The organism is Streptomyces bathyalis, assembly GCF_015910445.1.
Lineage (GTDB): Bacteria > Actinomycetota > Actinomycetes > Streptomycetales > Streptomycetaceae > Streptomyces > Streptomyces bathyalis.
The window spans coordinates 6,788,690-6,904,032 of sequence record NZ_CP048882.1 but is presented as its reverse complement, the minus strand read 5'-3'; the positions used below and the strand labels follow the sequence as shown (position 1 = coordinate 6,904,032).

Here is a 115,343-nt window from a genome sequence, read left to right as displayed (position 1 = left end):
GCATGCGGGACGAAGACGTTGAGCAGGCCGTCCCTGCCCTGCGCCACGCCGCTGAGGAAGGACTCGCACTCGCGGGTGAGGTCGGTGACGCTCTCGCCCGAGCCGGTGGTGATGTGCAGGACGTTGGTCTGAAGTGCCTCGGTCATCCCTCCATCCTCCATGCGGGGCGGCTCCCGCACCGTCCGCGTCCCCCTCCGCGCGGCACGCAGGGGAAGTTCCGGAGGCGTCCGAGGGTTGTAGCAGGCATGGGGAACGAGGTTGCGGTCGTGGTGATCGGTGCGGGGCAGGCGGGCCTGTCCACCGCCTTTCACCTGCGGCGTCTCGGCTACGAGCCGGGGCGGGACTTCGTGGTTCTGGACCACGCGGAGCGTCCCGGCGGCGCCTGGCAGTTCCGCTGGCCCACGCTGACGTACGGCAAGGTGCACGGCATGCACGCGCTCCCGGGCCTGGAGCTGGCCGGGGCCGATCCGGGGCGCCGCTCGTCGGAGGTGATCGGCGAGTACTTCGCGGCGTACGAGCGGACCTTCGGTCTGGCGGTGCGGCGTCCGGTCCATGTACGGGCGGTGCGTGAGGACGGCGGCGGTCGGCTGCGTGTGGAGACCTCGGCGGGGGCCTGGTCGGCCCGGGCCGTGATCAGTGCGACGGGCACCTGGGACCGCCCGTTCTGGCCCCGCTGGCCGGGCCAGGAGACCTTCCTCGGGCGGCAGCTGCACACGGCCACCTATCCGGGGCCCGACTCCGCGGCCTTCACCGGGAAGCGCGTCGTCGTGATCGGCGGCGGCACGTCGGCCGTACAGCATCTGCTGGAGATATCGGAGGTTGCGGCGGAGACGGCTTGGGTGACGCGCCGCGAACCCTCCTTCCGTGACGGCCCGTTCGCCGAGGACCAGGGGCGCGCTGCCGTGGCTCTCGTGGACCGGCGTGTCCGGCAGGGCCTGCCGCCGGGCAGCGTCGTCTCCGTGACGGGGCTGCCTCTGACCGACGAGATGGCCAGGGCCCGCGAGCGCGGCGTGCTTGTGCGGCAGCCGATGTTCGAACGGATCGCGCCCGACGGAGTCGAGTGGAGCGACGGGCGGCGGATGGAGGCCGACACGCTGTTGTGGGCCACCGGATTCCGGCCCGCCGTGGGCCACTTGGCGCCCCTGCGGCTGAGGGAGCCGGGCGGCGGCATCCGCATGGACGGCACGCGGGTGGCCGCGGATCCCCGCATCCACCTGGTCGGTTACGGGCCCTCGGCCAGCACGGTGGGCGCGAACCGTGCCGGCCGCACCGCTGCGCGGGAGGTGGACCGGCTGCTGCGGGGCGAGGCGTCGCGGCCGCCGACGAAGGCGACGGAGGACCGGCCGACGGCAGCGCCCGAGTACGAACGCGGAAACGATCTGTCACCCGAAGGCGTGGCGGCAGCGGATTCCGCGCCCCGGTGACTGCGGGTTCGGCAATCCTTACGGTGCGCAAGCGGGACCACGGTCACGCAGGCGTCTCATCGGCCCAACGTCCCAACGTGGCCTGTGAGTTGTCCCATTCAGAAATGCAAGGAGCACGCACTACATGAACGTCATCACCAACGCGCTGGCCTGTCTCGCCCACTTCGTCGGCTGGCTCGTCTGACGTATGTCCCCGGCGGCGCCGTCCCCCGTGTCTCACGGCGGGGCGGCGCCGCTTCGTGCGTCCGGCGGCCGGCCGGGGGGACGATCAGGTGCGCACGGGAATGCTGGAGCGGCGGACGACGAGTTCGGGCTGGAGCACGATCCGCTGATGCTCATGCCCCTCCGCGTCCTCCCCCGTCTCCTCGATCAGCAGATCCGCCGCTGCACGACCCATACGGAACGCAGGCTGCCGCACCGACGTCAACGGCACCGCCGCGGCAGCAGCGAACTCGATGTCGTCATACCCCACCAACGCCACCTCCCCCGGCACCGAAACCCCCGCCCCGTACAACGCCTGCAACACCCCCAACGCCAACAAGTCATTCGCACAGAACACCCCCGACGGACGCGGAGACATCCCCAGCAACCGCGCCCCCGCATCCCTCCCCGCCGCCACATCCAACCGACCCGCCTCCACCTGACGCAGCGCGTCCTCCTCGCGGAGTCCCGCCTCGCGAAGGGCGTTGACGACACCGGTGTACCGGTCCTGGCACTGGGTGAGGTGCATGGGACCGCTGACGTAGACGATGCTCTCGTGCCCGTTCTGGAGCAGGTGACGGGCCGCGAGTTCACCGCCGCGCACGTCGTCGACGGAGACCGAGCAGCCCTCGGCGGTGGGGACGACCCGGTCGACGGAGACGTAGGGAATGCCGTACCGCTGGAAGCGGGCGAGATTGCCACCCGTGGTATCCGCCGGCGTGACCAGCACACCCCGCACACGCTGCTCCGCGAACAACGACAGATAATCCGCCTCCTCCGACGCGCTCTGCCCGCTGTTGCACAACATCACCCCCAGACCCGCCTCCCGCGCCGCACGCTCCGCACCACCCGCCACATCCACGAAAAACGGATTCGCCATGTCCAGCACCAGCAACGCGATGATCCGGCTCCGCCCCGCACGCAACTGACGCGCCGACTCACTGCGCACATACCCCAGTTGCCGTATCGCCGAGCGGACCCTGTCACGGGTGGCCGAGGAGACCGTCTGGGGACGGTTGATGACGTTGGAGACCGTACCGACCGAGACGCCGGCCGCACGCGCCACGTCCTTGATGCCCACCATTCCTGCCACGAGCGCTCATGCTACGCAGCTTTCAGCGCCGGGGACCGCCGAGAGTGGAGCGGCGGACGACGAGTTCGGGCTGGAGGACGATCCGCTGATGCTCATGCCCCTCCGCCTCCTCCCCCGTCTCCTCGATCAAGAGATCCGCCGCAGCACGACCCATACGGAACGCAGGCTGCCGCACCGACGTCAACGGCACCGCCGCAGCAGCAGCGAACTCGATGTCGTCATACCCCACCAACGCCACCTCCCCCGGCACCGAAACCCCCGCCCCGTACAACGCCTGCAACACCCCCAACGCCAACAAGTCATTCGCACAGAACACCCCCGACGGACGCGGAGACATCCCCAGCAACCGCGCCCCCGCATCCCTCCCCGCCGCCACATCCAACCGACCCGCCTCCACCTGACGCAGGTCCGCGGCACCGCCCGTCTCCCGCAGTGCGCGCAGTGCGCCGGTGTGGCGGTCGCGGCACTGGGGCAGCTGCATCGGGCCGCTGACGTAGGCGATGTCACGGTGCCCCTGGCCTACGAGGTGTGCGACGGCCAGTTCTCCCCCGAGCACGTCGTCGACGGAGACGGAGCAGCGCCGGTGGTCGTCCTCGAAGCGGTCGACGAACACGTAGGGGATGCCGTGCCGCTGGAAGCGGGCGAGATTGCCGCCCGTGGTATCCGCCGGCGTGACCAGCACACCCCGCACACGCTGCTCCGCGAACAACGACAGATAATCCGCCTCCTCCGACGCGCTCTGCCCGCTGTTGCACAACATCACCCCCAGACCCGCCTCCCGCGCCGCACGCTCCGCACCACCCGCCACATCCACGAAGAACGGATTCGCCATGTCCAGCACCAGCAACGCGATGATCCGGCTTCGCCCCGCACGCAACTGACGCGCCGACTCACTGCGCACATACCCCAGTCGCTGGATGGTGGACAGCACGCGGGCGCGCGTCGTCTCCGAGACGGCGTCCGGTCTGTTGATGACGTTGGAGACCGTCCCGACCGAGACGCCGGCCGCACGCGCGACCTGCTTGATGTCCACCTGGCGGCCGTTCATCCAGGGCGTACCTCGGTCAGTTCCAGCCCGGTCAGACCGGCCAACGCACGTAGTCCGGGCAGCAGTTCACCCGTGGCAAGTGCCCAGTGGTGGCCGACTCCGCTCGCGCTCCAGGCGTCGGTCCATTCGCCGGGGTCGCAGCCGAAGTCGACGCGGGAGGTGGTGTTGCCGATCTTCAGCAGGGGCCCGGGGACGGCCTCGCCCTCGGCGGCAACGAGACGGTAGCGGCCGTCGCGGGTCTGACCGACGCCGACGAGCGTGACGGGCCCGTGCCGCGCGGTGCATTCGACGGACACACCCCAGCCGCGCTTGCCGTGGTAGACGCCGAGCCCGCGCAGCAGCGGGCGGCGTCCGCCCAGGCCGAGGTGTGCGGGGCCGTCGTGGCCCATCTCGACCACGCCGTCGCGGAAGTTCAGCGCCTGGAACTCGGTGAACGAGCCGGGCGCGCCGAGGCGTTCGCAGATCAGCATGGCCAGCGAGGTGCGCAACTCGTACTCTCCGGCGGCGGGGATGCCGCGGGCGGTGAGCAGCGAGGCGCCGAGGATCATCCCCGCTCCGAGCCTCTCGTGGACCTCTCCGTCCAGTCCGCGGTGGAAGTACGCGAGGGAGTCCAGGCCGAAGTCGTCGACGAGGCGGTCGAGTCCGGCCGATACGCGTGCGGCCCAGGCCAGGTCGTCCTCGTCGACGGAGGCGTCGAGTTCGAAGATCTCCTTCGCCTCGGCGACGCGGGCGGCGGTCTCCTTCTCCCCCACGCCCTCGACCCTGACCCGCAGATCGTCGAACTCCAGCACCTCGACGTGGCCGCCGAAGGAGGCGGGCACCATCGTCAGATCCGTCGAGACGTCGTACATGCCGGGGTAGAGATGCCCCATCAGACCGTGACGGGAGGAGCGCAGTGCTCCGCGGACTCCCGCCGCGCGTACCCAGCCCTCGATGCGCCGCCAAGCACGCTCGTCCTCCAAGTACCCGGAGACGGAACGGAATTCGACGCCGACGCGCTCGAAGGCGTTGGCCATCTCCGGCAGCGGGCAGGCGCCGCAGTAGGCGAGCCACTGCCCGGTGTCGAAGGTCGCGTGGTCCATGGCCTCGGTCGGCTGGAGGTTGATCAGCAGCACGGGCGCGCCGCTGCGCTGGGCGACGGGCACCAGCATCGTCGCCGTCATGTAGGTGGTCAGGAAGCCGACGATGAGGTCGCAGTCGGCTGCCCGCAGCTTCTCCGCGGCCTGTGCCCCCTCCTGCGCGTCGGAGACGAACCCGGCGTCGACGACGTCTGCGTCGAACTCGCCCATCCGCTCGGCGACGCGGGCGGCGGACCGGCGCAACTGGGGCAGCAGGTCCGGAAATTGGGGCCAGTACGCACCCAGCCCACCGGCGACGAGGCCGATCCTGGGTCGGCGGACGGGCGCTTTACCGGCCATGAGCGGTACCGCTGAGGCCGTGCCCGGCGTGGCATCACCGGGAGTCGCAGATGTGTTCATGAACGGACGCTCCTCGCTGCGTGTGCCGCCGCGTCAGTCGAGATGGAAGACCTCGGTGAGAGGTCTCATCGCTTCGTCGGGCCGCTGCTCTCCGGGGATGTCCGGCGATCCGAGCGGTTCGAAGAACGGGGCCATCTCCCGCTGCCAGCGGTCGTTGACCTCCGTGTTGTCCATCGCGGCACGTGCCGCGGCGAAGTCCTCGGTCTCGAGGTAGCCCACGAGCAGCCCGTCCTCGCGCAGGAAGAGCGAGTAGTTGCGCCAGCCGCAGGAGGACAGCGCTTCGAGCATCTCCGGCCAGACGGCCGAGTGCCGCTCGCGGTACTCGGCCACCCGGTCGGAGCGGACCTTCAGCAGGAAACAGACGCGCTGCACGGTCCGGCCCCTTCCTAGAAGTCGTACTTGCCGATGTTCTTCTCGTCGAAGACGGTGGGCGGGCCGAGGATGACTTCGCCGTCCTTGCCGACGGTGCGCTCGCCGAGCTTCCCCGCCTTGAACTTCTCGCCCTCCTTGCCGGTGATCTGGCCGGAGGCGAGGGAAGCGGCGGCATAGGACCCGAGATAGCCGAGCTTCTTGGGGTCCCAGAGGGAGAACTCCTCGACGGTGCCGTCCTTGATGTACTTACGCATCTGGTTGGGGGTGCCGAGCCCGTTGAGGACGACCTTGCCCTTGTAGGAGGAGTCGCTGATGTAGCGGGCCGCGGCCGCGATGCCGACGGTGGTCGGCGAGATGATGGCCTTGAGCTTCGGGTACGCCTTGAGCAGTCCCTGGGTCTCCTGGAAGGACTTCTGGTCGTCGTCGTCGCCGTAGGCGGTCTTGACCAGCTTCATGTCCTTGTACTGGGGCTTCTTCAGCTCCTTCTTCATGAATTCGATCCACGCGTTCTGGTTCGTCGCGTTCTGCGTGGCCGACAGGATCGCGATCTCGCCCTTGTGACCGGTCTGTTCGGCGGTTCGGCGGATCAGTGAGCGCCCGATCTCCTCGGAGCTGGCCTGGTTGATGAACAGCTGCCGGCAGTCCTTGTCTGTGTCGGAGTCGTAGGAGACGACCTTGATCTTCTGCTTCATCGCCTGCTTCAGCGGCCCGCACACGGCGTTGGGGTCGTTGGCGGCGATGAGGATGGCGTCCTGCCGCTGCTGCACGAGGGTGTTGATGTAGCCGACCTGGGACGAGGCCTTCGCGTCGGACGGGCCGACCTCCTTGGCCTTCCCGTCGTACTCCTTGGCGGCGGCGATGCCGGCCTCGTCGACGATCTTCTCGTACGGGTTGTTGATCTGCTTGGGCAAGAAGGCGAGCTTCAGCCCCTTCTTCAGGGGCGCGTCGGGATCGGCCTTCACGCCTTGTGCCTTGTCCTTGGCGTCGTCCTTCGCGTCGCCCTTGGTGGTGCCGGAGCATCCGGCGAGGGCCAGTGAAAGGGAGCAGACGGCTGCCGCGGCGGCGAGAAGCCGGGGACGTGAACGTGTCGTGGGTCGCATGGCGGGGCCTTTCGACTGATGGGCACGGGCAGGATGTCGGTCCGGGGCGAGGCGGGTACGGGAGGTGGTCCGGCCCCTCGGGGCGGACCACCCGGCCGCGTCAGGTGGCGGCCGCCCGCCGGTCCCTTCGCTCGGTGACGAGGGCGATCACCCGCGGCGTGAGCACGGACGCCACCAGCAGTACGCCGGTGACGATGACCTGGATCTCGCTGGAGATGTCGTTGAGGGTGAGCAGGTTGTTGAGGACGCCGATCAGCAGGACGCCGGCCACGGCACCGCCGAGGGTGCCCTTGCCGCCGTTGAAGTCGATGCCGCCGAGAAGGACGGACGCGATGACCACGAGCTCCAGCCCGAGCCCGTTGTCGGCGCGGGCGCTGCCGTAGCGCAGGGTGTAGACGATCCCGGCGAAGGACGCCATGAAGCCGGTGACCGCGAAGAGCACGAGCTTGATCCGCCTGACGCGGATGCCCGCGAAGCGCGCCGCGTCCTCCTGCGCCCCGATGGCGAACAGGGCGCGCCCGGCAGCGGTGCAGTGCAGCACGACGGCCGCGAGGGCGGCGAGCACGATGAACACGGCGATCGGGTACGGGATGAACGTGCCCGGCACGGGTTCGGTGTAGGAGGCCCACTGTGCGTACGCCTCGGGGAAGTCGGAGACAGCCTTGTTGCCGAGTACGACGGAGGCCAGGCCCCGGTAGAGGGTGAGGGTGCCGATGGTGACGGCGAGCGCGGGCAGCCCGACGCGGGTGACGAGCCAGCCGTTGAGGAGTCCGCCCAGCACGCCGACGACGAGGCACAGGGGCACGATCATCTCGAACGCCCATCCGGCGTCCCACAAAGCGCCCGCGAGCGCGCTGGAGAGCCCGAGCATGGATGCGACGGACAGATCGACCTGGCCGGCGACGACGAGCAGGGTCATGGGCAGGGCGATGAGGGCGATCTCCGCGGTGTCGTTGAGAGCTGCGGAGAGGTTGGTGATGTCGGCGAAGCCGTCGGTGGTGCCGCTTCCGGCGAGCATCACGGCGACCAGCAGGATGCCGACGGCGGTGTCCCAGCGCAGGAACCGGCCGAAGCCACCGCCGCTGCTACCACCGACGCCACCGCTGGGCGCCGCGGCCGCATCGGTGGCGGCGGCCTCTTCTGCCGCTGGAGTCATGGGCGTCGGGGCGTTCAATTCCTGCTCCTCTTCCGCAGCGCCTCGGTCGTGCGGCTGCGTACGACGCGGTCGGTGCTGATGGCCGCGAGCAGCAGCGCACCCGTGATGGCCTGCTCCCAGAAGGGGTTGACCTTGAGGACGACGAGGGCGCTGCCGATGGTCGTCAGCAGCAGCGCCCCGAGGGCCGCGCCCCAGACGGTGCCCACGCCGCCGGTGATGGCGATGCCGCCGACGACGACCGCGCTGACGACGGTCAGTTCCCAGCCGTTGGCGGCGTCGGCGACGACGGTGCCGAACCTGGCGAGCCACAGCGCGCCGGCGAATCCGGCGACGGCTCCGGAGAAGGCGTAGGCGGCGAGCACCCTCCGGCGGATGGGGATTCCGGCCAGGCGGGCCGCTTCGGGGCTGGAGCCGATGGCGTACAGCTCGCGTCCGCTGCGGTAGGCGCGCAGGTAGTACGCGGTGGCGGCCAGCACCACGGCGGAGATGAGCGGCAGATACGGGATTCCGAGGATGCTGCCGCTGCCCAGTTCCAGCACTCCGTCGGGCACGTTGGCGGCGTTGATCTGCCGCCCGTGCGCCCAGACGTGGTCGACGCCCTGGATGACGTAGAGCATCCCGAGGGTCACCACCAGGGCGGGGACCTTGCCGAAGCTGACGAGTAGTCCGCTCAGCAGACCGCACAGCACACCGAGTCCGGTGCCCAGCAGCACCACGGTGAGTGCGCTGTGCTGTGTGCCGGAGACGAAGCTGCCGCAGGCGAAGGCGGTCAGGCCCACGACGGATCCGACTGACAGATCGATGTTCCGGGTGAGCACGACGACGGACTGCCCGGTCGCGAGCAGCACCAGGATCGCCGAGTTGAGCAGGAGGTCCTGCACGCCCTGGTCGTCGAGGAAGCCGGGGTTGGCCAGATAGGTGCCGAGGATGAGCAGCACGAGGGCGCCGCCGATGCTCAACTCCCGTATGCGGAAGACCATGTCGGTCAGGGAGCGGGCCGACCGCCGGGGCTCGGGACGGCCGTCGGGTGCGGCTCCGGACGGCTGCTGCGGCGGCTTCTCCAGGGTGTCGCTCACGCGGGCTCCTTGGTGGTGCGTCCGGTGGCCGCGGCCATGACCGACTCCTCGGTGGCTTCCGCACGGGGAATCTCGGCCACGAGCCGTCCCTCGTGCATCACCAGCACCCGGTCGGCCATGCCGAGGACCTCGGGCAGGTCGGAGGAGACCATCAGCACGGCGATGCCCTCTTCGGCGAGGGAGTTGAGCAGCCGGTGCACCTCGGCCTTCGTGCCGACGTCGATGCCGCGCGTCGGTTCGTCGACGATGAGGACGCCGGGCTCGGTGGCGAGCCACTTGGCGAGGACGACCTTCTGCTGGTTCCCGCCGGAGAGCACCCCCGCGGTGTCGGTGAGCCGGTTGTACTTCAGTCTCAGCCGCACGGCCCAGTCCGCGGCGCGGGAGCGCTCCAGGGAACGCCGCACCATGCCCGCGCTGCCGAGCCTGTCCAGTCCGGTCAGTGCGATGTTCCGCTCGATGGACATCTCCATCACCAGGCCGCGCTGCCGCCGGTCCTCCGGGACGAGCGCGACTCCCGCGTCCATGGCGGCGGTCGGCGAACCGGCCTTCAGCGCCTTTCCGCCGACCTCGACTTCGCCCGCGTCGGCGCGGTCGACGCCGAAGACGGCCTGGACGACTTCGCTGCGTCCGGCTCCCACCAGGCCCGCGAGGGCGACGATCTCGCCGCGGCGCACCTCGAACGAGACGTCGTGGAAGACGCCTTCACGGGTGAGCCTGCGCACCGTGAGGGCCCGCTCGCCGGGCGTCGTCTCCTGCTTGGGGTACAGCTCGTCCAGGTCGCGGCCGACCATGCGGCGTACGAGGTCGTCCTCGGTGAGCCCTTCGAGTGCTTCGGTGGCCACGAGCCGGCCGTCGCGCAGTGTGGTGACGCGCCGGCACAGCCGGAAGATCTCATCCAGCCGGTGCGAGATGAACAGCACGGCGGCGCCCTCGGCGCGCAGCGTTTCGACGACGGAGAAGAGCCGCGCGGTCTCGGTGCCGGTGAGGGCCGCGGTCGGCTCGTCCATGATCAGTACGCGGGCGTCGAAGGAGAGGGCCTTGGCGATCTCGACGATCTGCTGGTCGGCGATGGACAGTCCCCGCGCCGGGCGGTCCGGGTCGAGGTCGACGCCGAGCCGCCGCATGAGCGCCGCCGTCGCCTCGCGTACGGCGTCGTGGTCGATGCGTCCGAGCCTGCGGCGGGGCTGGCGGCCCATGAAGATGTTCTCGGCTATAGACAGGTCCGCGAAGAGCGTGGGCTCCTGATAGATCACGGCGATGCCCGCGTCGCGGGCGTCGGCGGGGCTTGCGAAGACGACGGCGCTGCCGTCGAGCCGCACGGTGCCGGCCTCGGGTGTGTGGACGCCGCCGAGGATCTTGATGAGCGTGGACTTGCCCGCGCCGTTCTCCCCGGCGAGGGCGTGCGCCTCTCCCGCGTGCAGTGCCAGGTCGACGCCCTGCAGGGCGCGGACGTTGCCGAAGGACTTGCTCACCCCCTCCAGGGCGAGAACCGGCACCGGGGCCGCCCCCGGTTCTGGCTGGGTCATGTCCTGCTCCTCCTGTGCTGCCGGCCGCCGCGGCGCGCGGGCGGCCTGCGGTGGCGCGTGGTCACGGTGCGGCGGATGCGGGTGGGGTGGGATTGGGAGTGGCCGAAAAATGAAATGTTTCAACGAGCTTTCGGGGAAGCTAGCCCCGTACTTCAGACCCGTCAAGGGCCGTGCGGCAGGTAAGTGCCCTGCACTCCGGCACTATTGACGGCCGTGTCCAGGCGTTCTACGTTCCTGGCGCCGTTCGTTGAAACGTTTTGCCCTCGCATTCGGCGACCGCTGAGGCGGCGCCGCCACAGGAGGTGCACATTGATCAGCAGACGTCATCTGCTCGCGACCGCCACCGTCTCCGGCATGTCCGCCACAGCACTGGGAGCGACCTCCCCGGCCGCCCTCGCGGCCGGCACCGGCGACGGGGAGGCGCCGGCAAGCGGCGGAGGTCTCCACGTCACCGGTACGACGACGGAATACGCGGAGCGGCCGCTCGGCCTCGACGACCCGCATCCCCGGTTCACCTGGCGCCTCGGCTCCCGGCTGCCGAACCGCCTCCAGCACGCCTACCGCATCCGTGTGGCCACGAGCCCCGGCCGCCTGGCCGACCCCGACGTGTGGGACAGCGGCAAGGTCACCTCGCGCGATTCGGTCCTCGTTCCGTACGACGGACCGCGCCTGGCGCCCCGCACGCGCTACCACTGGTCGGTGCGCGTGTGGGACGAGGAGGGGCGGCCCTCTCCCTGGTCGGCACCCACCTGGTGGGAGACCGGGCTGACGGACGCGGGACAGTGGCGCTCGGAGTGGATCGGAGCACCGCCCTCCCTCGTCGCGCCGCCCTCCCTGGACGGAACCGAGTGGATCTGGTTCCCGGAGGGCGACGCGGCCTCCGGAGTACCGGCCGGCACCCGCTGGTTCCGCGGCAGCACAGCCATATCCGGAACGGTGCGCGCGGCGCGTCTCGTCGTCGCAGCCGACAACGGCTTCACCGCCTACGTCAACGGGACCGAGGTCGCCTCCCGCGACTCCCTGCCCGTGCGGAAGAGCTGGAGCAGGCCGGCGCTGCTCGACGTCACTCACGAACTGCGCTCCGGCGCCAACACGCTGGCCGTCCAGGCCGTCAACTCCGAGGCGTCGCCGGCGGGCCTGCTGGCCGTACTGGAGGTGACCACCGGCGACGGCACCGAACGGTTCACCACCGACGGGACCTGGCGGTCCACGGACGAGGAGCCTGCCGGGGACTGGCGCTCCCCCGGCTACGACGACGGCGCCTGGCCCCACGCACGGAAGGCCGCAACCTGGGGCGAGGACCCCTGGGGCAAGGTGCTTCCGGAACAGTCGCCCGCGCAGCTGCGCCGCTCCTTCCGGCTCTCCGCCCGTCGCGTGGCCAGGGCACGCCTCCACGCCACCGCGCTCGGGCTCTACGAAGCCCACGTCAACGGCGTCCGCGTCGGTGAGGACCGGCTCACCCCCGGCTGGACGGACTACGGCAAGCGCGTGGCCTACCGGACCTACGACGTCACCGAGGCGCTGCGGCAAGGCGAGAACGCCCTCGCGGTCACTCTCGCGCCGGGCTGGTACGCCGGGAACGTCGGCTGGTTCGGGCAGCACCAGTACGGCGAACATCCCGCGCTGCTGGCCCAGTTGGAGATCGTCCACGAGGACGGCAGCACCACCCGCGTCGGCACCGACGCGCAGTGGCGGGCCGCGAGAGGGCCGCTGGTGACGGCCGACCTGGTGATGGGCGAGCAGTACGACGCCCGCGCCGAGACCCCGGGCTGGCAGGGGCCCGGCTACGACGACTCCGGCTGGAGGCCCGTCACCACCTCCCCCGGCCCCGGCTCCGCCGCGGGCTCAGGTTCAAGCCCCGCCGTCGTGGCGATGACGGACGCGCCGACCCGCGTGATGAAGGAGCTCGCACCGGAGAAGATGACCGAAGTTCGCCCCGGCGTCTTCCTGTTCGACTTCGGCCAGAACATGGTCGGCTGCGTGCGCCTCACCGTCGAGGGCGGCGCGGCGGGCCGGCGGATCCATCTGCGTCACGGGGAGGTCCTGGACCAGGACGGCGCGCTCTACGTCGCCAATCTCCGCACCGCACGCGCCGTCGACACCTTCACGCTCAAAGGGAGCGGCCGCGAGACCTATGAACCCCGGTTCACCTTCCACGGATTCCGCTACGTCGAGGTGAGCGGTTTCCCGGGACGGCCGCCGCGCGACGCCGTGACCGGTCTCGTGATGCACACGGCCGCCCCGTTCACGATGGACTTCTCCACCGACGACCCGATGCTCAACAAGCTGCACAGCAACATCACTTGGGGGCAGCGCGGCAACTTCCTCTCGGTGCCCACCGACACTCCGGCGCGCGACGAGAGACTCGGCTGGTCGGGAGACATCAACGTCTTCTCCCCCACCGCCGCCTACACCATGGAATCCGCGCGGTTCCTCACCAAGTGGCTCCAGGACCTGCGCGACGGGCAGGACGAGGACGGTGCCTATCCCGACGTGGCGCCCTTCGTCGGCCCGGTCGGCAAGGGCGTCGCCGGCTGGGGCGACGCGGGGGTGACCGTGCCCTGGGCGCTGCACCGGGCGTACGGCGACGTGCGCGTACTGCGGGAGAACTGGCCGGCGATGCGCCGGTGGATCGCTTACCTCGAGGAGCACAGCGACGGGCTGCTGCGGCCCGCCGAGGGGTACGGCGACTGGCTCAACGTCGACGACGAGACCCCCAAGGACGTCATCGGCACCGCCTGCTTCGCCAACGTCACCGGGCTCGTCGCGCAGACCGGCCGGTTACTGGAGGAGGACTCCGGCCCGTACGAGAAGCTGCACAGGCGGATCAAGGAGGCGTTCAACGCCGCGTACGTGGACGGCAACGGCCGGATCAAGGGCGACACCCAGACCGCGTACGTGCTGGCGCTCTCGATGGATCTGCTGCCGGCAGCGGCGGTGCGGCGCGCGGCGGCGGACCGTCTCGTGGAGCTGATCGAGGCTAACGACTCGCATCTGTCGACGGGTTTCCTGGGCACCCCGCGGCTGCTGCCGGCTCTGACGGAGACGGGGCACACGGACCTCGCCCACCGCCTGCTGCACCGGCGGACGTTCCCCTCGTGGGGCTATCAGATCGGCAAGGGCTCGACGACGATGTGGGAGCGCTGGGACTCCATCAAGCCCGACGGGACGTTCCAGGACGTGGGCATGAACTCCTTCAACCACTATGCCTACGGCTGCGTCGGAGAGTGGATGTACCGGAACCTGTCGGGCATCGCGCCGGCCGAACCGGGGTTCCGCAGGACGCTGGTGCGGCCGCGGCCGGGTGGCGGCGTCCGCAGGGCGGACGCCGGGCACGACACGCTCTACGGACCGGTCCGCACCCACTGGACACTCGACGCCGGGGACCGCTTCCGGCTCACCGTCGCCCTGCCGCCCAACACCACGGGCGAGGTGTGGGTGCCGGCCGCGGACCCGTCCGCGGTGAGCGCGCCGGGAGCGCGGTTCCTGCACGCCCGGCAGGGCTGCGCCGTCTTCGAAGTCGGTTCGGGCACGCACCGCTTCGCCTCGGACGGCGGATGAGGCCCGGCCGCGCGGCCCCGGGGCACGGGGCTATTGACGGCGGTCACCTGCACAAGTAGCTTTCCTGAAACGTTTCATGGCACGGTGGGATCGGGCGGTGCCCCGGCCCGCACCCGCCGGGCCGCACAGAGGAGACGCATGTCAGAGCCGGACCGGGCGAGCGTCAAGGCCGCCCTCACGTCACAGCGGATCGAGACTCCCTCGTGGGCGTACGCGAACTCCGGAACCCGCTTCAAGGTGTTCGCGCAGCCCGGAGTGCCCCGCACGCCCGAGGAGAAGCTGGACGACGCAGCACGCGTCCACGAGCACACCGGGGTCGCGCCGTCCGTCGCCCTGCACATCCCCTGGGACAAGGTCGACGACTACGGCGCACTGGCCTCGTACGCGCAGAAGCGTGGTCTGCGTCTGGGCACCATCAACTCCAACGTCTTCCAGGACGACGACTACAAGCTCGGGTCGGTCACCCACCCCGACCCGGCGGTCCGCCGCAAGGCGCTGGACCACCTGCTGGAGTGCGTCGACATCATGGACGCGACCGGCTCGCGCGACCTGAAGCTGTGGTTCGCCGACGGCACCAACTACCCCGGCCAGGACGACATACGGGCCCGCCAGGACCGCCTGGCCGAGGCGCTCACTGCGGTCCGCGACAGGCTCGGCGAGGGCCAGCGGATGCTGCTGGAGTACAAGTTCTTCGAACCGGCCTTCTACACCACCGACGTCCCCGACTGGGGCACCGCCTACGCCCACTGCCTCAAGCTCGGGCCGAAGGCGCAGGTCGTCGTCGACACCGGTCACCACGCGCCGGGCACCAACATCGAGTTCATCGTCGCGCTCCTCCTGCGCGAGGAGAAGCTCGGCGGCTTCGACTTCAACTCCCGCTTCTACGCCGACGACGACCTGATGGTCGGCGCGGCCGACCCCTTCCAGCTCTTCCGCATCATGTGCGAAGTGGTGCGCGGCGGAGGGCTTCAGGAGCGGGCCGGGATCGCCTTCATGCTCGACCAGTGCCACAACATCGAGCCGAAGATCCCCGCCATCATCCGGTCCGTGATGAACGTGCAGGAGGCCACGGCGAAGGCCCTTCTCGTGGACCGCGACGCCCTGGAGAGCGCTCAGCTCTCCGGTGACGTGCTCGGCTCCAACGCGGTGCTGATGGATGCCTACAACACCGACGTACGGCCTCTCCTCGCCGAGGTGCGCCAGGAGAACGGGCTGGACCCCGACCCCGTCGCCGCATACCACCGCTCGGGATGGGCACAGAAGATCACCGACGAACGCAAGGGCGGCCAACAGGCCGGCTGGGGAGCGTAGTTCAGCATGACGGCACAGCAGCACCCGACGGTCGGCGAACTCCTGGCGCGCTCTCACCGCCTCGGCGCCGACCCCCGCAACACCAACTACGCAGGCGGCAACACCTCGGCCAAGGGCCTCGCTCCCGACCCCGTCACGGGGCAGGACACCGAATTGCTGTGGGTCAAGGGCTCCGGCGGAGACCTCGGCACGCTCACCGAAGGCGGACTCGCGGCGCTTCGCCTGGACCGGCTGCGAGCTCTGAAGGACGTCTACCCCGGCGTGGAGCGCGAGGACGAGATGGTCGCCGCCTTCGACCACTGCCTCCACGGCAAGGGCGGGGCCGCTCCGTCCATCGACACCGCCATGCACGGCCTGCTGGACGCGCCGCACGTGGACCATCTCCACCCCGACTCCGGCATCGCGCTGGCCTGCGCCGCCGACGGCGAGAAGCTGACCCGCGAGTGCTTCGGCGAATCGGTGGTGTGGGTGCCCTGGCGCCGCCCCGGTTTCCAGCTCGGATTGGACATCGCCGCCGTCAAGGCCGAGAACCCGCAGGCCATCGGCTGTGTTCTGGGCGGCCACGGCATCACGGCGTGGGGCGGGACGAGCGAGGAGTGCGAACGCAACTCGCTGCGCATCATCGAGGGCGCGGCCGCCTTCCTCGCCGACCGCGGCACGCCGGAGCCCTTCGGTGCCGTGCTGGAGGGATTCGAGCCGCTCCCGCGCGAGCAGAGGCGGGAGCGTGCCGCCGCGCTCGCCCCGCTGATCCGGGGACTGGCCTCCGCGGACCGGCCGCAGGTCGGCCACTTCGACGACTCCGACGCGGTGCTGGACTTCCTGGCACGCGCGGAGCATCCGCGGCTCGCGGCGCTGGGCACCTCCTGCCCGGACCACTTCCTGCGGACGAAGGTCCGTCCGCTCGTCCTCGACCTGCCTGCCACGGCTCCGGTGGAGGAGGCCGAAGCCAGGCTGCGGGAGCTGCACGAGCAGTACCGCGAGGACTACCGCGCCTACTACGAGCGGCACGCGGGACCCGAGTCGCCTCCCATGCGCGGCGCCGACCCGGCCATCGTGCTGGTGCCGGGCGTGGGGATGTTCTCCTTCGGCAGGGACAAGCAGACGGCGCGGGTGGCCGGCGAGTTCTACGTCAACGCGATCAACGTGATGCGCGGCGCCGAAGCGGTCTCCGTGTACTCCCCCATCCCCGAGTCGGAGAAGTTCCGCATCGAGTACTGGGAGCTGGAGGAGGCGAAGCTGCGCCGCATGCCCGCTCCCAGGCCGCTGGCGACGCGCGTCGCGCTGGTGACCGGGGCCGCCTCGGGCATCGGGCGAGCGATCGCGCGGCGGCTGTCCGCGGAAGGTGCGTGTGTGGTCGTCGCCGACCGGAACACGCGGAGCGCCGAGGAGGTGGCCGCCGAACTGGGCGGCCCGGACAAGGCCGTCGCCGTCGCCGTCGACGTCACGTCCGAGGAGGAGATCGCCGCCGCCTTCCGCGAGGCCGTACTCGCCTTCGGCGGCGTCGACCTGGTGGTCAACAACGCGGGCATCTCCCTCTCCAGGCCGCTGCTGGAGACCAGCGCGGAGGACTGGGACACCCAGCACCGCATCATGGCCCGCGGCTCCTTCCTGGCCTCCCGTGAGGGGGCCCGGGTGATGAAGGCACAGGGACTGGGCGGCGACATCGTCTACATCGCCTCCAAGAACGGCGTCTTCGCGGGCCCCGACAACATCGCCTACGGAGCGGCGAAGGCGGACCAGGCGCACCAGGTCCGGCTGCTCGCCGCCGAGCTGGGCGAGCTGGGTATCCGTGTGAACGGCGTCAATCCGGACGGAGTCGTCCGGGGTTCCGGGATCTTCGCGGGCGGCTGGGGAGCGCAGCGCGCGGCGGTCTATGGAGTACCGGAGGAGAAGCTCGGCGAGTTCTACGCCCAGCGCACGCTGCTGAAGCGGGAGGTGCTGCCGGAGCACGTCGCGAACGCCGTCTTCGCCCTGACGGGCGGCGATCTGAGCCACACCACCGGACTGCACATTCCCGTCGACGCGGGTGTCGCCGCGGCGTTCCTGCGCTGAGAGGCTCGTACCGAGAACCAGGCGAGTACCTACCGAGAAACCGTTCCCCGAGCCCCCGGCAGCGCCTGTCCCGGCGCCGCCGGGGCCCGCCGCCGAAGTCCACCGTCCGATGCCGCCCGCGAGGACCACCACCGTGTCGCCTTCCGCATCCTCCTCACGCTCCGGAGCCCGGTTCGCCGCCGTCGACCTCGGCGCGTCGAGCGGGCGCGTCATGACGGGCACCGTCGGGCCGTCATCGGTGGACCTGCGGGAGGTGCACCGCTTCCCCAACAGGCCGGTGCGTCTGGGCGGGACGCTGCACTGGGACGTCCTCGCCCTCTACCGGGGCGTGCTCGACGGGCTGCGCGAGGCGGGGCCCGTCGCATCGGTCGGCGTGGACTCCTGGGGGGTGGACTACGGGCTGCTGGACGCCGACGGCGTGCTGCTCGGAAACCCCGTCCACTACCGGGACGACCGCACGGAGGGCATGGCCGACCGCCTCGCGGAGTCGCTGCCGCCGCAGGAGCTGTACGCGACCACGGGCCTTCAGTACCTGCCCTTCAACACCGTGTACCAGCTCACCGCCGCGCGGGACTCCGCCCAACTGGCGGCGGCGCAACAGCTGTTGCTCGTGCCCGACCTGATGTCGTACTGGCTCACGGGCGTGCGCGGCACGGAGCTGACCAACGCCTCCACCACACAGCTCATCGATCCGCGTACCCGCGACTGGTCACGGACCGTGGCCGAGGCCGCCGGTGTCCGCCTTTCGCTCTTCCCGCCGCTGCGCCTCCCGGGCGACCCGGCCGGCGAGCTGCTGCCCGAAGTGCTCGACGAGACGGGCCTCGAGGGGCACGTCCCGGTCACGGCCGTCGGTTCGCACGACACCGCCTCCGCGGTCGCGGCCGTCCCGGCGGTGACGAAAGGCTTCGCCTACATCGCCACCGGCACCTGGTCCCTGGCAGGCCTGGAGCTGACGCGGCCCGTGCTGACGGAGGCGAGCAGGCAGGCCAACTTCACCAACGAACTCGGCGTGGACGGCACCGTCCGCTACCTGCGCAACATCATGGGGCTGTGGCTGCTGCAGGAGTGCATGCGCTCCTGGGAGTCGGAGGGCAGGCCGCAGGAACTGGCGGCGCTGCTTCGCGAGGCCGGCTCGTGCGCGCCCCTGAGGTCGGTGGTCGACGCCGGCGATCCCGCCTTCCTGCCCCCGGGCCGCATGCCGCAGCGCATCGACGATGCCTGCCGGCGCTCGGGGCAGCCCGTACCGGACGGACCGGCCGAGGCGACACGGTGCGTGCTGGACTCCCTCGCGCTCGCCCACCGGCTGGCCCTCGAGGACGCCCAGCGCCTCGCGGACACCGAGATCGAGGTGGTGCACGTGGTCGGCGGAGGCGTGCACAACGAGCTGCTGTGCCAACTCACCGCCGACGCCTGCGGGTTGCCCGTCGTCGCGGGTCCGGCGGAGGCCGCCGCGCTCGGCAACGTCGCCGTGCAGGCCCGTGCGCACGGGGTGATCGGCGATGACGCGGGGCTGGTCAGGCGGCTCCTGTATGACACGCTGCCGCTGCGGAGGTACGAGCCCTCCGCTGATCACGGCAGTCCGCAGGCATGGTCCCGGGCCGCGGCGGCGGTCCGTGCCGGCAGCTGACAAGGACGCCCCAGGGCGTGCGGAAGGACAAGGAGGGACCGTGCGGGTCGCACTCTTCATCACCTGCGTCAACGACACGCTCTATCCCCGTACCGGGCAGGCGGTCGTCACCCTCCTGGAACGGCTCGGTGTCGAGGTCGGCTTTCCCGAAGGCCAGAGCTGCTGCGGCCAGCCGCAGTTCAACACCGGGTACCGGAAGGAGGCCGTACCGCTGGCACGCCGGTACGCCGACGTCTTCCGCGACTACGACCACGTCGTCGTGCCCTCCGGATCCTGCGCGGCGATGGTGCGGGACAACTACCCCCGCATCGACGCCGAGGCCACACAGGGCGCCGTCGCCCGCACCTACGAACTCACCGAGTTCCTCGTCGACGTGCTCGGCGTGACCGACGTCGGCGCGTACTACCCGCACACCGTCACCTACCACCCCACCTGCCACGGGCTGCGCATGCTCGGGCTCGGCGACCGCCCGCGCCGGCTGCTGGAGGCCGTGAAGGGGCTGCGCCTGGTGGAGCTGGAAGGCGCCGAGGAATGCTGCGGATTCGGCGGCACCTTCGCGGTGAAGAACGCAGACGTCTCCGCCGCCATGGGCGCCGACAAGGCCCGGCACATCGAGGAGACCGACGCCGAGGCGGTGTGCACCGTCGACAACTCCTGTCTCATGCACATCGGCGGCACGCTCACCCGGCGCGGAGCCGCGACGCGCCCCGTACACATCGCCGAGATCCTGGCGGGCACCGAGGAGGCACGTCTGTGAGCGGTACGTATCTGGGCATGCCCTCCTTCCCCCGGGCGGCCGCCTCCTCCACACGGGACATGAGGCTGCGCGGCAATCTGCGGCACGCGACGCACACCATCCGCGCCAAGCGCGCACAGGCCGTCGAAGAGCTCGGCGACTGGGCTCAGTTGCGCGCGGCGGGCGCCGCGCTGAAGAACCGCACGCTGCGCCATCTCGACCACTACCTGGAGCAGTTGGAGACCGCGGTGACCGGGGCCGGCGGTCAGGTGCACTGGGCCCGGGACGCGGAGGAGGCCAACAGGATCGTCGCGGACCTCGTCCGGGAGACGGGCGAGAGCGATGTCGTGAAGGTCAAGTCCATGGCCACGCAGGAGACCGGGCTCAACGAGGCGCTGGCGAAGGCGGGCATCTCCGCGTACGAGACAGACCTCGCCGAACTCATCGTTCAGCTCGGCGACGACCTGCCCTCCCACATCCTCGTTCCCGCCATCCACCGCAACCGCGACCAGATCCGCGACATCTTCCGCGAGAAGATGGGCAGTTGGGGACGGGCCGCACCGAAGAACCTCAGCGACGACCCGGCGGAACTGGCGGAGGCCGCGCGCCTGCATCTGCGGGAGAAGTTCCTCAACGCGAAGGTCGGCATCTCCGGCGCCAACTTCATGGTGGCCGAGACCGGCACGCTCGTCGTCGTGGAGTCGGAGGGCAACGGCCGCATGTGCCTGACCCTTCCCGAGACGCTGATCTCGGTCGTCGGCATCGAGAAGATCGTGCCGACGTGGCAGGACCTGGAGGTCTTCCTGCAGACGCTGCCCCGCTCCTCCACGGCCGAGCGCATGAACCCCTACACCTCCACCTGGACGGGCACCACGGACGAGGACGGGCCCTCGGCCTTCCATCTCGTCCTGCTCGACAACGGCCGCACGGACACTCTGGCCGACACCGTCGGCCGGCAGGCCCTGCGTTGCATCCGCTGCTCGGCCTGCCTGAACGTCTGCCCTGTCTACGAGCGCGCCGGCGGCCACGCCTACGGCTCCCCTTATCCGGGACCGATCGGCGCCATCCTCACTCCCCAACTGCGCGGCATGCAGAGCGAACTGGACGCCTCGCTGCCGTACGCCTCCTCGCTGTGCGGGGCCTGCTACGAGGTGTGCCCCGTCGCCATCGACATCCCCGAGGTGCTGGTGCACCTGCGCGAGCGCGTCGTCGAGGGCGGCACCGCCACCGTCCGCGGGCAGAGGACCACCATCAAGCCGGCGAAGGGACACGCGGCCGAGCGTGCCGTCATGCGGGCCGCCCGCTGGACCTTCGAGCATCCCCGTGCCATGCGCACCGGCCAGCGGATCGCCTCGCGTACGCGGCGGCTGACGCCGCGGCGACTTCCCCTGCCGGGCCCGGGCAGGGCGTGGTCCGACAGCCGGGACATTCCGCGCCCCGCTCCGGAATCCTTCCGCGACTGGTGGCGACGGACCCGGGGCAGCGGCTCCGCCGGTTCCGGCCGTGAAGGAGGCGACGCCCGATGAGCAGCCGCGATGTCGTCCTCGGGCGCGTGCGCCGAGCTCTCGCCGACGTGCCGCGCGACGAGGGCCCCGAGGAGGCAGCCGTCCCCCGCGACTACTGGACCAGCCACGCCGAGCGCACCGACGCCCAGCGGCTGGATCTGCTCGCGGAGAACCTGGCCGACTACCGCGCCCTGGTGCACCGCTGCACGCCCGCCCAACTGCCCGCCAGGATCGCGGAACTGCTGAGCGCACGCGGTGCCCGCAGTGTGGTCGCGCCCCCGGGCATCCCGGCGGACTGGGTGCCCGCGGAAGTCGAACGCGTCGCCGACGAGCCTTCGATGACGCCCCACGAACTCGACGCCCTCGACAGCGTCGTGACGTGCTGCGCCGTGGCCATCGCCGAGACCGGGACCATCGTCCTGGACGCGCGAGAGGACCAGGGCCGGCGCCGCATCTCGCTCGTGCCGGACCATCACATCTGCGTCGTACGCGCCCCGGAACAGATCGTCGACTCGGTGCCGCGGGCCCTCGGCCGCCTCGACCCGGCCCGCCCGCAAACCTGGATCTCGGGTCCGTCGGCCACCAGCGACATCGAACTCGACCGCGTCGAGGGCGTCCACGGGCCGAGGACGCTGGAAGTGATCATCACGTCGCCGGAACCCTGACCAACTCGGTCACGGCCGCCCCTCCCTCACAGCCGGGATATCCGGTGGCCCTGGGCGCCCGGCCACCGCAAGACTGGGCCCGTGACGTCAAATTTGAGGAACATCTCGGTCGACTGCGCGAACCCCTACGCGCTGGCCCGCTTCTGGAGCGAGGTCCTCGGCATCCCGGTCCACCCCGACGACGAACCCGGCGACGACGAGGTGGGCATCCCACTCGACGGCGGAGGGACGCTGCTGTTCCTCAAGGTCCCCGAGTCGAAGGCCGGGAAGAACCGCCTGCATCTGTGCGTGGAAGCGCAGGTGTCGCGCGACCGGGAGGTCGAGCGGCTGCTGCAGCGGGGCGCGACGATGTTCGACGACCGCCGCGCCGAGGACGGCACCGGCTGGGCCGTGCTCGCCGACCCCGAGGGCAACGAGTTCTGCGTGCTGCGGAGCGCGGCCGAACGGGAGGCCACGTCGGCCGCATCGTCCACGGGGCCCTGACGACGCTTCGTCGGGGCCCCCACGTGCACACGAGCCCGTGCGGACATCGCGCTCCCACCTGCGCGCAGCCCTCCGAAACGCCGCGACCTAGGCCCCCCTCCGCACGGCCTACGCCCCGCGTCCCGCGCTCGGCCCGGCCGTTCGACCCAGGTCGGCAGCCCGTTACGCACCGCGCGACGGCGGCCTAGCGTCAGCCGGTATGGACACCGACCGAACCGACAGCAGCGGCACGCTGGACGAGGCACTGGAGCGGCTGCACCGCAGTGGCCCCGAGCGCGAGGACTGGCTCAGCAATCACGCCCCGATGGCCGTCGAGGCCCTGGTGCGGCACGGCAAGGCACGCACGGTGCACCGATGGCTGGACCAGTACGAGGACAACCTGGAGGACATGCCCGGGCGTTCGTCGCCCGTCACGGACGCGGACTGGCGCGAGGCGCTGGGAGACCCACGTCGGCTGGCCGACTGGATCGGCTACTTCACGCGGACTCTTCAGGAGCGTCCCTGGCGGGAGGTGCTCGCCGAGTGGTGGCCGCGGCTGCTGCCGGGCATCAGCGCCGCAGCGACGCACGGCGTGATCCGCGTGGGCCACGCCGTGCGGACCCTGCTCGACGAGCCGGCCGTGGATCACCGCGGAGCGCCCGCCCCGGGTCCCCGGCTGACGGAGCTCGCTCACGCCCTCGGCTACTGGGCGGCACGGCACTGGCCGCTGCCCGGGATCGGCCTCTCCCCCGGGGCGAGTTCGCCCGCGGCCGCACTTCACGCCGTCCCGCGCATCCAGGACCAGAGCGGAGGATTCCGGGACCGTGTCCCCCGCATCACCGCGCTGCCCGGCCTGCCGGGCTCCGACGGCGCAGGCTCCGGCGCGGCCGGTCCCGGGCAGGCACGCGCGGCCCTGGAGGACGTGGTGCGAGCCGCTACGCACCTGTACGCGACGCACGCGCACGGACAGCCCGTGATGCTGGTGCACGCGGCGACCGCGCCGAACGCCGTACTGCGGACGTTGCCCGCCCTGCCCGAGCGGCTCTGGGTACCGAGCCTGGAGGCCGCCTGGTCGGCGGCCGCGCTGGTGACGGCGGCCTACGCGCCGGCCGCCCCCTCGCCCGCGCCCCTGGATGCGGCCTCGCGTCTGACCTCCGAGGAGGTCTTCGAGCGTGCGGCCGCGCACGGCGACGAGCACGCCATCAAGCTCACCGACACGGCCCTGGACGTGGCCGCCCGGGACGCGGCGGGAACCGGCAACGGAAGCGTCCATGCGCTGGCGGCGGCGCTGCGCTCCGTCGAACTCATCGATCCCGCCGCCTGATCACACTGCGGCGACGGAACGGCCGGGGCTACAGCTCGGCTGCGAAGGTGCCGTGGGAACGCTCGTCGAAAAGCACGAACCGCACTTCGTCGAAGCCCTCGGCCTCCTCGCGCACGGTGGCGACGGCGATGCGGGCGCCGTCGTCCAGCGGCCAGCCGTACACCCCGGTGGAGATCGCCGGGAAGGCGACCGTACGGGCACCCAACTCCCGTGCGACGCCGAGCGATTCGCGGTAGCAGGACGCCAGCAGCTCCGAGCGGTCCTCGCTCTTCGACCAGACGGGCCCGACGGTGTGGATCACCCACCGGGCAGGCATGCGTCCCGCCGTCGTGGCGACGGCCTGCCCGGTCGGCAGACCCTCGGCATAGCGGGAGCCGCGCAGCTCACGGCACTCGGCGAGGATGTCCGGGCCGCCCTTGCGGTGAATGGCGCCGTCGACTCCGCCGCCGCCCAGCAGCGAGGAGTTGGCGGCGTTGACCACCGCGTCGACGTCCTGTTCCGTGATGTCGCCCTGCACGATCGTGACGGCGGCGTTCGTCGGATTCGGCATACCGGCCATCCTCGCACCGTGCAACTGCCGTCGTGCGTACCGGCGGCGACGCCCAGACCCTCACCTTCGGGGCCTTCGGCTTCAGCTGCCCGGCTGCCCAGAAGCCCGGCTGCCCGGCTGCCCGGCTGCCCGGCTCCCGGTAGCTACGCCGTCTCGGCGCGTTCGAACCTGCGCACGCACGTGGGGTGCACCAAGTACACGCCCCAGGCACCGCGCTCCATCCGCTTCACCCTGATCGTGTAGCGGCTCGCGATCCGGGAGCGGTCCAGCCGCGACGCGAGACGAGCGCGGAGCTCGCTCGCCTCGGGCTCGGTGTTGGCCGAGCCGATGAGCTTCACTCCGGCCCTGTTGCTCGTGATCACGTTCGCTCCGGACCGACGAGGGACCGCCGCCAGATAGGACGAGGACTCGGGCTGCTGACGCAGATCCTCTCGGAACCCCATGACGTGCCTCCTGATCAGCAGCTTCCCGTGCGCATGCAACCGTGCATGCGTCACGCCCCCGGAGAGCCGAAACCCCCACTGCGTCGGGTCTACTGGGGGAGGAAACCCGACGTGGTGGGGGTCGTCGACCCTGAGGGCTCAATTCGAGAGTGCGTCCGAGATGTCCGTATAGCAAGGGTTCGAGTGAAACTTTCACAATCTGACGAGTCGAACCTTCCGTCCGCTGGGTGGAGCAGTCTCCGTCGCCCCCGCGATGGGCCGCGGATGGAGCGCCCGAGCTCCGTCACTCGATCCCTCCGCTGGTCAATGAGGCGGCCTTTCATTGTGCGCACCACTGGCGGCATGCGCGCACCCTGGCAGCCGCCATCACCGTGGGATAACTTGCGTCACCAGCTGTGCCCTGACCACGCCCGCCTCCGGAAGGACACCAGCCGATGTCCAGCGCCCCCTCCCGTCGCTCGATCTTCCTCGGCGGCACGGCTGCCGCTCTCGGTGCCCCGCTGCTCACCGCAGGCAGCGCCTCCGCCGCCACTCCCCCCGGCAGCGCCGCTCACGGGCGGGTCACGATGGGTGCCGAGGTGGCCGCGGCCTCCGGCTGGAAGTTGCTGCGCGGCCGCAAGGTCGGCGTGGTCAGCAACCCGACGGGGGTGCTGCGGGACACCAGCCACGTCGTGGACTCCATGGCCGCGCGCAAGGAGCTGAACATCGTGGGGGTGTTCGGGCCCGAGCACGGCTTCCGCGGCAGCGCCCAGGCGGGCGAGTCCGAGCCGGAGTTCGAGGATCCGCGCACCGGCCTGACGGTCTATGACGCCTACGGCGCGGACGCGGCCAAGATGGCGCAGCTGTTCCGCAAGGCCGGCGCGGACACCATCGTCTTCGACATCCAGGACGTGGGAGTGCGCTTCTACACCTACATCTGGACGATGTATCAGGCGATGGTCGCCGCCCGCGACATCGGCGCCGCCTTCCTCGTGCTGGACCGTCCGAACCCGGTGGGGCGGCGGGCGGACGGGCCGATGATGACGAAGGAGTTCACCTCCGGGGTCGGCCTGAAACCCATCATCCAGCAGCACGGCCTGACGGTCGGCGAGCTGGCCGGCTACTTCAACGGCGAGCTGCTTCCGGACGAGGGCAAGGGCGGCAAGGTCGAACTCGAGGTCGTACGCGTACGGGGCTGGGACCCCTCGGCGCCCGCGCAGGAGACGGGCCTGCCGTGGGTGCCGCCGTCGCCGAACATGCCGTTCCCCGACACGGCCACCGTCTACTCGGGCACCGGCTACTTCGAGGGCACGAACCTCTCCGAGGGCCGGGGCACCACGAGGCCCTTCGAATTCATCGGCGCCCCCTATCTGGACCACCACTACAGCGACCGGCTCAACGCCCGGAAGCTGCCCGGAGTCCGCTTCAGGGAGGGCTACTTCGTGCCCACCTTCAGCAAGCACCAGGGCAAGACGTGCGGGGGCGTCCAGCTGCACGTCACCGATCCGCGGCGCTACCGTCCCGTTCCGACGGCCGTCGCGATGCTCGCAGAGGCGATGAAGTACGACGGCTTCGCCTGGCGCAAGGACAACGACCCGCGCCCGTACTGGATCGACAAGCTCTCGGGGTCGACGCGGCTGCGGACGATGCTCGACGCCGGCAAGGACACGGACGAGGTCATCGGCGCCTGGGAGGACGAGGTCCGCGCCTTCGACCGCACCCGTCGGCAGTACTTCCTCTACCGCTGAGGGACGCGGCTGCCGATGCGTCCGATCTGGCCGCCGCCGCGCTGGGACCCGGCGGCGGCCACCACGAAAGAATCCCCGAACTGACCCCGGGGCCCTACCTGTCGAGCGTCTTGTTCGCGCCCTCCGGCAACTTCAGGTACACGAGCGCGGAGATGAGGCACAGCACGGCCACGTACCAGGGAAAGGCCCCTGGCCGTCCCAGGTCCTTGAAGAGCGTGCCCATGTAGGGCGCGGTGCCGCCGAAGAGGGCGACCGTCGCGGAGTACGGGAAGCCGATGCCGGCGGCGCGCACGCGGGCGGGGAAGACCTCGGCGTTCACCGCGGCGGCGATCGACGTGTAGCCGGTCAGCAGGACCATGCCCGCGCACTGCACCAGCAGGAGCGAGGTGAAAGACGTGGTGATCGAGTTCAGCAGCGGTACGCACAGCACCGCGAAGCCCACGGAGAAGGTGAGCAGCAGCGGCTTGCGCCCGACGCGGTCGGAGAGCAGACCGCCCAGCGGCTGCAGCAGGGCGAAGAACGCCAGCGAGATGGTGCCGATCAGCAGCGAATCGCCCTTGTCGAAGCCGACGTTGACCTGGGCGTAGGTCGGCAGGTACGAGGTCCACGTGTAGTAGGCGATGGTCGCGCCGGTCGTGATGCCGCAGATGAGCAGCGACTCACGCGGGTGCGTGCGCAGCGCCTCGAAGAGTCCGGGGCGTGGCGCGGCCTGCTGCTCGGCGCTGCGGGTCTCCTGCGAGCCCCGCCTGATCCAGAAGCCCACGAGACTCAGCACCGCGCCGAGCAGGAACGCCGCCCGCCAGCCCCACTGATGCATGGCGCCGTCGTCGATGGAGGCGACCAGCAGTGCCGTGATGCCGGAGGCGATGAGCTGCCCGACGGTGGTGGAGACGTACTGGAAGCTGGAGAAGAATCCGCGCCTGCCGGGCCCCGCCGACTCCACGAGGAACGTCGTCGCCGCGGCGAACTCGCCGCCCACGGAGAGACCTTGCAGCAGCCTGGCGATCACGAGCACGACGGGGCCGAGCAGTCCGGCGGCGGCGTATGTGGGGGTCAGCGCCAGCAGGAGGCTGCTGCCGCCCATCAGCAGGATGGTGGCGGTCAGCGCGGCGCGGCGTCCGCGGCGGTCGGCGATGGCCCCGAGCAGCAGCCCGCCGATGGGGCGCATGAAGAAGCCGACGGCGAAGACGGCGAACGTCGAGAGCAGCGGGACGAGCGAGTTTCCCGCGCTCGCAGGGAAGATCTCGTCGGCGATGAACGTCGCGAGGAAGGTGTAGGCGAGCCAGTCGTACCACTCGACCGCGTTGCCTACGGAGGCGGCGAGAAGCTGGCGCCCGGAGCGCATCGGTGGGGCCTCGCCGGCTGCCTTCGTGGGCCCGGCGGCATCGGTGGGCTGCGTCATGAGCCGTTGCCTCCCCAGATTTCACCCACGCACACGCGTGTGAATGCCTGCACACCAAACCCGACGTGGCTGCCCGGAGACGTGCCTTCCGCGGAGCGGGCCGGCCTCGATGCCCGTGGGCGTGAGGGGCGTTGGGCCGGCTATCCGGAGGCGGCGTCCCCGAGCATTCCCGCCACCTCTTCCGCGACGGTCCGGTGCCAGTCCGAACGCCGCCTCAGCATCGCGTGGTCGCCGCCCCGCATCGGGACGAAGCGGGTCTCGGCTCCGGCCTGACGGGCTCGGATCAGCAGCCGGCGGGAGGCCTCGGGATCCGTCACCCGGTCCCGGTCCCCGTGGAGTACGACGACGCGACGCCCCGCGAGCTGCCCCACGGGCTCACCCTCCGGGCACCACGGGGCCAGCGCGACCACGCCGCGCACCGCGGGCTCACCGGCCACGCGCAGCGCAGCCCGTCCGCCCATCGAATGCCCGACGACCACGACCGGCAACTCGCCCACGGTGCGGGCCAGTTCACCGAGTGCCCAGCGGGCGTCCCGCGAGGCGTCCTCACGTTCGCCGTTCCAGCCGCGGCACCGGTATCTCACCCGGCACAGCAGCACCGACTGGCCCGCGGTGGCCCTGGCCAGGGACGGAAAGAAGAGCCGCATCCGGGCGCCGGGCAGGTTCCACGGCGGCGGAGCCTCCAGCCCCTCGGAGCGGCCGCCGTGCAGCACCAGCACGGCGGCCTTCGGCTCCTCGACGGTGGCGTGCGCGACGAGCGCGGGAGAGGCCGGTACCTCCCACGCCGTCACCGGGCTCCCCCGGGCCGGTGAACGCGGCGGCTGCCGTGCGGCCCGCGCACCTCGCGATGCCTCCCGGAGACACACAGCCCCACCACGGACAGCGCGGCCCAGCCCACGGACACGGCTACGGCCTTGGCACGGGCGTGCCGCGGAAGCGTCGAGCCCAGCAGCGCGGCGTCTCCCAGGTCGGAAGCGACCCGTACCAGGGCGGCGGTGCGCAGAGCCGGTCCCTCCGGTGCGCACGCCATTGCCAGCCCGCACGCCGCGTCCCGCAGCGCCAGCGGGCGCAGCGAGGTCCGCGTCGCCTCCGCGACCCGTCCGTCTTCACCGGTCAGGGCCGAGGGCCGCGCCAGCAGCTCAGGCCTTGCCGTCACCGCGAGCCCGTACAGGGCCGTGGCCGCGCCGACCAACCGCAACATCCTCACGTGCACAGTCTCCGCCTCGCCGTTCCTCGACGTTCCCGTTTCTGGCCTTCCGCGGCGCGCGGGCCCGGCCCGCCAGCCGTCGGTGCCGTGTACCCCGAGGTCACGCGGGAACGCGGAACCTGTGCGCCGTGCGTGCAGGTGCGCTCCGCCGGGCAGGCGCCCGCCGTGCCCCTGGGCGCCGGGAATCCGGCAAACTCCGGACGGTCCGCGAGGGTCCCCCGTCGCCATGGGCGGCAGTATCGCGACATGCCCCATGGGAGGGTCTCAGAAGGTGCCGGACACTCAGGAATCGCAGACCGTCTTCGCGGTGGCCGGGCTGGGCGCGCCCGTGGAGATCCGCATCGACCGGTGGGGCGTACCGCATCTGTACGCCTCGTCCCGGCAGGACCTCTTCCTCGCCCAGGGCTTCAACGCGGCCCGTGACCGCCTCTTCCAGATCGACCTGTGGCGCCGCCGCGGACTGGGACTGCTCTCGGAGGTCTTCGGCGAGCGGTATCTCGAACACGACCGCGCGGCCCGGCTGTTCCTGTACCGCGGCGCGATGGACGACGAATGGCGTTCCTACGGTCCGGACGTGGAGCCGGCGGCGAGGGCGTTCACCGCGGGCGTCAACGCGTTCGTCGAGCTGTGCCGTCGTCAACGGGAGCTACTGCCACGGGAGTTCGAGCTGCTCGGCTACGAACCCTCCCTCTGGGAACCGTCCGACGTGGCCCGCATCCGCAGCCACGGGCTCCACTACAACCTGGGCGAGGAGGTCTCCCGGGCGCTGACGCTGCGCGACTTCGGGCCGCAGGTCGAGGAATTGCGGCGGGTGCGCGAGCCCTCGCCGCACCGGCTGCGGCTGCCGGAGGGCCTGGATCTGTCCGTGATTCCCGACGACGTGCTGCGCGTGTACCGGCTGGCGACTGTGGCGCCCTGGGCGGCGCCTTCGGCGGGATCGCCACCGCCGTCCCGCGCTGGTCTGGACGGCAGCAACAACTGGGTGCTGGACGCCTCCCGCACCGCCACGGGACGTCCCATGCTCGCCAACGATCCTCATCGCGCGCTCACCCTGCCGTCGCTGCGCTACCTGGTGCATCTGACGGCTCCGGGCCTCGATGTCGTCGGCGGCGGTGAACCCGCGCTGCCCGGCGTCTCCATCGGGCACAACGGGCGGATCGCCTTCGGGCTGACGATCTTCCCCATCGACCAGGAGGACCTGTACGTCTACCGCACCGACCCGGAGGATCCCACGCGGTACCGCTACGGCGACGGCTGGGAGTCCATGGTGCGGGTGACCGAGCAGGTTCCCGTACGAGGCGGCAACGACGCGGAGGCCGAGCTGTGGTTCACCCGGCACGGCCCGGTGATCCGCCGGCTCCCGGAGCGGAACGCGGCGTTCGCCGTCCGGGCGGCCTGGCTGGAGCCCGGCATGGCCCCGTACCTGGGCAGCATGAACTACATGGGCGCGGAGAGCGCCGAGGACTTCACGGAGGCCATGCGGGCTTGGGGCTCACCGGGCGAGAACCAGGTCTACGCGGCCACGGACGGCACCGTCGGGTGGATGCCCGCGGGCCGCGTCCCCGTCCGCCCGGGCTGGGACGGGACGCTGCCGGTGCCGGGCGACGGACGGTACGAATGGGCGGGCCGTCACGAGCCCGGCACCCTCCCGTCGGCCCGCGGCCCCCAGGACGGCTGGATCGCCACCGCCAACCAGATGAACCTGCCGCCCGGATACCCCAACGCCGAACGCACCGTCACCTACGACTGGTACGCGCCCTACCGGTACCGGCGCATCGCCGAGACGCTGGAGAGCCGTCACGACTGGACGGTCGAGGACTGCGTGGGGCTGCAGAGCGACTACGTCAGCCTCCCGGCACGCAGCATCCAGCCGTTGCTGTCCGGACTGACCAGCGACGACCCGCGCGTGGCCCAGGCCCTGGAGATGCTGCGTGACTGGGACGCCCGGCTGTCGGCGGACTCGTCCGCGGCGGCGCTGTTCGAGATCTGGTTCCGGCGCCACCTGCGCCCGGCCCTGCTCCGCTCGGCTCTGCGGCAGCTGCTGCCCGCCGACCGGGCCGAGGAGGCGCTGGTCCGGATCCTCCCCGCCGAGGACGCCGCCGCCGACGCCCGCGTGGACCTCGGACTGCTGCTAGCACCGGGCGACCGGCTGGGCCCCGACCCCGCACGCGAGGTGCGCCGGATCATCCTTGACTCCCTCGCCGGGGCCTTCGCGGAGGCGGAGAGCCTGCTCGGCGGCGACCCCGGCAGCTGGCAGTGGGGCACCCTGCATCACAGCCTCCTGCGGCACCCGCTGGCCGAACTGCTGCGGGAGCGGACGGGAAGCGAGCCGGAGTGGGCGTCCGTCGGACCGGCGCCGCGCGGCGGCAGCGGCGACACTGTCGGTGCCGCCGCCTACACCTCGGCGTTCCGCCAGAGCGGAGGTGCCACGTTCCGCCTCGTCGTGGACGTCGGCTCCTGGGACGAGTCCATGGCCATGAACTCCCCGGGCCAGTCCGGCGATCCGCGCAGCGGCCACTACCGCGACCTGTTCGACGCATGGGCGGCCGACTCGGCCTTCCCCCTCCTCTACAGCCGCCCCACGGTCGAGGAGCACACGGAGCGGATCGTCACGCTGCGGCCCGCGCCGGAGGGACCGTAGGACGCGGCGGGCAAGGTGCCGAGCCAACTCCGGACCTTTTCAGCCCAGTTGACGTACGAACGCGGTCACGAAGAGCGCGCCGGCCAGGCCGATCAGCGGCACGGAGAGCACCACCCACAAGGGCCTGTGAGCCCCACGCAGAGGCGCCGTCATCAGCCGGTGCAGATGAGTGAGGCCGCACAGCAGCCCGGCCGCTGCCGCCGCGAGCGGCAGCGCCACGGCGAAGTGAGCGAGCCAGGCGCCCGTCCTGCCGGGCCCGCCCCAGGCGTCGTCGTACGGACCGTGGTCGACGAATCCGTAGAAGGGCCCCCGAAGAACGGCCAGAAGCAGAACCCCGGCCGGCAGGAGCGCCAGCACACCCAGCAGCACCGTCGCCGCGGCATGCCCCATCAGCCGTACCGTCCCCGGCCGAGGCACACCGGGGACCGTCCCGACCCCCATGCGTCTGCAGGCCGCTTCGGGCCGACCGCCAACGGCCGCGACGAGCGCCCCCAGTCCGGCAGGCAGAAGGGCGACGGCGTGTACGAGGCGGCGCCCTCGGTGCGATGGCCGCCACGGAAAGGATGCCGCGGACGGAAGGGATGGTCGGGCGGACTCCTGCGGATCGGTCATGGGGCGGGACCGTAGGGACCGTGCCGGACCCTCTGCGACACCCTGCGGAGCCGTTCGCACCCCCTACGGCGGTAGGGGGCGAACACCGCAGGGTCGTGCGTCCTCCGTACCGCCACCGTCAGGCGCCGGGCCCAACCGCGAGGCGCCCCCATGCCGAGACCATCGGTGAGGTGGCCAGGTCGAGTTGCTGCGAGTCGACGTTCCTCAGGTGCTCATCGATCTCCTCCTCGGTCGCCAGTCCGGCGTTCAGCAGGGAACCGCGGATCTGCTCCACCGTGGCACGCTCCAGTCGCACGCACTCGGGCCCCGTCAGCGGGGAGTAGGAATCAGCCTCCACATCGGCGAGCCCCGCCTCCCTCAACAGGCGCGGCAGGGTGCGCCCGTAGGCCAAGTCCACGCCGCGCTGGGCCATCAGCGCGCGGAAGCCGTCCTTGAGCTTGTTGGCCAGCCGCTGCTCCGGGCCGTGCTCGTCGGGACAGACCTTCGGCTGCAGCTGCGGATCCGCCTCCTCCAGAAGGAGGTGACCGCCGGGACGGAGCGAACGCACCATCGCTTCCAACGCCCGCTCGCGTGCGGTGACATGCACGAGGACCAGCCGTGCGTGCACCAGATCGAATCCCTCGCCGGGTGGTTCGTCCTTCCCCACGTCGTGCTGCCGCACCTCGTACGCCGGGCGTTCCGCCCCGGAAGTCAGCCACGACACGTCGATGTCCGTCGCCACCACATGCCCCTCGGGACCGACCTGACGCGCCAGCCAGCCCGGCACCGAAGGCCCGCCTGCTCCCACCTCCCAGCACCGCCATCCCGGCCGGATGCCCAGCGCCTCGACATGACGGAACGTCGAAGGGTCGAACAGCGCCGAGAGCGCCTCGAATCTGCGGCCCGCCTCCGGCTGCTGGTTGTCCAGGAGGTACTTCTCCTCATCTCCGCTCATGGCCGAATCATGGCCCACACGGCCGCCGGCCCGGTACGGGGCGCCGTCGCGACCGGCCGGCCCCGGCGGAAGATCGCGGGGAACCCGTTCCACCGGGTCCCCGGGTCCGGGATGATTGCCCTCGTCGACGGGCCACCGAGGACGCAGGGGCATACCTGCCGGGCACGGTCGGGAAACGGGAGTACGGGGATGACCGAGGTAGTGCTGTTCCACCACGCGCAGGGGCTCACCCCCGGCGTCGCCGCCTTCGCCGACGGGTTGCGCCTCGCCGGGCACACGGTGCACACACCCGACCTCTTCGACGGCCGTGTCTTCGGCACCCTGGAGGAGGGCCTGCACCACTGCGAGGAGACCGGCTTCGGCGAACTGCTGGAGCGCGGCGCCAAGGCCGTCGACGGCCTGCCCGCCGAGGTTGTGTACGCGGGCCTCTCCCTCGGCGTGCTGCCGGCCCAGAGCCTGGCGCAGACGAGGTCAGGAGCCCGCGGCGCGCTCCTCATCCATGCCTGCGTCCCGTTCCGGGAGTTCGGCACCGCGTGGCCCGGCGGGGTGCCGGTGCAGGTGCACGCGATGGACGCGGACCCGGTCTTCGTGGGCGACGGTGACATCGACGCGGCCCGCGAGCTCGTCGAGGAGGCCGAGGACGCGGAGCTCTTCCTCTACCCCGGCAGCGAACACCTCTTCACCGACAGCTCGCTGTCCGCGTACGACGCGGATGCCGCCGCACTCCTGCGCGAGAGGGTGCTGGGCTTCCTCGACTGAGCGGCCGCGAGCCGGCCACCGTCCAGATACGCGGACGGCAGTGCCCCGCAACGAACGGACTCAACTCGCCGACGCCACACGGCACTTCGGCACGGCCGCCGCCGTGCTACCGCCCGGCCCGGCGGGCGGTGCGTCCGACCGCAGGCGGATCCTCTCGACCGCCACGGGGCCCCCGCGTCCACCCCCCGGATCACCGCGCACTTCTTCGAACACTTCTCGGCAAGAAGGCAATTGAGGCCGGAATCCGGAGGGATCTCTCGCGCCACGGCACCCTGCGTCCGTGCCGAACGGCCGCACAGGGACCGCCCGTTTCCGGGGCGAGCCGCAGTGCTCCGGCGGCAGTTCCTCACCTGCGCCGCGGCATGCGGTGCGACACCTCGGGGGCGCATGACACGCGACTGTGCGCCGGTCAAACAACTGATCATTCCGGCTACGCTCGTTCAATGGCCAACTTTCTGCCGGTTGCCCGCCTACGGCTCCCCAGGGGCAGGCAGTTCGCCCTGACCTGGAGCATCCCCGACCAGTTCGGCGGCATGACGAGCGCGATGCTCCACCGCTCCCGTGCCCTCGTCGGCCTCGCGGGACGCCCCGTGGACGTCCTCACCTTCGACGCCCGTCCCGACTACCCGGCGCTCGAGGCCGAGTTGCGCTCGTCCGGTGAACTCGTCGACGGCATGCGCCTGATGAACCTCTACGACTTCTTCCGCACCCACGAGCTCCCGGCCTCCGCGGCGGGTTCGCTCCACCTCGACCGCGACCCCTTCACCCCGCTCGGCGCCGACTCCTCCCATGTGCCGGCGCTGCGTGGCGACCTCGTGCTGCGCCGGGAGCGATGCGCCGCGGACGGGACGGTACTCCAGGTCGACCACTACAGGGAGGACGGTTCGCTTCTGCTCAGCGACCGGAGGGACGCGGGCGTCCCAGGCAAGGAGAGCGGCAGATCCGTCGTCCTGTGCGATGCGAACGGGAACCCCGTCCGCTCCTGGAACCGGATCTGGTCCTTCTACCGCTTCTGGCTCGACCTCGCCCGCAACCGCGAACCCTCGATCATGATCGTCGACAGCAAGACCGTGGCGACGTTCATGCTCACCTACCGGCGCAAGCTCGCCACCACCATGCACGTGGTGCACAACTCGCACCTCGCGCTCAACGGAGGGCCGACCGAGACACTGCGGGAATCGCGGCGACCGGTCTTCGAGCGGCTCCAGGACTTCGACTCGGTGGTTCTCCTGACACCCCGGCAGAAGCAGGACGTGGAGAGGCTGCTCGGCCCCGCGGAGAACCTCTGCGTGATTCCCAACAGCAGAAGCCTCGACCGGCTCTCCCGGACCGGCCGCTCCAGACCGCCGCAGCGCGGCATCGTCATCGCGGCGCTCGTCAACCGCAAGCGCGTCGACCACGCCGTCCGCGGGACGGTACGCGCGGCAGAGCTCGCCGACCGCGCGATCAGCCTCGACGTCTACGGCGAAGGGCGCAAGCGGGAATCCCTGGAGACGCTGATCGCCGCACTGGACGCGCACGACAACGTCCGTCTCCACGGCCACCGCTCCGATGCTCGCGCCCGCCTCCACGAGTCGTCCTTCATCGTTCTCACAGGAAGCACCGAGGGCCTGCCGCTGGTGCTGATCGAGGCGATGGCGGCCGGGTGCGTCCCCGTCGCCTACGACATCCCCTACGGCCCGGCGGACGTCATCACCCACGGGCAGAACGGGTTCCTCATCGAAGAGGGCGACGAGCAGGGGCTGGCCGATGCGATCGCCGCGCTCGTGACGATGGAGCCGGAGCGCCTGACGAGGATGCGCCGGGACGCCCGGCGCGTCGCGGGGCAATTCTCGGACGCCGGCGTGACGAGGCTCTGGGCGCGGGAGATGCGCGAGGCCCAACGGCGTCACCAGGCGGTCTTTGGGCGCCCCGCCGGGCGTGCCCGCAAGCTGGTGCGGCGTGCCCGGCGGGCGCTGACTTGGCCGGTCCGCCGTGTCCGGCTGCGCATCGCGCAGCGGCAGGCGCGCACGACCGCCGACGTATGAGCCGCTCAGGGCAGTCGCCGCGTGTGCGGTCGGTTGAGGCCGCCCGGCGCAGCACGAGTTCGCGGTGGCCGTGGCCTCCGGCCGTCACCCTGAGCCGAAGTTACCGTAGCGTAACCAACCGACAGGTTACCGCTGGTACGCCTTCGCCGTTAGTTTTCCCTCGCCGGGCATTCGGGAGCAGCGCGAAGGGAGAGAGCCATGGGAGAACCGTTCGGGACCTCTGGGAACGGCCCGGCCCCCGGTGGCCGAGCCGCTGAACCGGCGACGGCGGGGCGCACCGCTCCCGCGGCGCCTTCGCGGAAGGGGTCCGGTCGCCGCCGCTTGCTGACGAGCGCCGTCGCGGTCGCCGCCTGTCTCGGTGCTCAGGCCGCACCCGCCTCGGCGGCAGCAGCCCAGGCGGAAGCCGACCAGCACGACCGAACGGTCTCGCGAGGCGTTCCCATCCCCGCGTTCTACGACCCGCCCGCGCAGCTGCCCGAGGCCGACGGCGCAGTGATCCGGAGCGAGGCGCTCCCGCTCGGTCTGAGCCTGCCCGGACCGAACGGCCCCCTCCCCGGCAGTGCGACCAGAGTGATGTACAAGTCCACGGACTCAGGCGGGAATCCGGTCGCGGTGACCGGGGCCTACATCGAGCCGTCGGCCGACTGGAAGGGCGACGGACCCCGTCCGCTGGTGGCCCTGGCGCCGGGCACCATGGGGCAGGGCGACCAGTGCGCGGCATCGCTCGCCCTCGAGCACCCGGTGACGCTGAACGGCCGGACCGTGTCCGTCGGTTACGAGGACGTGGCCGTCTACCGGCTCCTCGCGGCGGGCGCCGCGGTGGTCGTCACCGACTACGCCGGTCTCGGCGCGACCGACCGGCTGCATACGTACGTCGACCGTCTCGACGAGGGCCACGCACTGCTCGACGCCGCGCGGGCGGCCCGTGCCGTCGACGGATCGTCCGTCACCTCCGCCTCACGCGTCGGCATGTACGGATACAGCCAGGGAGGCGGCGCGGCAGCCGCGGCGGCCGAGCTGCAACCCGCCTACGCTCCCGACGTGAACCTGGCCGGCACATACTCCGGCGCACCGCCCGCCGACCTGGCCGAGGTCGTCAAGGGCATCGACGGCAGTGCCCTGGCCGGCGCTCTGGGCTGGTCGATCAACGGTTTCGTCCAGTCGGACCCCGCCCTCCAGGAGATCGCGGACGCCAACATCAACGCGACGGGCAAGGCCGCGCTCGAGGACCTGTCGACGATGTGCGTGGGCGACGCGATCCTCAGGTACGGCTTCAGCAAGAGCACCCAGTGGACGACCAGCGGCAAGTCCCTCACGGACATCGTCGAGGCGGAGCCGGAACTCCGGGCGACTCTCGACAAGCAGCGGATCGGCAGGCTGAAGCCGGCAGGGCCGGTGCGTGTGGCGACCGGCGTGCAGGACGACATCGTCGGACACGCCCAGGCGCGCCGGCTCGCGGTCGACTGGTGCCACAAGGGGGCGGACGTCACCTACAAGCCCGTCGATCTGCCCAACCTCGGGGACGGGCTTCTCACGAACCACCTGACACCGCTCCTCGTCGACCAGGGCAGCGCCATCTCATGGCTGACCGACCGCCTGTCCGGCAAGCCCGCCGCGTCCAACTGCGGGTCCCTGCCTGCCCGGAGGTGACGGGCGCGCCCGGATGCGGGAGCTCCCGCATCCCATCGGCCCCGAGGCCCCGGATGCCCGGCGGTCCCGTCAGCTCTCGTACTCGTCGGCGGGGGCCTTGACCGGCCGAGCCCGGCTGACGTCGAAGTAGGGAATGACGCCGTGGTTGACGGGGTCCGCGGTGCGCTTGCCGGAGTAGGTGCCAGTGACCTCCAGCCACGTGTCGGCCTGGAGCGTCGGAGGCAGTTGGCCGGAGAGGCCGATCTTCACCGGTGCGGCGTCGGCCGCGCAGCAGTTGAGGACCATGCGCGTGAGGTAGGGGGCACCCCTGCGGTCGAGGGCGACGAACCCGGTCATCCTGATCGTCCGGTCGCCGAGGGAGCGTCCGTGGTCGTAGACCGCGCGCGCCGCGTAGTCGCCGACGCCGAGCCGGAGGGGGCTGCCGGCGGGGAGGCTCGGGAAACCCGGCGGCCGTTGCAGAGCGGTCCCGGCGCGCATGGCGCTGTAGGAACCCGGTGCGGGCGGGGCGACAAGGATGAGAGCCAGCAGGGGAAGGACGAGTAGCCACGATATTCGCGGTTCCCGGTGGCCGTGACCGTGCCCGTGCCCATGGCCGTGGCTGTCGTCGTGGCCGTCGTCGCGTTCGTCGTCCGGCCGGCTCTCCCGGGACCCGCGCGACCGCCGCAGTTCGTACCAGACGGTCGCCAGGGCCGTGAGGATCAGCACGATGCCGGCGGCGAGCAGCAGCGGGCGCAGCCCGGCCTTGACGTAGCGCAGGTAGAGGTCGGTGAAGCCGGCACGCAGCACGGCCACGCCGATGAGGAACAGCACCGCTGCCTGTGCGTGCCGGTTCACAGGAGCACCGCCCCGACCAGGACCGAGACAAGTACCGCCAGGGCGAAGGTGGCGGGGGCGAACCGCACCGCGAACCCCCGGCCGAATGTGGCGGCCTGCATGGCGAAGAGCTTCAGATCGATCATCGGCCCGACGACGAGGAAGGCCAGCCGGGCCGTGAGCGAGAACTGCGACAGGGAGGCGGCCACGAACGCGTCGGCCTCGGAGCAGATCGACAACAGCACGGCGAGGAGGCCCAGGGCGAGGACTGCCACCACGGGGTTGGCGGCCGCACTCTCCAGCCAGCCGGCCGGGACCACGGCCTTGAGGGTGGCGGCAGCCATAGCGCCGACGACGAGGAAGCCGCCGGCGTGCATGACGTCGTGCCGCACGGATCCCCAGAACGCCGCCCCTTTGCCGAGGCCCTCGAAGGAGGGGCGGGCCGGCGGGCGCAGCCAGTCGGTGCGGGCCCACCTCTGCCACATCCACCCCATCGCGCACGCGACCAGCAGACTCGCGACGAACCGCGCGAGCACCATCTCAGGATTGCGGGGGAACGCGACGGCGGTGGCGGTCAGCACGATCGGGTTGATCGCCGGGGCGGACAGCAGGAAGGCCAGGGCCGCGGCCGGTGTGACGCCCCGCCGTACGAGCGCACCGGCCACCGGTACGGAAGCGCATTCGCAGCCGGGCAGCACCGCTCCGCCCACTCCGGCGACCGGCACCGCCAGCGCGGGCCGCTTCGGGAGCGCGCGGACGAAGAACGACGGCGGGACGAAGACAGCGATGACCGCCGAGAGCAGCACACCGAGCACGAGGAAGGGCAGCGCCTGCACGACCACCGCGACGAACACGGTCATCCAGCTCTGCATCACCGGAGCGGACAGCGCCCGGCCGACGGGCGCCTGCAGCACCATCACCAGGAGCAGCACGAGAATCAGCACGAGCGACGAGCTGACCCGCCGGCGCTGCGGGCTCTCCGCCTCGCGCCCTTCGGCCCGTGGCGGAGCTGCTTCGGTGGTCGGCACGGGTGAGGTACCTCCGGTTCAGCGTGCGGGCCGCGAGAGCCGAGGTTGCGGCACGGTTCGCCAGCGTAGCCGTGCCTCTTCGCGGCGTCCGTCGAACCGGATGACGCACCGCCGTGAGCGAGCCGGCAGGTCCGGAAGGTGCGCCGCTGCGAGGCCGCGGCCTACGAGTGCGGGCAGAACGGTCGAACTCGCATGAACCCGGCCCCGTTGCACCGGCTTCCGCTTCCCACGGGTACGGGCCCTTCGGCGCACATGTGCGAGTCGGCCGAGCACCCGAGTATGTGACCCCGTTGTGAAGCCCTTCCGTCCTGGTCAGCGAGGTGTGTGAGGAGATCGAGAACCCGATTGTCCGCTCAGGGGGTTTGCGGCAAGGGGACAGTACGGTGCGGGGATGCGCATCGTCTCCCTGCTTCCCGCGGCGACGGACATCGTCGCCGAACTCGGCCTGGCCGGCGATCTGGTGGGCCGCACGCACGAGTGCGACTGGCCGCCCGAAGCGGTGAAGGACACACCGGTCGTGACCTCTGCGGGCTTCGACGCGGACCTGATGGGCAGCAAGGAGATCTCGGAAGCCGTCGGCGGTGCGCGCCACAGCGGCTCGTCGCTGTACGCGCTCGACCTCGGGAAACTCGCCGAGCTCGAACCCGATGTGGTGCTCACCCAGGAGCTGTGCGAGGTCTGCGCGGTCTCCTACAGCAGTGTCGCGGGGGCCGTGCGCACGATGGAGAGCGGACCGACGGTGCTGAGCCTGGAGCCCCGCACCCTCACGGACGTCCTCGGCTGCGTGGAACGCGTCGGCGCGGAGCTGGGCGTCCCCCTGGAGGGGGCGAGGCAAGCCGCGGCGCTGCGGCAACGCCTGGAGAAGGTACGCAAGTCGGTCGCCGGCCGGCCCAGGCCGCGGGTGGCGGCGATCGAATGGCTGGACCCGTTGTGGCCGGCGGGTCACTGGGTGCCCGAGCAGATCCGCACCGCCGGCGGTGAACCCCTGCTCGCCGAAGCCGGTGAGCACACCGAACCTGTCGACTGGGAGACCGTACGGGCCGCGCAGCCCGAGGTGCTGCTGCTCATGCCGTGCGGGCTCGGTCCCGAACGCACCGAAGCGGAGAAGGAGTTGCTCACCGGACTGCCGGGCTGGGCGGAGCTGCCGGCCGTGCGGGACGGACAGGTGTGGGTGGTGGACGGCCCGGCATACTTCAACCGCCCGGGGCCGCGCGTGGTGCGGGGAGCCGAGGTGCTCGCCCACATCCTCCACGGAGTCACCATCGGCGACGAGGTCACGCCGGACGAGGCAAGGCACGCAACGGGATAGACCAACTGCCCCTGAGCGACGGTCAGTTGGCCGCTCGCCCCGACGGACGCTCGTGGTCCGGCCCGTCCGGGACGGACGGGCCGGCCAGGTACCGGCTTCAGTCCCGCACGGCGTCCGACCGGCTCCCGTCCACGGGGATCCACACCCGCATCGGGCCGTGCTCGCGGTGCGCCCACAGGTGGTACGGCACCGCCGTCATCTCGAACGGCTCCCCCGGTGCCTCACCCGTCCGCTCGCCGCTTTCCCCGTACCGGCCGTACGGCCACCACGAAGTGGAGGAGCCGGGTGCGGCGGTGTGCGCCGTTGCGCCCACGGTGACCGTGCCGCCGAGCAGGCCGGGCCGCTCCTCCGAGGTGAGGGCGTGCCCGGTGTCCAGGCGCAGGTCCTCCAGCCGGGTACCGGCCGGCTGGTCGACCTGTTCGACGCAGTAGACGAGCGGCCCGCGTTCGACGGCCACGCACCCGCGGACCGCGTCGGCGCGCTCCGGCGGTGTGGTCAGCCTCGGCGCGAGATCCAGGTCGAGGACGACCGTGTCGCCGGGCTGCCAGCGGCGGCGCAGCCTCAGCCATCCGTCCTCGTCGCGGGCCTCGTCCGGGCCCAGCGGCTCCCCCGCCACGCTCACGGACCAGCGGCCCCGCGCCCAGTGCGGCACGCGCAGCGTCAACGGACGGTCGCCGCCCGCGGTTTCGGTGATGCTGACCTCGACGCGGCCGCGCCAGGGGTAGTCGGTGGACACGCGGACGGCGATGCCGTCACTCGCGTACGTGCCCGTCGCGTACTGGTGCAGAACCAGCCCTTCACCGTCGGCGGCTGCCATGTAGTGCGGCAGGGATGCCAGCAGCCGCATCACGTTCGGCGGGCAGCACGCACAGCGGAACCAGCGGGTGCGGAACGCCGTGTGGTCACCGTCGTCACGCTCATGTCCGTCGCGCACCTGGAGCGGGTTGACGTAGACGTAGCGCTCGCCGTCGAGGGAGACGCCGGAGAGGAAGCCGTTGAACAGCACACGCTCCAAGTGATCCGCGTAGCGCGCACGGCCGGTCGCCAGCAGCAGCCGCCAGCCGAACATGACCGATGCGATGGCTGCGCAGGTCTCGGTGTAGGCCCGCTCGGGGGGCAGCTCGTACGGGTCGCCGAAGGCTTCGTCCTTGTGGTGCGATCCGACGCCGCCGGTGAGGTACGTCCTGGTCGCCCCCATCTCCTCCCACAGTCGTTCGGCGGTCTCCAGCAGCGTCCGGTCTCCCGTCTCGGCGTAGACGTCGACGACACCGGCGAGCAGGTAGAGCTGACGTACCGAATGGCCTGCCACGGCGTCGGCTTCCCGGACCGGCACGTGGTCCTGCCAGTACCTGCTGCCGAACCGTCCCTCGGGAAGCAGTCCGTGGCCGCGGCGGTCCACGAACCAGCGGGCACGGTCCAGGTGACGCCGCTCGCCCGTGCACCGGTACAGCTCGACCAGCGCCGTCTCGATCTCCGGGTGGCCGCAGATCCCGTCGATCCGGTTCTCGCCCGTCCCGAACCGTTCGTCGATGTGGTCCGCGAACCGGCGTGCCACGTCGAGGAGTTCACTGCCGCCGGTGGTCCTCGCGTGCGCCACGGCGGCCTGGATGAGGTGACCGGCGCAGTACAGCTCGTGGCCCCAGTCCAGCTCCTCGAAGCGCACTCCGGGCTTGCGCACCTGGAAGTGGGTCTGGAGGTATCCGTCGGACTGCTGCGCGCGGGCGAGCAGTCCGGCCAGTTCGGCGATCCTGCCGGTGAGTTCGGCGGAGGTGGCCGCGGTGGTGCCGGGGTCGCCGAGCTGCCAGGCGGCGGCCTCCAGCCACTTGTGCACGTCGGAGTCCATGAACGGCAGGTCGCCCGCGTATTCGCCGTCGGCCTCACCGGCCGCCAGGCGGAGATTGTGCAGGTTGCCGGCCTCCTCCAGCCGGTCGTACCCGCCGGGGATGCTTCGGTGGGCGTTGGCCGTGCGCCGTGCCTCCCACAGCCCGCCGGTGATACGGGCCGCGGCGGCGGGCCGGAGGACGGTCCGGGCTCCGGCGGTGAGCGCGAGAGGGCCGGCGGAGACGGGACTTGCGGAGGTGGGTTGCGCCTCCATGCGGGCTCCTCAGGTGCGGGCGGCGACCGGGCGCCGTCCAGCGGCGGCACGGCAGCCGAGCGTGGCTTCGAACCGCTCCGGCGGGACGGCCCGGACGGGACCGAGTGTGCGGAGGCCCGCGTTCCGGACCCGCTGGCGTGGTACCACAGGCCCGGCACGAAGGGCCAGCGTCGGCGCAGCACACCGGGAGCCGTGACCCCTGCCCGGGCGCCGCCTTCCTCGGTCGCTCGCCGAACGGAGCGGCGCGCAGGGTGAGATGACCTCCCGGGCTCCCGCTCACTCGCTCGGTCGCCCAGTCGCTCAGCCGCTCGGTCCCTCAGCGCAGGTTCCGGCACAGGAGCGCGTCGGGCGCACCGGAGGAGCCCCCACGGCCGGTCCATGCGATGCCGGCGGCGTACTCGTCGTCCGCGCACTGCCCCTTGTGGTGCCCGTATGCGAAGTCGCCTCCCCCGGCGCCGGGCGGACGGCTGTCGGAACGGTCGAACCACACGGCCCTGCCGCCCCCGCCCAGCCTCTCCCGCGCCTCGGTGCACAGGGCGGCCGAGACCGCCGCTCCCCGTGCGCTGTACCCGGTCAGGAACTGGCCCGGCGGGCACTGGAACTTGGTGTGTCCGGGTGCCCAGTCATGACCGGGCTCGACGTGCCGTTCGTCGCGCACCACCTCATGGGCGCCGTCCGGTGCGGACAGTCCGCGCGCCCCGGCGTCGGTGCACAGCCCCCGGTTGCCGGAGTGGCTGAGCCCGGCGAGGCGCTGGCCGTCCGGGCAGGCGGACTTCCGCGCACCTTCGTCCCAGTCGGGCAGCTTCCGCATGCGCAGGGACTGGACGAAGTCACCGTGGTCCGGGCTCAGCATCGACCAGCGGTCCACGGGCGGGACCTCGCCCGTCCGGCCCGGCGTGCCGACCAGCCGGCTCCAGGCACCGGCGCGCCAGTCGTCTCCGTCGAAGACCCCGATGCGCCGTCCGGCCGAGTCCCATTGCAGCAACGCCCATCCGTTGCCCTTCCGGTCCTCGTGCCAGCCGACGAGCGGCCAGTAGGCGAAGTCCGCGTCCGTCTCGACGAGAAAGTCGACGAAGTTCTCGAACCACGCACGCTCCTTCGCGCCGGTCCCGTCCCGGCCGCCGACCCCGAACTCGCTGATCCACACGGGCGCGGTGAAGTGCTGGTCCTGCTGCGAGGCGACGTAGAAGGCCTGCCGCCGCAGGACGTCGTGCAGCTCACCGCGGCCGAGGTCGCGGTAGCGGGGATCGGAGGTCTCGCCGATGCCGGTGGCGCCGCTGTGGTTCGGTCCCGTGTAGCCGTAGAAGTGGGCCGAGTAGACGAGCTTCCCGGAGCGCACGAGGGTGTGGGAGAGGCGCTGGACGGGCTCGAGAGTGGGCCGGCCGTGCGGGAGGCCGTCCACGGGAAGCCCGGTCCAGTTGATCCCCTCGACGATCACGAGAAGGTTCTCGTTCGACTCCTGGAGGATGCGGTCTCCGAGGCGCTGCGACGCGGCGAACCAGTCATGCCGGTCGCCGAGGCCCCAGTTGGGGTCGTCGAGCACGGAGCGACGCACCTCGTTGTAGAGGTCGGCGCCCGCGACGCGCGGGTTGTCGCGGTAGCGGCGGGTCATGAACAGCCAGTCGCTCTCCCACTTCTCGGTGCTCTGGCCGCTGTTCCAGCGCTCGTTGCCGTCGACGCCGCAGCACCAGCGAGTGGTGTTGGTGTGGTTGTTGAGGATCACCGCGAGGCCGGCGTCGGTGAGCGCCTCGACCGCCGCGTCGTAGACCTGGAGGGGCGTCTTGCCCTTCAGCGCCGGATTGGCCGCCACCGAGGCGTCGGCGACCGGACGTTCGTCGTGGATCATCTCGTTGGAGAACGGCAGACGCACGCTGTTGAGCCCGAGTTCGCGGAACCCCGCGACGATCTCCGGCATCGGCGCGCGGTCCAGCCCAAGGGGCATGCGGTCGGACTTCTCACCCGCGTGGTTGTTCGCGGGGTCGTCGGGACTGCCCGACCCGGTCCAAGTGCCGCTCGCGCCATGCCAGTTGCCGGAGCGCAGCTTGAACCGCTCCCCCTTGGCGTCGACGACGTACCGGCCCCGGGTGCTGAGCGGGGGCTCCCAGTCCTCCACGGGCGGGACGGCGGCGCCGGGTTCCGGGCTGTCAGCGGTGTGCGCGGCGGCGCGGACGGGCAGTTGGGCCGCTGGGCGGTGCCCGGACCGGGGCGCTTGCGGCTCGGGCATCGAAGCACCCGCCAGGCCCGCCACCAGGGCGAGCGCGAGCGCTGATCTGACGAAGGACATCCTCACGAGCACACGCTTCCCAGTATTGGTACGGTCCAATCCGTGTACGCCCGGGGTGCGGTGCCGGAACGCCGTACCGGGGACAGACGCGAGCCGGGCCCGGCGGTGGCGGCGCGCCGAGGCCGAAGTGCCCACTCCCCGCGCACCGTTGCCCGCGGCCCCACGATCAACCCAACCCGACGGCGGCCGCGTCCGCAGGGCCACAGCTTCAATTCGGGTACGGTGACGCCGCCCTGCCCGGACCAGCTCACCGGAGGATGCCGCCCGTGCCTTTCGACCTTCACGCCGCCACCCCGGCCACCCGGATCGGGCTCGGCCTGGCCGCTCTGGGACGTCCGGCCTACATCACCCTGGGACGGGAGTCGGATCTGCCCGCCGACCGGACGGTCGAGGCGATGGAGACCCGCTCCCACGAAGTGCTCGACGCGGCATACGCCCACGGGGTGCGGTACTTCGACGTGGCCCGCTCCTACGGCAGGTCGGAGGAGTTCCTTGCCGAGTGGCTGCGGAGCCGCTCCCGGAGCGACGACGTCGTGATCGGCAGCAAGTGGGGCTACACGTACACCGGCGAGTGGCGCACCGACGCGAAGGTGCACGAGGTCAAGGACCACAGCCGGGCCACCTTCGAGCGCCAACTGGCCGAGACGCGGCGCCTTCTCGGCAGCCGCCTCGACCTGTACCAGGTCCACTCCGTGACGCCGGGCAGCCCCGTCCTCACCGATCGCGCGCTGCAGGACGAACTCGCCGGTCTCGCCGCCGAGGGCGTCACCATCGGACTGTCCACGAGCGGGCCCGAACAGGCAGCCGCCATCCGCTCGGCGCTCTCCGTCGAGGTGGAGGGCATCCCGCTCTTCTCCAGCGTCCAGGCCACGTACAACCTGCTCGAACCGTCGGCCGGGCCCGCGCTCGCGGAGGCGCACGACGCGGGACGCACCGTCATCGTCAAGGAGGCCCTCGCCAACGGCCGTCTCGCACAGGAGGCGGCTCACTCACCCCTCGGCCACCTCGCGAGGGAGACCGGCACCACCACGGACGCCCTGGCTCTGGCCGCCGTCCTGCATCAGCCCTGGGCGGGCATCGTCCTCTCCGGCGCCGCCACGACGGGCCAGCTCAACGACAACATCTCGGCGTCCGGCGCCCACCTGACGCCCGGCGACGTGGAGGCGCTGTCGTCCATGGCGGAGACGGCGACCGCGTACTGGCAGCACAGGGCCACCCTGCCGTGGACGTAGTCGAGGACTCCGGTCCCGGTCCCTCACCGGTCCCGTCCGCCCGGGGCGTGGCGGGCTACCGGCGCATGCCGCGGAGCGCCTTCATACAGCTGGCGAGGACCGCGTCGTCGGAAGCCCGGGCCAGACTCTGGGCCGTCCTGCCCGCGTTGAAGCCAAGGAGCACGGGTTCGCCGAAGACCTTCCAGCCGTTGACCCACCAGGACCACAGTCCCGGTTCCTCGCGGTCGAAGAACTCGATGACATCGACGTTCCGGTCCCAGAAGACGTAGGGGAACTCCAGCCAGAGCTTGTCGAGCAGCCCGCTGCCGAGCGCTTCGAGGGCCTGCGACTTCACCGGCGGCAGAGGCGGGTCGAACGCGAGCGTCCCGGCCTTCAGTACACCGACCGGGACGGTGACCACGGCGTGGTCGGCTTCGACCTGCGGACCGTTCCTCACCCTGACCGCGGCCCCTTCGGAGTTGTGGCGCACTGAGGTCACGACGGCCCCGGTACGCACGGGAAGCTCACCGCGGACCTGGGCGATCAGACGGTCGTAGCCCTCCGGCAGCAGCAGATCGGGCCCTCGCAGCTCACGGCCCTCCCACTCCGCGCTCACGGCGAGCCGGTCGGGGTCGGCGGCGTACTCCTGGGTGTAGTGGACGTTGGCCGCGTAGCGCAGGGCGGCCGAAGGCGACCGGGGAAGGACCGCGGAGACCGGAGTGGTGTCCGGCTCCTCGACGTCGTCGAGCTTCCTGCGGTGACGGCCGAGTTCGGCCACGGCGGCGGCATCGCGCCCGGTGACGCTGTCGTAGTCGAACTCGCGGCCACGGCCACCGCTCTGCCGCAGCACACGCGTCATCACGTTGCCCTGGGAGCCGTGGATCCAGGAGGCACCCATCTCGGCCGGGACGCCGGCGATCCGCCGGGTCCGGACGCGGCCGCCGACACGGTCACGGGCTTCCAGAACGGTCACCTCGTAGCCCTCGTCCGCCAGTTCGCGGGCGCAGCCCAGACCGGCGAAGCCCGCACCGATCACCACCACGCGCCGCCCCGCACGGTCACTGCGGATGATCTCCACGGCGGCACGCCGTCCGCTTTCCAGCGCTCCGTGGGCCGTGGCCGGAGCCTCGGACGAGCAGGCCTCCCCCGCGAAATGCAGACGTCCGTTCAGGGGTGCGGCGAGCAGTGTCCGCGCCTTCGCCCCGAGCGGGCTCGGGGCGAGGAAGGAGTACGAGCCCCGGGCGAACGGGTCCCTCGACCACGACGTACGGAGAAGGGACACCGGCTCGGGAACGGCGCCCGGTCCCGCCGCCCGGTGGGCCCCGCGACTCCGCCCGCCACCGGCGATCCCTCCGGCCGCAACCGAGAGACCGGCGGTCACCACGGTCCTGCGTCCCGGGCCGCCCCCGCGTGATTCACTCACCGGGCGCACACGCCTCATCGGGCTGAGAGTTCCCGGAACCGGGGCGAGAAAGAGGAGTTCCCGGGTGCCGCCATGGCCCGCCCACACCAACCGAGTTCGCCAGCACCGCGGCCCCCGCCCTGTCCACCTCACCGGATCAACTGAGCCGATGGTGCCCCGGATCGGCCCGTTCCGTCCGGCGCTGCGGTGGATCTCACACGCGCCCGCGCTCGGCGGATCGGGTGCAGATGCTCGTCCAGGTGCCGACCGGCACCCGGCCGCCTCGCGGATTCCCGGCGTCGAACTCGCCTCGGGCGGCGGCCGGTGCCGCCGCCCGCGTGGGAACCGGGTCCGGACCGGCCGGGCTCAGCGGATGCCGAGGTCGCGGAGGACCTTGCGCTGCCCGGCCGACAGGCTGGTCGGGAAGTAGAGGTAACACACGCCGCCCGTACCGGACTTGACCTTGCCGTCCGCGTCCTTGCGCTTGGTGCGCAGCCAGATGTTCTCCCACTGCCTGCGCTTGTAGATGTGACGCACGGCGTCGTTGTCTTCGGAGGCAGGGTCGTTGGCGATGATGTCGCCGTCCTGCGTGAAGCCGATGACGGTCATCAGATGCCCGGCCGTGCCGTAACCGGCGCCGTCCAGCTCCGACTCGATGAAGGACTGCGAGGTGATGACGGGAATCCCCGCCGCCACCAGCCGCTCGACGTCGGTGAGGCTCCCCAGTCGGGTGACCACAGCCTCCATGTCGCGGTAGGTCGCCGCATAGGCCGCGTTGAAGGGCCAGTTGCCGCAGCCCTCGTACTGGTAGTCGAAGGTGTAGCGCGCCGCGTGACACACCTGCGGGTCCGTGAAGTCGGGGTCGACCCACTCCAGGTCCTTCTTGGACGGCGTGCGGCCCCAGTACTCGAGGATCATCGTCGACGAGGTCGGGCTGCACCAGGCCTCACCGCCGTTGTCGTACTCGGGGTACCGGCCCTTGTGCACCTCCTGCGAGAAGCGCGGAACCTCCAGTTCGATACCGCGGCCGGGGCCGGGCTTGGACGCCGGGACCTCGAAGCGGTCGGGAACGTCCGAACTCATCGCGCTCAGCCGCCACACGGCCGGCTTCGCCCCGCTGGCCAGCGCCCGGTAGAGCGTGACGCGCAGCTTGTAGGCGATCAGACGCAGGTCGCTGTCGAGGTCGTCGATGGCGAGAGTGTCCGTCCACACGCTGGACTTGCCGTCGCTCTGGTCGTCGACGGAGGTGCGCCGCGGCACGTCCTTGCCGTCGCCTGCGGTCCAGATGCCCATCGTGTACCAGGGCGTCTTCGTGCCGTCGGAGTAGCGGCCCTCGAGTTCGACGCGCAGCCAGGTGCCCTTCGGAGTGTGCGCGTTCCACGAGGCGATGACTTCACCCGCGGCCACCCCGGCGGACTGCAGCGGCGAGGTCCAGGTGGCGTACTCCCAGGTGGCGCTCTCGCCGGTGTGCGGGTCCTTGTACTTGGCGGTGCCCTGCGGGGTCTCGAAGACGACGGCGGGGCGGCCACGCCCCACCACGCGCGTGCCCTCGGCCTTGCCCGCCTCCCAGTCGCGCTTGGTGTTCCAGCTGTGCAGCGAGATCTTCGACTTTTCGGCTGCCGCTCGGCCGGGCCTGCCGGCCAGACCTGCCGCCGAGGCGGGCGGGGCGGTTGCCATGGCCGCCGCGGCGACGGCGGCGGCGAGTACGGTACGGCGCGTGGTGGGTCTGCTGTTCATGGCCATAGATCCCTCAACCTCGGTTCCCATGCGGCAGGTGCGCGTCAGAGTGCCACTATCCCCGCTCCGGCGCCCACCGGGCCACCGCTCCGGCTGGGACGCACGCACCAATATTGGAGTGGACCAGTGGCGACGCCGGCGCGGCGGGACATCCGCGGTGTGACCGTAGGCTGGTCGGGTGTCCAGGCCCGACCGTTCCCCCGGCGCTTCGGAGTGCGCGGTTCCTTCCATACCCGGCGCTCGCTCCGCTGTCGCGCCGCACACCGCTTCTGACTCGTCCTCTGCCGCCGCGACGCCCGGCCCGGACGTCTCCCTCACCGCGACCGCCGCTCTGCTCCGGGATCTGCCGCCCTCGTGCGGGCCCGTGCGGCTGGTCGGCGTGGACGGCCACGCGGGGTCGGGCAAGACGACCTTCGCCGGCCGGCTCTCCGCCGCCCTCGGCGGGGCCCCCGTGCTGCATCTGGACGATCTGGCCAGTCACGACGCCTTCTTCGACTGGACCGGACGTCTCACCGAACAGGTGCTCACCCCCCTCTCGCAGGGGCGCACGGCGCACTACGCGGCGTACGACTGGACGCGGGCCGCCTTCCCCGCGGACGCGGACGCGTGGACGCCGCTGCCGCCCGAACCCGTGGTCCTCGTCGAGGGCGTCGGGGCGGGCCGCCGCTCGCTGCGTCCGCGTCTGGCCTGCCTGATGTGGATGGACATGGCGCCGCAGGACGCGTGGCGACGTGGCCGGATGCGGGACGGCGAGGCGCTGGCGGATTTCTGGGATGCATGGATGCGCAGCGAGAAAGCGCATTTCGCGGAGGACCCCTCGTATTCGTCTGCGAATTACGTGGTGCGTCAGGGAGAGCTGGGATTCGAGGTGCGGGAGGGGCCTGCGGGAGGCCGCTGACAGTCCCAACTCCTCACGCTCGGTTACCCGTTGGGGGTTTCCAGCCGCTCCTTCAGGTACCGGCCACCGGGGCCGCTTGACCCGGGAGCCTCACAGGAATTACTTTTCCAACAGGCGGTCTGTACAGGTCGCCTGCAGACGCGAAGCCCCCGGTTGTTCCCCCGTGATCGGGGGCTTCGTTCTGTCTTCCTCCGCTCCCACCGCGTCCCGTGGCCCGGCGTGGTTCACCGTATGTGACCGAACCTGACCGCACCGATATCTCCCACCGGCTCCTTCCGTACCGCGTGCACCACCCTTCGGCCGGGACGATCTCGCAGGTACGATGCGTAGGGAAGCTGGACATCGGGCAAACCAGGGTCAACGAGCCTCAAGTCCCGCCAGGAGTACGGACGTTCGTCCCACACCTCATCCGGCTGCCCGGCGCCGGGACTTCGGGGACAGGGCCCCCGGAGATAGGCGGGCGGGCCGTCGGCGGATGACGGGGGACGTTTCGTGGGGGACGTGATGGATTACGGCACGCAGGGCGGCCCGCATCTGCACACCCCTGCCGACCTTGCCTGGCTGCGGGGCGTCGACGCCTACACCGTGGGTCAGTACGCCCAGGCCGAGGAGGAGTTCCACACGGCGGTGCGGCTCGATCCCGGCATGGCCGACGGCTGGCTGGGGCTGCACGCGCTGCGCGCGGACACGGCGACGGCCCTGCTGCGCATGTACCACAACCGCAACCGCTTCGGTGAGCAGCGCGCACGTCACGCCCGCAACCTCAACTCCTGGTACTGGCTGGGCTGGTGGGTGCAGCCGGTGCTGGAGAGCGAACGTGATCTGCTGCTGGCGCACGCGTCGCACTGGCTGGACGGGCGGCACGTCGCGGAACTCGACAGGGCGCTCGCCGACTGCCCTCCCGTGGAGACCGATCCGCAGGTGCGGTTCCTGCACGCCTGCCGGGCGTACCTCGCGAAGGACTGGGAGCGTCTCGTCGCGCACACCGAACCTCTCGTCGACGACGCGCTGCTGGGCATAGAGGCGGGCCTCTTCGCGGGGATGGCCCGGGTGCGCCTGGAGATGTACGGGCAGGCTGAGCCTCTGCTGGCCGCCGCCCTCATGCGCTGCCGCAGCGAGCAGCCGCAGCGCAAGGAGCTGCGCTACTGGCTCGCGCGCGCCCGTGAGGGCACCGGACGCAGCGCCGCCGCCCTGCCGCTGTACCGCGCGGTGCACCGCATCGACCCGGCCTTCATGGACACCGCCGCGCGCCTGACCACCATCGCCGAGGGCGACGGCCTCGGCGACACCGGCGACCTGGCCGCGGCCGTCACCCTCGCGGGCACCGACACCGGCGCCGGCGGCCGGGTGGGGCAGGACGGCCTCGAGGGCATGGACGGCACTTTCGATCCCGGGATGGACGCGGCCGAGGCAGCCGCCGAAGCCTCCGCCGCTGACACCGGGCCCGGTGGCGTCCCGGCCACCGCCGGCCTCGACGGGCCGGGCGGACCCGGCGTGCCGGACCCGGCGGAGAGCGCCGACCCGGACATCGACCCGGGCGCCGACGCGCTGCGCCTGGAGGATTCGGGAGATCCGGCGGAGCCGGTGCGGGTCGACTCGGACGCCGTACGGGACCGGATGGTGCCGCACACCGCCGGCGACGCGGCCGACCGTGTGCTGACCGGCCCGTCCGACCCGGTGCTGCTCGCGCAGGCGCTGGACGAGCTGGAGCGGATGGTGGGCCTGGAGCCGGTCAAGCGCCAGGTGCGTGCGCTGTCGGCCCAGCTGCACATGGCGCGGCTGCGCGCGGCCCAGGGGCTGCCGGTGCAGCCGCCGAAGCGGCACTTCGTCTTCTCGGGCCCCTCCGGCACGGGCAAGACAACCGTGGCACGCATACTCGGCCGCGCGTTCTACGCGCTGGGACTCTTGGGCGGAGACCATCTCGTGGAGGCCCAACGGGCCGATCTCGTGGGCGAGTTCCTCGGCCAGACGGCCGTGAAGGCGAACGAGCTCATCGACTCGGCCATGGGCGGTGTGCTCTTCGTCGACGAGGCGTACGCCCTGTCCAACTCCGGCTACAGCAAGGGCGACGCGTACGGCGACGAGGCGCTGCAGGTGCTGCTGAAGCGCGCCGAGGACAACCGGGACCAACTCGTGGTGATCCTCGCCGGTTACCGGGAGGGCATGGACAGGCTGCTGGCCACCAACCCGGGCCTCTCCTCACGCTTCACGACGCGCGTCGACTTCCCCAGCTACCGTCCGCTGGAGCTGACAGCGATCGGTGAGGTGCTCGCCGCCGAGAACGGCGACGTGTGGGACGAGGAGAGCCTGGAGGAGATGCGCAGCATCAGCGGCCACGTCGTCGATCAGGGATGGGTCGACGAGCTGGGCAACGGCCGCTTCCTGCGCACCCTGTACGAGAAGAGCTGCGCCTACCGCGATCTGCGCCTGTCCACCTATCCGGGCACCCCCACGCGGGACGATCTGTCCACGCTGCGGCTGCCGGACCTCATGCAGGCGTACGGTGAGGTGCTCTCCGGGCGGGGCCCGGACGGCCCCCGTCCCGACCCGCCGCCTCCCCTGTCCTGACGGGCTGCTCCTCGCCCGAGGCGTCTCCGGCCGGCTCAGGCGCATCGGGCGAGGCCGGTGAACCCCCAGGGCCTGCATCATTTCCGCCTGTGGAGCCGGAAGGCCCGCCGCCGCTGCGCTGTTGCGGCGGGACGCCCGCCGATTCGTGCGCCGGGTCGTGGACTTCGCCGACGAGCATCTCCAGCACGTCCTCCAGCGCTGCCAGGCCGAGCACCCGTCCCGACGCGTCGGCGACGGCCGCGAGATGCGAGGCGGCACTCCGCATCGCGGCCAGCGCGTCGTCCAGGGGTAGTTCGGCACGGAGCGTCGTCATGGAACGCCAGAGATGCTGCGGTACGGCGCGGTCGTCCTCGGTCAGGTCGAGTATGTCCTTCACATGCAGATAGCCCATGAAGGCACCGTCGGGAGCGCAGATCGGGAAGCGTGAATACCCCGTGCGCACGGTGAGTTCCTCGACCTCCCGGGGCGTGACACCGGGACCCACCGTCACCAGGGAACCTCTGGTGAGCAGTACGTCCGTCACCGGCCGGGAACCGAGTTCGAGGGCGTCGGAGAGGCGTTCGTGCTCCTCGTGGTCCAGCAGTCCCGCCTGGCGGGAGTCCGCGAGGAGGTCGGCGAGCTGCTCGCTGGTGAAGGCCGACTCGACCTCGTCCTTGGGCTCGACGCGGAAGAGACGCAGGACGACCTTGGAACAGCTGCCGAGCCCGGCCGTCACCGGCCGCGACAGCCGGGCGAAGGCCACGAGTGCGGGGCTCAGCCACAGGGCGGTGCGTTCCGGTGCCGCCATGGCGAGGTTCTTGGGCACCATCTCGCCGATGACGAGGTGGCAGGCGACGACGACGGCCAGCGCCACGACGTAGCCGACCGGGTGGACCAGCGCCTCCGGCAGCCGCACAGCGTCGAAGAGAGGCTCCAGCAGGTGGGCGATGGTCGGTTCGGCGACGGCGCCGAGCGTCAGCGAGCACACGGTGATGCCGAACTGCGCCGCGGCCATCATCTGCGGCAGGTTCTCCAGACCGTTCAGCACCCGGCGGGCGCGGGCCGACCCGGCGGCCGCGAGCGGTTCGATCTGGCTGCGGCGCACGGAGACCAGCGCGAACTCGGCGCCGACGAAGAAGCCGTTGCCGAGCACCAGCAGGGCCGCGAAGAGGAGTTGGAGGGCGCTCACAGCATGCTCCTCTCGGCGTGCACGGCCCGCCGGCGCGGCGCGCTGCTGCGCCCGTTCTCCTCGGTCCGTACGATGCGGACGCGCTCGGCGCGGTGGTGGTCGACCAGACGCACACGCAGCTGCCAGCCGGGTGCTCCCGGGCCACCGGGAAGATGCGCGGTGTCGCCCGGCGCCGGAATGCGTCCGAGCCGGTCGGCGACGAGACCCGCGACGGTCTCGTACGGGCCCTCGGGTGCGTCGAGGCCGATGCGCCGCAGCAGGTCGACGCGGCAGCCTCCGTCGGCGTCCCAGGCGGGACGGCCCTCCGGGTCGGGGGCGGCGGGGGCGAGCGCGGGCAGGTCGTCGCGGTCGTGCTCGTCGCGTACCTCGCCGACCAGCTCCTCGACGATGTCCTCCAGGGTGACGACACCGGCCGTGCCGCCGTACTCGTCGACGACGACGGCGATGGGTGCCTCGTTGCGGAGCCGTTCCAGCAGCGGCTGCACGGGCAGCGTCTCCGGGACGAGCAGGGCCGGGGCGGTGATGTCGTCGACGGGGGTCCGCAGCCTGTCCTGCGCGGGAACGGCGAGGGCGTCCTTGAGGTGGGCGGTGCCGGTGATCTCGTCGAGGCGTTCGCGGCAGACGGGGAAGCGGGAGAGGCCCGTCGCGCGGGTCAGGTTGACGACGTCCTCGGCGGTGGCGCCGCTCTGCAGCGCGCTGACCCGCACCCGCGGAGTCATCACGTGCTGCGCCGTCAGGCCGGCCAGGGAGAGCGTCCGCACGAAGAGGTCCGCGGTGTCCTGCTCGATGGCTCCGGCGCGAGCCGAATGCCGTGCCAGGGAGATCAGTTCGCCCGGAGTGCGGGCCGAGGCCAGCTCCTGGGCGGGCTGAACGCCGAACGCTCGGACGATGCGGTTCGCGAGGGCGTTGAGCAGCGTGATCACGGGGCGGAAGGCCGCGGAGAAGAGGCGCTGCGGGCCCGCGACGAAGCGGGCGACTGCCAGCGGCCGGGAGACCGCCCAGTTCTTGGGGACGAGTTCGCCGATGACCATCTGCACGGCCGAGGCGACGAACATGCCTATCGTGACGGCGGTGCCGGCCACGGCTCCCTCGGGCAGGCCCGTCGCTGTGAGCGGGCCGTTGAGCAGATGCGCGAGCGCGGGCTCGCAGAGCATGCCGACGACGAGGGAGGTGAGTGTGATGCCGAGCTGCGTGCCGGAGAGCTGGAAGGAGAGCTCGCGCAGGGCCGCGGTGACGGCGCGCGCCCGGCGGTCTCCTTGGGCGGCGGCCCGTTCGGCCTCGGGCCGCTCGACGGTGACGAGGCCGAACTCGGCGGCGACGAAGAAGCCGTTGGCGAGGATCAGCACGAAGGCGGCGGCGAGGAGTGTGAGCGAAAGGGTCATGCTGTGTCTCCCCTGAGGTGGCTGGGGGGCACAGCGCTGGTACTACAGGGCGATCCGTCCATTTCTGACGGTGGTCACTCCTCGGGTAGCGGTTCGCGATGGGGGCGGCTGGATCCGCCGTATCGACCAGAGTAAACACGTCCGTGAGCGCTACGGCAGAGGCCGCGGGCGGACGAGTCGGTTCCGCCGCGGGAACAGCAGCAGGCTGTGACGGGACCGCGGCGGGGCGTGGCGAAAGCGCCTGTCAGTGCATCAGCGCACCGTCTCCCCCGTGCCGTGGCTCTCGGCGAGGGCACGCAGCGCGCCGGCGTCGGCGATGGCCCGCTCCTTGGCGATCCCGGGCTGGATGCCCATGGCCGCCAGGCTGGTGCCGTCGGCGAGGTCGAGGCTCACCCACGGGTCGCCCTGGCGGAGGTTGACCCGGAGCACTTCCGCCCATTCGAGGCGCCGCTTGGTCGTCAGATTGACGACGGTGAGCCCTCCCTCGTCCGCGGTCACATGCGGACGCGAGAGCATCAGCAGTACGCCGAGGAAGAGCAGCCCGGTGAAGACGAAGCTGATCCGCTCCCCCGTGCTCGTCGCCGGCAGTAGCACGGCGACGACGGTGAGCACGGCGAACAGCGCGACGCCGACGGTGATGAGGACGGCGCGCGTTCGCTTCGGGCGGAACGTGACGGGCAGAGCGGGCAGTTCGGTCATCCGGCCCCTCCTGGAGGACACACGGCGGGTCAGAGGCGGCAGGCGTGGATGCCGGTGGTGAGGATGGCGCGGGCGCCCAGCTCGTACAGGTCGTCCATGATGCGCTGCGCCTCCTTCGTACGCACCATGGAGCGTACGGCGACCCAGCCCTGGTCGTGCAGCGGTGACACGGTGGGCGATTCGAGCCCCGGCGTGAGGGCGACGGCCGCTTCCAGGTGCTCGGCGCGGATATCGTAGTCCATCATCACGTACCGCCGGGCGACGAGAACGCCCTGCATGCGGCGGAGGAACTGCCGGACCTTCGGGTCGTCGTCGGGGGCGTCGGTGCCGCGCACGACGACGGCCTCGGAGTGCAGGATCGGCTCGCTGATGATCTCGAGCCCGGCGTTGCGCAGGGTGCTGCCCGTCTCCACGACGTCGGCGATCACTTCGGCGACACCGAGCTGGATGGCGGTCTCCACCGCTCCGTCGAGGTGCACGACGGAGGCGTCCACGCCGTGCTCGGCGAGGTGCTTGGAGACGATGCCGGCGAAGGACGTGGCGACGGTCATGCCCTGGAACTCGGACACGTCCTTGGCGGTGCCGGGGCGGGTGGCGTAGCGGAACGTCGAGCCCGCGAAGCCGAGTTGGAGGATCTCCTCGGCCTTCGCCCCGGAGTCCAGCAGCAGGTCGCGGCCGGTGATGCCGATGTCGAGCTTGCCGGAGCCGACGTAGACGGCGATGTCGCGGGGGCGCAGGAAGAAGAACTCGACGTCGTTCTCGCTGTCGACCAGCACGAGTTCGCGGCGGTCCTTGCGCTGCTTGTAACCGGCTTCATGGAGCATCTCCGCCGCAGGCTCGGAGAGTGAACCCTTGTTGGGGACGGCGATGCGCAGCATGGTGCGTGATTCCTTTGCGTGGGTGAGGTGCGGGGCTCGGAGACTTCTGGACCGAAGACTTCCGGACCGGAGAAATCAGAGAAACCGGAGAGAAGGAAGGGCGGCAGCCGGGAGCCGGCGGGCGCATGGATCAGAGATGAGCGTATACGTCTTCGAGGGTCACGCCGCGGGCGATCATCATGACCTGCACGTGGTAGAGGAGCTGCGAGATCTCCTCGGCGGTGCGCTCGTCCCCCTCGTACTCGGCTGCCATCCACACCTCGGCGGCCTCCTCGACGATCTTCTTGCCGATGGAGTGCACGCCCTGGGCGGCCAGTTCCGCCGTGCGTGAGGTGATGGGGTCGCCGTTGGCGGCCTTGTGCTGGAGCTCGGCGAAGAGCTCCTCGAATGTCTTGTTCGCCATGGTGTTCCCAACTCTACGTGGGGGCCCGCGGGCCCCCCGCGCCCGGGTGGGGGCGCTCAGGCCACGGTGCGCAGCGCGGCGGCCGTGGCCACGGCGGCCGTGGTGGCCTCGTGGCCCTTGTCCTCGCGGGAGCCGGCGAGCCCCGCGCGGTCGAGGGCCTGCTCCTCGTCGTCGCACGTGAGGACCCCGAACCCGATGGGGACGCCGGTCTCGACGCCGACCTGTGTCAGCCCCTGGGTGACTCCCTGGCAGACGTAGTCGAAGTGCGGTGTACCGCCGCGGATGACGACGCCGAGAGCGACGACGGCGTCGTACCCGGCGCGGGCAAGCGCCGCGGCCGCGACGGGAAGTTCGAAGCTGCCGGGGACGCGCAGCAGCGTGGGTTCGGCGGTGCCCAGCTCGCGGGCGGCGCGCAGGGCGCCGGCCACGAGGCCGTCCATGACGGTCTCGTGCCACTGAGCGGCCACCACGGCCACTCGCAGATCGCCGCACTCTTCGACGGTCAGTTCGGGGGCGCCCTTGCCGCTCACGGTCCTTGCTCCTTGCCTCTGCCGGCCGATGTCTTCGATACCGGTGCTGTCGCTGGTGATGTCGCTGGTGTGGTCCGCCGTCGACTCGGCGTCGTGCGGGTGGTCACTGGTTGCCGCAGGGTGAGGCCTTCCGGGCCTCCAGCCACGGCAGCTCGTGGCCCATGCGGTCGCGCTTGGTGCGCAGGTAGTTCAGGTTGTGCTCACCGGCTTCGACGGGCATGGCCACGCGCTCGTCGACGCGCAGCCCGTGCCGGGCGAGCGCCTCGGACTTGTCCGGGTTGTTGGTCATCAGCCGCAGGGACCGCACGCCCAGGTCGTCGAGCATCCGGGCGGCGGCCGCGTAGTCGCGGGCGTCGGCGGGCAGCCCGAGTTCGAGGTTGGCGTCGAGGGTGTCGCGGCCGCGCTCCTGGAGCTCGTACGCGCGCAGCTTGGACAGCAGCCCGATGCCCCGGCCCTCGTGGCCGCGCAGATACACCACCACGCCTCGGCCCTCGGACTGGACCCGCTCCAGGGACGAGTCCAGCTGCATGCCGCAGTCGCAGCGCAGCGACCCGAAGACGTCTCCGGTGAGGCACTCGGAGTGCACCCGTACCAGGACGTCCTCGCCTCCGTTCTCGGTGAGGTCGCCGACGACCAGTGCGATGTGCTCGACGCCGTCGATGGTGGAGCGGTACCCGTACGCCCTGAACTCCCCGTGGCGTGTGGGCAGCCGCGTGGTGGCCTCACGCAGGACCGTGGGCTCCACGGTGTCGACCGCGGGCGCTGCGGGTTCCGCGGGGACGGTGGCCGGCTCGCGCTCCTGACGGGCCGGTCCCTCGGTGGCCTCGCGGTAGGCGATGAGGGCCTCGATGGAGATCACCGCGAGGCCGTGCTTGCGGGCGAACGGGAGAAGCTCGGGCAGCCGCAGCATGGTGCCGTCCTCGCCGGCGATCTCGACGATGGCGGCGGCGGGACGGAGCCCGGCCAGCCGCGCCAGGTCCACCCCTGCCTCGGTGTGCCCGGCCCGTTCCAGCACGCCGCCGGGCTTTGCGCGCAGCGGGAAGGCGTGCCCGGGGCGTACGAAGTCGGACGGCACGGCCTCCGGGTCGGCCAGCAGCCGGATGGTGGTGGCACGGTCGGCGGCCGAGATGCCGGTGGTGACGCCGTGGCGACCGGTGGCGTCCACGGAAACGGTGAAGGCCGTGCCCATCGCCTCGGAATTCCGCTCGACCATCTGCGGCAGGTCGAGCCGGTCGAGATCGTCCGACTCCATGGGCGTGCAGATCAGGCCCCGGCACTCGCTCATCATGAAGGCGACGATCTCGGGCGTGACGCGCTCGGCGGCGACGATCAGGTCACCCTCGTTCTCCCGGTTCTCGTCGTCCACGACGACCACGGGCCTGCCGAGGGCGACATCTGCTATCGCACGCTCGACCGGGTCGAGTTCGAAGTCGTCGGGGCCGCTCCCGGGAAACCCGGAGGTCCCGGCGGACTCGCCGTCCGAGTACCAGTCGGCCGTCACTGCGCTCATACCTGCGCCTCCTTGCTGCGGCCCGCGCGGGCCTTTCGTACCGTACGTGCCGTACGTGCCGTTCGTGCCGGGCAGCGGCCCGGCGGCGCTGCCGGACCCGCTCATGGACGTGCTCCTTCGACAGGGGACTCCCGCCGGGCGGAAGCCACGGGTGCGCTCGTGCGGGTCCTCAGCCACCAGCTGCGCAGCCCCCACAGCACGAGCCCGAGGTAGAGGACGTAGACCAGCCCCGAGAAGGCCAGCCCGCTGCTGAAGGCCAGCGGGACGCCGACGATGTCGACCAGCAGCCAGGCGAACCAGAACTCCACGAGCCCGCGGGCCTGCGCCGTCATCGCGGCAAGGGTGCCGACGAAGATGTAGGCGTCCGGCCAGGGATTCCACGACAGCTCCGGCATGAGCGTGAAGAGCGAGCCGACGGCGAGGGTGCCCGCGACGGTGCCGGCCAGCAGCACCGCGCGCTCACGCGGGCGCGCGAAGCGCACCGTGATCGCACCGTCCTCGGCGGTGCGGTTGCCGCGGCGCCACTGCCACCAGCCCCACAGTGCGACGACGATGACCAGCAGCTGCTTGCCGACCCCGCCCGCGAGCTGCGCCGAGTAGTAGGCGCACACGAGGACGACGCCGGCCAGCACCTGCACGGGCCAGGTGAGGACGTTGCGTCGCCAGCCCAGCGCGAGAGCGGCCAGGCCGATGACGTTGCCGATGAGGTCGGAGTAGATGACGTCCTGGCCGAAGGCGCTGAAGGCCTCGCTGTTGAGCAGTCCGAGGGCGTTCACCGCACGGCTTCCTTCGCGCCGGCGGCCCCGTTGCCGCCCGCACCGGAGCCGGTCACCTCGGAACCGCCGTGCGTGAGCAGCCGCTCGACGTACTTGGCCAGGACGTCGACCTCGAGGTTGACCGGGTCTCCGGCCTGCTTGATGCCGAGGGTGGTCAGCGCCAGCGTCGTGGGGATCAGGCTGACGGTGAAGTGCGTGTCGCCCGCCTCGACGACGGTGAGGCTGACGCCGTCGATGGTGATGGAGCCCTTCTCGACGATGTACTTGGCCAGCCCCGAGGGGATCTCGACCCGCACCGTGCCGTCCTCGGTCCGCCCGGCGATCGTGCCCGTGCCGTCGACATGGCCCTGGACGAGGTGCCCGTCGAGCCTTCCGCCGAGGGCCATGGGGCGCTCGAGGTTGACGCGGGAGCCGGTGGTCAGGGCGCCGAGGCAGGAGCGGGCCAGGGTCTCACCGATGACGTCGGCCGTGAACTCGCCGCCGGACGCCTCCACGACGGTGAGGCAGACGCCGTTGACGGCGATCGACTCGCCGTGCCGCGCGCCTTCGGTGACGAGAGGGCCGCGCAGCCTGAAGCGTGCCGCGCCCGGCAGTTCCTCCACGGCGACGACCTCGCCCAGCTCTTCGACGATTCCGGTGAACACTCAGAACTCCTCGGTGGAAGCGGTGGAAGCGGTGGATGCGGTTGATGCAGTGACCGCGACGGAAGCGCCGGAGGTCCCGGCGCGAGCTGCCGTCGCGGGAACCGCGGTGATACGCAGGTCGGGGCCGACGCGCACGGTCTCGGTCACCTTCAGCCGCAACGCCTGCGCGATGGTGGCGATTCCGGCGTCGCCGAGTGCGGCGGGCCCGGCGCCGAGCAGTACGGGTGCGACGTAGCCGATGACCTCATCGACCAGTCCGGCCGCGACGAACGCCCCGGCCAGCGTCGGGCCGCCTTCGAGCAGCACCGAGCGGACGTCACGCGCGTGCAGTTCCCCGAGCAGCGCCGCCAGGTCGACCCCCGGCCGGCCGTCCCCGGCGCGCGGCAGCCTCAACAGCTGGGCGACGCCCTCGAGTTCACCGGCGTCGGCGTCCTCCGCGACGGCGACGAGCGTGGGCGCGGCATCGTCGAGGACGCGGGCGCCGGGCCGTACGACCGAGGCGTCGGTGTCGAGGACGACGCGCAGCGGCTGCACCGCGCCGGACACTCCGCGCACCGCGAGGTGCGGATCGTCCGCGCGTGCCGTGCCGGAGCCGACGAGCACCGCGTCGGTGCGGGCGCGCAGACGGTGGACGTCGGCGCGGGCCTCGTCGGAGGTGATCCACCGGCTTGAGCCGTCGGTGGCGGCGATGCGCCCGTCGAGCGTCGCGGCGTACTTCCAGATGACGTAGGGGCGTTGCTCCCGCACCGAGGTGAGCCAGGCGGCGTTGCCGGCTGCCGCCTCGTCCGCGAGCAGCCCCTGTACGACGTCGATGCCGGCCTCCGCGAGGCTGCTCGCCCCGCCCGGCGCGGAGGGATCGGCGACGGCGTAGACGACCCGCGCGATGCCCGCGTCGATGAGGGCACGGGAGCAGGGGCCCGTACGGCCTGTGCGGTCGCAGGGTTCGAGGGTGACGACTGCGGTGCCGCCGCGTGCGTCGTCGCCCGCCTCGGCCAGGGCGTGGATCTCGGCGTGCGGGCCGCCTGCGCGCTGGTGCCACCCCTCGCCGACGGGATAGCCCTCGGGGCTGAGCACGACGCAGCCCACGACGGGGTTCGGGCTGGTGGAACCGAGCCCGCGGGAGGCGAGTTCGACGGCACGGCGCATGGCGGCCCGTTCGGCCGGTTCGGCGGAAGGGGCTGACACTGCGGCTGCTGCGTCCGTTGCCACCGGGTCTCTCCTGCCTCTTCGGGCACGGACTCCGGGGCATGCACGGACCGTCGGGACCGGGGCACCACCACGAGAAGGAAGGCCGCTTCCATGCGATGCACGGCAGCGCCCGACGGACGGGGCGGTGTACCGGTCTCGGCCCGCCGCGCACTGCCTCCCATCCGGACTTTCACCGTCGGTCCAGGAATTTCACCTGGTCAACCGGCCGCTGGAGGCGACCGGGTCGCGGACTGTAACCGCCGGTTCGGACTTTCACCGACCCCGGAGTGCGCTGACGTCACTGGTACGCGTTCAGTCTGCCACGGACAAGCACGCGCCATGCCCCCGATGCCTGTGGGCTCACTCACAGTGCGTGCACACGGATGCGGCGAGAGTGTGCGAGCGCTTTCAGCCTCTTGCAAAAGCCTTGCGAAAACCCCTTGTTCGGGTGCCCGAGACCCCCCGTACAGTGGCCCGGATCGCGCAGGCCGACGGGATACGGGCGCGGGGCAAGGGCGCTGAAAATGGGCAGCCGCCGAACACACACGTACAGGCCGGAGGATCCCGCACATGCAGCAGACCGCCACCGACGCGGCCACCCGCCGTGCACGGCGCGCGATCTCCGCCGTCTTCGCCGTGCACGGTGTGGTGAGCGGCAGCTTCGCCACTGCCATCCCGTGGATCCGTGAGCACCTCCAACTCGGCCACGGCTGGCTGGGGATGGCGCTGGTCTTCCTCACGATCGGGGCTTCGGCGGCGATGCCGCTCTCCGCACGCCTCGCGCATCGCCACGGTCCGCGCCGCTCGCTGGCGTGGCTGTCGCTGATGTGCTGTGCGGGGCTGGCGCTGCCCGCGCTCTCGCCGTCGCTGCTGTGGCTGTGCGTGATCCTCTTCGTGTACGGGTGCGGGCTCGGCCTCATGGACGTCGCGATGAACGCCCACGGGGTGCAGATCGAGGAGCGGTACGGGAAGTCGGTGATGTCCGGTCTGCACGGCATGTGGAGCGTGGGCACTCTGCTGGGCGGCGCGATCGGTGCGTTCGCCGCGCACGCCGGTATCGACGGGCGCGTCCATCTCGGCGTCGTTGCGCCGGTGACCGCCGCCGCGGCCGTCGTGGCGTGCCGCTGGACGCTGGACGTGAGGGAGCAGCCGACGGCCACCGGAGGAGAGGCCGGCGGGTCCGGCTCCGGGACCGAGGCGGAGGCGGAGGCGGAGGCACCGCCTCGCTTCGCCCTGCCGAGCCGGGCCGCGCTCACTGTCGGACTCATGGGTTTCTTCGCGGTCTTCGCGGAGGGCTCGTCGATGGACTGGTCGGGCATCTATCTGCGCGACGTGACGCACGCCGATCGGGGCCTGGCCGCCTCGGCGTTCACCGCCTTCGCGTGCACGATGGCCGTCACCAGGCTCCTGGGCGACGTGGTGGTGCGGCGGCTGGGACCGGTGCGGACGGTGAGGATCAGCGGGCTGACCGCGGCAACGGGCGGAGCCCTGGTGGTGGTCGCGCGTACACCCGCACTGGCGATCACCGGCTTTGCGCTGATCGGGGTCGGTGTCGCCGTGGTGGTGCCGCTGTGCTTCGCGGCGGCGGGCCGAATACCGTCCGCGTCACCGGGTCAGGAGATCGCGGGCGTCGCCACTCTCGCCTACGCCTCGGGGCTGGCGGCTCCCGCCGCCGTCGGCTGGATCGCGGAGGCCACGTCGCTGTCCGTGTCGTTCGGGCTGGTCACGGTGCTGATGCTGGGTCTGGTGCTGGGTGCGGGGATGCTGCGTCCCGAAGGGCGCACGACGGCCTCGGCCTCGGGCGAGGGCTCCCCCGCCAGGGCGGAGAGCCACCCGGCGTCCGCTCCCGAGACCTCCTGAGCGCAGGGGCGTTCCCCGGACGCGTTCCCTCGGCCGGCTCGAACGGGCCTGGCAGGCGGGCCCGTTCGAGCCACGCGCGGATGTCCCCCGTCCGGGCGCCACAGTGGTCGTGTCCGCCACCGCGCGCCACCGCGCCTGCCACTCTGCACCCATGACGTCAGCTGAACGGACACCCCTGCGGAGCGCGACGCCCGCGGTGCCGCACCCGGGCCCACCGCATCCGCCGGGAACGTTCGACTCGGTGGTGCGGCGCATGCGCGGCGTCGGTGCGCGGCTTCCCCAGGGCGACGGCGTGGCCGTCTTCGGCCGCGTCTATCTCTCGGTGACCGTGGAGCTCCAACGGCGGCTGGAATCGGGCTGGTTCAGCGACCGCGCTTCCGCCGAGGAGCTCGGCGCGCGATTCGCCGGCCGCTTCCTCGCTGCGGTCGGGGCACACGCAGCGGGCCACCGCCCCCCTGCGTCCTGGCGGCCGCTGTTCCAGATGCGGCGCCATCCGTACGTCCGTCCCCTCCAGTTCGCCTTGGCGGGGATCAACGCGCACGTGGGGTACGACCTGCCGCTGGCGCTGCTGGCCACCTGCGAGGCCCGGCAGACCGAACCGGAGGCGCTGGAGGGCGACTTCGAGCGCGTCGGGGATCTGCTGACGCTTCTGGAGGAGCGCATCCGTGAGGAGCTGATGCCGGGCCCGGACGTCCTGGACGTGGCCGATCCGCTCACGCACCTGCTCGGTTCGTGGAGCCTGGAGATGGCCCGCTCGGGTGCGTGGATGGCCTTCCGCGCCCTGTGGGGTCTGCGGGTGCAGCCGGAGCTGGCCGGGGAGTTCGCCGAGGGTCTGGACGCGAGCGTGGGCCTGGCCGGGCGGTGTCTGCTGACTCCCCTGCCGTGCGCCGACAGGGCCCACGGCGGCGACGCGACGAGACGCTCCAGTGGGCACGGTGCATGATGCCCGTCGAGCCGGGACGATCTGCCGGAGCGGTCACCGGCGACGGCCAGCGGCCTGGACCGAGACGTACGGCTCACAGCGATTCGCCGGGTCTCAGATACCGGTAGCCGCAGTCGGTCTCCTCGGCAAGCCACCTGTTGACGCTGCTCAGGCCGCGGTCGTTGATCTGGCCGTCGTGAATGGCGAACGCCCGCTGAGGCCGGACCGCGTTCACGAACTCGACCGCCTCCCCCGTCTTCATCCACGACCCCTGAGCCGGAACCAGCAGCGTCTCGATCGGCTGCTCCGGCACGTGCAGCGAGTCTCCGGGGTGGTAGACCGCGTCGTCGATGATGTAGCCGAGGTTCGCACAATCCGGCCGGCCGCCGTGAACGAACGCGTGCCGACCGCCGGTCGCACGTACGCGGAAGCCCCCGGCGGAGAAGTCAGTTCCGGCGGACACCCCAGTCACGTCCAGCCGTGGGATGTCCGCTCCGGCAGGGGCATGGACCGGCACGTCCAGCCCCGCGAGGCGCAGGACATCGATGTGATCCGCGTGTTCGTGGGTCACCAGCACGGCGTCGGCGCCCCTCAGCGCGGCCGGCTCGCTCCATGTCCCGGGATCGATGACCAGCACACGGCCCTCGTGTTCCAGCCGCACACATGCGTGGGTGTACTTCGTGATCCGCATGACCTTGAACCTATTCGCCCGCGAACGTCTCTTCCGCCGCGACGCCGAACTCCGTTGCCGCGGGGGCCCGAGGGGTCACAGGAGCAGAAGGGGGCAGTCATGCAGGGCGGGAGGTTCCCGTGGCACGAGACTCACGGAGGAAGACATGACGCTGCGACTGGGCCTGGGTCTGCCACAGATGAAGCACTTCGCGCCGGGAAGCGATGTGACGGCGGTGGCGCGGGAGGCGGAGGCGTGCGGCTACGACAGCCTGTGGGTCTTCGAACGCACCCTCGTTCCCGAGGATCCCGTCGACGGCATGTACGGCGTCGAGGGCCGCCCCTGGCCCGAGACCTTCCGGCACATCGCCGACCCTCTGGTCACGCTCGCGCAGGCCGCGGCGGTCACGGAACGGGTCCGGCTGGGCACGTCCGTGCTGGTCGGGCCGCTGCACGCTCCGTTCGACCTGGCCCGTGCCCTGGGCACGTTGAGCGCCGCGAGCGGCGGCCGTCTCGTCGCGGGCTTCGGCACCGGCTGGTCGCGTGACGAATACGCCGCGGCCGGCGCGGACTTCAGCCGGCGGGGTGCCCTGCTGGACGAACTGCTGGACGTGTGCGAAGAGGTGTGGAGCCCCGGCCCGTCGGCGTACGAGGGCAGCCGCATGCGTCTCGCCCCGGCGGACGTCGGGCCCAAGCCGCAGGCCGGCAGGATCCCGGTGCTGCTGGCCGCGAGCAACTCCCGCACCCTGGAGCGGATCGCCCGCCGCGCCGACGGCTGGGCCCCCTCCCTCACGCCCCACCCCGTCGTCGCCCGGACCCGCGCGAAGCTGCGCGAGCTGGCCGAGCGCAACGGCCGCGACCCGGACTCGCTCACCGTCGTGCAGCGGTGCAGCCTCCGCCTCACGGACAAGCCGCTCGACGCCGGGCGCAGGACGCACCAGGGCACCGTCGAGCAGGTCGTCGAGGATCTCGCGGAGGGCGTCGCGGCAGGTGTCGACGAGGCGATCCTGGACCTGCAGGCAGTGTCGCGCGACGCGGCCGAACTGACCGATGCGGCACGGGCGTTGCACGCGGCGGTGCGCAAGGCCGGCATGTGACGCCCGGCCGTCGCCGCCTCCCGCGCCGCGACACACCTCCGTATCCCCTCCGCAGCCCAGTGACACCGGAATGACGCCCGACGCAGGTGCGCTCATACGGCTCGCCCGGCCTGGTCGTCGACCTGTCGGCTGTGTCAGCGAAGCATGAGGGCATGGAACGCAGACGCGGCACAGAAAGGGATGCGCGGCATGCAGGACCACTCGGCACACGGTCGAGAAACAGTCGAGCGTCTGGTCGATCAGCCACTCGTTTGGCGTGACACGACCTACCAAGCGTGGTAGTGCGCCACCACACTTGGGATGTTGGTCATCCAAGGATGGGAGGTTCTGGATGAATGCCCAAGTCGCGACGAAACCTTGGGGATTGTCCCGGATGAAGCCTTTCCCGGCCACGGCTGTTCTCGACGCCGCCAGAGTCGTGCTGGATCCGAAGAGTCAGACGGGAAGGCGGATTGGGCCGGACGGCCGGGACGTTCCGGCTCTGGACAGGCACAAACGCTCCGAGACGGCCAAGGAGACGAACACGAGGACCTCCTTGGACGGCAACACGGATGAGGGCAGTGACCAGGAGGGGGACTCCGATTGACCACACCGGCGCCTGTCCTGGTGGTCACGCGACTGGACGACGCCACGGCCGACATCGTCGTTGAAGAACTGAACCGGCGCGCAGCGCCGGTTGTGCGGCTCGACCCCGGCGATTTCCCGACTTCGGTCACCGTGAGCGCGTACGTGGACAGCTGCGGGCTTGCCGGGGAGATTCGGACTGCCACCCGGGCCCCGGCCCTGGGAAGGGTGCGGTCCGTCTACTGGCGCCGACCGCGCCCGTACACCGCTCCCCCGGAGATAGAGGGGCCCGACGCCCGCTGGTGCGTCGACCAGGCCCGCTACGGGCTCGGCGGCATCCTGGCAGCGCTGCCGGACGCGCACTACCTCAACCACCCATGGCGCAACCGGGCTGCGGAGTACAAGCCGGCCCAACTGGCTGCGGCCGTGCGGTGCGGCCTGCAGGTTCCGCGGACGTTGCTGACCAACGACCCGGCGGAGGCGCGCCGATTCGTGCGCGAACACGGGCCCGCCGTCTACAAGCCGCTGTACAACACCGACTACACCGACAAGCAGGGCCGTGGCCTCACTGTCTGGGTCGACAAGGTCGATCCTGATGAACTGGACGCCGGAGTCGGCCAGACGATGCACCTGTTCCAGGAGTACGTGGAGAAAGTCGCGGACATCCGGCTCACCGCTGTCGGGGACCATCTGTTCGCCGTACGGATCGACGGCTCCCCGGGCGTGGACTGGCGTCGCCACTATGACGAGCTCGATTACACCCTCATCGACACACCACCTGAGGTGGCGAGTGCGGTGCACGACTACCTCGCCGTCTTCGGTCTGAACTACGGCGCCTTCGACTTCGGGCTTGACGCCGCCGGCACGTGGCACTGGCATGAGTGCAATCCCAATGGGCAATTCGCCTGGTTTCCCGAGCCCATCACAGGCCGGATCACTGCAGCCATCGCCGACCAACTCCAGCACCCCGACCGGAACCGCCCATGATGAGCAGCAGATCCTTTCGCCAAGGCCTCGTCGGCGAACTCAGAGCCCAAGGCCGGCTCACCGACCCGGCATGGCGAGCCGCCGTCGAAGCTGTGCCGCGCGAATTGTTTCTGGATGACGCTGTCTTCCGGCCCGACGGAACGCAGTGGGATCCCATCCGCCGCGAGCAGTTCGATGACGAGGACTGGCTCCGCCTGGTGTACTCCGACACCACCTGGGTTACGCAGATCGACGGCATGAACGCAGCGGAGGCCACCGGCCCGCTGTCCGGACGGCCCACCTCGTCGAGCACCCTGCCTTCTCTGGTGATGCGAATGGTCGAGCTCGCCGGTATCGGCGACGGCGACAAAGTGCTGGAGATCGGCACCGGTACCGGCTATTCCACGGCGATGCTCTGCCATCGGCTCGGCGACCAACTCGTGTACTCCGTCGAGTGCGACAAGGAACTGGCCGCGACCGCAGCGCAGCACCTCCACGCTGCCGGCCGGAGGCCGGCATCCGTCGTCGGTGACGGCCTGCGCGGCCATCAGGACGGAGCAGACTACGACGCCGTCATCGCCACCTGCGCCGTGCGCAGTATCCCGCCCTCGTGGCTCTGGCAGCTCAAGGACGGTGGCAGCATCACCACCACCATCAGCGGGTGGATGCTCGCCTCCGGGCTGATCCGCCTCGCCCTCGACGAAGAGGGGGTGGCCCGCGGCCGATTCGCCGGCGACCGCGTCACATACATGCTCGCCAGGCCACATGAACGCCCGCCGCGGCCCACCTTCTATCAGCACCCGGGCACCACCCGGGCCACCCGCGTGAACCCGGACATGCTGGAGGGCTGGACAGCGCGGTTCGTCGCGCAACTCGGCGCTCCTTCAGCCGAGTTGACGCGTTCGGGGGACGGTGTCGCCTTGGTCGACGTCGCCACCGGATCCCAGGCCTGGACCGAGCCGGACGGCGGCGGCTGGGCGGTCCATCAGGACGGCCCGCTGCGCCTGTGGGACCAGGTCGAAGACGCGCTGATGACGTGGCAGGAGCAGGACGCGCCCGATCAGACAGCGTTCGGCATGACCGTCACGGAATGGGATCAGATCGTGTGGCTCGGCGACACCGACGGCCCCCGCTGGCGCCTGCCACTCTGAGGCTCGCCTGACAGGTGGCGGCGCCAAGCGCAGTGCCCTGATGCGTTAACCGGCCCGTTCAGTCCTCCGGCAGCAGCACCGGAGCGATCTCGTCGTAGACGTCGCCCGGCCCCGGGTTGGACGGGTCGGTGCCGCCGCCGAGGTGGTGCAGCACGCCCCACACGGCGTTGAGCGCGGTCTGCACAGCGCCCTCCGCCCAGCCCGCCGTCCAGGAGATGTCGTCGCCCGCGAGGAAGAGCCCGCGCTTGTCCTCCGGCAGGTCGTCCTGCATGAAGTGGGTGAACAGCCGCCGCTGGTAGCGGTAGTGGCCGGGCAGATTGGCCTTGAACGCGCCCATGAAGTACGGCTCGTTCTCCCAGGAGACGGTGACCGGGCTGCCGGTGATGTGGCTGCGGATGTCGACCTTCGGATAGATCTCCCCCAGCGACTTCAGCATCACCTCCATGCGCTGATCGGCGTCGAGCGGCAGCCACTTGAGGCTGTCGTCGCACCACGTGTACGAGAGGCAGATGACGGCGGGCCGGTCCGGTCCGTCGTCCAGCAGATAGGTGCCGCGCGTCATCCGGTCGGTGAGCGTCATGCTCATCACGTCGCGGCCGGTCGGCTCGCCCCTGTCGTCGACGGCCTCGTCGAGCCAGAACGGCCGGTCCACGGGCACGAACAGCTTGGAGGACTCCATGTAGTGGGTGCGCTCCACGGCCGTCCAGTGGTCGATGGGCAGCAGCGCGTCGTCGCAGTCGATCTTGCTCAGCAGCATCCACGACTGGGCCGTGAAGACAGCCGCACGGTAGGTGCGGATGTCGCCGGAGGCGTCGGTGACGGTGATGCGGTTGCCCGCGGTGCGGCGCATGCGGGTGACGGCGGGACGGTGTCCCCCTCGCGCCCGGCCGCCCCGGCCGTCTCCCCCGTCCCGGTGGAGCGACGCCAGGGAGGTTCCGGCCGGCCAGTGCACGAGCTTGTCGGGCTCCAACTCCCAAAGCCGCTCCGGGAGTTGCTGGCTTCCGCCGACGATGCTGCGGTGGTCGTCGTCGGCGCCGGTGTAGACGACGCGGAGGATCTCCAGGATGGAGTTGGGGAAGTCGGTGTCCCAGCCGCCGGTGCCGAATCCCACCTGCCCGAAGATCTCGCGGTGCCGGAAGGAGGCGAAGGACTCCGAGTCGCAGAGGAAGCCGTAGAAGGTCTGGTTGTCGAGCTTGTGCACCAGCCGGGACCAGATCTCACGGATACGCGGCACGTCCCGCTCCCTCAACGCCCGCTGCATGGCGGAGAATTCGGCCCCGTCCTCCAGGCAGGCGTTCCAGGCGTCCATGACCCGGTGGAAGACGGGTGGAAGGTCATCGAGCGTACGGGCGTAGTGCGAGGTGCCCTTGAGGTCCACGACCGTCGAAGGCGTCGCGGGCGCAAGGGGGTTGGGGAACGGCTCGGTCTCCAGGCCGGTCAGCTCGACGTAGTGCTGGAAGGCGGTCGAGGACGGCGGGAAGCGCATGGCTCCCATCTCGGCGGTCAGTTCGCCCTCACAGCCCTCGAACCGCTCGGTGCGCAGCCGCCCGCCGATGCGGTCGGCTTCGTAGACGACGGGCTTGAGGCCGGCCTTCATCAGCTCGTAGGCGGTGACCATGCCGGAGAGTCCACCGCCGATCACGGCGACCTCGGTGCCGTGTTCCGTGGCGGGCACCGACCCCTGGCCCGCCGGGTGGGCGAGGAAGTCGTCGTAGGCGAACGGGAAGTCGGGCCCGGACATGGTCAGCGGCCTGGCGGCCGCGGTCGCGGGCTGCTGCTCCTCGTGTACGGCTGTGGGCACCGTGGACGTCATCGGCGCACTTCTCCTCTCCGGGGTACGGGTTGCTGCTCGGGCAGGGTTCGGTCGTTCTCGTGCGGGCTTCGGGCCCGGCGGCGGGCGGACGGACGGGCCGCCACGCACCGGAAGGCCGGGCGTCAGGCGGTGTAGAGCTCGGGCCGCCGGTCGGTGAGATAGCTGTTCTGCGCACGGGAGGCGTGCGGCAGACCGGAGTCGATGCGGGCCGTCAGCAGCTCCGGCTCCCGGCCGCCGCGTGCGGGGACGGTTCCGTCGGGCGCGGCGAGACAGCTGAGCCCGGCGAAGTCGAACTCCCCTTCGCGGCCCACGCGGTTGGCGTACGCGACGTAGAGCTGGTTCTCCCACGCGCGGGCGGGCAGGAGCGTCTCGGCCACGACGTCGTACGGGCGCATCAGCGCCGTCGGCACCACGAGCAGCTCGGTTCCGGCGAGGGCGTGGGCGCGCACGGCCTCGGGGAACTCCACGTCGTAGCAGATGAGCAGGCCGAGGCGGACGCCGTCCAGGTCGGCCTGCACCACGAGCCGGTCCCCTGGCGTGAAGTGGCGCCGTTCGTAGTCGCCGTAGAGATGCGTCTTGCGGTACCCGGCGAGAGGGGTCCCGTCGGGTCCGACGAGGGCGGCCGAGTTGTACAACGCGCCGCTGTCCGGGTCGAGTTCGGGATACCCGTACACGACGGCGATGCGGTGTGCCGCGGCGATGCCCGCGACCGCGCGGGCGGACGGGCCGTCGGCGGCCTCGGCGCGACCGGCGACGTCGTCGCCCAACGCGTAGCCGGTCAGGGAGAGTTCGGGCGTGACCAGGAGCCGGGCGCCCTCGGCGGCTGCCGCGCGTGCGGCGTCGTCGAGTGCTGCGAGACCGTCCTCGACGGTGCGCGGAACACCGGCGGGGCCCTGGTGCAGGGCGAGGCTCAGCGACGGCATGGGACCTCTGGCTGTGCTCGGGTGTACGGGCGCAGGCGCGAGCGCCGGGAGCCGCCCGTACGGATGTGCTGGGAACACTTCGACGGTACGGGCCGGGCATCCGGCGGACAAGGCTCATCCATTGCGCATCGGAGCGCATTCCGTTGCGTGTGGATGGCCATTCGCGAGAATTCGTTGCGCGAGTGCGGCCGCATCCGTTCGAGCCAGGACGGCATCGCCCGCTCAGGAGGGCCGGAACCTGTTGCGCGGATCGTCCCCCTGGCGTGAGCGCCCCGCGGTGGACCGTCCGGATCCGGGAAGGCGCGATCAGGCTCATTCCCTCTCCGGCCCTCACCCGCGGGTGGCCCCGAACCACCTGCCCGCCGCCGGGCGGGCCCATCCGCCCGCCCGGCGTCAGGTGCTGTCGCTCAGCGCGGCGCCCCCGCCGTGTAGCGGCGCAGCAGCGGTGAGAGCACCAGCACCGACTTGGTGCGTTCGACGAACGGCTCGCCTGCGATGCGTTCCAGCACCTGCTCGAAGTGCCGCATGTCGGAGGCGAAGACCTGCACCACGGCGTCGGCGTCGCCGGTCACCGTGGAGGCGGAGGCCACCTCCGGATAGCGGGCCAGTGCCCGGCGGATGTCTTCCGGCACGGTCTTGGAGCGGCAGTACATCTCGATGTAGCCCTCGGTCTGCCACCCGAGCGCCGCCGGGTCGACGCGGACGGTGAAGCCGGTGATGGCTCCCTCCGCCCGCAGCCGGTCCACCCGGCGTTTGACGGCAGGCGCGGACAGGCCCACTTCGGCGCCGATGTCGGCGTAGGAGCGGCGGGCGTCCTGGGAGAGGAGGTGGACGATGCGCTCGTCGAGGTCGTTGAGAGTCACTGCGGGGCCGTCACTCTTCCGTGCTCGCGGGGTCGGGTGCCGTCCTCAGCCGGGAGCGGCGTATCCCGTACCCGAAGTACACCACAGCGCCCACCGCCATCCAGGCGCCGAACACCCCCCAGGTGACGGCGTCCAGGGAGAACATCATCCACAGGCACAGGCCCAGTCCGACCAGCGGGAAGAGCGGCGAGAGCGGGACACGGAAGGCCCGTCGCATCTCCGGCCTGGTGCGGCGCAGCACGATCACGGCGACGTTGACGAGGCCGAAGGCGAAGAGGGTGCCGATGCTGGTGGCGTCGGCGAGGTTGCCGAGCGGCACGGCGGCGGCGAGCGTCCCGCAGAACGCGGAGACGATGACGGTGTTGGCGCGCGGGGTTCCGCTGCGGGGGTCGACCTTGGAGAAGACCGCCGGCACCAGGCCGTCCCGTGACATCGCGAAGAGGATCCGGGTCTGCCCGTAGAGCACGGTCAGCACGACCGACGCGATGGCGACGACGGCGCCGAAGGCGAGGAGCGTGGGCCAGAAGCCCTGTCCTGTGACGTTGTGCAGGATGCCGGAGAGCGCCGCTTCGCTGCCCTCGAACCTGTGCCAGGGCAGGGCACCCACGGCTACGGCGGCGACGAGGCAGTACAGCGCGGTGACCAGGACGAGGGAGAGGAGGATGGCGCGGGGAAGGTCGCGCTGCGGGTCCTTGGCCTCCTCCCCCGCCGTGGATGCCGCGTCGAAGCCGATGTAGGAGAAGAAGAGGGTGGCTCCCGCCGCGCTCACCCCGGCCATGCCCAGCGGCATGAAGGGCTGGTAGTTGCCCGCCCGTATTCCGGCGGCCGCTACGGCGCAGAACAGCAGCAGGGCGATCACCTTCACGGTGACCATGACGGTGTTGGCACGCGCGCTCTCCCGGGCGCCGCCGAGCAGGAATGCCATGGCCAGCAGCACGACGACGAGCGCGGGAACGTTGAACAGCCCGCCCTCGCCCGGCGGAGCGGACAGGGCCTGGGGAAGGTTCAACCCGAGGGTTCCGTGCAGCAGTTCGTCGATGTACTGGCCCCAGCCGACAGCCACGGCGGCCACCGAGACCCCGTACTCCAGCAGCAGACACCAGCCGCACACCCAGGCGACCAGTTCGCCCATCGTCGCGTAGGCGTAGGAGTAGGAGGAGCCGGCGACGGGGATGGTGCCCGCAAGTTCCGCGTAGGAGAAGGCGGAGAAGAGCGCCGTGAGGCCCGCGAGGACGAAGGAGACGATGACCGCGGGCCCGGCGTCGGGCACGGCCTCCCCGAGGACGACGAAGATCCCGGTCCCGAGCGTCGCCCCGATGCTGATCATGGTCAGCTGCCACAGGCCGAGGCTGCGCCGCAGTTCACCGCCCTCGCCTTGGCCGCCCTCGGCGACGAGCATCTCCACGGGCTTGCGGCGCGTCAGCCGCGGGACGCCGCCCTGCCGCCCGCCGGGGATCTTCGGTGTCTGCGGGCTGGCGCCCTGGTCCAACACGGCAACGGCCTCCTCGCTGTCGTTCTGCTACGGCGCACGACCCTACGAGGCACCGACGGCGGCGAGTAACTGGGCATCCTTGCGCGTACGCGGCGATCTGTTGCGCCCAAGAGGCCCGTGGAGGCGAAACGTTCAGGAACCCGGCTGCACACCCTGCACGCGTGCACGCACCCAGGTCCGGTCGTCGGTGAGGTAGGCGTCCACGGCGAGTCCGGCGTCGGACAGTGCCGCCTCGAACCGTGGCTCGGGCAGGTTCTGGGAGTAGAAGGTCTGCGTCCACCGGGCGTCCTCGAAGGCGTAGCCGATGCAGGTGCGCGAGACGCCGTCGCCGAGCGGCTCGATGGAGACGATGGAGACCTGCACGGGGCCGCTCTGCCAGGTGTCCCCCGCGCTCAGGCCCTCGTGCAGGCCGTCGCGTTCGCGCTGCAGCAGGACGAAGCCGTCCGGGGCGGTGTGCCGCACGCAGGTGTTCAGCAACCGGCCGCGCTGTGCGTCGTCGGCGGTGTTGACGAGGAACGAGGCGAGCAGCACGGCGTCGAACTGCCGCCCCAGATCGAGGTCTTCGATGGCGGACAGGACCGTCGGCGCGGTGTCCCCGATCTGGGCCAGCATCTCCGCGGACTCGTCCACGGCCGTCACCTTCAGGCCGCCCGCCACGAGGGGACGGGTCATCCGCCCCGCTCCCGCGCCGAGTTCGAGCAGCGAAGCGCCGGGCGGCACGGCCCCCAGCACGACGCCGGCCTCGCCGTGGGCGGGAAGGCGCGAGTACATCTCCACCGAGCAGCCGTCGCGGGTGAAGTCGCCGGGGCCGGTGCCTGAGTGTCCGTCACGCGTGAATGCCGTCATACGGGCATGGCAGCACGGTGCCACCCTTGCAGGAAGCGATTCGTCCGGAGACGAATTCACGGACGCACGCCGCGACTTCGCTCTCGGCGCGAGCGCCCCCCGGGCCCCTTCCCGGACCCGGGGGTGCCGCGGACCGGCCGCCCGGGGCCCTCACCAGCTGGCGTGCAGCGGCTCGCCCTCCGCGTACCCCGCGGCGCTCTGCACGCCGACGACGGCCTTCTCCGCGAACTCCTCGAGGGACGCCGCGCCGGCGTACGTGCACGAGGACCGCACCCCGGCGATGATCGCGTCGATGACGTCCTCGACACCGGGCCGCGCCGGGTCGATGAACATCCGCGATGTCGAGATGCCCTCCTCGAACAGGGCCTTGCGGGCACGGTCGTAGGCCGACTCCTCGCTGGTGCGGTGGCGCACGGCACGTGCCGACGCCATGCCGTACGACTCCTTGTACGCCCGTCCTTCGGGGGTGTGCTGGACGTCTCCGGGCGACTCGTACGTACCGGCGAACCACGAGCCGATCATGACGTTGGACGCACCGGCGGCCAGTGCCATGGCGACGTCCCGCGGATGCCGCACGCCGCCGTCGGCCCAGACGTGCTTGCCGTACTTGCGCGCCTCGGCGGCACATTCGAGCACGGCCGAGAACTGCGGACGGCCGACACCGGTCATCATCCGCGTGGTGCACATGGCGCCCGGTCCGACACCGACCTTGACGATGTCCGCCCCGGCCTCGATGAGGTCGCGTACGCCCTCGGCGGCGACGACGTTCCCCGCGGCGACGGGCACCTGCGGGCCGAGGGCCCGCACGGCTCGCAGCGCGTCGACCATGCGCTCCTGGTGGCCGTGCGCGGTGTCCACGACGAGGGTGTCGACGCCGGCCTCCAGCAGCGCCCGCGCCTTGCCGGCCACGTCGCCGTTGATGCCGACGGCGGCGGCCACCCGCAGCCGACCTGCCGCGTCCGTCGCCGGGGTGTACAGCGTGGCGCGCAGCGCGCCCTTACGCGTCAGGATGCCCACGAGCCGCCCGTCGGCGTCGACGGCGGGGGCGAGCCTGCGGTGCGCGCTGTCGAGCTGGTCGAACGCCTCACTCGGGTCGACGTCCGCCTTGAGGACGAGCAGATCGCGGGACATCACCTCTGACAGCTGCGTGAAGCGGTCCACGCCCGTCAGGTCGGACTCGGTGACGATGCCGACGGGACGCCCGTCCTGGACCACGACACCGGCTCCGTGCGCCCGCTTGGGCAGCAGGGACAGCGCGTCGGCGGCCGTCTGGTGCGGTGTGAGCGTGATGGGGGTGTCCAGCACCAGGTGCCGGCGCTTGACCCAGGCGGTGACCTCGGTGACGACGTCGATCGGGATGTCCTGCGGGATGACGACGAGGCCTCCGCGGCGTGCCACGGTCTCGGCCATCCGCCGGCCCGCGATCGCCGTCATGTTGGCGACGACCAGGGGGATCGTGGTGCCGCTGCCGTCGGGGGACGCGAGGTCCACGCCCTGCCGTGAGGCGACCGCGGAGCGGCCGGGCACCATGAAGACGTCGTCGTACGTCAGGTCGTACGGGGGCTGCTGGTCGTTCAGAAATCGCATACCGGCTCTCTCACCTGCGTTGTCGCTCATGCGGGGGCACTCCCCCCTGCGGAACCGGGGGGACCCACCCAGCGGTGACCGGGTGGGGGTGGGGAGTGAGTGCCGGAGGGACGGTGTCCGGGCTGTGGCTCCTCCTCCATCATCGCCGACCTCGACCGCGGGCGGCGAACCACCCCTCCGGCGCGGAGGTCACAGGCCCGCAGCGGCCTTCCCGGGCGGTTGCACGCCTGCTGTGGGCACATCTAGTGTCCCGCTTGGACACATGAATCCATCCATGTTGGGGGGCGGCAGGTGGGTAAGGCTCTCCCCACGTCCCAGCGCGCGTACCAGTACGCGAAGGAACAGATACTCGACGGCATCCTCGCCGGGGGCGACCTGATCAGCGAGGGCACGGTCGCCGCCGCGCTCGGCATCAGCCGTACGCCCGTGCGTGAGGCATTCCTGCGGCTGGAGTCGGAGGGCCTTCTGCGGCTCTACCCCAAGCGCGGCGCGGTGGTGGTGCCGGTCTCCGCGAAGGAGGTGGAGACGGTACTGGAGACGAGGGAGCTCATCGAGTCCTTCGCCGCCGAGAAGGTCTCCTCGCTCGGACCGGCGGTGCTGGGGCGGCTCGTGGAGGAGCTCCGTGACCAGCTCCAGGAGCAGAGGAAGCTGCGGGAGGCCGGGGACGGCAAGGCGTTCGTCGCCGCCGACCAGGTCTTCCACCAGCTGATCGTCCAGGCCGCCGACAACCCGATCCTGCTGGACCTGTACGCGGGGCTGCGTGACCGCCAGCAGCGCATGGGCCTGTACGCGGTCTTCAACGACAGCGACCGGCTGCGCGCCACGAACCACGAGCACGTCGAACTCGTCGCGCTGCTCGAGAAGGGCGACCTCGCGGCCTACCGGGACGCGCTGCGCGGGCACCTGCGTGGCACCCGCGCAGCGGTCCTCGGGTTTCAGGACAGGAGCATCCAGCCGAGCACGGATGTGGACTGAAGGAAGACCAGGACGCACATCAGCAGAAGCAGCACCAGGCTCCAGCCGACGACCTTCCTCAGCAGTTCCGGCTCCCGTCCGCCCAGGCCGGTGGCCGCGGCGGCGATGGCCAGGTTCTGAGGGGAGAGCATCTTGCCGAGGACACCGCCGGAGCTGTTGGCCGCGGCGAGAAGCTCCGGGGCGTAGCCGGAGTTCTTGGCGGCCGTCACCTGGAGGATGCCGAACAGGGCGTTGGCGGAGGTGTCGGAGCCCGTGACCGCGACTCCGAGCCAGCCCAGCACCGGTGAGAGGAAGGCCAGCGCGGCCCCGGCGCCCGCGATGAAGTTGCCGATCGTGGACGTCTGCCCGGACAGGTTCATCACATAGGCCAGGGCCAGCACCGTGGCCACCGTGAGGATCGCCCAGCGCAGCTGGTGCAGGGTGCGTCCGTACGCGCGGGTGGCGACACGGGGTGACACGGCCAGGAGCACCGCTGTGATCACGCCGCTGAGGAGCAGCATCGTGCCCGTCGCGGGCAGCCAGTCGAACTTGAAGACCGTGGAGGCCGCGGGCTTTCCGCTGACGGGATCGGCGACGTGCAGGCCGGGCCAGTTCAAGAGGGCGGTGCCCTTCTCCTCCAGCACCGTCTTCACCGCCGGCAACTTGGTCAGCGCGAAGACGACGATGATCACGATGTAGGGCAGGTAGGCGTTGACCGCCGCGCGGGTGCTGTCCCGCGTCTCTCCGTCCGGGTCCGTGACCGTCTCCGTGCGCTTGGTCTGCGTCGCGGGCTCCGCGCCGCCGCTGCCGGCTCCCGTACCGCCCGGCGCCGCGCTGCCGTCACCCGCTGCCGCGTCGCCGCCCGCCGGGGCGGAGCCGTCCGGCTCGTCGCCGGAGATCTCCTCCGGTGCGGGCGAGGGGATTGTTGCCATCCGCATGACCAGCACCAGCACGCCGACGGAGACGAGCGCGGCGACGACGTCCGTCAGCTCGACGGACATGTAGTTGGAGCAGACGAACTGGGCCACGGCGAAGGAGAGTCCGCATGCCAGGGCGGGCCACCAGGTCTGCCTCACACCGCGCTTGCCGTCCACCAGGTAGACCAGCAGCACCGGGACGACGGCGGCCAGCAGCGGCGTCTGGCGGCCGACCATGGAGGAGACGTCCTCGAGCGGCAGGCCCGTCAGTTCGGAGAGCGTGATGACGGGCGTGCCCATGGCACCGAACGCCACCGGAGCGGTGTTGGCGACCAGCGCGACCGTAGCCGCCTTGAACGGCTTGAAGCCCAGAGCGATGAGCATCACCGAACTGATCGCGACGGGGGCCCCGAAACCGGCCAGCGCCTCGAGGAGCGCCCCGAAGCAGAAGGCGACGATGACGGCCTGGAGGCGCTGGTCGTCGGAGAGCCTTCCGAAGGAGCGGCGCAGCACTTCGAAGTGACCCGTATCGACGGTCATCTGGTAGACCCACAGGGCGTTGACCACGATCCACATGATCGGGAACAGCCCGAACAGGGCGCCCAGGACAGCGGAGTTGAGGCTCTGCCCCACGGGCATGCCGTACGCGGCGACCGCGACGACGATCGACGTGGCGAGCGCCGCGACCGCGGAGAGCCATGCCTGGACGCGCAGCACGCCCAGGAGCACGAAGAAGACGACCAGTGGGAGGGCGGCGACTAGCGACGACAGTCCCAGCGAACCGCCCAGCGGATCGAGTACGGGTTGGAACACGGTGCCTCCGGTGACGAGTTGGGACTCGGGGGACGGATCACCAGGGCCTGACGCCGCGTATGGAGGCGTCGATGACCTGGACGGGGTGCAGCACGGGGAGCTGCTTGTCGAGATGGCGCGAAATCTGCAGCAGACAGCCGGGGTTGGCCGTCACCACGGCGTCGGGCGCCGTGGAGCGCACGTTGTCCGCCTTGCGGCGGCCGAGTTCCTCCGCGGGCCGGGGCTGGATGAGGTTGTAGACGCCGGCGGAGCCACAGCACATGTCGGCCTCGGGGATGTCGACCACTTCCAGCTCGGGGACGCTCCGCAGGACGGCACGCGGCTGTTCGCGGACGCCCTGCGCGTGAGCGAGGTGGCACGCCTCGTGGTGTGCGAGGCGTGCGGCCACGGGGTGCCGGGGGGCGAGCGGGGTGAGTTCGGCGAGGAGTTCGGAGACGTCGCGCACCTTCGCCGCGAACGCCTCGGCGCGCTCGCGGTATTCGGGATCGTCGGCGAGCAGCCGCCCGTACTCCTTGAGCGTCGAGCCGCAGCCCGCCACGTTGACGACGATCACGTCGACGCCGAGCGGTTCGAAGGTGTCGATCAACTGCCGTGCCCGGCGGGCCGCTTCCTCCTCACGTCCGGTGTGCTCGCTGAGCGCGCCGCAGCAGCCCTGCGAGGGAGGCGCGACCACGTCGCAGCCCTCGGCGGTCAGCACGCGCACCGTGGCCTCGTTGACCTGGGCGAAGAAGACCTGCTGCACGCAGCCGGTGACCATGCCGACGGTGCGGCGTGCGGTGGTCCGCCGGCTGCCACCGTCCCCCGTGGCCGGGGCGGTGACGGCACGGGCCGGGCTGCGGTCCGGTGTCTTGCGCAGCGCGGAGCGCAGGGGCACGTCCGGCATCAGCGCCTCCAGCGCGCGCAGCCTCGCCGGGAGCCGTCGCAGCAGCCCCGTGCGGTGCAGCACGCGGCGGATGCCCAGCCGCTGGTAGAGGGCGCCGAGGACGGCGGCGACGCGCAGCCGTCCCGGGTACGGGAACAGGCGGAAGATCAGTCCGCGGAAGGCGCGGTCGGAGCGTGAACGTGCCCAGTTGCGTTCGATCTGCGGGCGCACCGACTCGATGAGCCGGTCGTACTGCACGCCGGACGGGCATGCCGTCACACAGGCCATGCAGCCCAGACAGTTGTCGAAGCTGGCGACGGCGGCGGCGTCCAGCGTGGCGTCGCCCTCGTTGATGAGCTGCATCTGGTAGATGCGCCCACGAGGTGAGTTCATCTCCTCGCCGCTCAGCGTGTACGTGGGGCAGGCGGGCAGGCAGAAGCCGCAGTGCACGCAGTCGGAGATGAGCTCGGGGGACGGCGGATGGTGGGCGTCGAAGCCGCCGGACGAGGCCGGCGTCGGGGACGTTCCACCGTGCGGCGTGGTCATTCGGTGCTCCCTGAAGAGGTGCCGGGGCAGAAGAACCGGGACGGTCGGGGACGGATGGTGGTCGCGTTGCCGGGCGGACCCGGCCGGGGTCAGAACCAGGGCGCGAAGCGCCCCGGTGCACACCTGTCGTCGGGGTCGAACTGCCGCTTGAGAGAGCGCAGTACGGAAACCGCCGGCGGCGCGGGCCCCCACGAGGCTGCAGCGGCGTCCACACCGTGGCGGCGCCGCCGCAGCGTCACCGAGCCGCCGGCCTCGTGCACCGCCTCGCGCCACGCGGTGAGGCACGCGGCGTGTTCCGAAGCCTCCCCGCCGCGCAGCACGACGGTGTGCAGGCCCTGTGCGACGCCGCTGACCACAGCGGCCTCCACGCCGGTGCCCTCGGTCACCTCGCGCAGTCTCCGTGTCAGGGCGGGCAGCCGTGCGGGATGCGTGCCGGCGCGCAGTACGGTCTCGCCGTCCTCGCCGCGTACGAGGCCCGACAGCCGCTCCCAGGCGGCCCGTTCGGCCTCGGCGTCGAGCACGCGGGCGTCTTCGAGGCCCGGAACCTCCGGGGCGAGGCGGCCGCGCGCCGCCGCGCTCTCCTCGGTCCCCTGGAATCGGATGAGCAGCTGCTGCCCGTCCCATTCGATTGCGACGGGCTCCAGCGGCGAGCGCATGACGGCACGCGCCGCCGAGAGCGCACGGTCGGCGTCGTCCACCGCGACGGCGAGTGTCGTGGTGGCGGCGGGCAGCGGGTGGACGCGCAGATTGAGCCGGGCGACGAGGCCGAAGGCACCGAGCGAGCCGGCAATCAGCTTCACCAGGTCGTATCCGGCGACGTTCTTGATGACGTCGCCGCCGGTGCGGGCCACGGTGCCGTCCGCGAGCACGAGCGTCGCGCCGATCACCAGGTCCGCGAGGCCGCCGTACTTCAGGCGCCTCGGCCCGGCGTCCCCGCACGCCAGCAGTCCTCCCAGCGTCGCTCCCCGGCTGCCGGTGGGCGGGTCCACCGGCAGCCACTGCCCGGCGGGGGCCAGCAGTTCCTGGAGCCGCGTGAGGGGCATGCCTGCCTCGACACCCACCGTCCAGTCCTCGGGGGCGTGGCTGATCAGGCGGTCCAGGCCGGAGGTCTCCAGTACGAGACCGGTCCCGGCGACGGGCGCTCCCCAGTTCAGCGCCGTGCCCGCACCCTCGAACAGCACCGTCCGCCGCTCGCCTGCCGCGGTGGCGAGGGCGTCGGCTGCCTCCGCGAGGCCGGACGGGCGTACGCGGGAGGGTCCTTCACCGGCGCGCGTCCCGGACTCGTCCGCGGGCGGGGGCACTTGGGCGGATTCCGCGTCCGTCGACGTGTCCGTGGGCGGCGTGGTCTCCCGCAGCGTCCCCGGGGACTCCTCGGTCACCTCTTCTCACAACCTCTCGATCACGCCAGCCGCTTCCAGCGGGTGCGGCCGGTAGCGGCCGGGAGCCTCTCCGCACAGCCGCGGAGTGGGCAGCACCTTCCCGGGGTTGGCGATGCCTTCCGGGTCGAAGGCGGCACGCAGCTGCCGCATCACCGCCAGGTCCGTCTCGCCGAACATCTCCGGCATGGAGCACGCCTTGTCCAGGCCGATGCCGTGCTCGCCGCTGAGCGACCCGCCCAACTCCACGCACATCTCGGCGATTTCGGCGGCCAGCTTCTCGGCACGCTCCGCCTCGCCCGCCTGCTCGTCGAAGAGGACGAGGGGATGCAGGTTGCCGTCCCCCGCGTGGAAGACGTTGGCCACGCGCAGGCCTTCGGCACCGGACATCGCGGCGATGCGGCTCAGCGCCTCCGACAGTCGGGTCCGCGGTACGACACCGTCCTGCACGAAATAGTCCGGGCTGATGCGTCCCACGGCGGCGAACGCGGCCTTGCGGCCCTTCCAGATCAGCGCCCGCTCTTCGGCCGTGTCGGCGATCCGTACGTTGGTGGTGCCCTTCTCGTGGCAGAGCGCGACGACTTTCTCGAACTGCTCGTCGCATTCGTGCTCCATGCCGTCGAGTTCGACGACGAGAGCCGCCGTGGCGTCGAGGCTGTAGCCGGCGTTCACCGCCGCCTCGCACGCCTCGATGGCGAGGGCGTCGAGCATCTCCACCGCCGCGGGCACGATCCCCGAGGCCATGATCCCGCTGACTGCCTCCCCCGCGGCCTCGACCGTCGGGAAGTCCGCGACCAGGGTGCGCACGCTCTCGGGTGTGCGCAGCAGCCGGACGGTGATCTCCGTGGCGATGCCGAGGGTGCCCTCGGAGCCGATGAACAGGCCCCGCAGATCCGGTCCGGCGCTCTCCGGCGCGTCTCCGCCGAGTTCGGCGACCGACCCGTCGGGCAGCACGACGCGCAGCGCGGTCACATGGTGCACGGTGAAGCCGTACTTGACGCAGTGGGCGCCGCCGGAGTTCTCGGCGACGTTCCCGCCGATGGTGCACACGACCTGGCTGGACGGATCGGGCGCGTAGTAGAGGCCGTGCGGAGCGGCGACACGCGAGATCTCGGCGTTGGTCACCCCCGGCTGGAGGACCATCCGCCGGTCGTCCGGATCGAAGTCCAGCACCTGACGCATGCGGGCGAGGGAGATCACCACTCCCTGCGCCACGGGCACCGCTCCCCCCGAGAGTCCCGTGCCTGCACCCCGCGCGACAAACGGCAGTCCGGCCTTCGCGCACAGCGAGACGGCGGCGGCGACCTCCTCGGTGCTGCGCGGCAACACCACCAGGGCGGGGACTTCACGGAAGCCGGTCAGCCCGTCACACTCGTAGGTCCGCAGCTGGAGCGGGTCCGTCAGCACGGAATCCGCCCCCAGCGCGGCTTCGAACTCTCGGCGCAGTGCGGTGTCGATCATGGCACCGTGCCTCCTGACCCGTAGATCCTCCGACGGAACGGCAGTTCAGCGAATTCCGAAGTCCGGTATTCAAGGACCGCGTCACGGAACCTAGGGTCCTTGTATCTATGGGTCAACCCTTCGTTGCATCTATGTTTCACAACGTCTCCGCCCTCGCCACGGCACCGCACGGAACCGGGCACCTTTCCCGGTCGGCGCACGTGGCGGACCGCTCACCGGGCCGTCACCGGGCGTTGAGACTTCCGGCGACCCCACTGCTCGCCGTCCTGCAGCGTTGTCCGGCAAACCCTCAACGGGCACTTCAATGAGATGATTGAAGCCCACTCCGAGGCGGGGTGGCCGGGCAGATCAGGCGGGGAGACGAGATGAAGTTCCTTCTCGAAGTCGACATGGGTGACACGGCGTTCGACGGGAACGCCGCGAGCGAGCTGGGGCGCATCCTGCGCTTCTGGGGCGGCAACCTGCGCCACTACGAACTGAAGCCGGGCACCGGCGAGACCCTCTACGACTCCGCCTACCGCGACGTCGGCCGTTGGGCCGTCGTCGCCGACGACGAGTCCTGACCGATTCCCCCGCTACGCCCTCATGTGACCGGTACGCTCACCACGGGTGACGTCACGGAGCAGTGGAGCGCAGACGGGGGATCAACATTGCCCGCACCGAAGGAACTCGACCCCTCCGCGTCCCTGGCCGCGCTGTACGGGGTGAAGCTCCGCAAGCTCCGCACCCGCGCCGGGTGGACGCAACGGGAGCTGGGCGACCGGATCCCCGTCGCCCACAGTCGCATCGCCCAGTTCGAACTCGGCAACGAGACACCGCCCAGGGACGTCTGCACGATGCTGGACGAACTCCTCGCGGCGGACGGGGACTTGATCGACCTCTGGGGTCACATCAAGCGGACGCCGTATCCCGACTGGGCGCGCGCCTTCATGGCGAACGAGGCAAGGGCCGTGAGGATGCTCAAGTACGTGGCGCACGCCATCCCGGGTCTGCTGCAGACCGAGGCATACGCGCGTGCACTGGTCCGCATCAGCCGCCCTCGCGACACCGAGCAGCAGGTCGAGGACCTCGTTGCCACACGCCTCGACCGGCAGAGCCTCCTTCGCGGCGACTCTCCTCCCCTGTTGTGGTGCGTGCTGGACGAGGCTGTGATCCGACGGCCTGTCGGCGGACTGAGCGTCATGCGCGAGCAGTTGGGTCACCTGCTGGCCATGGCCCGGACCCCCCACGTCGTCGTACAGCTACTGCCGTTCGACAAGGGGGAGCACCCCGTCATGGGCGGCTCGTTGACGCTGTTGAGCTTCGAGAAGGGCAAGGATGTCGCCTACACCGAGAGTTCACACTCCGGGGAGCTGCTGGAGGATCCGGACGAGGTGGCGGAGTACGCACTCGCCTACGATCTGCTTCAAGCGAAGGCCCTGCCGCCTGACGAGTCGATGACCGTGATCGGTTCAGCCGCAAAGGAGTACGGCGCATGCGCGACGCAAGAGCTGACCTGAGCAACTCGTCCTGGCGCAAGAGCAGTTACAGCAACGGGCAAGGCGGCGACTGCCTCGAAGTGGCCGTCGGCGTCCACGGGTTCGCGCCCGTCAGGGACACCAAGCGCCCCGACGGGCCGACGCTGGAGTTCACGGCCGCCGCATGGTCCGCCTTCGTCGACGACGTCAAGGGCACCCGCTGAACCCGCAGCCGGGCCGCCTCGGTTACTAGCGGTTACCCGCCGTCGGGAGCCGTGCGTGGCCGACCGCCGCACGCCCACCGAACAGGCACTACGCAGGTGAGCGGCCGAATTCCCTCACATACCCTCCCCTGATTCCACGCATGGGAAGATCCTCATTTCCCTAGGCAACGGGGCGCGCAGCGAGGTAATTTTCGCGGTCAGTCACTGAACGTCGTGACGCAAGCAGACGGGGTGGGGTCGATGTGCTGTGCGTGACTACAGCCTTCCGTCGCTGGTGGAGCCGCTGAGATCAGGCGGGCTGGCCGACTCCGTCTACGAACTGGCCGCGCGGGAACCGGGGTTGCCGCAGCTGGCACGCCGCGAAGGTCCTGACGGCAGCACAGGCCCGTGGCGCGAGATGACGGCCGCCGCCTTCGCCTCCACGGTGCTGAAGCTCGCCAAGGGCCTGCTGACGCAAGGCATCGGCTTCGGCGACCGGGTCGCCTTCATGACCCGTACGCGGCACGAGTGGACGCTCTTCAGCTTCGCGCTGTGGTCGCTCGGTGCCCAGGTCGTGCCCCTGTATCCGGCGTCCTCCCCGGAGCAGTTGCGCTGGGTCCTCGGCGACTCGGGTGCGTGCGCCATCGTCGTCGAGCACGAGACCGACGCCATGACCGTGGGCTCGGTGGTCGACGGGCTGCCGCAGCTGCGGCACATCTGGCAGCTCGACGCCGGCTGTGTGGCGTGGCTGACGGAGGCGGGCCGCCCGGTCGAGGACAACGAGGTGCACCGTCACCGCTGGGCCGTCGTACCGGAGATGACGGCGGCGGTCATCTACACCTCGGGCACCACCGGTCGTCCGCGCGGATGCGTGATCACTCACCGCAACCTTGCCTCGGAATGCGACACGATCCTCGCCGGCTGGGGCCGGCTGATGGGTGAACCGGGTCAGCAGCCGTCCATTCTGGCTTTTCTGCCCGTCGGTCATGTCTACGGCGTGATGGTGACGGTGATGTGTATTCGGGGCGGCTATCTGCTGGGGCATCAACCATCCATTTCCGCAAAGGAATTGATGCCCGCGATAAGATCCTTCCGGCCGACGTGTCTGTATGCGGTGCCGTACTTCTTCGAGAAGTTCTACGCGGGCGCGCGGATGATGGCGGAGAAGGCCGGCCGCGGAGTCATGTTCGACCGGGCGATGGCCGTCTCCCGGCGCTACGCGGAGGCCGCGGAGGCACAGGCGCTCGGGGCCGGGCCCGGCCCCGGTGCGGGCCTGCGGGCACGGCACGCGGTCTACGACCGTCTGGTCTACCGGCAGTTGAGAGACGTGCTCGGCGGCCGCACGCGCAACGTGGTCTCCGCGGGCTCCACGCTCAGCCGTGAACTCGGGCTGAAACTCGCCGGTGCGGGCATCGTCGTCTACGACTGCTACGGGCTGACGGAGACCACGTGCGCCATCACCGCGCAGCCCCCGGGGCGGCCGCGGTTCGGCACGGTGGGCCGTCCCATGCCGGGCGCCTCGGTCCACATCGCCCGCGACGGAGAGGTGTGGGTGCGGGGCCCGATGGTCTTCCCCGGCTACACCGGCCGCTCGGAGGGGACGGCGACGCGGCACGCGGCCTACCCGGGCGATCTCCGGGCCGCGCCGGCACCGGGGCAGGGGCAGGGGCCCGAGGTCGGCGGCGCGCATGCCCAGGACCATTACGAGGAGACGTTGCGCGACGGGTGGCTCGGCACGGGCGACGTGGGCTACCTCGACGACGGCTATCTCGTCATCACGGGCCGCAAGAAGGACGTCATCATCACCAGCTCCGGCAGAAGCGTCTCACCGCTGATGCTGGAGACCCGCCTGCGCGCGCATCCGCTCATCTCCCAGGCGTTCGTCGTGGGCGACGAACGTCCCTACGTCGCCGCACTGGTGACGCTGGACCCGGAGGTACTGGAGCAGTGGCGCAAGGGCCGCGAGCAGTGGGGTCCTTCGGGCCCCGGCTACGGCAACACGCCTGCGGAGGAACTGGAACGCGAGGTGGGACGGGCCGTGGCGGCGGCCAACAGCGCACTGTCACGGGCCGAATCGATTCGCTCGTACCGCATCCTGCCGGAGGAGTTCAGCATGGCCGACGGCCTGGTGACGCCGTCTTTCAAGCTGCGGCGGGCGGAGATCACGCGGATGTATGCGGCTGAGATCGAGGAACTCTACTCGGAGTGATTGTCAAGCGGCGCCGGAGCAGACACGGCAGATACCACTTGGTAATGTAGCAGTGTTGAACGCCGAAGGACCGGTTCTTGTCAGGTCGAGACGAAGCCTCGACCACATCCTCACACACACCATTAGCGTCCGTCGCACTTCGAAGATGTGTGTGGAGAGGAGGGCGGATGCGGTCCGCCATGACTTCCGGGCGGGCGATCGGCACAGTGCTGGTCGTCCTCGGGTTGGTCGCGACCCTCGCCGCGCTGCTGCTACCGGTCAAGTTCTTCGACGGTAACCGCAGCCTCGCGCTCGCCCGGTCGGGATGGCAGGACGACGGTAAGGGAACTCGGAAAACAGAATTCGGTCCCCTTACCCCGATGGACCGCGACTTCATACGCAAGGTGCGGAATGCCGGTTTGTGGGAACTTCCTGCCGGTCAGTCCGCACAGGAGCGCGGGACTACCAAGTCGGTGCGGATCGTGGGCGATCATCTCGTCGACGGGCACGAGGAGTTGGACCGGCGTGCCATCGAGGCCGGTCGCACCCTGAAGGTTTCTCTTCCGAACCAGCCTGCCGGTAAGAACCAGGACTACCTGGACGAGATCGACAGGGCCAAGGGCAAGGAATTCGACAAGGTGCTGGTCGAAAGGCTCCGCCAGGCTCATGGCGTGGTCTTCGGCCTCGTCGGCCTTGTACGCGATCAGACCCGCAACTCAATGGTGCGGTCGTTGGCGACCCGGGCCAACACCATTGTCCTCGACCACATCACAGTCCTGGAGGACACAGGGCTCGTGAAGTTCGAGGCGCTGAACGACGTGAAATGAGTGGAGTGAAGTCAATATGAGACAAAAAGGCCACAAACGCTCGCGCACGGCGAATAAAACGATAGCTATCGTCGCAGCGCTGGTGGTCGGTGGTGGTGGCGCAGCGGCGATAGGTGTAAGCGCCTTCGCGGGGTCGGAGAACTCCGGGCCCGCCGCGAGCACGATCGACTGTCCTGATGTGAGCCTTGCACTGGACCAGGTACCCAACGGTGCCAAGGAGTCAGTGGGTCAGAAGCTCGCCACTCTGGATCAGCAGGTCGCTCAGGCCTACGGCCAGTGGCACTCCCAGGAGAAAAGCTCCGAAGAGGCCCTGGGCGAGTTGAACCAGCAGCGCTCCCAGACGATCCAGAGCATCGGGCAGGACCTGCAGAACGCCGGCGCCGAGCAGCCCGCCGACATGGGATCGATGGCTCAGTGCCAGATGATGCAGGACCAGGCCGCCGCTGAGGGCGAAGAGCAGGGTGAGGGTGCCCAGCAGGGCCCCAAGGCCGAGGACTTCGTCAACATCGAGGACGTCCAGCCGAACGCCTCCAAGGAGGCGGACCCGGGCGGCAGCTTCGAGACGAAGTGCGGTGCCAACGAGAACGAGCACTTCAACTCGGACAACGTCATCGCTGCTCCGGGCGTTCTGAACGGTGCCCACCACGTGCACGACTACGTGGGTAACGAGGACACCAACCAGGCGTCCAGCGACGAGTCCCTCGCGGCCGCAGGCACCACCTGCGCCAAGGGTGACCAGTCGACCCACTACTGGCCCGTGATCCGTTCGCTGGACGGGAACGAGGACCAGCGGGGCGCCGTCCAGGAGAGCGACGCAGCCGGCGAGCAGGCCGGTGAGGAGCAGGGTGGCGACCAGGCCGGCGATGACCAGGCCGGGAACGAGGTCGGCACCAACAGCGTCGCGAACGGCGACGAGGGCCAGGACCAGGGCCAGGTCGAAGGCGCTGACCAGGGTGCCGACCAGGGTCAGGTCGAGGGCGCTGACCAGGGCCAGGTCGAGGGTGCGGACCAGGGCCAGGACCAGGGCCAGGAACAGCCCCCCGCCGAGGACCAGGGCCAGGACCAGGGCCAGGAACAGCCTCCGGCCGAGGACCAGGGTCAGGAACAGCCTCCGGCTGAGGGCGAGGACCAGGGCCAGGACCAGGGCCAGGACCAGGGCCAGGAACAGCCCCCCGCCGAGGGCGAGGACCAGGGCCAGGACCAGGGTCAGGGTGAAGGTGAAGAGGACCAGGTCGGCGGCGGCGAAGGTGCCGAGGCCCAGCCTGGTGACGGTGGTGCCAACGACCTCAACGTCGGCAGCATCCTCGCCCCCGAGCCCACCATCAAGCTGACCTCCGGCGGTGCCGACCAGGTCACCGAGATGCCGCGCTTCCTGCGCATCATCACCGGTGACGCCAAGGCCTTCACCAACGGCGACGCGAACGCCAACGCATCGTGGAGCTGCGAGGGCTTCGAGGACCGTCAGCTGAAGGACAAGTACCCGATCTGCCCCGAGGGCAGCAAGATGATCCGTACGTTCAACTTCCAGAACTGCTGGGACGGTCAGAACACGGACAGCGGCAACCACCGCGACCACATGGAGTTCTCGGACGAACAGGGCAACTGCCCCGAGGGATTCCAGAACATCCCGCAGGTGGAGCAGACGATCAAGTACGACATCCCGCAGCAGAACTTGGTCAACGCTGACACACCATTCGCGGTGGACTCCTTCCCGGAGCAGCTGCACAACCCGATCACGGACCACAGTGACTTCATCAACGTCATGCCCGAGGACCTGATGAAGACCGCCGTGGACTGCATCAACGAGAACAAGGAGTGCTGATGTAGGACCCGCTGCGGGGCTCGCCTCGGGCCCCGCAGCGGGAGGGCACACAGAAGAGGCCCGGACACAGATCCTGTGTCCGGGCCTCTTCCTTGTTCTCTCGGTGTTCTGTTGTCAGTGCCTCACTCGTGGATTCCGGGTCGGCACCCGGTACGCGAATACCGGGTGCCTGCGGTCACAGACCGTTGACCCGAGCCTCACGTGCGACGCCCAGCGGGCGGACGCCCGTTGTGTTGGTGCGCGCCCTGCGGCCTGCACGGGTGCGCTGCCGGCGTATCTGACCCAGCAGCCGGCGGCCGCGAAGGGTCATCTCCAGTTCGAAACGGGTACGCGGATCGCGCAGCGCCGAGCCGAACAGCTTCTCTATCTGACGCAGCCTGTAACGCACCGTCTGGGGGTGCACCTGCAGCGTCTTCGCCGCCTCAGGTGCTCCACCGCTCTCCAGCCACGCCAGCAGCGTGACCTCGAGACGCTCGCTCTGCCGCGGGGTGAGCTCGGCGAGGGGGCCGAGCCAGCGGGAGGAGAGCGCACAGGCGAGTGATTCGTCCTGCAGCAGAAGAAGCATGGACAGATGGTCGTCGACGAAGAGGACCTTTCCGTCCTGGTTGGTGCCGATACCACCGTTGATGGCGTTGGCACCCGGTGCTGCCGGTGGAGGGGTCAGCTCCAGCAGCCGCCGGGCCCAGCGCACCGATGAACCCGCGTCGCTCAGCGGGACGGTGTGCCCGACCGCAGCAGTACGACCGCGAAGCACGGTCTCCAGCGCTTCGCGGTCCTCTTCGGGGTCGGGTATCAGCAGGCACAGCTCACTCTCGACGGGGCTGACCAGCGCATTGCCGAGCGCGGCGGCGAGCTGGGGGACCTCGCTGGGTGAGGCGAGGGCTATCGCACGCACGGTCTCGGGCAGCGGCCACCTTGCTGACCTGGCCAGTTCCGTCAGTCGTGATTCCGGGAATTCCTCCTCTCCCATGAGTGCCGTGAACAGTTGACGCCGGGCTCGGTCGATGGGAACCGCAGCTGTGACGTTGTCGGCCTGGGTTCCGGTTCCCGCGTCCGTTTCCTTTGTTTCCGGGGAGTGATGCCCCAGTGCCGCCAGCAATGCCTGCTCCACGGCCCATTGAGCATCTTCTCGGTCAATTTCCCGTAGAAAAGCGGACATTGCCGGTATGCTTCGCTGTAGAGCTTCCACCACCTGGTCTGCGACGGCGGGCAGCTCCTTTCTCTGAACGCGCGCCCACTCGCCGCGCGGGCGAGATCGGATGCGGTTGAGAACGTCGCTCATCTCTACCTCGTTCCTGCCGGGTTGGGCCTGCCCGAGCACGGGAGGACAAGCCCGCGGAGGTTGCCTCCGGTAACCGGTATCCCGCCCCGGTCCCGGAGTTGAGGGTCCCCCTGCTTCCCCTGAAGGGGCATCATCGACACCGCGGGGTGCGGCGGCGATCCCACTGCCAGAATTTGTCACAGAGCGATAAATCCTGTGAAGGTCCCGGGGAGTTCCGAGATGCTTCTGCATCCCGACCACCGCATTCCGGTCGCGCAAAGTAGAGAGCTTCACACCAGAACGTCACGGGTCATTCCCGATTCAACTGCTTTGCGGTATACGGCAGATGCGGGACCGAGGGTCAGGTCGGACTCGGCGACAGTGCGATCGGAAGATCCGGATGCCCCCAGAACAGATCCGTGTCCCGCCGGCGAGGCGCCGCCCCACGGCGCTGGCGGACCCGCGACGAGGCGACATCTCCCCTCGTCAGGGACGTCAGCGCCCGAATCCGGCTCCCAGACTCGACGTCGAGACTCCCGGACGCGGCACGGCAGCCCGATTCGTCCCCCGCTATACGGCATTCATCATCGTTTCGACCCTTGCGATAGTTTTCGCAATCAGTAATCAGTCGATGGACAGACTGTGGGCATTCGTCGAATTCGGCTCGGGAGTCTTCGCGCTTCTGCTGCTCACGTTCGCTGTCCTGTGGGGCGTGGCAGCCGCGGACCGTATGCTGCTGGACCCGAATCACCGGCTGATAGCCCAGGCGATCCACCGGGGATCGGCCGTCGGCGGCATCGGCTTCCTCGGTCTGCACATCTGGTCCAAGCTCGCTCTCGGCTCCACGAGCTGGCAGGCAGCGGCGATACCCGGGCTCGACTCGGCCCAGCCCATCCTGATCGGCATGGGCACGGTCGCCGGATATCTCTTCGTGGCGGTGACGGTCACGGGCGCCGTGCGGGGCGCCTTCGCACGCAAGGGCCAGTCACGTCTGTGGCGTGCCCTGCACATGACCGCCTACCTCGCATGGGGCGCTTCCCTGGTGCACGGCCTTCGTGCCGGCCGTGCCGTCGCCGACTGGGTGGACTGGGGATACGGCGTTGCCCTTACCGGAGTGACGGTCGTCCTGATGATGCGCCTGGCTCCCGGGCGTAACTCATCGGGCGAGAAGCGCAAGAAGGAGCAATAGTGACAGCTGTCGTGCCCTCCCCCGTCTCCGCGTCCAACGCGGACTCGGTGCCCTCCCTCGCCTCGTTCGGGCCGCCACGGCTGCTCGCGGGCCTGGGCACCGGCGCGGGATGGACCCGGCGCCTGGAGCGCGTGGGCCATCTGACGGTGCACGGAACGATGCCGGAACTGCGGCTCGAGGAACTGGTCGACCTCGCTGAGAACATCGACCTGCGTGGCCGGGGCGGTGCGGGCTTCCCCTTCGCCCGCAAGCTCAAGGCGGTCATCGAATCCGCTCACCGGCGCCAGCAAGCGCGTGCGGCCGTGGTCGTCAACGGCAGCGAGGGCGAGCCCAGCTGCCTCAAGGACACCGCGCTGCTCCTGTTCACTCCGCATCTGGTGCTGGACGGGGCGATGCTGTGCGCCCGCGCCCTCAACTCGGACGAGGTCAACGTCGCCGTGACCCGCCCCGACGTGGAGCGCTCCGTTCGCGACGCCGTCGCCGAGCGCGGCCCGGAAGGCCCCCGCATCCGCGTCATACGCATGCCGGAACGCTTCGTCACGGGCGAGTCCAGCGCGATCGTGAGCGGCCTCAACCAGCTGCCGGTGCTGCCCTCCGGTTCGGGCGTACGCGCCAGTGACGCCGGTGTCGACGGGATGCCCACGCTCCTGTCCAACACCGAGACCTTCGCGCAGCTCGCCGTCGGCGCACGCCTCGGCGCTCTCGACTTCCGCAACGTGGGTCTGCCCACGGAACCGGGCACGGTGCTGCTCACGGTGGGCGGCGACAAGGTCGTGGAGACGCCGACCGGCGCGCCGCTCCCGTACATCCTCGGACTGTGCGGCATCGACCCGGGCCAGGGCGTGCTGATCGGCGGCTATCACGGCCGCTTCCTCGAGCGGGACTCGTGCTGGCAGGCGCGCATCTCCCGCGACTCGCTCGACGCGCTGGGCAGCACGCTCGGCGCCGGCGCGGTACTGCCGCTGCCCGAGGGAACCTGCCCTGTCGGTGAGGTCGAACTGGTCGCCCGCTGGCTGGCGGAGGAGTCTGCCGGACAGTGCGGTCCCTGCTTCCTGGGGCTGCCGGCACTCGCCGACACGGTGGCCTGGGCGGCCGACGGCGGCGGGATGGACGCGCTGGACCAGCTGAAGGCTCGGGCCAAGGGGGTCAAGGGGCGCGGAGCGTGCGGCCACCCCGAGGGCACGGCACGGTTCGTCGAGTCGGCTCTGGAGAGCTTCGCCGAGGACTTCGAGGAGCACGCCCTCGGCAACGGATGCGGAAGGCCCGTCATCGGCTGCCTGGCGGTGCCGGAGCGGGTGCAGCTCGCAGCGGGCTACCAGCCCCCCGAGCGTCCCGAACGCAGCCGGCGCGCCGCCCCGCAGATCCAGCAGAAGCAGAAGCGGCTCGTCGTCGACTGGACGCTGTGCCAGGGACACGGGCTCTGCGCGGGCGTCGTCCCCGACATGATCGAGCTCGACATCGACGGCTACCCCACGGGCGCGTCCGCGACGATCCACCCGAACATGCACAAGCAGGCCCAGCGCGCCGTGCGGCGTTGCCCGGCGCTGGCGCTGCGGATCGTGGAGCGATAGGGGCACAGGGGCACAAGGGGCACTGTCGCGCACCCGCGCGAGACGCCTGCGCGATGCCCCAATTGGCGGCAGACGGCGGGGATTTCGCCGGTCAGCACATTTGACCGCGAGGCGGAACCCCGCCGTTTGGCACGATCGGACAACTTTCCGCCGCCCGGATCACTGCTGCACCACACTCACATGCCAGCCACACATATCCAGCACTGAAGGAGCGGTCATGAGGAAGCAGCGTCACGTGGCTCTGATGGGGACCGCGCTCGCACTCGCGTTGTTCGCTACGGGCTGCGGTTCCGCGGGCGATGACTACTCCGGTCAGAAGATCAAGCCGGCCGGACAGGCCGCCGACAACGGCGACGCGAGCGGCACGAGCAAGAGGGATACCCCGGCGAAGACGCTGGAGGTCAAACGCACGGCCAAGCTGGGTGACGTCGTCACCGACTCCAACGGCTGGACGCTCTACCGCTACGACGAGGACACGGCCTCGCCGTCGCAGTCCAACTGCAACGGCAAGTGCGAGAAGGCCTGGCCGCCGGTGCCGGCGAAGGACGCCAAGGCCTCGGCCGGTATTTCCAAGGAGCAGATCGGCAAGGTCAAGCGCAGCGACGGTTCCTGGCAGCTGACCCTCGGCGGCTGGCCGGTCTACCGCTTCGCGAAGGACGCCGAGCCGGGCGACTGGGAGGGCCACGGCGTCGACGGGATGTGGAACGCGCTTGCCCCCGACGGCAACAAGGCGAGTGCGCGCAACGTCAAGGACCTGCAGGCCGTGAAGAACCCGGAGCTCGGCAAGATCCTCACCGACTCGAAGGGCCGCACGCTCTACCGGTTCGACAAGGACTCGGCGTGGCCGATGAAGTCCAACTGCAAGGGCGAATGCCTGAAGTCGTGGGTGCCCGCGAAGCCTGCCGACAAGGACAAGGTCGAAGGCGTGAACCCGAAGCTGCTCAGCACCTACAAGCGTGCGGACGGCACCGAGCAGATGTCGATCGACTGCTGGCCGCTGTACTGGTTCAAGGGCGACAAGAAGCCCGGTGACATCAACGGCCAGGGCAAGATGGGCATGTGGCACGCGGCCACCGACGAGGGCAAGAGGGCAGGCGTGGCTCCCTGATCCTCCCCGTCCCTACAGCACACGGCAGGACCGGAATCCCCTCAGGGCCCGCCTCCTCGCAACGCCCCACCGGGCGTGCAGGGAGGCGGGCCCTGAGGGTGCACGGGGCCGTTTCGAGCCTGGCGCAGATCGAGGTAGAAGGCGACGAACGGCCTCAACAGCTCCTTCAGCGGCGCGAGTTCGGGCACGTCGTCACGGGTGAAGGCGGGTCTGCTCACGGGAGCAACCTTGCAGCGCGGCCGGGATGCCAGCGGGGTGTGCTGCCATGGCAGCACCACTGCCAGTGGTGCCACCGGCAGTGCCCGTGTCCGGCGACAACCGGCGACAAGGAGTCCCCCATGGCTGAGAAGTCCTCCCACCAGCACCGCCTCCTGCAGCGCCTGATCAACGGCCGCCCAGGCACGGCGAATCCGTGAACGGCTCTCTCCCGCCCGGAGAGAGCCGTTCTCAATGCCAGGGGCCAAGTGCACCTGCGAGGCCCTCAGAGGCCCCTCTGGGCCTCTTCCTGCCCCCACATCACGGAAACCGGTGGGGCACCATCCGGATATCCCCGTCCGGCAGGTCCGTCGACCGCAGCCGTGGACCGCAGCCCCGCGCGGCGTGCCGCGGTGCGCAACCGCGGCATCAGCGGGGCGCGTTGACGCGACCAGCCGGAGTCGATCGGCAGCAGCCCCGGCACGATCGTGCGGACCGTGCGCAGGCCGATGCGTTCCTGCTCGGGCGTCGTCTGGCCCACCACGATCACCCCTGCCCGGCCGCCACGAGCTCGTCGCGGCACACGGCGACGTCTTCCAGCACGTCGCCGCCGCGTGGCCGCCGCGCCTGCCAGTCGCGGCAGAGCGCCGAGGGCGGCTCCACGGACGCGGACCGGAGGCAGGGACGGACACGGACCGGAGGCAGGGACGGACACGGACCGGAGGCAGGGACGGACACGGGCCGGAGGCAGGGACGGACGTGGCGGGCCATGCGCGGCAGTCCGTACAGCTGCACGTGGTCCTTCAAGGTGCAGCACCTTGCCGAAGTCGTCGGCCGTGGCCTCCAGTTCGGCCCGTCGCGCGCCGAACCGCCGGGGCAGCTGCGGGATGCAGGTGAGCACCTGGGACAGGGCGCCTTCCAGAGCGGCGGCCGGGTCGAGGCCCGCTCCGGCGCCGAACGAGAAGCTGCCCGGGCCGCCGTCCCCGACGCGTTCCCCCGGCGCAACAGGCCGCTTCCGCCCGGCCGGAGACCCGTCAGCGCTTCAGAGGCTGCACATCGTCGCTCGTATCGGTGGAGGTGCCCTCGCCGCTCCCGGCGGCACGGGCGCGGCGGCGCAGCAGCAGCCCGCGCAGCGCGCCGACCGCGGGATCGGTCCAGCGGGCGGCGAGCGGGCCGGCGATGACCAGCAGCAGCACGTACGCGGTGGCGAGCGGGCCGATGCGCGGCTCGGCGCTCACGGCGAGCCCGGCGATGACGATGGAGAACTCCCCGCGTGCGACGAGCGCGCCACCCGCACGCAGCCGCCCGCGGCGGCTGATCCCTGCGCGCCTGGCCGCGTACCAACCAGTGACGATCTTGGTGACGATGGTGGCGAGGGCGAGCAGCAGGGCGGGGAAGAGCACCGGCGGAATCTCGGACGGCGACGTCGACAGCCCGAAGAAGACGAAGAAGACGGCGGCGAAGAGATCCCGCAGCGGCGTCAGCAGAGCCCGCGCGTTCTCCGCCGTCTCTCCCGAGAGCGCGATGCCGACGAGGAACGCACCGACCGCGGCGGAGACTTGGAGCTTCTGCGCGATCCCGGCCACGAGCAGCGTCAGCCCGAGGACGACGAGCAGCAGCATCTCCGGGGTGTCGGAGCTGACGGCGCGGCTGATGACCCGCCCGTGCCGCAGCGCGACGTACAGAACCGCACCGACGGTGCCCAGGGCGACGAGCAGCGTGACGCTGCCGCCCGCCACTCCCACCCCGGCGAGCAGCGCCGTGAGCAGCGGCAGATACACGGCCATCGACAGGTCCTCCATGACGAGGATGCCGAGGATGACCGGGGTCTCCCGGTTGCCGAGGCGGCCCAGGTCGGTGAGGACCTTCGCGATCACTCCCGAGGAGGAGATCCAGGTGACGCCCGCGAGCGCCAGGACCCCCGCCGGCCCCCAGCCGAGAAGCAGCCCGGCGAGAGCACCGGGCACGGCGTTGAGCACGAAGTCGACGATGCCGGAGGGGTATTGGGTCTTCAGGCTCGTCACGAGCTCCGCCGCGGTGTACTCGAGCCCCAGCAGCAACAGGAGCAGGAGCACCCCTATCTCGGCGCCGACCTCGATGAACCCCTCACTGGCGTTCAGGGGGAAGAAGCCACCGTGCCCGAAGGCGAGGCCGCCCAGCAGGTAGAGCGGGATCGGTGACATGCCGATGCGGCCCGCGAAGCGCCCGACGAGGCCCAACCCGAGGATCACGGCGCCCAGTTCGATGAGCAGAACGGTGGTGTCGTGCACGGGCTCGACCTGTCCCCTTCTCTACCGCCGGTCCCTGCTGCGTTCTCCTGGCGGGGACCGGCCGGGACCGGCCAGGACGGCCCGTCCCTGTGTGCGGCCCGTCAGGTGCCGCTGATGATGCGGGTGAGCTCGTCGACCCCTTCGCGGGTGCCGACGGCGACGACCTCGTCGCCCGCCTCCAGCCGGAACTCCGGCCCGGGAGAGGGGTGCGGCCCCGTACGGCGGAGCACGGCGACGATGTAGGCGCCGGTGCGTGTGCGGGCGCGGGTCTCTCCGAGCGGGCGGCTGCGGTAGGGCGACTGGGTCGTCACGGCGATGCGTTCGGTGACGAGGTCCAGGTCCATCTCGCCGGTGCCGAGGGCCGGGGTGTCGGGCGGCGCGAGCAGCGCGGCGAGGGACGCGGCCTCGTCGGAGTCGAGCGGCACCGTGGCCTGGCAGGCGTCGGGGTCGTCGGGCTCGTAGAAGCCGAGGAAACGCCGCCCGTCCTGGTGGGCGACGACGGAGATGTGGCGGCCCGCCCGGGTCTCGATGTCGTACTGCGTGCCGACTCCCGGCAGCTTGGTGCGCTGCGTGGTCATGGCTGCCTCTGCCTCCTCGGAGAGTGCGATACGGGCCGCACGGCGCGGCGAGCACGAGACTAACCCGCAGGGAGTACAGGCCCCCGGCCGCACCCGGTGGCGCCGGCCCGCACCGCGCCGGGAAGCCGCGGAGCCTGCGTGCACCACGGCGCGGACCGCCCGTGGCCGGGCCGGTGGCCGGGGACCGCGAGCGGCCCGTGGACAGGGCGCCTAGGAGCCGTCCGGGTCGGCACGCTCCAGCGCGGGCTTCGGCCCCGGCTCGGCCTCGGTCAGCAGATAGTCGGCGGCGGCGGTGTCGGTGACGAGGCTCGTCACGAGGCCGGAGCGCAGGACCGCGCCGATGGCTTCGGCCTTGCGCTGGCCGCCGGCGATGGCGATCACCTCGGGGACCCGGCGCAGCCGCTCGGCCTCGACGGTGATGCAGCGCTCTCCGAGGTCACGTCCGATGCGGCGGCCGCTCTTGTCGAAGAGGTGGGCGGACATCTCGGCGGCGACACCCAGCGAGGAGTAATGCTCGCGCTCGGTGTCGCTGAGCATGTCGTGGACGGTGGAGATGCCCGGTTCCCAGGAGCCGATGGACACGGCGGCGACCGTCACCTTGTCGAAGTACTCGAAGGCGCGGGCGATGCCGGTCTGGCTGCGCAGCGCGGCGGCGGTCGCGGGGTCGGGCAGCAGCATCGGGGCGTAGACGGGGTGCGCCTCTCCCCCGGCGACCTCGGCGGCCCGCCGCACGGCCTCGACGGATCCGCGGTCAGCCGTGCCCGCGTCGTATACGCCGGTGAGCTGCACGACGGTGCAGGGCGGCAGCTGGCGCAGCGCGGCGGCAGTGTGGATGGTGGAGCGGCCCCAGGCCAGGCCGAGCACATCCCCCTCGGTGACGAGCTCGCCGAGCAGGCCGGCGGCCACCTCACCCAGGTTCTCCGGGTCTGCGCCGTCGTCCACCGCCTCGGAAGGGGATTCGACGACGACCACGTGCCGCAGCCCGTAGCGGGCCCTCAGAGCGTCCGAGCGGTCGGCGTCCAGCTCTGCGGGAACCCTGATCTCGATGCGGACCAGGTCGCGCTCCAGCGCCGTCTCCAGCACCCGCGCCACCTTGAAGCGGCTCACGCCGAACTCGTCCGCGATCTGGATCTTGGATTTGCCCTCAAGGTAGAAGCGGCGTGCCATGGCTGCCGCCTGCATGAGCTCGGCGGGTCCCATTCGTGTGGTCCGACCCGACGACACCGCACTCACCTCACTGTCTTGCCATACGTACGCCTCAGCGCTGGACGTTCATCCTTGCAGATCCCGGGTGACCTCGATCCCAATCCTGCGCCTGCCGAACAGCTCCGCGGCCCGTCCCGGACCCTGAATCCAGTGTGCGCACACCGCACGGGCGTTCCGAATCCGCCGGACGAAGCCCCTGCGAACGATGGGCGTCGGCGCCGTGTCCCGGGAAAAGCACCGGGTCAGGGGGTCACAGGTGGCCACCGCCCGAAGGAGCCTCTGCCCGGCGTGCCGCCTCCTCCGCCTGCTGGCGCAGTCCCCGGACGGCCGCGGCGGGGTCGTCGGTGCTGTAGACGGAAGATCCCGCGACGAAGACGTCCGCGCCTGCCTCCGCGCACTGCTCGATGGTGGAGGCGGAGACCCCTCCGTCCACCTGGAGCCACATCTCGAGGCCGTGCTTGTCCATGAGCTGCCGGGCCCGGCGGATCTTCGGCAGCATTATGTCGAGGAACGCCTGCCCGCCGAATCCGGGCTCCACGGTCATCACCAGCAACATGTCCAGCTCGGGCAGCAGGTCCTCGTAGAGCTCGACGGGCGTCGCGGGCTTGAGCGCCATCGACGCGCGGGCGCCGAGCGCCTTGATCTCCCTGGCGAGCCGCACGGGCGCGCCCGCGGCCTCCGCGTGGAAGGTGACGGACCGGGCGCCCGCCTCCACGTACTGCGGCGCCCAGCGGTCCGGCTCCTCGATCATCAGGTGGCAGTCCAGAGGGATGTCGCTCGCCTTGCTCAGCGCCTCGACGACGGGTGCACCGAGCGTGAGGTTGGGGACGAAGTGGCCGTCCATGACGTCGACATGGAGCCAGTCCGCTCCGGTCACCGCTTCGGCCTCGTCGGCGAGGCGAGCGAAGTCGGCCGAGAGGATGCTGGGACTGATCTGAGCCATGTGCCTGGTGCCTGCCTATCTGAACCGTCGGGCCGGGCCTGCCGGCCCCCGCCTGTGCTGCCCTGACCGTGCGGCGCGGGGCGTTCGGGGTGTCGCACGGCGGATCATGCCATCCGAGGGGGACGCGGCGCCGCGCGGCCACCGGCTCGCACTCGCCAGGTCCGCCGCGGACCGCACGCGGGCGGGGCGCACCCAGGAATCACGGGCGGACACGAACGGCCGGGCGTGCGCCGCGAGTTGTCCGCAGCGCACGCCCGGGCGAAGGTGCGTGCTCAGAGCCAGCCCGGGATGACGAAGAACAGCCACGTCACCGGAGGGGCGAGAGCGACCATGCTGAATCCCCAGATCATGAGCTTCTTGAAGACCATCTCGCGTTGCTCCTTCGGCGCGTTCGCCGTCACGAGCGCACCGCTGGTGGAGAACGGCGAGGAGTCGACGACGGACGAGGAGATGGCCAGCGCGATGATCATGCCGACCGCTCCGACGTGACCGCCCTGAAGGAAGGGCACGGCCAGCGGGATGAGCGCGCCCAGGATTCCGGTCGTCGAGGCGAAGGCGGAGACCACCGCACCGATGAAGCAGATCAACAGGGCTGCCAGCAGCGGGGCGTTGATCCCCGCGACGCTGTCGCCGAGGAAGTCGATCGTCCCCATCTCCTCCATCATGGTGACGAAGGTGACGATGCCGCAGACAAGGAGCACCGTGGACCACGCGCAGGCGTCCACTGCGCCCTTGGCGGAAGCGGGGTTCACGAGCGTGAGCACGACGCCGACGGTGAGTGCCATGAGGCCGGGGTCCAGGTCGAAGAAGAGGGTCCCGACGACCATCCCGACCAGCCCGAGCAGCGTGAGGGCCCGGATGCCGGTGAGCTGTACGGCCTCTTCCTCCACCTCGACGGCACTCGTACCGCCCCCACCTGAGGGAGCAGTTGCGGGGGCGGGGGCTCCGCCGCCCTTGACGGCCGTCGCTCCGGTGCCGCCGTCCGTCTCCAGGCCGGGCTTGTCGCCCGACCCGGCGGGTGCGCCCGCCGTCACCAGCGAACCGCCCTCGTCGTCCCCGGATTCCGTCGCCTTCTGCGTGTCCTCCGCCCGGCGGCCGAGGAGGCCGCGTCCACCGAACAGGAAGAAGACGACGAGGCTGAGGACCACGTTGAAGAGGAATGAGCTGACGAAGAGCAGCGTCGGATTTCCGGCCAGTTCGTTCCGCGATACGACACCGTTCGTGATGCTGCCGAAGATGCTGATCGGCGAGAATCCGCCGGCGCTGGCGCCGTTGATGATGAGCAGCCCCATCAGCACCGGGTTGATCCGGTAGCGCACACAGAATCCCATGCCGATGGGAGCGATGATTCCCACGGCCGCGGGCACGACAGCACCGGTCGCCGTCAGAACGGCCGTGACCAGGAACATCACCCAGGGTATGAGTGCGATCCTGCCGCCCACGGCCCGGGTCGCGGACTGGACCAGCCAGTTCACCGTCCCATTGTTATTGGCGATGGCGAAAAGGAATGTGACACCGACGAGCACGACGAACAGGTCGCCCGGGAAGCCGCCGAATATGTCGTCCGCGGACTTGCCCACGAATCCGCTTCCGACCACAAATGCAGCCACGATGGCGAGCGCGCCCATGTGGACCTTCGTGAAGGTGGCGATGGCGAATACCAGCACCAACCCGATGATGGCTATGACATGATCTGACACGAGGCTTCCTCGCCTTCGGTCGAACGGTCGGTACAAAGGCGTACCGGCACCTGTCCGAGCGGTAATCAGAAGCCTTTCCGGGCCTGTGACTCCGCCCTTGCGAGCGCTTCTGGGGATTGCCCGCAAAACGCCTAACTATTCCGCTATACGGAATCCGGTTTTCGCCTTGGGTGAGTATGTGAGGGGGGTCGGGGCCCGTCAAGGGTTCGCGTGAGGATCCTTCAACTCCCGTCGCCTCCCTCGTGCGCGCGTCCCAGAGCTGCACTGATTCTCTTGGCCGCTTCGTTGACGAGAGCGCCGTAGACGGGTCTCGCCTCGTCCGACATTCGGCTCGTCGGAACGTTGACACTGATGCTCGCGACCGGAAGTCCGGCCTCTCCGATGACCGCCGAGGCGACAGCCGAGACGTCCGAGCGCCATTCACCGGCATTCGTCGCCCAGCCCCGTTCACGGGTCCTGGCCAATTCCGCGCGCAGTTTCGCCGCGTCGGTGATCGTCGTCTCGGTGAATCCCCTGAGCCCCTGGGCGATGTAGCGCTCGACGGCCTCCTCGGGGTCGGCCGCGAGCACCGCCTTGCCGTTGGCGGAGGCGTGCACCGAGAGGTTCTGGCCCAGCGGCAGGATGATCCGCACGGGCTGCGAGGTCTCCAGGCGCTCGACCAGCACCACCTTGCTGCCCTCGCGGACCGCGAGGTGGACCGTCTCGTCGGTGCGGCGGCGCAGTTCCTCCATCACCGGCAACGCGATGTCCCGCAGGCCGAGTTCGTCCGTGGCGTGCCGGCCGACGTGCAGCGCCTTGGTGGTGACGACCCACCGGGTGGGGGCCGAGCCGGTGGAGCGGATCCACCCCGCCTCCTTCAGCGTGACCAGGGTCCGCTGCACGGAGGACTTGGGCAGCCCCATGGCACGTGCCAGGTCGGCGACGCCGATCGGCTGGCGGACGGCGACTTCTTCGAGGGCCCGGAGGGCGTTGAGGACGTTCTGCATCCATTGACTCGTTCCGTGGGGGAACCTTAGGCTCCAGCGTGCCGCGTGACGATACAGCGTGCCGCTCAGCGGCACAACCCTTTGGGAGGAGCCGGAACATGACCCCGCGCACCGGTCGCCACTTCCTGCAGATCCCCGGCCCCACCAACGTGCCCGACCAGGTGCTCCGCGCCATGTCGGCGCCCACCATCGACCACCGGGGGCCGGAGTTCTCGGCGCTGACGCTGCGTCTGCTGGAGGCGCTGGGGCCGGTCTTCGGGACCACGGGCCCTGTCCTGATCTATCCCGCCTCCGGCACGGGTGCCTGGGAGGCGGCCCTGGTCAACACCCTCAGCCCCGGCGACCGCGTCCTCAGCTTCGAGACGGGTCACTTCTCCTCGCTCTGGCGCGGGATGGCGGATGACCTGGGCCTCGAGACCGCCACCGACTTCATCCCGGGCGACTGGCGGCACGGCGCCGATCCCGAAGTGCTCGCCGAGCGGCTCGCCGCCGACACCGAGCACGCGATCAAGGCCGTCTGCGTCGTGCACAACGAGACCTCGACCGGCGTGGCCAGCCGCATCCCCGAGATCCGGCGAGCCATGGACGAGGCGGGCCACCCGGCCCTGCTGCTCGTCGACACCATCTCCTCGCTCGGCTCCATCGACTACCGCCACGACGAGTGGGGCGTCGACGTCACCGTGGCCGGCTCGCAGAAGGGGCTGATGCTGCCACCGGGCCTGAGCTTCAACGCCGTCAGCGACAAGGCACTCGCGGCGAGCCGGACCGCGCGACTGCCGAAGGTGTTCTGGGACTGGACGCCCGTCATCGAGGCGAACCGGCAGGGTTCCTTTCCCTACACCCCCGCCACGAACCTGCTGTACGGGCTGGAAGAGGCGCTGCGGATGCTGCAGGCGGAGGGCCTGCCCAACGTCTTCGCCCGGCACGCGCGGCATGCCGCCGCCACGCGCGCCGCCGTGCGCGGCTGGGGACTTGAGGTTCTCTGCCAGGACGAGCGGGAGCACTCCGGCTCGCTCACTGCCGTGGTGATGCCGGACGGGCACGACGCCGACAAGCTCCGCAAGATCATCCTGGAGCGGTTCGACATGTCCCTGGGCGCCGGTCTCGGGCGCCTGGCGGGGCGGGTCTTCCGCATCGGCCACCTCGGCCACCTCAGCGACCTCACCCTCGCGGGCACGCTCGCAGGTGTGCAGATGGGGCTCCAGCTCGCCGGAGTCCCGGTCGACACGGACGGTCTCGACGCGGCGCTGGTGACGTTGCGCGACGAGGAGTGACCGACCAGCTCAGCCCGTCGCGCCCACACCCCGCGCGCTTCCCCGGCCGCGCCGCGCAGGCGCCGGTTCCGCAGCGTCCACGAGCACTTGGAGTCCGCACCACATGACAGCGATCAGCGGCGACGCACCTTCCGCGGCCGCCACCACGGAGACGGCCCGTCAGGTCGAGGCCCGTCTGCGCGGTGAGATCGAGGGCGACGTCCTCTTCGACGAGTACACCCGGCACCTCTTCTCCCGCGACGCGAGCATGTACGCGATCAAGCCGCTGGGCGTCGTCTTCCCCCGTCACGCCGGCGACGTGCAGGCCGCCGTGACGGCCGCCGCCGAAGCGGGCATCCCCGTCGTGCCGCGCGGCGCCGGTACGTCCCTGGCCGGGCAGACCATCGGGCCCGGTCTGGTCCTGGACCTCTCCCGCCACATGAACCGCATCGTGGAGATCGACGCGGAGGGCCGCACCGCGCTGGTCGAGGCGGGCGTCGTGCAGGACCAGCTCAACCGGGCGGCTGCCGGGCACGGGCTGATGTTCGGACCGGACACCTCCACCAGCAACCGGGCCACCGTCGGCGGAATGATCGGCAACAACTCGGCGGGCAGCGGTTCGATCCGCTACGGCATGACGATCGACCACGTGCGCGAACTCGACGTCGTGCTCTCGGACTCGGCGACGGCGCACCTCGCCCCCGTCGACGAGGCGGTGCGCGAACACCGCGCCGGGCTGCCGACGCTGGAGGGGCGTCTCTACCGCGAACTTCCGCGGATCGTCCGGGAGAACGACGCGGCGATAGCCGGCGGCATGCCGCAGTTCTGGCGCCGCGCGTGCGGCTACCGGCTGGACCGACTCGCCCGTCCGGATGCGGAGTTCGATCTGGCGAAGTTCGTCGTGGGCTCGGAGGGCACCCTCGTGCTGGCCACCCGCGCCCTCGTCGACCTCGTGCCGAAGCCCGCCCGGACGGTGATCGCCGTCGGGCACTTCACCTCCGTGGCGGGGGCGATCGCCGCCACCGAGGACGCGCTGGCGTGCGATCCGTCGGCGGTGGAGATGATGGACCGCACGATCCTCGACCTGTCACGGAAGAAGATCGAGTACGCCTCACTCGGCTCCATCCTCGAAGGCGACCCGGAGGCCCTGCTCTTCGTCAGCTTCACCGGCGACGACGAGAAGGAACTCATCGGCAGGCTGGAGCGGCTCACGTCCCTCTGGAAGCGCCACGGCCACGGGTACCACACCCTCCAGGCCGTCACCCCCGCCCAGCAGGGCTCGCTGCTGAAGGTCCGCAAGTCCAGCCTCGGCCTGCTGATGGCCGCCAGCGAGGGCACGCGCCGCCCGCTGGCCTTCATCGAGGACACCGCCGTCGACCCGGTCCATCTCGCCGACTACACACGGCGCTTCAAGCAGGTCCTGGACCGTCACGGCCTCAACGCGGGCTTCTACGGCCACTGTTCGGTCGGCTGCCTGCACATCCGTCCCTTCGTCGACACCGCCGACCCGTCGCAGGTCGCGACGATGCGGTCGGTCGCGGAGGAGATCAAGGACCTCGTGCGGGAGTACGGCGGCGTCAACTCCAGCGAGCACGGCGACGGACTGGCACGCAGCGAGTTCAACCGCGAGATCTTCGGCGACGAACTGTACGAGGCGATGCGGCGCGTGAAGGGCCTCTTCGACCCCGAGAACCGCCTCAACCCCGGCAAGATCGTCGACGCGCCGTCCATGACGGACAACCTCCGCGACCCCGCGCTGCCGCCGGCCGGACCGCTGCGCACCCGCCTGGACTTCGAGGTCGTCGGCGGCATGCGCGGCGCCGCCGACCGCTGCATGAACATCGGGCTGTGCCGCAAGGCCGACGCGGGCACCATGTGCCCCTCGTACATGGCCACGCTCAAGGAGGAGGACTCCACGCGCGGCCGTGCCAACGCCCTGGTGAAGGCCCTCTCCGAACCCGACCCGCACCGTGCGCTGGGCGACGAGCGTCTCCATGAGGTCCTCGACCTGTGCCTGATGTGCAAGGCGTGCAAGAGCGAGTGCCCCCTCGGCGTCGACATGGCCACCCTCAAGGCGGAGTCGCTCGCCCACCACCACGACGAGCACGGAATCCCCCGCAGATCACGGGTGTTCGCCTCGATCCGCTCGCTGAACCGGATGGGCTCGGCCACGGCGCCCCTCTCCAACCTCCCCGGACGCATCCCGTTCCTGCGCAGGCTCATGGACCGGTGGCTGGGCATCGCCCCGGCACGGCCGCTGCCGGTCTTCGTGCGGGGCAACCTCGTGCGCTGGTTCCGGCGGCGCGGCCAGGCGGCCGGTGCGCCGGCGCCCGCGACCGGCTCGGTGCCGCCCGGATCCCAGGGCACCGTCACCTACCTCGCGGACTCCTTCACCACCTACACCGAGCCCGGGATCGGCCGCGCCGCCGTGGAACTCCTCGAACTGGCGGGCTGGCGCGTCGCGTTGGAGTCGCGCGGCTGCTGCGGGCGGTCCGCCTTCTCCAAGGGACTGCTCGACGAGGCGAAGGACCAGGCCCGCAAGCTGACGAGGCTGCTGTCGGAGAACTCTCCCGCCGGCTCACCGGTCGTCGGCTGCGAACCCTCCTGCCTGATGACGCTCCGCGACGAGCACCGCGCCATGCTGCCGGAGGACGCCGCGGTCGCGGACATCTCCGGCCGCGTGCGCCAGGTCGAGGAGCTGCTCACCGAGGCCGTCGACGACGGACGGCTCCGGCTGGCGCCCGACGCATGGCCCGCCAGCCGGCGCATCCTCTACCACGGCCACTGCCACCAGAAGGCCGAGGTCGGCACCGCGGCGACCGTCGAACTGCTGAAGCGGATTCCCGGCGCCGAGGTCGTCGAACTCGACGCGGGCTGCTGCGGCATGGCCGGCTCGTTCGGCTTCGAGTCCGAGCACTACGAGACGTCCATGACGGTCGGCAGCGACCGCCTCTTCCCCGCCATCAGCGCCGAGGGCGACCGGACCGTCGTCGCGGCGAGCGGGGTCTCGTGCCGGCAGCAGATCTTCCACGGCACGGAACGCAACGCCTGGCATCCCGTCGAGCTGGTGCGCGCCGCGCTGCTCACCGGTTCACCGGCCACCGGCGGCACCGGGGACGAGTCCCCCGCGACCGCCACGGAAGGAGAGGCGCCGCAGTGACGACAGGCCAGAACACGGGCGCCCTCGAAGGCGTACGCGTCATCGACCTCACGCAGGTGATGGCGGGCCCGTACTGCACGATGCTCCTCGCCGACCTCGGCGCGGACGTGATCAAGGTCGAACCGCCCGGCACCGGCGACCAGACCCGCAGCGGCTGGGACGCGCCGGCGCCCGGCCACGACAGTGCCTCCTTCCACGCGCTGAACCGCAACAAGCGCAGCGTCGCCCTCGATCTGCGCTCCGATGAGGGGCAGCGGGACTTCCACACACTCGTCGCGGACGCGGACGTCGTCGTGGAGAACTTCCGTCCCGGAGTCGCCGACCGGCTGGGCGTCGGCTACGAGGCCGCACGCAAGACCAGGCCGGACATCGTCTACGCGTCGATCTCGGGCTTCGGGCAGTACGGCCCCTACGCCCAACGTCCCGGATACGACCTCATCGCCCAGAGCATGGCCGGCGCCCTCAGCGTCACGGGCGAAGGAGACGGGGCCCCGGTCAAGTGCGGCCTGCCCGTGGGCGATCTCGGCGCCGGGATGCTGTGCGCGGTCGCCATCCTGGGCGCGTACGTGCACCGCACGCGCACCGGAGAGGGCCAGTACCTGGAGACCTCACTGTACGAAGCGGTGCTGGCCATGTCGGTGTGGGAGTCCACGGAGTTCTTCTCCACAGGACGTCCGCCCCGGCGCCTCGGCTCAGCGCACCGGATGACAGCCCCGTACCAAGCCGTGCGTACCGCGGACGGATACGTCACCGTCGCCGCCAACACCCAGCGCCTGTGGGAGCGGCTTTGCGGCGCGCTCGGCCTCGAACACCTCGTGGCGGACGAACGGTTCGTCACCAACCCCACGCGCATGGAGCACCGGGCGGAGCTGATCGCGATGCTCGAAGGACGGCTGGCGGCCGAGACCACCAGCGAGACCGTCGCCAAGCTCCTCGACGCGGGCGTGCCCGCGGGGCCGATCCTGGACTACGAGCAGCTGCTCGGAGACGACCCGGACCCGCATGCCACAGCGCGCGGCATGGTCGAGGAGTACGAGCACCCCGTGTCCGGCAGGAAGCGCGTCCTCGGCTTCCCCGTAAAGCTGGGGCGCACCCCGGCACGGATGCGCCGCCATCCACCGCTCCTCGGCGAACACAACGACGAACTCCTGGGGGACGCATGAGCGTCGAGCAAGAGACCCCGTCCGTCAGCTGGAGCGAGGAGAAGGTGCCCGGCACCGACACGTCCGTCGCGCGGCTCACGCTCTCCAACCCGCGGCAGCGCAACGCCCTGACGCTGGAGATGTACGACCAGCTCCGCCAGGCGTGCGAGGAGATCGACGCCGCCTCCGACGTGCGCGTGACGGTGCTGCGCGGAGCGGGCGGCCGGGCGCTCGCCGCGGGCACGGACATCCGGGAGTTCCGCGGCTTCACCGGCCGCGACGGCGTCGAGTACGAGCGGCGCGTGGGGAGTGCCGTCGAACGCCTGGCCGCCCTGCGGATGCCCGTCATCGCCGCCGTCGAGGGTCCCGCCGTCGGCGGCGGCCTGGCGCTGACCGTCTCCTGCGACATCGTCGTGTGCACCCCCGACTCCGTCTTCGGCGCACCCATTGCCCGCACGCTCGGCAACTGCCTCGCGCCTGCGGTGATCGCGCGGTTGTACGCGTCCCTGGGCAGGGCCCGCACTCTGCGCGCGCTGCTCACCGCCCGGCTGATCAGCGCACAGGAGGCGTACGAGGCGGGCCTGGTGGCGCAGATCGTCGACGCCGACGGATTGGACGAGCACCTCGACGGGCTCACCGCCCGCATCGCCGGCTGCGCACCGCTGACCCTGGCCGCGCTGAAGGAGGCCGACCGGCGGGTACTCAGCGCCTCGGCGCCCGGCAAGGCCGACGACCTGTACGAACTCTGCTACGGCAGCCGCGACTTCCGTGAGGGCGTCGCCGCCTTCCTCGACAAGCGGTCCCCCGAGTGGGAGGGCCGCTGACGCGGCTCCTTGCCGGGGCCCGCTCCCGGACGGCAGGCCCTGACAACGGTCCTGGGGTGAGGATCAGGGCAGGATCGAGTCGACGTATCCCCCGTCGACGCGCAGCGCACCACCGGTCGTGGCCGATGCCTGCTCGGAGCTGAGATACACGACCATGTTGGTGATCTCCTCGGGCTCGATGAGCCGCTGCAGCAGCGACTGCGGCCGGTGCTCGCGCATGAACCGGCGCTGCGCGTCCTCCCAGGGCACGTCACGGTCGACCAGCTCGTAGACGAAGTCCTCCACGCCACCGGTGTGCGTGGGTCCCGCCATGACGGAATTGACCGTGACGCCGCTGCCCGCAGCCTGCTTGGCGAAGCCCCGGCTCACCGAGAGGAGCGCCGTCTTGGACATCCCGTAGTGGATCATCTCCGCCGGCACGACCACCGCGGAGTCGCTGGCGATGTACTGGACGCGCCCCCAGCCCCGTTCGACCATGCCGGGGAGGAACAACCGGGTCAGCCGGATACCGGAGAGCACGTTGACGTCGAAGTAGCGGCGCCACTCGTCGTCGCTGATCTCCAAGGGGTCCTTCGGACCGAAGATCCCGAGATTGTTGACGAGGATGTCCACCTCGGGCAGGGCCTCCGCGGCCTGCCGTGCACCGTCCTCGGTGGTCACATCGGCCACCACGGGCACGGTCCGCGCCCCGGGTACCTCCTGGGCAAGCCGCCGCGCGCTCTCGTCCACCCTCTCCTTCGAGCGGCCGTTGATGCCCACGCGGGCACCGGAGCGGGCCAGCCCCGCGGCGATGGCGGCGCCGATCCCCTGAGTGGAACCGGTGACCAGTGCCGTGCGGCCCGCCAGATCGATCTGCATGATGACGTTCCAGTCCTCTCGAGTACCTCGGTCCTGACTGCGCTCTTCAACAGGTACCTCGGCGGGTTCGTTCCCCGGCCCGGTTACCTGATCGAGGGGGATTTCAATCCCGGCGTCGCGCCAGGACCGGAAGCCCGTGCCCGCGGGTCAACTCGAGGGGCTCCGGCACTCCTTCCACAGCAGCGTGGGGCCCGAACGCCGGCCGGAGGCCCCGGACCGGACTCGTGCATCGGGGAGCGTGAATGCGGTCCGCCAGACGGAAGGCTTCCGTCGCCGAGGCCGCTGCCCGATCAAAATGTCCGGCGTCGCGGAGTCCTTCGGCTCGGTGGAGCAGGAACACGCTCCGGATCGCGATAGAGAGCATCGTATTCACGGTGCGGAGCCCGGAGGCTGAAGCGGCTACTCATCAAGGAGATAGCCAGTGGATTCGATGTGATCAACGAAGGCTGCGACCATGGCGTCTCGGGAATCGGCAGAGAGCAGCGTGAATGGCAGGCCTTCCATGATTCCCCATTCGGTAATGAAGGTCACAGAGAGCCCACTTGGAACGACACAGTTGCACATCCAGAGGGCGAATTCAGCTGCGCTATGAGCATCGGAGTCCAGGATGGCTGCACCTTCGGGCTGCTCCTTTGCGAAGCCCTCCAGAATCTCGTCACCGATGGTGAATCCAAAGGCCAACCGGGGGCTGCGAGGAGGGGCCGGGTCGGCGGGCGGTGGCTCCCTGACCCGGACGAATTCTTCCGGTGTGCGCTCTCGCAGGGCAGTCGTGAAGCCATCGAAGGTTAGCCCCCAACTATTACCCTCGGCAGGACAGAAGAGATACATAACGCGCTGCTGGGCAATAATGGCAGGATCCATGGAGTGTGGCTCTCAATCTCCTAGCTACGGCACGTAACGCGAGTACCCCTTGATCCCGTAGGCGGCCATCATCACGCGCCAATAGGGGACGGCGTCGCGGTAGTTCGTCACCGTCTCCACTCCCCGCATCTCACTGTTGCCCGGATGCTGGACGGCAGCCTGGTATTTGACCAGTTCCTCCCTGTCCTTTTCGAACATGAAGTCCCTTCGGCTTTCTCCGTGGTGTGCCCTCCTCAACTCATCAACGGTGCGGTAGCAGTCCCTCCCTTCGTTCTTCACGTACTTTGCCTCGACGGCCATACCGTCTCGGTCGCGCATGCCATCCACCATGAGCCGATTAGAGGCGGAAATACCACGGGGGATGTGCACTCCGTACTCCGGTGAGCCTGACACACGCATCTGGTAGGAAGCCTCATTCGATTGAGGGTTTCCACCCGTGTACGGCTTCTGGGGTAGAGACGTAAGCCAAGTCTTGAACCTCTGTTGCTGCGGTGCCGTGAGGGCAGGGAACCTCGCGTCCGGTGGGTTAGGAGGGGCGACAGGCTGCACCCGTACAAGCCCGTTGTTGAAGCCGGCTTGAAAGACCCTGACGCTGCCGCGAACCGTGGGTATGGGCAACATCGGTAACCAAGGTCCCGAGCCCTGGTCGTGGTGAGGCTCTTCGATCTTTCCTCGGGAGACACCCAAGGCAGGTGGGATCCCATCGAGCTTCTTGATGTGGTCATCGTCAGCCACCAGTTCGTACAGCCCGCCATCGTGGCCTTGGCCTCCGAAGACAGGCTCCTCCCAGATGGGTAATCGTTCCCCGAAGACAGGGTCCGCTTCCTCAGGGACCCGACGTTGCGCGGTCTCGACGTGGTCCGCATAGGCGTCACAGGCATTGGCGAGTAGCTTGCACGCTGTGGGCAGATTTGCGAATAAGGTCTCGTGTTCACTGACGTCGCTGGGCGGGGGATGCTTGTCGACGTACTTCGCGAAGAAGCGCTTCGCCGCATCTGCCGTATCGCCGGCCTGGTCCATCGTGGCCCTTTGCCCAGCGCTGTACGCATCCCAGTACACGTCTTCCAGCAGCCGACGCGCCGCCCGCCACGTCCCGGCGACAGACTTGAGCTTCTCGGCTGCACCGTGGTTGCGTTGATTGAAGAGGTACCGGTCGATCCAACTCGTCTCTCCAACTACGTCAGGCAGGTCTGCCGCGCTGTGGCTGGCCCGGGGCGTGCAGTCTGGCCCGGCTGGCTGCGCCGCGATACCCGGGGTGAACGGCCCCTCGCCCAAGAGCTCGGCTGCGATGCGGCTCTCGGTCCTCAGAAAATTCTCCGCCGACTCCAGCAGCTTCTGCGCTCCCGAAGCCATGACGATGTGCCCGTAGCTACAGCGATCGAAAACAGCGTGCACCGCGGGCTTGTACTTCGCGGCGAAGAAACGCCCGGCATCATCGTCGCCGGCAATGCTGCCCTTGTCACTGAGCTCAGTGAGCAGCAGCCCAACAGCCTCGTAGATCACGTCCCGGAGGCCAACCAGCCGCCATGATGCGTTGACGAAGTTCTCGGTCTGGTGGCGAAGCGTCAACTCGATCCCCCCATGCCAGTTGCCCAACACCGATAGACGAGGACATGACAACTATTTGACCAGCGCGACCGACCCGCGAGGTACGTTTCCCACGCCTGCACCCCCCGAGAAGGTCTACCCGCCGCGTGAGCCGAAGACGCATCCGGGCTCCTGGATGGTCCCGAGCTGTCGCGGCAGACGGTCGCGCCGGGCCGTGGAATTAGCGCAGCTGTTGGTGAAGGCGTGACGGAGCCTGGACACTGTGCGCTGCCCGAGGACTAGGCGAACATCGTTGTGCACTGAGCCAAGGGAAACCGGAACCGCGACGACGGGTCGAGATTCCCGGACGAGCCCTGTCACACGATGGGTGCAAGATTGCCCTCTGTCGTCGCCCGATCTCTGGTCGCGTACGACGACCAGGGCAAACCGGCGAAGGTGTGGTCGGCCGGTCCCGGTAGGCCGGGTTGCTCAAACCGATGGCGTGCACCGGGAACATCGTCGTCACGGCTCCGGCAAGGCGTTCACCGCCGCCGCGAGCGTTTCGGTCAGACGTCGGTGCATCGGATCGGGAACCGGCGCCTCGTCACGGGAACCCGCAGCCGCTCACCCGCCCTCGGCGGCCGGACGCAGGAGCGCCAGATACATCGCGTCGGTGCCGTGCAGATGCGGCCAGAGCTGTACGTCGGGTCCGTCGCCCAGGCCGGGCATCTCCGGCAACAGCGGCCGGGCGTCGAGGAGTTCGGCGCCGGTTTCCTTGACCAGGTCGTCGACGACGGCCCGGGTCTCCGCCGGATGCGGGGAGCACGTCGCGTAGCCGACGACGCCGCCGGGACGCACGGCGTTCAACGCCTGCCGCAGCAAGTCCCGTTGCAGCGGTGCGAATCCGGGCACGTCCTCGGGCTGCCGCCGCCACCGCGCCTCGGGGCGGCGGCGCAGGGCGCCCAGGCCGGTGCACGGGACGTCGACCAGCACCCGGTCGAACGTGCCGGGCCGCCAGGCGGGACGGGTGGCGTCGGCGGTGACCACGGCGTACGGTCCCGGGTTGCCTTCCAGCGCGCGGCCCACGAGCCCCGCGCGGTGGGGCTGCTTCTCGGCGGCCACCAGCCGCGCCCCTCGCTGCGCGGCCAGGGCGGCGAGGAGCGCCGCCTTGCCGCCGGGCCCGGCGCACCCGTCCAGCCACAGCTCGTCCCGGACCTTCGCTTCCGCTCCCCCGGTCCGTCCGGCGGCCGGCTCCAGCGGGGCGGCCGCGAGCGCGAGCGCGACCAGCTGGCTGCCCTCGTCCTGCACGCCGGCGCGCCCTTCCCGCACGGCCTCCACCTCACCGGGGTCGCCGCCCTCGGTGAGCCGCACGGCGTACGGCGACCAGCGTCCGGGTACGGCGTCGCCGGTGAGCAGCTCGTCTGCGATGGACCGGCCGGGGCGGGCGACGAGCGTGACCTCGGGCCGCTCGTTGTCCGCCTCGAGCAACTCCTCCATGCCCGCGCTGCCGCCGCCGAGCGCGTCCCACAGCGCCGAGACGACCCATCGGGGGTGCGCATGGCGGATGCCCAGATGCTCCTCGGGGTCCTCGTCGTACGGGGGCGCGACCTTGTCCAGCCAGCCGGCCAGGTCGTCGGCGGCGACCTTGCGGAGCACGGCGTTGACGAACTTGGCGCGCCCGTCGCCCAGCACCACACGGGCGAGTTCGACCGTGGCGCTCACCCCGGCATGCGTGGGGATGCGGGTGCCCAGCAACTGGTGGGCACCGAGGGAGAGCACGTCCAGTACAGGAGGATCGACCTCGCGCAGCGGCCGGTCGACGCATTCGGCGATGATCGCGTCGTAGGTGCCCTGCCACCGCAGCGTTCCGTAGACCAGCTCGGTGGCCAGCGCCGCGTCCCGGGCGTCGAACTCCCCCTTGGCGCGGGCCTTGTCCAGCAGCGGCGGCAGCACGAGATTCGCGTAGGCGTCGCGCTCGTCGACCGCGCGCAGCGCCTCGAAGGCCAGTATGCGGACGGGGTCCTTGCGGGGGCGGCGGTAGGGCTTGGAGGGACGGCGCGGGCTGTTGCTCACAGGAAAGGTGCTCCGGGACTGCGATGACGAGGTGTCCGGCCGTGCGGCCGGCGTTCACATGCCGTGGGTGCCGGCGGGTGTTCTCCCAGCGTACGCCCGCATCCGTGCGCGGAGACACGGCACCGGAGCGCGAGAGCAGCCGCGGACTCCCGGGACCGGTGGCTGCGGCCCCCGGTGCCGGTGCGTGTGCGGCGTACCGGCACCCCGGCCGCTACTCCCCCAGGCGCTCGCCCTCGACGACTCGTACACCGCGCGCCCAGTCGGCAG

96 protein-coding genes and 1 riboswitch (2 of these 97 running past the window's edge) are annotated in these 115,343 nt (G+C 70.8%); of the genes, 39 read left to right on the top strand and 57 right to left on the bottom strand.

Annotated elements, in window-relative coordinates:
- Positions 1-146, bottom strand: partial view of a secondary thiamine-phosphate synthase enzyme YjbQ gene (locus tag G4Z16_RS30045; RefSeq protein ID WP_197353709.1) — the beginning only. Its footprint begins 277 nt before the window's first position; 146 of the gene's 423 nt are visible here — the first part of the coding sequence; the start codon lies at positions 144-146; its stop codon lies beyond the left edge, outside the window.
- A gap of 99 nt (positions 147-245) precedes the next feature.
- Here G4Z16_RS30045 and G4Z16_RS30040 point away from each other — a divergent pair, with 99 nt between their 5' ends.
- Positions 246-1,424: an NAD(P)-binding domain-containing protein gene (locus G4Z16_RS30040; RefSeq protein ID WP_197353708.1), complete on the top strand. Its 1,179-nt coding sequence runs from the start codon at positions 246-248 to the stop codon at positions 1,422-1,424.
- 268 nt (positions 1,425-1,692) lie between these two features.
- On the opposite strand, the gene G4Z16_RS30035 is transcribed toward G4Z16_RS30040, so the two are convergent.
- The 8 genes from G4Z16_RS30035 to G4Z16_RS30000 all read right to left on the bottom strand — a co-directional run bounded on the left by G4Z16_RS30035 (position 1,693) and on the right by G4Z16_RS30000 (position 10,474).
- Entirely contained in the window at positions 1,693-2,709 is a 1,017-nt protein-coding gene (locus G4Z16_RS30035; protein WP_197355020.1) for a LacI family DNA-binding transcriptional regulator, read from the bottom strand.
- A 31-nt stretch (positions 2,710-2,740) separates the two neighbouring features.
- Positions 2,741-3,766 (bottom strand): LacI family DNA-binding transcriptional regulator, encoded by a 1,026-nt coding sequence (locus tag G4Z16_RS30030; protein WP_197353707.1) that lies wholly within the window; start codon positions 3,764-3,766, stop codon positions 2,741-2,743.
- The gene (locus G4Z16_RS30025; RefSeq protein WP_197353706.1) at positions 3,763-5,184 is read right to left on the bottom strand and encodes an L-fucose/L-arabinose isomerase family protein; all 1,422 of its coding nucleotides are present in this window, start codon (positions 5,182-5,184) and stop codon (positions 3,763-3,765) included. Before G4Z16_RS30025 ends, G4Z16_RS30030 begins: the two co-directional genes overlap by 4 nt.
- Before the next feature lie 93 nt (positions 5,185-5,277).
- Complete coding sequence (locus G4Z16_RS30020) at positions 5,278-5,616, bottom strand: L-rhamnose mutarotase (protein WP_197353705.1); 339 nt, start codon at positions 5,614-5,616, stop codon at positions 5,278-5,280.
- Between the two features lie 14 nt (positions 5,617-5,630).
- Entirely contained in the window at positions 5,631-6,716 is a 1,086-nt protein-coding gene (gene rhaS / locus G4Z16_RS30015; protein ID WP_197353704.1) for a rhamnose ABC transporter substrate-binding protein, read from the bottom strand.
- A gap of 100 nt (positions 6,717-6,816) precedes the next feature.
- The gene (locus G4Z16_RS30010; protein ID WP_246531398.1) at positions 6,817-7,734 is read right to left on the bottom strand and encodes an ABC transporter permease; all 918 of its coding nucleotides are present in this window, start codon (positions 7,732-7,734) and stop codon (positions 6,817-6,819) included.
- A gap of 152 nt (positions 7,735-7,886) precedes the next feature.
- Positions 7,887-8,948 carry an ABC transporter permease gene (locus G4Z16_RS30005; protein WP_246531142.1) on the bottom strand — a complete coding sequence of 354 codons (1,062 nt, stop codon included), beginning with the start codon at positions 8,946-8,948 and terminating at the stop codon, positions 7,887-7,889.
- Entirely contained in the window at positions 8,945-10,474 is a 1,530-nt protein-coding gene (locus G4Z16_RS30000; RefSeq protein WP_197353703.1) for a sugar ABC transporter ATP-binding protein, read from the bottom strand. Before G4Z16_RS30000 ends, G4Z16_RS30005 begins: the two co-directional genes overlap by 4 nt.
- A 309-nt stretch (positions 10,475-10,783) precedes the next feature.
- Here G4Z16_RS30000 and G4Z16_RS29995 point away from each other — a divergent pair, with 309 nt between their 5' ends.
- The 9 genes from G4Z16_RS29995 (at position 10,784) to G4Z16_RS29955 (ending at position 23,717) form a co-directional block, all read left to right on the top strand.
- Positions 10,784-14,035 (top strand): alpha-L-rhamnosidase, encoded by a 3,252-nt coding sequence (locus G4Z16_RS29995; protein ID WP_197353702.1) that lies wholly within the window; start codon positions 10,784-10,786, stop codon positions 14,033-14,035.
- Between the two features lie 138 nt (positions 14,036-14,173).
- Positions 14,174-15,346 carry an L-rhamnose isomerase gene (gene rhaI / locus G4Z16_RS29990; protein WP_197353701.1) on the top strand — a complete coding sequence of 391 codons (1,173 nt, stop codon included), beginning with the start codon at positions 14,174-14,176 and terminating at the stop codon, positions 15,344-15,346.
- A 6-nt stretch (positions 15,347-15,352) separates the two neighbouring features.
- The gene (locus G4Z16_RS29985; protein WP_197353700.1) at positions 15,353-17,398 is read left to right on the top strand and encodes a bifunctional aldolase/short-chain dehydrogenase; all 2,046 of its coding nucleotides are present in this window, start codon (positions 15,353-15,355) and stop codon (positions 17,396-17,398) included.
- 211 nt (positions 17,399-17,609) lie between these two features.
- Positions 17,610-19,025, top strand: coding sequence for a rhamnulokinase (locus tag G4Z16_RS29980; protein ID WP_246531397.1), 1,416 nt, complete (start codon positions 17,610-17,612; stop codon positions 19,023-19,025).
- Positions 19,026-19,065: 40 nt separating this feature from the next.
- Positions 19,066-19,782, top strand: a complete 717-nt coding sequence (locus tag G4Z16_RS29975) for a (Fe-S)-binding protein (protein WP_197353698.1) — start codon at positions 19,066-19,068, stop codon at positions 19,780-19,782.
- Positions 19,779-21,287 (top strand): LutB/LldF family L-lactate oxidation iron-sulfur protein, encoded by a 1,509-nt coding sequence (locus tag G4Z16_RS29970; protein ID WP_197353697.1) that lies wholly within the window; start codon positions 19,779-19,781, stop codon positions 21,285-21,287. The genes G4Z16_RS29975 and G4Z16_RS29970 overlap by 4 nt, the downstream gene beginning before the upstream one ends.
- Entirely contained in the window at positions 21,284-21,931 is a 648-nt protein-coding gene (locus tag G4Z16_RS29965; RefSeq protein ID WP_197353696.1) for a LutC/YkgG family protein, read from the top strand. The genes G4Z16_RS29970 and G4Z16_RS29965 overlap by 4 nt, the downstream gene beginning before the upstream one ends.
- Before the next feature lie 81 nt (positions 21,932-22,012).
- Positions 22,013-22,414 (top strand): VOC family protein, encoded by a 402-nt coding sequence (locus G4Z16_RS29960; RefSeq protein WP_197353695.1) that lies wholly within the window; start codon positions 22,013-22,015, stop codon positions 22,412-22,414.
- A 199-nt stretch (positions 22,415-22,613) separates the two neighbouring features.
- Positions 22,614-23,717: a questin oxidase family protein gene (locus tag G4Z16_RS29955; RefSeq protein ID WP_197353694.1), complete on the top strand. Its 1,104-nt coding sequence runs from the start codon at positions 22,614-22,616 to the stop codon at positions 23,715-23,717.
- A 28-nt stretch (positions 23,718-23,745) separates the two neighbouring features.
- Here the strand turns inward: G4Z16_RS29955 and G4Z16_RS29950 are convergent, their stop codons facing one another.
- Together G4Z16_RS29950 and G4Z16_RS29945 are read right to left on the bottom strand one after the other, a co-directional pair.
- Complete coding sequence (locus G4Z16_RS29950) at positions 23,746-24,267, bottom strand: O-acetyl-ADP-ribose deacetylase (RefSeq protein ID WP_197353693.1); 522 nt, start codon at positions 24,265-24,267, stop codon at positions 23,746-23,748.
- A gap of 143 nt (positions 24,268-24,410) precedes the next feature.
- Positions 24,411-24,710: a hypothetical protein gene (locus G4Z16_RS29945; protein WP_197353692.1), complete on the bottom strand. Its 300-nt coding sequence runs from the start codon at positions 24,708-24,710 to the stop codon at positions 24,411-24,413.
- Between the two features lie 434 nt (positions 24,711-25,144).
- Here G4Z16_RS29945 and G4Z16_RS29940 point away from each other — a divergent pair, with 434 nt between their 5' ends.
- The gene (locus G4Z16_RS29940) at positions 25,145-26,437 is read left to right on the top strand and encodes an exo-beta-N-acetylmuramidase NamZ family protein (RefSeq protein WP_197353691.1); all 1,293 of its coding nucleotides are present in this window, start codon (positions 25,145-25,147) and stop codon (positions 26,435-26,437) included.
- Between the two features lie 94 nt (positions 26,438-26,531).
- On the opposite strand, the gene G4Z16_RS29935 is transcribed toward G4Z16_RS29940, so the two are convergent.
- The 3 genes from G4Z16_RS29935 to G4Z16_RS29925 all read right to left on the bottom strand — a co-directional run bounded on the left by G4Z16_RS29935 (position 26,532) and on the right by G4Z16_RS29925 (position 29,052).
- The gene (locus G4Z16_RS29935; protein ID WP_425508133.1) at positions 26,532-27,839 is read right to left on the bottom strand and encodes an MFS transporter; all 1,308 of its coding nucleotides are present in this window, start codon (positions 27,837-27,839) and stop codon (positions 26,532-26,534) included.
- Positions 27,840-27,979: 140 nt separating this feature from the next.
- Positions 27,980-28,630, bottom strand: coding sequence for an alpha/beta hydrolase (locus G4Z16_RS29930; RefSeq protein WP_246531141.1), 651 nt, complete (start codon positions 28,628-28,630; stop codon positions 27,980-27,982).
- Positions 28,627-29,052 (bottom strand): hypothetical protein, encoded by a 426-nt coding sequence (locus G4Z16_RS29925; protein ID WP_197353690.1) that lies wholly within the window; start codon positions 29,050-29,052, stop codon positions 28,627-28,629. The genes G4Z16_RS29930 and G4Z16_RS29925 overlap by 4 nt, the downstream gene beginning before the upstream one ends.
- A gap of 265 nt (positions 29,053-29,317) precedes the next feature.
- Here G4Z16_RS29925 and G4Z16_RS29920 point away from each other — a divergent pair, with 265 nt between their 5' ends.
- Positions 29,318-31,687: a penicillin acylase family protein gene (locus tag G4Z16_RS29920; protein ID WP_246531140.1), complete on the top strand. Its 2,370-nt coding sequence runs from the start codon at positions 29,318-29,320 to the stop codon at positions 31,685-31,687.
- A 39-nt stretch (positions 31,688-31,726) separates the two neighbouring features.
- On the opposite strand, the gene G4Z16_RS29915 is transcribed toward G4Z16_RS29920, so the two are convergent.
- Positions 31,727-32,077, bottom strand: coding sequence for a hypothetical protein (locus G4Z16_RS29915; RefSeq protein WP_197353688.1), 351 nt, complete (start codon positions 32,075-32,077; stop codon positions 31,727-31,729).
- A gap of 340 nt (positions 32,078-32,417) precedes the next feature.
- Positions 32,418-33,233 carry a methyltransferase domain-containing protein gene (locus G4Z16_RS29910; RefSeq protein ID WP_197353687.1) on the bottom strand — a complete coding sequence of 272 codons (816 nt, stop codon included), beginning with the start codon at positions 33,231-33,233 and terminating at the stop codon, positions 32,418-32,420.
- A 189-nt stretch (positions 33,234-33,422) separates the two neighbouring features.
- Here G4Z16_RS29910 and G4Z16_RS29905 point away from each other — a divergent pair, with 189 nt between their 5' ends.
- The 3 genes from G4Z16_RS29905 to G4Z16_RS29895 all read left to right on the top strand — a co-directional run bounded on the left by G4Z16_RS29905 (position 33,423) and on the right by G4Z16_RS29895 (position 37,669).
- Complete coding sequence (locus tag G4Z16_RS29905; RefSeq protein WP_197353686.1) at positions 33,423-33,992, top strand: dienelactone hydrolase family protein; 570 nt, start codon at positions 33,423-33,425, stop codon at positions 33,990-33,992.
- 443 nt (positions 33,993-34,435) lie between these two features.
- Positions 34,436-36,019, top strand: a complete 1,584-nt coding sequence (locus G4Z16_RS29900) for a glycosyltransferase (RefSeq protein ID WP_197353685.1) — start codon at positions 34,436-34,438, stop codon at positions 36,017-36,019.
- A 198-nt stretch (positions 36,020-36,217) separates the two neighbouring features.
- Positions 36,218-37,669, top strand: a complete 1,452-nt coding sequence (locus G4Z16_RS29895) for a lipase family protein (RefSeq protein ID WP_197353684.1) — start codon at positions 36,218-36,220, stop codon at positions 37,667-37,669.
- A 69-nt stretch (positions 37,670-37,738) separates the two neighbouring features.
- On the opposite strand, the gene G4Z16_RS29890 is transcribed toward G4Z16_RS29895, so the two are convergent.
- Positions 37,739-38,503: a TIGR03943 family putative permease subunit gene (locus G4Z16_RS29890; RefSeq protein WP_197353683.1), complete on the bottom strand. Its 765-nt coding sequence runs from the start codon at positions 38,501-38,503 to the stop codon at positions 37,739-37,741.
- Positions 38,500-39,510, bottom strand: coding sequence for a permease (locus G4Z16_RS29885; RefSeq protein ID WP_197353682.1), 1,011 nt, complete (start codon positions 39,508-39,510; stop codon positions 38,500-38,502). The genes G4Z16_RS29890 and G4Z16_RS29885 overlap by 4 nt, the downstream gene beginning before the upstream one ends.
- 391 nt (positions 39,511-39,901) lie before the next feature.
- Between G4Z16_RS29885 and G4Z16_RS29880 the strand changes: the two genes are divergently transcribed.
- Entirely contained in the window at positions 39,902-40,819 is a 918-nt protein-coding gene (locus G4Z16_RS29880) for a cobalamin-binding protein (RefSeq protein WP_197353681.1), read from the top strand.
- Between the two features lie 97 nt (positions 40,820-40,916).
- Here G4Z16_RS29880 and G4Z16_RS29875 read toward each other — a convergent pair whose 3' ends face one another.
- Both G4Z16_RS29875 and G4Z16_RS29870 read right to left on the bottom strand, forming a co-directional pair.
- Complete coding sequence (locus G4Z16_RS29875; protein ID WP_197353680.1) at positions 40,917-42,914, bottom strand: glycoside hydrolase family 127 protein; 1,998 nt, start codon at positions 42,912-42,914, stop codon at positions 40,917-40,919.
- A 316-nt stretch (positions 42,915-43,230) separates the two neighbouring features.
- Entirely contained in the window at positions 43,231-45,198 is a 1,968-nt protein-coding gene (locus G4Z16_RS29870) for a glycoside hydrolase family 5 protein (protein ID WP_246531138.1), read from the bottom strand.
- Positions 45,199-45,455: 257 nt separating this feature from the next.
- Here G4Z16_RS29870 and G4Z16_RS29865 point away from each other — a divergent pair, with 257 nt between their 5' ends.
- Positions 45,456-46,430: an aldo/keto reductase gene (locus tag G4Z16_RS29865; RefSeq protein ID WP_197353679.1), complete on the top strand. Its 975-nt coding sequence runs from the start codon at positions 45,456-45,458 to the stop codon at positions 46,428-46,430.
- A 55-nt stretch (positions 46,431-46,485) separates the two neighbouring features.
- Here G4Z16_RS29865 and G4Z16_RS29860 read toward each other — a convergent pair whose 3' ends face one another.
- On the bottom strand, positions 46,486-47,850 hold the full coding sequence (locus tag G4Z16_RS29860) for a flavin monoamine oxidase family protein (protein WP_197353678.1): 1,365 nt from the start codon (positions 47,848-47,850) through the stop codon (positions 46,486-46,488).
- 327 nt (positions 47,851-48,177) lie between these two features.
- Positions 48,178-49,548, bottom strand: coding sequence for a peptidase C39 family protein (locus G4Z16_RS29855; RefSeq protein WP_197353677.1), 1,371 nt, complete (start codon positions 49,546-49,548; stop codon positions 48,178-48,180).
- Between the two features lie 331 nt (positions 49,549-49,879).
- On the opposite strand from G4Z16_RS29855, the gene G4Z16_RS29850 reads away from it, so the two are divergent.
- On the top strand, positions 49,880-50,446 hold the full coding sequence (locus G4Z16_RS29850; protein WP_197355014.1) for a uridine kinase family protein: 567 nt from the start codon (positions 49,880-49,882) through the stop codon (positions 50,444-50,446).
- Positions 50,447-50,950: 504 nt separating this feature from the next.
- Positions 50,951-53,014, top strand: coding sequence for an AAA family ATPase (locus G4Z16_RS29845; protein ID WP_197355013.1), 2,064 nt, complete (start codon positions 50,951-50,953; stop codon positions 53,012-53,014).
- On the opposite strand, the gene G4Z16_RS29840 is transcribed toward G4Z16_RS29845, so the two are convergent.
- The 10 genes from G4Z16_RS29840 to ribD all read right to left on the bottom strand — a co-directional run bounded on the left by G4Z16_RS29840 (position 52,935) and on the right by ribD (position 62,150).
- Complete coding sequence (locus tag G4Z16_RS29840; RefSeq protein WP_197353676.1) at positions 52,935-54,182, bottom strand: hemolysin family protein; 1,248 nt, start codon at positions 54,180-54,182, stop codon at positions 52,935-52,937. The two genes, G4Z16_RS29845 and G4Z16_RS29840, sit on opposite strands and share 80 nt — an antisense overlap.
- On the bottom strand, positions 54,179-55,564 hold the full coding sequence (locus G4Z16_RS29835; protein WP_197353675.1) for a hemolysin family protein: 1,386 nt from the start codon (positions 55,562-55,564) through the stop codon (positions 54,179-54,181). The genes G4Z16_RS29840 and G4Z16_RS29835 overlap by 4 nt, the downstream gene beginning before the upstream one ends.
- 252 nt (positions 55,565-55,816) lie before the next feature.
- Complete coding sequence (locus G4Z16_RS29830; RefSeq protein ID WP_197353674.1) at positions 55,817-56,263, bottom strand: PH domain-containing protein; 447 nt, start codon at positions 56,261-56,263, stop codon at positions 55,817-55,819.
- A gap of 29 nt (positions 56,264-56,292) precedes the next feature.
- On the bottom strand, positions 56,293-57,141 hold the full coding sequence (gene hisG / locus G4Z16_RS29825) for an ATP phosphoribosyltransferase (protein WP_197353673.1): 849 nt from the start codon (positions 57,139-57,141) through the stop codon (positions 56,293-56,295).
- Between the two features lie 130 nt (positions 57,142-57,271).
- Positions 57,272-57,544 carry a phosphoribosyl-ATP diphosphatase gene (locus tag G4Z16_RS29820; RefSeq protein ID WP_028435962.1) on the bottom strand — a complete coding sequence of 91 codons (273 nt, stop codon included), beginning with the start codon at positions 57,542-57,544 and terminating at the stop codon, positions 57,272-57,274.
- Between the two features lie 56 nt (positions 57,545-57,600).
- Positions 57,601-58,074, bottom strand: a complete 474-nt coding sequence (gene ribH, locus G4Z16_RS29815) for a 6,7-dimethyl-8-ribityllumazine synthase (protein ID WP_197353672.1) — start codon at positions 58,072-58,074, stop codon at positions 57,601-57,603.
- Positions 58,075-58,177: 103 nt separating this feature from the next.
- On the bottom strand, positions 58,178-59,584 hold the full coding sequence (locus G4Z16_RS29810; protein ID WP_197353671.1) for a bifunctional 3,4-dihydroxy-2-butanone-4-phosphate synthase/GTP cyclohydrolase II: 1,407 nt from the start codon (positions 59,582-59,584) through the stop codon (positions 58,178-58,180).
- A 101-nt stretch (positions 59,585-59,685) separates the two neighbouring features.
- A complete protein-coding gene (locus G4Z16_RS29805; protein ID WP_197353670.1) occupies positions 59,686-60,360 on the bottom strand; it encodes a nicotinamide mononucleotide transporter family protein in 675 nt (224 codons plus the stop codon).
- Complete coding sequence (locus tag G4Z16_RS29800; protein WP_197353669.1) at positions 60,357-61,004, bottom strand: riboflavin synthase; 648 nt, start codon at positions 61,002-61,004, stop codon at positions 60,357-60,359. Before G4Z16_RS29800 ends, G4Z16_RS29805 begins: the two co-directional genes overlap by 4 nt.
- On the bottom strand, positions 61,005-62,150 hold the full coding sequence (gene ribD, locus G4Z16_RS29795; RefSeq protein WP_197355012.1) for a bifunctional diaminohydroxyphosphoribosylaminopyrimidine deaminase/5-amino-6-(5-phosphoribosylamino)uracil reductase RibD: 1,146 nt from the start codon (positions 62,148-62,150) through the stop codon (positions 61,005-61,007).
- A gap of 206 nt (positions 62,151-62,356) precedes the next feature.
- A riboswitch (FMN riboswitch) is annotated at positions 62,357-62,487 on the bottom strand.
- Positions 62,488-62,762: 275 nt separating this feature from the next.
- On the opposite strand from ribD, the gene G4Z16_RS29790 reads away from it, so the two are divergent.
- On the top strand, positions 62,763-64,052 hold the full coding sequence (locus G4Z16_RS29790; protein ID WP_197353668.1) for an MFS transporter: 1,290 nt from the start codon (positions 62,763-62,765) through the stop codon (positions 64,050-64,052).
- 151 nt (positions 64,053-64,203) lie between these two features.
- Positions 64,204-64,995, top strand: coding sequence for a DUF5995 family protein (locus G4Z16_RS29785; RefSeq protein ID WP_246531136.1), 792 nt, complete (start codon positions 64,204-64,206; stop codon positions 64,993-64,995).
- 73 nt (positions 64,996-65,068) lie between these two features.
- Here the strand turns inward: G4Z16_RS29785 and G4Z16_RS29780 are convergent, their stop codons facing one another.
- Positions 65,069-65,665, bottom strand: a complete 597-nt coding sequence (locus G4Z16_RS29780; protein WP_197353667.1) for an MBL fold metallo-hydrolase — start codon at positions 65,663-65,665, stop codon at positions 65,069-65,071.
- Between the two features lie 145 nt (positions 65,666-65,810).
- Here G4Z16_RS29780 and G4Z16_RS29775 point away from each other — a divergent pair, with 145 nt between their 5' ends.
- The 4 genes from G4Z16_RS29775 to tgmC all read left to right on the top strand — a co-directional run bounded on the left by G4Z16_RS29775 (position 65,811) and on the right by tgmC (position 69,421).
- Positions 65,811-66,740, top strand: a complete 930-nt coding sequence (locus G4Z16_RS29775; protein WP_197353666.1) for a TIGR03619 family F420-dependent LLM class oxidoreductase — start codon at positions 65,811-65,813, stop codon at positions 66,738-66,740.
- A gap of 331 nt (positions 66,741-67,071) precedes the next feature.
- Entirely contained in the window at positions 67,072-67,326 is a 255-nt protein-coding gene (gene tgmA, locus G4Z16_RS29770; protein WP_197353665.1) for a putative ATP-grasp-modified RiPP, read from the top strand.
- Positions 67,323-68,291, top strand: coding sequence for an ATP-grasp ribosomal peptide maturase (gene tgmB / locus G4Z16_RS29765; protein ID WP_197353664.1), 969 nt, complete (start codon positions 67,323-67,325; stop codon positions 68,289-68,291). Before tgmA ends, tgmB begins: the two co-directional genes overlap by 4 nt.
- Complete coding sequence (tgmC, locus tag G4Z16_RS29760; RefSeq protein ID WP_197353663.1) at positions 68,288-69,421, top strand: ATP-grasp peptide maturase system methyltransferase; 1,134 nt, start codon at positions 68,288-68,290, stop codon at positions 69,419-69,421. Before tgmB ends, tgmC begins: the two co-directional genes overlap by 4 nt.
- Positions 69,422-69,479: 58 nt before the next feature.
- Here the strand turns inward: tgmC and G4Z16_RS29755 are convergent, their stop codons facing one another.
- From G4Z16_RS29755 to G4Z16_RS29730, 6 genes are all read right to left on the bottom strand, one after another.
- The gene (locus G4Z16_RS29755) at positions 69,480-71,234 is read right to left on the bottom strand and encodes a flavin monoamine oxidase family protein (RefSeq protein ID WP_197353662.1); all 1,755 of its coding nucleotides are present in this window, start codon (positions 71,232-71,234) and stop codon (positions 69,480-69,482) included.
- A 122-nt stretch (positions 71,235-71,356) separates the two neighbouring features.
- Positions 71,357-72,157, bottom strand: a complete 801-nt coding sequence (locus G4Z16_RS29750) for a carbon-nitrogen hydrolase family protein (RefSeq protein ID WP_197353661.1) — start codon at positions 72,155-72,157, stop codon at positions 71,357-71,359.
- Positions 72,158-72,564: 407 nt separating this feature from the next.
- Complete coding sequence (locus G4Z16_RS29745; RefSeq protein ID WP_197353660.1) at positions 72,565-73,020, bottom strand: Lrp/AsnC family transcriptional regulator; 456 nt, start codon at positions 73,018-73,020, stop codon at positions 72,565-72,567.
- A 10-nt stretch (positions 73,021-73,030) separates the two neighbouring features.
- Complete coding sequence (locus tag G4Z16_RS29740; RefSeq protein WP_197353659.1) at positions 73,031-74,512, bottom strand: amino acid permease; 1,482 nt, start codon at positions 74,510-74,512, stop codon at positions 73,031-73,033.
- A 132-nt stretch (positions 74,513-74,644) separates the two neighbouring features.
- Positions 74,645-75,358, bottom strand: coding sequence for a class I SAM-dependent methyltransferase (locus G4Z16_RS29735; RefSeq protein WP_197353658.1), 714 nt, complete (start codon positions 75,356-75,358; stop codon positions 74,645-74,647).
- A 150-nt stretch (positions 75,359-75,508) separates the two neighbouring features.
- Positions 75,509-76,945 (bottom strand): GuaB1 family IMP dehydrogenase-related protein, encoded by a 1,437-nt coding sequence (locus tag G4Z16_RS29730; protein ID WP_197355010.1) that lies wholly within the window; start codon positions 76,943-76,945, stop codon positions 75,509-75,511.
- A 291-nt stretch (positions 76,946-77,236) separates the two neighbouring features.
- On the opposite strand from G4Z16_RS29730, the gene G4Z16_RS29725 reads away from it, so the two are divergent.
- Positions 77,237-77,920: a GntR family transcriptional regulator gene (locus G4Z16_RS29725; RefSeq protein ID WP_197353657.1), complete on the top strand. Its 684-nt coding sequence runs from the start codon at positions 77,237-77,239 to the stop codon at positions 77,918-77,920.
- Here the strand turns inward: G4Z16_RS29725 and G4Z16_RS29720 are convergent.
- The 4 genes from G4Z16_RS29720 to G4Z16_RS29705 all read right to left on the bottom strand — a co-directional run bounded on the left by G4Z16_RS29720 (position 77,881) and on the right by G4Z16_RS29705 (position 83,874).
- Positions 77,881-79,629, bottom strand: a complete 1,749-nt coding sequence (locus tag G4Z16_RS29720; protein ID WP_197353656.1) for an L-lactate permease — start codon at positions 79,627-79,629, stop codon at positions 77,881-77,883. The two genes, G4Z16_RS29725 and G4Z16_RS29720, sit on opposite strands and share 40 nt — an antisense overlap.
- Before the next feature lie 37 nt (positions 79,630-79,666).
- Positions 79,667-81,037 carry a (Fe-S)-binding protein gene (locus G4Z16_RS29715; protein ID WP_197353655.1) on the bottom strand — a complete coding sequence of 457 codons (1,371 nt, stop codon included), beginning with the start codon at positions 81,035-81,037 and terminating at the stop codon, positions 79,667-79,669.
- Positions 81,038-81,126: 89 nt separating this feature from the next.
- Complete coding sequence (locus G4Z16_RS29710) at positions 81,127-82,416, bottom strand: FAD-binding oxidoreductase (protein ID WP_197353654.1); 1,290 nt, start codon at positions 82,414-82,416, stop codon at positions 81,127-81,129.
- Between the two features lie 6 nt (positions 82,417-82,422).
- On the bottom strand, positions 82,423-83,874 hold the full coding sequence (locus tag G4Z16_RS29705; protein ID WP_197353653.1) for an FAD-binding oxidoreductase: 1,452 nt from the start codon (positions 83,872-83,874) through the stop codon (positions 82,423-82,425).
- 365 nt (positions 83,875-84,239) lie between these two features.
- On the opposite strand from G4Z16_RS29705, the gene G4Z16_RS29700 reads away from it, so the two are divergent.
- The 6 genes from G4Z16_RS29700 (at position 84,240) to G4Z16_RS29675 (ending at position 90,371) form a co-directional block, all read left to right on the top strand.
- The gene (locus tag G4Z16_RS29700) at positions 84,240-84,437 is read left to right on the top strand and encodes a hypothetical protein (RefSeq protein WP_197353652.1); all 198 of its coding nucleotides are present in this window, start codon (positions 84,240-84,242) and stop codon (positions 84,435-84,437) included.
- 87 nt (positions 84,438-84,524) lie between these two features.
- Positions 84,525-85,373, top strand: coding sequence for a helix-turn-helix domain-containing protein (locus G4Z16_RS29695; RefSeq protein WP_343070924.1), 849 nt, complete (start codon positions 84,525-84,527; stop codon positions 85,371-85,373).
- Positions 85,349-85,555, top strand: coding sequence for a DUF397 domain-containing protein (locus G4Z16_RS29690; RefSeq protein ID WP_197353651.1), 207 nt, complete (start codon positions 85,349-85,351; stop codon positions 85,553-85,555). The genes G4Z16_RS29695 and G4Z16_RS29690 overlap by 25 nt, the downstream gene beginning before the upstream one ends.
- 247 nt (positions 85,556-85,802) lie before the next feature.
- Entirely contained in the window at positions 85,803-87,743 is a 1,941-nt protein-coding gene (locus tag G4Z16_RS29685; protein WP_197353650.1) for an AMP-dependent synthetase/ligase, read from the top strand.
- Positions 87,744-87,910: 167 nt separating this feature from the next.
- Complete coding sequence (locus tag G4Z16_RS29680; RefSeq protein ID WP_197353649.1) at positions 87,911-88,549, top strand: DUF4142 domain-containing protein; 639 nt, start codon at positions 87,911-87,913, stop codon at positions 88,547-88,549.
- Between the two features lie 178 nt (positions 88,550-88,727).
- A complete protein-coding gene (locus tag G4Z16_RS29675) occupies positions 88,728-90,371 on the top strand; it encodes a DUF1996 domain-containing protein (protein WP_246531135.1) in 1,644 nt (547 codons plus the stop codon).
- A 175-nt stretch (positions 90,372-90,546) separates the two neighbouring features.
- Here the strand turns inward: G4Z16_RS29675 and G4Z16_RS29670 are convergent, their stop codons facing one another.
- Positions 90,547-91,341, bottom strand: a complete 795-nt coding sequence (locus tag G4Z16_RS29670) for a PucR family transcriptional regulator (RefSeq protein WP_246531134.1) — start codon at positions 91,339-91,341, stop codon at positions 90,547-90,549.
- Positions 91,342-92,263: 922 nt separating this feature from the next.
- On the opposite strand from G4Z16_RS29670, the gene G4Z16_RS29665 reads away from it, so the two are divergent.
- From G4Z16_RS29665 to G4Z16_RS29655, 3 genes are all read left to right on the top strand, one after another.
- A complete protein-coding gene (locus G4Z16_RS29665; RefSeq protein ID WP_197353647.1) occupies positions 92,264-92,821 on the top strand; it encodes a hypothetical protein in 558 nt (185 codons plus the stop codon).
- A complete protein-coding gene (locus G4Z16_RS29660) occupies positions 92,821-94,392 on the top strand; it encodes an NADH-quinone oxidoreductase subunit NuoF family protein (protein WP_197353646.1) in 1,572 nt (523 codons plus the stop codon). Before G4Z16_RS29665 ends, G4Z16_RS29660 begins: the two co-directional genes overlap by 1 nt.
- A 217-nt stretch (positions 94,393-94,609) precedes the next feature.
- Positions 94,610-95,500: an SCO0930 family lipoprotein gene (locus G4Z16_RS29655; RefSeq protein WP_197353645.1), complete on the top strand. Its 891-nt coding sequence runs from the start codon at positions 94,610-94,612 to the stop codon at positions 95,498-95,500.
- A gap of 41 nt (positions 95,501-95,541) precedes the next feature.
- On the opposite strand, the gene G4Z16_RS29650 is transcribed toward G4Z16_RS29655, so the two are convergent.
- The 8 genes from G4Z16_RS29650 to G4Z16_RS29615 all read right to left on the bottom strand — a co-directional run bounded on the left by G4Z16_RS29650 (position 95,542) and on the right by G4Z16_RS29615 (position 103,378).
- Positions 95,542-95,718 carry a hypothetical protein gene (locus G4Z16_RS29650; RefSeq protein ID WP_197353644.1) on the bottom strand — a complete coding sequence of 59 codons (177 nt, stop codon included), beginning with the start codon at positions 95,716-95,718 and terminating at the stop codon, positions 95,542-95,544.
- A 263-nt stretch (positions 95,719-95,981) separates the two neighbouring features.
- The gene (locus G4Z16_RS29645; protein WP_246531396.1) at positions 95,982-96,605 is read right to left on the bottom strand and encodes a hypothetical protein; all 624 of its coding nucleotides are present in this window, start codon (positions 96,603-96,605) and stop codon (positions 95,982-95,984) included.
- Positions 96,606-96,729: 124 nt separating this feature from the next.
- Positions 96,730-97,965: a cation:proton antiporter gene (locus G4Z16_RS29640; RefSeq protein WP_197353643.1), complete on the bottom strand. Its 1,236-nt coding sequence runs from the start codon at positions 97,963-97,965 to the stop codon at positions 96,730-96,732.
- A gap of 101 nt (positions 97,966-98,066) precedes the next feature.
- On the bottom strand, positions 98,067-98,543 hold the full coding sequence (locus G4Z16_RS29635; RefSeq protein ID WP_197353642.1) for a cation:proton antiporter regulatory subunit: 477 nt from the start codon (positions 98,541-98,543) through the stop codon (positions 98,067-98,069).
- Positions 98,544-98,753: 210 nt separating this feature from the next.
- Positions 98,754-99,743: a sugar-binding transcriptional regulator gene (locus G4Z16_RS29630; RefSeq protein WP_028435931.1), complete on the bottom strand. Its 990-nt coding sequence runs from the start codon at positions 99,741-99,743 to the stop codon at positions 98,754-98,756.
- Positions 99,744-99,999: 256 nt separating this feature from the next.
- On the bottom strand, positions 100,000-100,692 hold the full coding sequence (gene rpe / locus G4Z16_RS29625; RefSeq protein ID WP_197353641.1) for a ribulose-phosphate 3-epimerase: 693 nt from the start codon (positions 100,690-100,692) through the stop codon (positions 100,000-100,002).
- Positions 100,693-100,964: 272 nt separating this feature from the next.
- Positions 100,965-102,392: an SLC13 family permease gene (locus tag G4Z16_RS29620; RefSeq protein ID WP_197353640.1), complete on the bottom strand. Its 1,428-nt coding sequence runs from the start codon at positions 102,390-102,392 to the stop codon at positions 100,965-100,967.
- Between the two features lie 221 nt (positions 102,393-102,613).
- On the bottom strand, positions 102,614-103,378 hold the full coding sequence (locus tag G4Z16_RS29615) for an IclR family transcriptional regulator (RefSeq protein ID WP_197353639.1): 765 nt from the start codon (positions 103,376-103,378) through the stop codon (positions 102,614-102,616).
- A 98-nt stretch (positions 103,379-103,476) separates the two neighbouring features.
- Between G4Z16_RS29615 and G4Z16_RS29610 the strand changes: the two genes are divergently transcribed.
- The 4 genes from G4Z16_RS29610 (at position 103,477) to G4Z16_RS29595 (ending at position 109,757) form a co-directional block, all read left to right on the top strand.
- Positions 103,477-104,652, top strand: coding sequence for a pyridoxal-phosphate-dependent aminotransferase family protein (locus tag G4Z16_RS29610; RefSeq protein ID WP_197353638.1), 1,176 nt, complete (start codon positions 103,477-103,479; stop codon positions 104,650-104,652).
- 103 nt (positions 104,653-104,755) lie between these two features.
- Positions 104,756-107,791 carry an FAD-binding and (Fe-S)-binding domain-containing protein gene (locus G4Z16_RS29605; RefSeq protein WP_197353637.1) on the top strand — a complete coding sequence of 1,012 codons (3,036 nt, stop codon included), beginning with the start codon at positions 104,756-104,758 and terminating at the stop codon, positions 107,789-107,791.
- A complete protein-coding gene (locus G4Z16_RS29600) occupies positions 107,788-108,954 on the top strand; it encodes a CaiB/BaiF CoA transferase family protein (protein ID WP_197353636.1) in 1,167 nt (388 codons plus the stop codon). The genes G4Z16_RS29605 and G4Z16_RS29600 overlap by 4 nt, the downstream gene beginning before the upstream one ends.
- The gene (locus tag G4Z16_RS29595; protein ID WP_197353635.1) at positions 108,951-109,757 is read left to right on the top strand and encodes an enoyl-CoA hydratase; all 807 of its coding nucleotides are present in this window, start codon (positions 108,951-108,953) and stop codon (positions 109,755-109,757) included. Before G4Z16_RS29600 ends, G4Z16_RS29595 begins: the two co-directional genes overlap by 4 nt.
- 63 nt (positions 109,758-109,820) lie before the next feature.
- Here G4Z16_RS29595 and G4Z16_RS29590 read toward each other — a convergent pair whose 3' ends face one another.
- The 5 genes from G4Z16_RS29590 to fmt all read right to left on the bottom strand — a co-directional run.
- On the bottom strand, positions 109,821-110,615 hold the full coding sequence (locus G4Z16_RS29590) for an SDR family NAD(P)-dependent oxidoreductase (RefSeq protein WP_197353634.1): 795 nt from the start codon (positions 110,613-110,615) through the stop codon (positions 109,821-109,823).
- A 399-nt stretch (positions 110,616-111,014) separates the two neighbouring features.
- Complete coding sequence (locus tag G4Z16_RS29585; protein ID WP_197353633.1) at positions 111,015-111,476, bottom strand: hypothetical protein; 462 nt, start codon at positions 111,474-111,476, stop codon at positions 111,015-111,017.
- 24 nt (positions 111,477-111,500) lie between these two features.
- Entirely contained in the window at positions 111,501-113,075 is a 1,575-nt protein-coding gene (locus G4Z16_RS32825) for a restriction endonuclease fold toxin-2 domain-containing protein (RefSeq protein WP_425508132.1), read from the bottom strand.
- Between the two features lie 552 nt (positions 113,076-113,627).
- Positions 113,628-115,076, bottom strand: a complete 1,449-nt coding sequence (locus tag G4Z16_RS29575; RefSeq protein WP_197353632.1) for an RsmB/NOP family class I SAM-dependent RNA methyltransferase — start codon at positions 115,074-115,076, stop codon at positions 113,628-113,630.
- A gap of 211 nt (positions 115,077-115,287) precedes the next feature.
- On the bottom strand, positions 115,288-115,343 hold the 3' end of the coding sequence (gene fmt / locus G4Z16_RS29570) for a methionyl-tRNA formyltransferase (protein WP_197353631.1). The gene runs 892 nt beyond the window's last position; the window shows 56 of its 948 coding nt (coding positions 893-948); its start codon lies beyond the right edge, outside the window; the stop codon is at positions 115,288-115,290.

What these genes read in the sequence shown, in the direction of transcription:
- G4Z16_RS30040 (WP_197353708.1), top strand. Translation starts at nt 246, where the DNA reads ATGGGGAACGAGGTTGCGGTCGTGGTGATCGGTGCGGGGCAGGCGGGC.
- G4Z16_RS30035 (WP_197355020.1), bottom strand. Translation starts at nt 2,709, where the DNA reads ATGGTGGGCATCAAGGACGTGGCGCGTGCGGCCGGCGTCTCGGTCGGT.
- G4Z16_RS30030 (WP_197353707.1), bottom strand. Translation starts at nt 3,766, where the DNA reads ATGAACGGCCGCCAGGTGGACATCAAGCAGGTCGCGCGTGCGGCCGGC.
- G4Z16_RS30025 (WP_197353706.1), bottom strand. Translation starts at nt 5,184, where the DNA reads ATGGCCGGTAAAGCGCCCGTCCGCCGACCCAGGATCGGCCTCGTCGCC.
- rhaS (WP_197353704.1), bottom strand. Translation starts at nt 6,716, where the DNA reads ATGCGACCCACGACACGTTCACGTCCCCGGCTTCTCGCCGCCGCGGCA.
- G4Z16_RS30010 (WP_246531398.1), bottom strand. Translation starts at nt 7,734, where the DNA reads ATGCTCGCCGGAAGCGGCACCACCGACGGCTTCGCCGACATCACCAAC.
- G4Z16_RS30000 (WP_197353703.1), bottom strand. Translation starts at nt 10,474, where the DNA reads ATGACCCAGCCAGAACCGGGGGCGGCCCCGGTGCCGGTTCTCGCCCTG.
- rhaI (WP_197353701.1), top strand. Translation starts at nt 14,174, where the DNA reads ATGTCAGAGCCGGACCGGGCGAGCGTCAAGGCCGCCCTCACGTCACAG.
- G4Z16_RS29985 (WP_197353700.1), top strand. Translation starts at nt 15,353, where the DNA reads ATGACGGCACAGCAGCACCCGACGGTCGGCGAACTCCTGGCGCGCTCT.
- G4Z16_RS29980 (WP_246531397.1), top strand. Translation starts at nt 17,610, where the DNA reads ATGACGGGCACCGTCGGGCCGTCATCGGTGGACCTGCGGGAGGTGCAC.
- G4Z16_RS29965 (WP_197353696.1), top strand. Translation starts at nt 21,284, where the DNA reads ATGAGCAGCCGCGATGTCGTCCTCGGGCGCGTGCGCCGAGCTCTCGCC.
- G4Z16_RS29955 (WP_197353694.1), top strand. Translation starts at nt 22,614, where the DNA reads ATGGACACCGACCGAACCGACAGCAGCGGCACGCTGGACGAGGCACTG.
- G4Z16_RS29950 (WP_197353693.1), bottom strand. Translation starts at nt 24,267, where the DNA reads ATGCCGAATCCGACGAACGCCGCCGTCACGATCGTGCAGGGCGACATC.
- G4Z16_RS29945 (WP_197353692.1), bottom strand. Translation starts at nt 24,710, where the DNA reads ATGGGGTTCCGAGAGGATCTGCGTCAGCAGCCCGAGTCCTCGTCCTAT.
- G4Z16_RS29940 (WP_197353691.1), top strand. Translation starts at nt 25,145, where the DNA reads ATGTCCAGCGCCCCCTCCCGTCGCTCGATCTTCCTCGGCGGCACGGCT.
- G4Z16_RS29935 (WP_425508133.1), bottom strand. Translation starts at nt 27,839, where the DNA reads ATGACGCAGCCCACCGATGCCGCCGGGCCCACGAAGGCAGCCGGCGAG.
- G4Z16_RS29915 (WP_197353688.1), bottom strand. Translation starts at nt 32,077, where the DNA reads ATGGGGCATGCCGCGGCGACGGTGCTGCTGGGTGTGCTGGCGCTCCTG.
- G4Z16_RS29910 (WP_197353687.1), bottom strand. Translation starts at nt 33,233, where the DNA reads ATGAGCGGAGATGAGGAGAAGTACCTCCTGGACAACCAGCAGCCGGAG.
- G4Z16_RS29905 (WP_197353686.1), top strand. Translation starts at nt 33,423, where the DNA reads ATGACCGAGGTAGTGCTGTTCCACCACGCGCAGGGGCTCACCCCCGGC.
- G4Z16_RS29900 (WP_197353685.1), top strand. Translation starts at nt 34,436, where the DNA reads ATGGCCAACTTTCTGCCGGTTGCCCGCCTACGGCTCCCCAGGGGCAGG.
- G4Z16_RS29895 (WP_197353684.1), top strand. Translation starts at nt 36,218, where the DNA reads ATGGGAGAACCGTTCGGGACCTCTGGGAACGGCCCGGCCCCCGGTGGC.
- G4Z16_RS29880 (WP_197353681.1), top strand. Translation starts at nt 39,902, where the DNA reads ATGCGCATCGTCTCCCTGCTTCCCGCGGCGACGGACATCGTCGCCGAA.
- G4Z16_RS29875 (WP_197353680.1), bottom strand. Translation starts at nt 42,914, where the DNA reads ATGGAGGCGCAACCCACCTCCGCAAGTCCCGTCTCCGCCGGCCCTCTC.
- G4Z16_RS29870 (WP_246531138.1), bottom strand. Translation starts at nt 45,198, where the DNA reads ATGTCCTTCGTCAGATCAGCGCTCGCGCTCGCCCTGGTGGCGGGCCTG.
- G4Z16_RS29865 (WP_197353679.1), top strand. Translation starts at nt 45,456, where the DNA reads ATGCCGCCCGTGCCTTTCGACCTTCACGCCGCCACCCCGGCCACCCGG.
- G4Z16_RS29860 (WP_197353678.1), bottom strand. Translation starts at nt 47,850, where the DNA reads ATGAGGCGTGTGCGCCCGGTGAGTGAATCACGCGGGGGCGGCCCGGGA.
- G4Z16_RS29855 (WP_197353677.1), bottom strand. Translation starts at nt 49,548, where the DNA reads ATGAACAGCAGACCCACCACGCGCCGTACCGTACTCGCCGCCGCCGTC.
- G4Z16_RS29845 (WP_197355013.1), top strand. Translation starts at nt 50,951, where the DNA reads ATGGATTACGGCACGCAGGGCGGCCCGCATCTGCACACCCCTGCCGAC.
- G4Z16_RS29835 (WP_197353675.1), bottom strand. Translation starts at nt 55,564, where the DNA reads ATGACCCTTTCGCTCACACTCCTCGCCGCCGCCTTCGTGCTGATCCTC.
- G4Z16_RS29830 (WP_197353674.1), bottom strand. Translation starts at nt 56,263, where the DNA reads ATGACCGAACTGCCCGCTCTGCCCGTCACGTTCCGCCCGAAGCGAACG.
- hisG (WP_197353673.1), bottom strand. Translation starts at nt 57,141, where the DNA reads ATGCTGCGCATCGCCGTCCCCAACAAGGGTTCACTCTCCGAGCCTGCG.
- G4Z16_RS29820 (WP_028435962.1), bottom strand. Translation starts at nt 57,544, where the DNA reads ATGGCGAACAAGACATTCGAGGAGCTCTTCGCCGAGCTCCAGCACAAG.
- G4Z16_RS29810 (WP_197353671.1), bottom strand. Translation starts at nt 59,584, where the DNA reads ATGAGCGCAGTGACGGCCGACTGGTACTCGGACGGCGAGTCCGCCGGG.
- ribD (WP_197355012.1), bottom strand. Translation starts at nt 62,150, where the DNA reads ATGCGCCGTGCCGTCGAACTCGCCTCCCGCGGGCTCGGTTCCACCAGC.
- G4Z16_RS29790 (WP_197353668.1), top strand. Translation starts at nt 62,763, where the DNA reads ATGCAGCAGACCGCCACCGACGCGGCCACCCGCCGTGCACGGCGCGCG.
- G4Z16_RS29785 (WP_246531136.1), top strand. Translation starts at nt 64,204, where the DNA reads ATGACGTCAGCTGAACGGACACCCCTGCGGAGCGCGACGCCCGCGGTG.
- G4Z16_RS29780 (WP_197353667.1), bottom strand. Translation starts at nt 65,665, where the DNA reads ATGCGGATCACGAAGTACACCCACGCATGTGTGCGGCTGGAACACGAG.
- G4Z16_RS29775 (WP_197353666.1), top strand. Translation starts at nt 65,811, where the DNA reads ATGACGCTGCGACTGGGCCTGGGTCTGCCACAGATGAAGCACTTCGCG.
- tgmA (WP_197353665.1), top strand. Translation starts at nt 67,072, where the DNA reads ATGAATGCCCAAGTCGCGACGAAACCTTGGGGATTGTCCCGGATGAAG.
- tgmC (WP_197353663.1), top strand. Translation starts at nt 68,288, where the DNA reads ATGATGAGCAGCAGATCCTTTCGCCAAGGCCTCGTCGGCGAACTCAGA.
- G4Z16_RS29755 (WP_197353662.1), bottom strand. Translation starts at nt 71,234, where the DNA reads ATGACGTCCACGGTGCCCACAGCCGTACACGAGGAGCAGCAGCCCGCG.
- G4Z16_RS29750 (WP_197353661.1), bottom strand. Translation starts at nt 72,157, where the DNA reads ATGCCGTCGCTGAGCCTCGCCCTGCACCAGGGCCCCGCCGGTGTTCCG.
- G4Z16_RS29735 (WP_197353658.1), bottom strand. Translation starts at nt 75,358, where the DNA reads ATGACGGCATTCACGCGTGACGGACACTCAGGCACCGGCCCCGGCGAC.
- G4Z16_RS29730 (WP_197355010.1), bottom strand. Translation starts at nt 76,945, where the DNA reads ATGCGATTTCTGAACGACCAGCAGCCCCCGTACGACCTGACGTACGAC.
- G4Z16_RS29715 (WP_197353655.1), bottom strand. Translation starts at nt 81,037, where the DNA reads ATGACCACGCCGCACGGTGGAACGTCCCCGACGCCGGCCTCGTCCGGC.
- G4Z16_RS29705 (WP_197353653.1), bottom strand. Translation starts at nt 83,874, where the DNA reads ATGATCGACACCGCACTGCGCCGAGAGTTCGAAGCCGCGCTGGGGGCG.
- G4Z16_RS29700 (WP_197353652.1), top strand. Translation starts at nt 84,240, where the DNA reads ATGAAGTTCCTTCTCGAAGTCGACATGGGTGACACGGCGTTCGACGGG.
- G4Z16_RS29690 (WP_197353651.1), top strand. Translation starts at nt 85,349, where the DNA reads ATGCGCGACGCAAGAGCTGACCTGAGCAACTCGTCCTGGCGCAAGAGC.
- G4Z16_RS29680 (WP_197353649.1), top strand. Translation starts at nt 87,911, where the DNA reads ATGCGGTCCGCCATGACTTCCGGGCGGGCGATCGGCACAGTGCTGGTC.
- G4Z16_RS29670 (WP_246531134.1), bottom strand. Translation starts at nt 91,341, where the DNA reads ATGGGAGAGGAGGAATTCCCGGAATCACGACTGACGGAACTGGCCAGG.
- G4Z16_RS29665 (WP_197353647.1), top strand. Translation starts at nt 92,264, where the DNA reads ATGGACAGACTGTGGGCATTCGTCGAATTCGGCTCGGGAGTCTTCGCG.
- G4Z16_RS29655 (WP_197353645.1), top strand. Translation starts at nt 94,610, where the DNA reads ATGAGGAAGCAGCGTCACGTGGCTCTGATGGGGACCGCGCTCGCACTC.
- G4Z16_RS29635 (WP_197353642.1), bottom strand. Translation starts at nt 98,543, where the DNA reads ATGACCACGCAGCGCACCAAGCTGCCGGGAGTCGGCACGCAGTACGAC.
- G4Z16_RS29630 (WP_028435931.1), bottom strand. Translation starts at nt 99,743, where the DNA reads ATGGGACCCGCCGAGCTCATGCAGGCGGCAGCCATGGCACGCCGCTTC.
- rpe (WP_197353641.1), bottom strand. Translation starts at nt 100,692, where the DNA reads ATGGCTCAGATCAGTCCCAGCATCCTCTCGGCCGACTTCGCTCGCCTC.
- G4Z16_RS29615 (WP_197353639.1), bottom strand. Translation starts at nt 103,378, where the DNA reads ATGCAGAACGTCCTCAACGCCCTCCGGGCCCTCGAAGAAGTCGCCGTC.
- G4Z16_RS29610 (WP_197353638.1), top strand. Translation starts at nt 103,477, where the DNA reads ATGACCCCGCGCACCGGTCGCCACTTCCTGCAGATCCCCGGCCCCACC.
- G4Z16_RS29605 (WP_197353637.1), top strand. Translation starts at nt 104,756, where the DNA reads ATGACAGCGATCAGCGGCGACGCACCTTCCGCGGCCGCCACCACGGAG.
- G4Z16_RS29595 (WP_197353635.1), top strand. Translation starts at nt 108,951, where the DNA reads ATGAGCGTCGAGCAAGAGACCCCGTCCGTCAGCTGGAGCGAGGAGAAG.
- G4Z16_RS29590 (WP_197353634.1), bottom strand. Translation starts at nt 110,615, where the DNA reads ATGCAGATCGATCTGGCGGGCCGCACGGCACTGGTCACCGGTTCCACT.
- G4Z16_RS29585 (WP_197353633.1), bottom strand. Translation starts at nt 111,476, where the DNA reads ATGGATCCTGCCATTATTGCCCAGCAGCGCGTTATGTATCTCTTCTGT.